The organism is Novosphingobium sp. (assembly GCF_027486195.1).
GTDB lineage: Bacteria > Pseudomonadota > Alphaproteobacteria > Sphingomonadales > Sphingomonadaceae > Novosphingobium.
This window is the reverse complement of sequence record NZ_JAIXPP010000086.1, coordinates 1-115,343: the sequence shown is the minus strand read 5'-3', so window position 1 is coordinate 115,343 and position 115,343 is coordinate 1. Positions and strand designations below refer to the sequence as shown.

General features: G+C 61.0%; 94 protein-coding genes and 7 pseudogenes. 50 read left to right on the top strand and 51 right to left on the bottom strand.

Features of this window, described 5'->3' with window-relative positions; all coding sequences use genetic code 11:
* Positions 1 to 167 precede the first annotated feature (167 nt).
* The gene (locus tag Q0071_RS15910; RefSeq protein WP_298171553.1) at positions 168 to 734 is read left to right on the top strand and encodes a hypothetical protein; all 567 of its coding nucleotides are present in this window, start codon (positions 168 to 170) and stop codon (positions 732 to 734) included.
* Between the two features lie 232 nt (positions 735 to 966).
* Here Q0071_RS15910 and Q0071_RS15905 read toward each other — a convergent pair whose 3' ends face one another.
* Positions 967 to 1,140 (bottom strand): hypothetical protein, encoded by a 174-nt coding sequence (locus Q0071_RS15905; RefSeq protein WP_156135669.1) that lies wholly within the window; start codon positions 1,138 to 1,140, stop codon positions 967 to 969.
* A 37-nt stretch (positions 1,141 to 1,177) separates the two neighbouring features.
* On the opposite strand from Q0071_RS15905, the gene Q0071_RS15900 reads away from it, so the two are divergent.
* The gene (locus tag Q0071_RS15900; RefSeq protein WP_022675498.1) at positions 1,178 to 1,432 is read left to right on the top strand and encodes a hypothetical protein; all 255 of its coding nucleotides are present in this window, start codon (positions 1,178 to 1,180) and stop codon (positions 1,430 to 1,432) included.
* A gap of 52 nt (positions 1,433 to 1,484) precedes the next feature.
* Here Q0071_RS15900 and Q0071_RS15895 read toward each other — a convergent pair whose 3' ends face one another.
* Positions 1,485 to 1,751 carry a hypothetical protein gene (locus Q0071_RS15895; RefSeq protein WP_022675497.1) on the bottom strand — a complete coding sequence of 89 codons (267 nt, stop codon included), beginning with the start codon at positions 1,749 to 1,751 and terminating at the stop codon, positions 1,485 to 1,487.
* Between the two features lie 495 nt (positions 1,752 to 2,246).
* Here Q0071_RS15895 and Q0071_RS15890 point away from each other — a divergent pair, with 495 nt between their 5' ends.
* The 6 genes from Q0071_RS15890 (at position 2,247) to Q0071_RS15865 (ending at position 9,998) form a co-directional block, all read left to right on the top strand.
* Positions 2,247 to 2,537, top strand: a complete 291-nt coding sequence (locus Q0071_RS15890; protein ID WP_022675496.1) for a hypothetical protein — start codon at positions 2,247 to 2,249, stop codon at positions 2,535 to 2,537.
* A complete protein-coding gene (locus Q0071_RS15885; protein ID WP_298171542.1) occupies positions 2,530 to 4,926 on the top strand; it encodes a type IV secretion system DNA-binding domain-containing protein in 2,397 nt (798 codons plus the stop codon). Before Q0071_RS15890 ends, Q0071_RS15885 begins: the two co-directional genes overlap by 8 nt.
* Positions 4,923 to 5,207: a helix-turn-helix transcriptional regulator gene (locus Q0071_RS15880; protein WP_052241798.1), complete on the top strand. Its 285-nt coding sequence runs from the start codon at positions 4,923 to 4,925 to the stop codon at positions 5,205 to 5,207. Before Q0071_RS15885 ends, Q0071_RS15880 begins: the two co-directional genes overlap by 4 nt.
* A gap of 1 nt (position 5,208) precedes the next feature.
* Entirely contained in the window at positions 5,209 to 8,235 is a 3,027-nt protein-coding gene (mobF, locus tag Q0071_RS15875; RefSeq protein ID WP_298171535.1) for a MobF family relaxase, read from the top strand.
* 400 nt (positions 8,236 to 8,635) lie between these two features.
* On the top strand, positions 8,636 to 8,845 hold the full coding sequence (locus tag Q0071_RS15870; protein WP_072384193.1) for a hypothetical protein: 210 nt from the start codon (positions 8,636 to 8,638) through the stop codon (positions 8,843 to 8,845).
* Between the two features lie 220 nt (positions 8,846 to 9,065).
* On the top strand, positions 9,066 to 9,998 hold the full coding sequence (locus tag Q0071_RS15865) for a helix-turn-helix transcriptional regulator (protein WP_298171531.1): 933 nt from the start codon (positions 9,066 to 9,068) through the stop codon (positions 9,996 to 9,998).
* Between the two features lie 386 nt (positions 9,999 to 10,384).
* On the opposite strand, the gene Q0071_RS15860 is transcribed toward Q0071_RS15865, so the two are convergent.
* The 7 genes from Q0071_RS15860 to Q0071_RS15825 all read right to left on the bottom strand — a co-directional run bounded on the left by Q0071_RS15860 (position 10,385) and on the right by Q0071_RS15825 (position 24,362).
* Entirely contained in the window at positions 10,385 to 13,510 is a 3,126-nt protein-coding gene (locus Q0071_RS15860) for a DEAD/DEAH box helicase family protein (RefSeq protein ID WP_298171528.1), read from the bottom strand.
* Between the two features lie 121 nt (positions 13,511 to 13,631).
* Complete coding sequence (locus Q0071_RS15855; RefSeq protein WP_298171525.1) at positions 13,632 to 15,308, bottom strand: RNA-binding domain-containing protein; 1,677 nt, start codon at positions 15,306 to 15,308, stop codon at positions 13,632 to 13,634.
* Positions 15,309 to 15,311: 3 nt separating this feature from the next.
* Positions 15,312 to 17,204 (bottom strand): site-specific DNA-methyltransferase, encoded by a 1,893-nt coding sequence (locus Q0071_RS15850; RefSeq protein WP_298171522.1) that lies wholly within the window; start codon positions 17,202 to 17,204, stop codon positions 15,312 to 15,314.
* 412 nt (positions 17,205 to 17,616) lie between these two features.
* The gene (locus tag Q0071_RS15845) at positions 17,617 to 18,276 is read right to left on the bottom strand and encodes a DUF4391 domain-containing protein (protein ID WP_298171519.1); all 660 of its coding nucleotides are present in this window, start codon (positions 18,274 to 18,276) and stop codon (positions 17,617 to 17,619) included.
* Entirely contained in the window at positions 18,273 to 21,560 is a 3,288-nt protein-coding gene (locus tag Q0071_RS15840) for a helicase-related protein (RefSeq protein ID WP_298171516.1), read from the bottom strand. The genes Q0071_RS15845 and Q0071_RS15840 overlap by 4 nt, the downstream gene beginning before the upstream one ends.
* Positions 21,561 to 22,074: 514 nt before the next feature.
* Entirely contained in the window at positions 22,075 to 23,547 is a 1,473-nt protein-coding gene (locus Q0071_RS15830) for a DUF6035 family protein (RefSeq protein WP_298171513.1), read from the bottom strand.
* 41 nt (positions 23,548 to 23,588) lie between these two features.
* Complete coding sequence (locus Q0071_RS15825; protein WP_072383924.1) at positions 23,589 to 24,362, bottom strand: hypothetical protein; 774 nt, start codon at positions 24,360 to 24,362, stop codon at positions 23,589 to 23,591.
* A gap of 73 nt (positions 24,363 to 24,435) precedes the next feature.
* On the opposite strand from Q0071_RS15825, the gene Q0071_RS15820 reads away from it, so the two are divergent.
* From Q0071_RS15820 to Q0071_RS15795, 6 genes are all read left to right on the top strand, one after another.
* Positions 24,436 to 25,581 (top strand): exonuclease SbcCD subunit D, encoded by a 1,146-nt coding sequence (locus tag Q0071_RS15820; protein ID WP_072383923.1) that lies wholly within the window; start codon positions 24,436 to 24,438, stop codon positions 25,579 to 25,581.
* Entirely contained in the window at positions 25,578 to 28,652 is a 3,075-nt protein-coding gene (locus tag Q0071_RS15815; protein WP_298171510.1) for an SMC family ATPase, read from the top strand. Before Q0071_RS15820 ends, Q0071_RS15815 begins: the two co-directional genes overlap by 4 nt.
* Positions 28,653 to 28,691: 39 nt before the next feature.
* Complete coding sequence (locus Q0071_RS15810; RefSeq protein WP_083554917.1) at positions 28,692 to 30,161, top strand: hypothetical protein; 1,470 nt, start codon at positions 28,692 to 28,694, stop codon at positions 30,159 to 30,161.
* Between the two features lie 294 nt (positions 30,162 to 30,455).
* Positions 30,456 to 31,523: an endonuclease NucS domain-containing protein gene (locus tag Q0071_RS15805; RefSeq protein WP_298171507.1), complete on the top strand. Its 1,068-nt coding sequence runs from the start codon at positions 30,456 to 30,458 to the stop codon at positions 31,521 to 31,523.
* A 266-nt stretch (positions 31,524 to 31,789) separates the two neighbouring features.
* Positions 31,790 to 31,999 (top strand): hypothetical protein, encoded by a 210-nt coding sequence (locus Q0071_RS15800; RefSeq protein ID WP_072383921.1) that lies wholly within the window; start codon positions 31,790 to 31,792, stop codon positions 31,997 to 31,999.
* A gap of 30 nt (positions 32,000 to 32,029) precedes the next feature.
* Complete coding sequence (locus tag Q0071_RS15795; RefSeq protein ID WP_072383920.1) at positions 32,030 to 32,695, top strand: hypothetical protein; 666 nt, start codon at positions 32,030 to 32,032, stop codon at positions 32,693 to 32,695.
* Between the two features lie 13 nt (positions 32,696 to 32,708).
* Here Q0071_RS15795 and Q0071_RS15790 read toward each other — a convergent pair whose 3' ends face one another.
* Positions 32,709 to 33,491, bottom strand: a complete 783-nt coding sequence (locus Q0071_RS15790; protein ID WP_022677998.1) for a GntR family transcriptional regulator — start codon at positions 33,489 to 33,491, stop codon at positions 32,709 to 32,711.
* A gap of 179 nt (positions 33,492 to 33,670) precedes the next feature.
* Between Q0071_RS15790 and Q0071_RS15785 the strand changes: the two genes are divergently transcribed.
* Positions 33,671 to 33,883 carry a hypothetical protein gene (locus Q0071_RS15785; RefSeq protein ID WP_298171502.1) on the top strand — a complete coding sequence of 71 codons (213 nt, stop codon included), beginning with the start codon at positions 33,671 to 33,673 and terminating at the stop codon, positions 33,881 to 33,883.
* Between the two features lie 46 nt (positions 33,884 to 33,929).
* Here Q0071_RS15785 and Q0071_RS15780 read toward each other — a convergent pair whose 3' ends face one another.
* The 20 genes from Q0071_RS15780 to Q0071_RS15685 all read right to left on the bottom strand — a co-directional run bounded on the left by Q0071_RS15780 (position 33,930) and on the right by Q0071_RS15685 (position 52,610).
* Complete coding sequence (locus Q0071_RS15780) at positions 33,930 to 36,710, bottom strand: conjugal transfer protein TraG N-terminal domain-containing protein (protein WP_072383919.1); 2,781 nt, start codon at positions 36,708 to 36,710, stop codon at positions 33,930 to 33,932.
* A gap of 28 nt (positions 36,711 to 36,738) precedes the next feature.
* The gene (locus Q0071_RS15775) at positions 36,739 to 38,070 is read right to left on the bottom strand and encodes a conjugal transfer protein TraH (protein ID WP_253185918.1); all 1,332 of its coding nucleotides are present in this window, start codon (positions 38,068 to 38,070) and stop codon (positions 36,739 to 36,741) included.
* Positions 38,071 to 38,192: 122 nt separating this feature from the next.
* Positions 38,193 to 38,999 (bottom strand): conjugal transfer protein TraF, encoded by an 807-nt coding sequence (traF, locus tag Q0071_RS15770; protein WP_072383917.1) that lies wholly within the window; start codon positions 38,997 to 38,999, stop codon positions 38,193 to 38,195.
* Complete coding sequence (locus Q0071_RS15765; RefSeq protein WP_039330795.1) at positions 38,996 to 39,373, bottom strand: hypothetical protein; 378 nt, start codon at positions 39,371 to 39,373, stop codon at positions 38,996 to 38,998. Before Q0071_RS15765 ends, traF begins: the two co-directional genes overlap by 4 nt.
* Positions 39,370 to 41,112, bottom strand: coding sequence for a conjugal transfer protein TraN (locus Q0071_RS15760; RefSeq protein WP_298171496.1), 1,743 nt, complete (start codon positions 41,110 to 41,112; stop codon positions 39,370 to 39,372). Before Q0071_RS15760 ends, Q0071_RS15765 begins: the two co-directional genes overlap by 4 nt.
* The gene (gene trbC / locus Q0071_RS15755) at positions 41,109 to 41,846 is read right to left on the bottom strand and encodes a type-F conjugative transfer system pilin assembly protein TrbC (RefSeq protein WP_072383915.1); all 738 of its coding nucleotides are present in this window, start codon (positions 41,844 to 41,846) and stop codon (positions 41,109 to 41,111) included. Before trbC ends, Q0071_RS15760 begins: the two co-directional genes overlap by 4 nt.
* A 14-nt stretch (positions 41,847 to 41,860) precedes the next feature.
* The gene (gene traU / locus Q0071_RS15750) at positions 41,861 to 42,886 is read right to left on the bottom strand and encodes a conjugal transfer pilus assembly protein TraU (protein ID WP_072383914.1); all 1,026 of its coding nucleotides are present in this window, start codon (positions 42,884 to 42,886) and stop codon (positions 41,861 to 41,863) included.
* Positions 42,876 to 43,154, bottom strand: coding sequence for a hypothetical protein (locus Q0071_RS15745; protein ID WP_039330803.1), 279 nt, complete (start codon positions 43,152 to 43,154; stop codon positions 42,876 to 42,878). The genes traU and Q0071_RS15745 overlap by 11 nt, the downstream gene beginning before the upstream one ends.
* Positions 43,151 to 43,807 carry a type-F conjugative transfer system protein TraW gene (gene traW / locus Q0071_RS15740; protein ID WP_072383913.1) on the bottom strand — a complete coding sequence of 219 codons (657 nt, stop codon included), beginning with the start codon at positions 43,805 to 43,807 and terminating at the stop codon, positions 43,151 to 43,153. The genes Q0071_RS15745 and traW overlap by 4 nt, the downstream gene beginning before the upstream one ends.
* 11 nt (positions 43,808 to 43,818) lie before the next feature.
* Positions 43,819 to 44,340 carry a S26 family signal peptidase gene (locus Q0071_RS15735; protein WP_253185917.1) on the bottom strand — a complete coding sequence of 174 codons (522 nt, stop codon included), beginning with the start codon at positions 44,338 to 44,340 and terminating at the stop codon, positions 43,819 to 43,821.
* Positions 44,327 to 44,911: a TrbI F-type domain-containing protein gene (locus Q0071_RS15730; RefSeq protein WP_083554914.1), complete on the bottom strand. Its 585-nt coding sequence runs from the start codon at positions 44,909 to 44,911 to the stop codon at positions 44,327 to 44,329. Before Q0071_RS15730 ends, Q0071_RS15735 begins: the two co-directional genes overlap by 14 nt.
* Positions 44,908 to 45,261: a hypothetical protein gene (locus Q0071_RS15725; protein WP_072383910.1), complete on the bottom strand. Its 354-nt coding sequence runs from the start codon at positions 45,259 to 45,261 to the stop codon at positions 44,908 to 44,910. Before Q0071_RS15725 ends, Q0071_RS15730 begins: the two co-directional genes overlap by 4 nt.
* Positions 45,258 to 47,804 (bottom strand): type IV secretion system protein TraC, encoded by a 2,547-nt coding sequence (gene traC, locus Q0071_RS15720; RefSeq protein WP_072383909.1) that lies wholly within the window; start codon positions 47,802 to 47,804, stop codon positions 45,258 to 45,260. The genes Q0071_RS15725 and traC overlap by 4 nt, the downstream gene beginning before the upstream one ends.
* 6 nt (positions 47,805 to 47,810) lie before the next feature.
* Positions 47,811 to 48,485, bottom strand: a complete 675-nt coding sequence (locus Q0071_RS15715; RefSeq protein WP_298171462.1) for a hypothetical protein — start codon at positions 48,483 to 48,485, stop codon at positions 47,811 to 47,813.
* Positions 48,482 to 49,318 (bottom strand): DsbC family protein, encoded by an 837-nt coding sequence (locus Q0071_RS15710; RefSeq protein ID WP_298171459.1) that lies wholly within the window; start codon positions 49,316 to 49,318, stop codon positions 48,482 to 48,484. Before Q0071_RS15710 ends, Q0071_RS15715 begins: the two co-directional genes overlap by 4 nt.
* 10 nt (positions 49,319 to 49,328) lie before the next feature.
* On the bottom strand, positions 49,329 to 50,621 hold the full coding sequence (locus tag Q0071_RS15705) for a TrbI/VirB10 family protein (RefSeq protein ID WP_039330809.1): 1,293 nt from the start codon (positions 50,619 to 50,621) through the stop codon (positions 49,329 to 49,331).
* A gap of 5 nt (positions 50,622 to 50,626) precedes the next feature.
* The gene (locus Q0071_RS15700) at positions 50,627 to 51,427 is read right to left on the bottom strand and encodes a type-F conjugative transfer system secretin TraK (protein ID WP_298171454.1); all 801 of its coding nucleotides are present in this window, start codon (positions 51,425 to 51,427) and stop codon (positions 50,627 to 50,629) included.
* Positions 51,424 to 51,987, bottom strand: a complete 564-nt coding sequence (locus Q0071_RS15695; protein ID WP_292944124.1) for a type IV conjugative transfer system protein TraE — start codon at positions 51,985 to 51,987, stop codon at positions 51,424 to 51,426. Before Q0071_RS15695 ends, Q0071_RS15700 begins: the two co-directional genes overlap by 4 nt.
* A gap of 1 nt (position 51,988) precedes the next feature.
* On the bottom strand, positions 51,989 to 52,273 hold the full coding sequence (traL, locus tag Q0071_RS15690) for a type IV conjugative transfer system protein TraL (RefSeq protein ID WP_039330815.1): 285 nt from the start codon (positions 52,271 to 52,273) through the stop codon (positions 51,989 to 51,991).
* Between the two features lie 85 nt (positions 52,274 to 52,358).
* Positions 52,359 to 52,610: a hypothetical protein gene (locus Q0071_RS15685; protein WP_231729329.1), complete on the bottom strand. Its 252-nt coding sequence runs from the start codon at positions 52,608 to 52,610 to the stop codon at positions 52,359 to 52,361.
* A gap of 422 nt (positions 52,611 to 53,032) precedes the next feature.
* Here Q0071_RS15685 and Q0071_RS15680 point away from each other — a divergent pair, with 422 nt between their 5' ends.
* The 3 genes from Q0071_RS15680 to Q0071_RS15670 all read left to right on the top strand — a co-directional run bounded on the left by Q0071_RS15680 (position 53,033) and on the right by Q0071_RS15670 (position 54,371).
* Complete coding sequence (locus Q0071_RS15680; RefSeq protein WP_298171445.1) at positions 53,033 to 53,407, top strand: hypothetical protein; 375 nt, start codon at positions 53,033 to 53,035, stop codon at positions 53,405 to 53,407.
* A gap of 45 nt (positions 53,408 to 53,452) precedes the next feature.
* On the top strand, positions 53,453 to 53,947 hold the full coding sequence (locus tag Q0071_RS15675; RefSeq protein ID WP_217373643.1) for a hypothetical protein: 495 nt from the start codon (positions 53,453 to 53,455) through the stop codon (positions 53,945 to 53,947).
* 148 nt (positions 53,948 to 54,095) lie between these two features.
* The gene (locus Q0071_RS15670; protein ID WP_298171442.1) at positions 54,096 to 54,371 is read left to right on the top strand and encodes a hypothetical protein; all 276 of its coding nucleotides are present in this window, start codon (positions 54,096 to 54,098) and stop codon (positions 54,369 to 54,371) included.
* On the opposite strand, the gene Q0071_RS15665 is transcribed toward Q0071_RS15670, so the two are convergent.
* Positions 54,351 to 55,205: a lytic transglycosylase domain-containing protein gene (locus tag Q0071_RS15665; RefSeq protein WP_298171439.1), complete on the bottom strand. Its 855-nt coding sequence runs from the start codon at positions 55,203 to 55,205 to the stop codon at positions 54,351 to 54,353. The two genes, Q0071_RS15670 and Q0071_RS15665, sit on opposite strands and share 21 nt — an antisense overlap.
* Positions 55,206 to 56,289: 1,084 nt before the next feature.
* Here Q0071_RS15665 and Q0071_RS15660 point away from each other — a divergent pair.
* The 3 genes and pseudogenes from Q0071_RS15660 (at position 56,290) to Q0071_RS15650 (ending at position 61,886) form a co-directional block, all read left to right on the top strand.
* On the top strand, positions 56,290 to 57,513 hold the full coding sequence (locus Q0071_RS15660; RefSeq protein WP_298171436.1) for a TolC family protein: 1,224 nt from the start codon (positions 56,290 to 56,292) through the stop codon (positions 57,511 to 57,513).
* Positions 57,510 to 58,664 carry an efflux RND transporter periplasmic adaptor subunit gene (locus Q0071_RS15655; RefSeq protein WP_292944700.1) on the top strand — a complete coding sequence of 385 codons (1,155 nt, stop codon included), beginning with the start codon at positions 57,510 to 57,512 and terminating at the stop codon, positions 58,662 to 58,664. Before Q0071_RS15660 ends, Q0071_RS15655 begins: the two co-directional genes overlap by 4 nt.
* Positions 58,661 to 61,886, top strand: a pseudogene (locus Q0071_RS15650) (CusA/CzcA family heavy metal efflux RND transporter). Before Q0071_RS15655 ends, Q0071_RS15650 begins: the two are co-directional and overlap by 4 nt.
* A gap of 52 nt (positions 61,887 to 61,938) precedes the next feature.
* Here the strand turns inward: Q0071_RS15650 and Q0071_RS15645 are convergent.
* A complete protein-coding gene (locus tag Q0071_RS15645) occupies positions 61,939 to 62,346 on the bottom strand; it encodes a helix-turn-helix domain-containing protein (RefSeq protein ID WP_292633077.1) in 408 nt (135 codons plus the stop codon).
* 72 nt (positions 62,347 to 62,418) lie between these two features.
* Between Q0071_RS15645 and Q0071_RS15640 the strand changes: the two genes are divergently transcribed.
* The gene (locus tag Q0071_RS15640) at positions 62,419 to 63,069 is read left to right on the top strand and encodes a cation transporter (protein ID WP_292633126.1); all 651 of its coding nucleotides are present in this window, start codon (positions 62,419 to 62,421) and stop codon (positions 63,067 to 63,069) included.
* Between the two features lie 167 nt (positions 63,070 to 63,236).
* Here Q0071_RS15640 and Q0071_RS15635 read toward each other — a convergent pair whose 3' ends face one another.
* On the bottom strand, positions 63,237 to 63,431 hold the full coding sequence (locus Q0071_RS15635) for a hypothetical protein (protein WP_292633079.1): 195 nt from the start codon (positions 63,429 to 63,431) through the stop codon (positions 63,237 to 63,239).
* Between the two features lie 119 nt (positions 63,432 to 63,550).
* Here Q0071_RS15635 and Q0071_RS15630 point away from each other — a divergent pair, with 119 nt between their 5' ends.
* The 10 genes from Q0071_RS15630 to Q0071_RS15585 all read left to right on the top strand — a co-directional run bounded on the left by Q0071_RS15630 (position 63,551) and on the right by Q0071_RS15585 (position 74,571).
* Positions 63,551 to 64,909, top strand: a complete 1,359-nt coding sequence (locus Q0071_RS15630; RefSeq protein WP_292633081.1) for a TolC family protein — start codon at positions 63,551 to 63,553, stop codon at positions 64,907 to 64,909.
* Positions 64,909 to 66,066, top strand: coding sequence for an efflux RND transporter periplasmic adaptor subunit (locus Q0071_RS15625; protein WP_292633129.1), 1,158 nt, complete (start codon positions 64,909 to 64,911; stop codon positions 66,064 to 66,066). The genes Q0071_RS15630 and Q0071_RS15625 overlap by 1 nt, the downstream gene beginning before the upstream one ends.
* Positions 66,067 to 66,069: 3 nt before the next feature.
* Complete coding sequence (locus tag Q0071_RS15620; RefSeq protein ID WP_292633083.1) at positions 66,070 to 69,327, top strand: CusA/CzcA family heavy metal efflux RND transporter; 3,258 nt, start codon at positions 66,070 to 66,072, stop codon at positions 69,325 to 69,327.
* Positions 69,324 to 69,596, top strand: coding sequence for a DUF190 domain-containing protein (locus Q0071_RS15615; protein WP_366886621.1), 273 nt, complete (start codon positions 69,324 to 69,326; stop codon positions 69,594 to 69,596). Before Q0071_RS15620 ends, Q0071_RS15615 begins: the two co-directional genes overlap by 4 nt.
* Positions 69,481 to 69,855 carry a hypothetical protein gene (locus Q0071_RS15610; RefSeq protein ID WP_292633086.1) on the top strand — a complete coding sequence of 125 codons (375 nt, stop codon included), beginning with the start codon at positions 69,481 to 69,483 and terminating at the stop codon, positions 69,853 to 69,855. Before Q0071_RS15615 ends, Q0071_RS15610 begins: the two co-directional genes overlap by 116 nt.
* Before the next feature lie 31 nt (positions 69,856 to 69,886).
* Positions 69,887 to 70,570 carry a transporter gene (locus tag Q0071_RS15605; protein WP_292633088.1) on the top strand — a complete coding sequence of 228 codons (684 nt, stop codon included), beginning with the start codon at positions 69,887 to 69,889 and terminating at the stop codon, positions 70,568 to 70,570.
* Positions 70,571 to 70,783: 213 nt separating this feature from the next.
* The gene (locus Q0071_RS15600; RefSeq protein ID WP_292633093.1) at positions 70,784 to 72,127 is read left to right on the top strand and encodes an MFS transporter; all 1,344 of its coding nucleotides are present in this window, start codon (positions 70,784 to 70,786) and stop codon (positions 72,125 to 72,127) included.
* Between the two features lie 104 nt (positions 72,128 to 72,231).
* Positions 72,232 to 73,292, top strand: a protein-coding gene (locus tag Q0071_RS15595) for an IS630 family transposase (protein WP_298171421.1) whose coding sequence is annotated in 2 segments (ribosomal slippage) — positions 72,232 to 72,724 and positions 72,724 to 73,292 — 1,062 coding nt in all. Because the reading frame shifts where the segments join, the coding sequence is not laid out codon by codon here.
* 320 nt (positions 73,293 to 73,612) lie between these two features.
* Positions 73,613 to 73,954 (top strand): YnfA family protein, encoded by a 342-nt coding sequence (locus Q0071_RS15590; protein ID WP_292633133.1) that lies wholly within the window; start codon positions 73,613 to 73,615, stop codon positions 73,952 to 73,954.
* The gene (locus Q0071_RS15585) at positions 73,951 to 74,571 is read left to right on the top strand and encodes a class I SAM-dependent methyltransferase (RefSeq protein ID WP_292633094.1); all 621 of its coding nucleotides are present in this window, start codon (positions 73,951 to 73,953) and stop codon (positions 74,569 to 74,571) included. The genes Q0071_RS15590 and Q0071_RS15585 overlap by 4 nt, the downstream gene beginning before the upstream one ends.
* 23 nt (positions 74,572 to 74,594) lie before the next feature.
* On the opposite strand, the gene Q0071_RS15580 is transcribed toward Q0071_RS15585, so the two are convergent.
* From Q0071_RS15580 to copC, 6 genes and pseudogenes are all read right to left on the bottom strand, one after another.
* Positions 74,595 to 75,023, bottom strand: coding sequence for a DUF411 domain-containing protein (locus tag Q0071_RS15580; RefSeq protein ID WP_292633095.1), 429 nt, complete (start codon positions 75,021 to 75,023; stop codon positions 74,595 to 74,597).
* An 18-nt stretch (positions 75,024 to 75,041) separates the two neighbouring features.
* Entirely contained in the window at positions 75,042 to 75,839 is a 798-nt protein-coding gene (locus Q0071_RS15575; protein ID WP_292633097.1) for a hypothetical protein, read from the bottom strand.
* Positions 75,836 to 76,570: a PepSY domain-containing protein gene (locus Q0071_RS15570; RefSeq protein ID WP_292633101.1), complete on the bottom strand. Its 735-nt coding sequence runs from the start codon at positions 76,568 to 76,570 to the stop codon at positions 75,836 to 75,838. Before Q0071_RS15570 ends, Q0071_RS15575 begins: the two co-directional genes overlap by 4 nt.
* A gap of 73 nt (positions 76,571 to 76,643) precedes the next feature.
* Positions 76,644 to 78,923 (bottom strand): annotated as a pseudogene (locus Q0071_RS15565) (heavy metal translocating P-type ATPase); the annotation flags it as partial.
* 109 nt (positions 78,924 to 79,032) lie between these two features.
* Positions 79,033 to 79,968, bottom strand: coding sequence for a copper homeostasis membrane protein CopD (gene copD / locus Q0071_RS15560; protein WP_292633104.1), 936 nt, complete (start codon positions 79,966 to 79,968; stop codon positions 79,033 to 79,035).
* A gap of 4 nt (positions 79,969 to 79,972) precedes the next feature.
* On the bottom strand, positions 79,973 to 80,356 hold the full coding sequence (gene copC, locus Q0071_RS15555; protein ID WP_292633107.1) for a copper homeostasis periplasmic binding protein CopC: 384 nt from the start codon (positions 80,354 to 80,356) through the stop codon (positions 79,973 to 79,975).
* 137 nt (positions 80,357 to 80,493) lie between these two features.
* Here copC and Q0071_RS15550 point away from each other — a divergent pair, with 137 nt between their 5' ends.
* The 11 genes and pseudogenes from Q0071_RS15550 to Q0071_RS15500 all read left to right on the top strand — a co-directional run.
* Entirely contained in the window at positions 80,494 to 80,766 is a 273-nt protein-coding gene (locus Q0071_RS15550; RefSeq protein WP_019053901.1) for a hypothetical protein, read from the top strand.
* A gap of 1 nt (position 80,767) precedes the next feature.
* Positions 80,768 to 81,202: a Spy/CpxP family protein refolding chaperone gene (locus Q0071_RS15545; protein WP_292633113.1), complete on the top strand. Its 435-nt coding sequence runs from the start codon at positions 80,768 to 80,770 to the stop codon at positions 81,200 to 81,202.
* Positions 81,199 to 81,765, top strand: coding sequence for an RNA polymerase sigma factor (locus tag Q0071_RS15540; protein WP_292633114.1), 567 nt, complete (start codon positions 81,199 to 81,201; stop codon positions 81,763 to 81,765). The genes Q0071_RS15545 and Q0071_RS15540 overlap by 4 nt, the downstream gene beginning before the upstream one ends.
* 66 nt (positions 81,766 to 81,831) lie before the next feature.
* The gene (locus Q0071_RS15535) at positions 81,832 to 83,757 is read left to right on the top strand and encodes a copper resistance system multicopper oxidase (RefSeq protein WP_292633117.1); all 1,926 of its coding nucleotides are present in this window, start codon (positions 81,832 to 81,834) and stop codon (positions 83,755 to 83,757) included.
* On the top strand, positions 83,754 to 84,857 hold the full coding sequence (locus tag Q0071_RS15530; protein WP_292633119.1) for a copper resistance protein B: 1,104 nt from the start codon (positions 83,754 to 83,756) through the stop codon (positions 84,855 to 84,857). Before Q0071_RS15535 ends, Q0071_RS15530 begins: the two co-directional genes overlap by 4 nt.
* Positions 84,858 to 84,878: 21 nt before the next feature.
* Positions 84,879 to 86,402 carry a PAS domain S-box protein gene (locus Q0071_RS15525; protein ID WP_292633121.1) on the top strand — a complete coding sequence of 508 codons (1,524 nt, stop codon included), beginning with the start codon at positions 84,879 to 84,881 and terminating at the stop codon, positions 86,400 to 86,402.
* Positions 86,392 to 87,000 carry a response regulator gene (locus Q0071_RS15520; protein ID WP_292633136.1) on the top strand — a complete coding sequence of 203 codons (609 nt, stop codon included), beginning with the start codon at positions 86,392 to 86,394 and terminating at the stop codon, positions 86,998 to 87,000. Before Q0071_RS15525 ends, Q0071_RS15520 begins: the two co-directional genes overlap by 11 nt.
* Positions 87,001 to 87,093: 93 nt before the next feature.
* On the top strand, positions 87,094 to 87,489 hold the full coding sequence (locus Q0071_RS15515) for a response regulator (RefSeq protein ID WP_298171399.1): 396 nt from the start codon (positions 87,094 to 87,096) through the stop codon (positions 87,487 to 87,489).
* Between the two features lie 81 nt (positions 87,490 to 87,570).
* Positions 87,571 to 88,005, top strand: coding sequence for a transposase (locus Q0071_RS15510; protein ID WP_298171396.1), 435 nt, complete (start codon positions 87,571 to 87,573; stop codon positions 88,003 to 88,005).
* A 29-nt stretch (positions 88,006 to 88,034) separates the two neighbouring features.
* On the top strand, positions 88,035 to 88,358 hold the full coding sequence (gene tnpB / locus Q0071_RS15505; RefSeq protein WP_298171393.1) for an IS66 family insertion sequence element accessory protein TnpB: 324 nt from the start codon (positions 88,035 to 88,037) through the stop codon (positions 88,356 to 88,358).
* Positions 88,359 to 88,389: 31 nt separating this feature from the next.
* A pseudogene (locus Q0071_RS15500) lies at positions 88,390 to 89,619 on the top strand (IS66 family transposase); the annotation flags it as partial.
* Between the two features lie 51 nt (positions 89,620 to 89,670).
* On the opposite strand, the gene Q0071_RS15495 reads toward Q0071_RS15500, so the two are convergent.
* Positions 89,671 to 92,640: a Tn3 family transposase gene (locus Q0071_RS15495; protein WP_053556553.1), complete on the bottom strand. Its 2,970-nt coding sequence runs from the start codon at positions 92,638 to 92,640 to the stop codon at positions 89,671 to 89,673.
* A 140-nt stretch (positions 92,641 to 92,780) separates the two neighbouring features.
* Between Q0071_RS15495 and Q0071_RS15490 the strand changes: the two genes are divergently transcribed.
* On the top strand, positions 92,781 to 93,350 hold the full coding sequence (locus tag Q0071_RS15490) for a recombinase family protein (RefSeq protein WP_011607925.1): 570 nt from the start codon (positions 92,781 to 92,783) through the stop codon (positions 93,348 to 93,350).
* Positions 93,351 to 93,874: 524 nt separating this feature from the next.
* On the opposite strand, the gene Q0071_RS15485 is transcribed toward Q0071_RS15490, so the two are convergent.
* A complete protein-coding gene (locus Q0071_RS15485; RefSeq protein ID WP_264424975.1) occupies positions 93,875 to 95,236 on the bottom strand; it encodes an efflux transporter outer membrane subunit in 1,362 nt (453 codons plus the stop codon).
* A 148-nt stretch (positions 95,237 to 95,384) separates the two neighbouring features.
* On the opposite strand from Q0071_RS15485, the gene Q0071_RS15480 reads away from it, so the two are divergent.
* The 4 genes and pseudogenes from Q0071_RS15480 to Q0071_RS15465 form a co-directional block, all read left to right on the top strand.
* Positions 95,385 to 95,960 carry a TetR/AcrR family transcriptional regulator gene (locus Q0071_RS15480; RefSeq protein ID WP_052209045.1) on the top strand — a complete coding sequence of 192 codons (576 nt, stop codon included), beginning with the start codon at positions 95,385 to 95,387 and terminating at the stop codon, positions 95,958 to 95,960.
* 1 nt (position 95,961) lies between these two features.
* Complete coding sequence (locus tag Q0071_RS15475; protein WP_052209044.1) at positions 95,962 to 97,062, top strand: efflux RND transporter periplasmic adaptor subunit; 1,101 nt, start codon at positions 95,962 to 95,964, stop codon at positions 97,060 to 97,062.
* Complete coding sequence (locus Q0071_RS15470; protein ID WP_040110218.1) at positions 97,059 to 100,340, top strand: efflux RND transporter permease subunit; 3,282 nt, start codon at positions 97,059 to 97,061, stop codon at positions 100,338 to 100,340. Before Q0071_RS15475 ends, Q0071_RS15470 begins: the two co-directional genes overlap by 4 nt.
* A gap of 142 nt (positions 100,341 to 100,482) precedes the next feature.
* Positions 100,483 to 100,695, top strand: a pseudogene (locus tag Q0071_RS15465) (IS630 family transposase); the annotation flags it as partial.
* A 5-nt stretch (positions 100,696 to 100,700) separates the two neighbouring features.
* Here Q0071_RS15465 and Q0071_RS15460 read toward each other — a convergent pair.
* The 8 genes and pseudogenes from Q0071_RS15460 to Q0071_RS15425 form a co-directional block, all read right to left on the bottom strand.
* Positions 100,701 to 102,359 carry a long-chain-fatty-acid--CoA ligase gene (locus tag Q0071_RS15460; RefSeq protein ID WP_040110217.1) on the bottom strand — a complete coding sequence of 553 codons (1,659 nt, stop codon included), beginning with the start codon at positions 102,357 to 102,359 and terminating at the stop codon, positions 100,701 to 100,703.
* A 65-nt stretch (positions 102,360 to 102,424) separates the two neighbouring features.
* Positions 102,425 to 104,185 (bottom strand): acyl-CoA dehydrogenase C-terminal domain-containing protein, encoded by a 1,761-nt coding sequence (locus Q0071_RS15455; protein ID WP_040110216.1) that lies wholly within the window; start codon positions 104,183 to 104,185, stop codon positions 102,425 to 102,427.
* Between the two features lie 243 nt (positions 104,186 to 104,428).
* Positions 104,429 to 105,115: an OmpW family outer membrane protein gene (locus Q0071_RS15450; protein WP_052209043.1), complete on the bottom strand. Its 687-nt coding sequence runs from the start codon at positions 105,113 to 105,115 to the stop codon at positions 104,429 to 104,431.
* A gap of 84 nt (positions 105,116 to 105,199) precedes the next feature.
* The gene (locus Q0071_RS15445) at positions 105,200 to 106,864 is read right to left on the bottom strand and encodes a choline dehydrogenase (RefSeq protein ID WP_052209042.1); all 1,665 of its coding nucleotides are present in this window, start codon (positions 106,862 to 106,864) and stop codon (positions 105,200 to 105,202) included.
* A 46-nt stretch (positions 106,865 to 106,910) separates the two neighbouring features.
* A complete protein-coding gene (locus Q0071_RS15440; RefSeq protein WP_040110215.1) occupies positions 106,911 to 108,365 on the bottom strand; it encodes an aldehyde dehydrogenase family protein in 1,455 nt (484 codons plus the stop codon).
* A 57-nt stretch (positions 108,366 to 108,422) separates the two neighbouring features.
* Positions 108,423 to 108,614 carry a rubredoxin gene (locus tag Q0071_RS15435; protein ID WP_202189424.1) on the bottom strand — a complete coding sequence of 64 codons (192 nt, stop codon included), beginning with the start codon at positions 108,612 to 108,614 and terminating at the stop codon, positions 108,423 to 108,425.
* Positions 108,615 to 108,650: 36 nt separating this feature from the next.
* A pseudogene (locus tag Q0071_RS15430) lies at positions 108,651 to 108,800 on the bottom strand (rubredoxin); the annotation flags it as partial.
* 162 nt (positions 108,801 to 108,962) lie between these two features.
* Positions 108,963 to 110,159 (bottom strand): alkane 1-monooxygenase, encoded by a 1,197-nt coding sequence (locus Q0071_RS15425; RefSeq protein WP_202189423.1) that lies wholly within the window; start codon positions 110,157 to 110,159, stop codon positions 108,963 to 108,965.
* Between Q0071_RS15425 and Q0071_RS15420 the strand changes: the two genes are divergently transcribed.
* Both Q0071_RS15420 and Q0071_RS15415 read left to right on the top strand, forming a co-directional pair.
* Positions 110,158 to 111,594 carry an FAD-dependent oxidoreductase gene (locus Q0071_RS15420; RefSeq protein WP_202189422.1) on the top strand — a complete coding sequence of 479 codons (1,437 nt, stop codon included), beginning with the start codon at positions 110,158 to 110,160 and terminating at the stop codon, positions 111,592 to 111,594. The genes Q0071_RS15425 and Q0071_RS15420 overlap by 2 nt on opposite strands.
* Before the next feature lie 227 nt (positions 111,595 to 111,821).
* The gene (locus Q0071_RS15415; RefSeq protein WP_228383949.1) at positions 111,822 to 114,395 is read left to right on the top strand and encodes a LuxR C-terminal-related transcriptional regulator; all 2,574 of its coding nucleotides are present in this window, start codon (positions 111,822 to 111,824) and stop codon (positions 114,393 to 114,395) included.
* A 460-nt stretch (positions 114,396 to 114,855) separates the two neighbouring features.
* Here Q0071_RS15415 and Q0071_RS15410 read toward each other — a convergent pair.
* A pseudogene (locus Q0071_RS15410) lies at positions 114,856 to 115,218 on the bottom strand (integrase core domain-containing protein); the annotation flags it as partial.
* A gap of 22 nt (positions 115,219 to 115,240) precedes the next feature.
* Positions 115,241 to 115,343 (bottom strand): annotated as a pseudogene (locus Q0071_RS15405) (IS630 family transposase); the annotation flags it as partial.

Genomic DNA, 115,343 nt, shown 5'->3' with positions numbered 1-115,343 from the left:
ACCTTGCCCGTCATGGAGGAAGCCCGCTGGTGCCTGATGCTTAGCGCCGATTGGAACATGCAAAAGGGCTGCCCGAGATCGGTGGGAATGGCCCCGCTCACTATCCGGTCCTCACCCCTAAAAGAGGAGGGGGAAAGCAAGGTGGCGAGCAGCAGCAGGAGGCAAAGATGCTCGTCACTTTCAGGGTCAAGGACAAGACCACTCGGCTCTATTCCGAACCTGCGGAAATATCCGCGCTCGAGCTCGCAAACTTGATGCGGCGGCTGCACGCGGGCCATGCCGACATCGAAACCGAGAGCCACGAATTCTCGGCTGCACCGCTCAACTTCGAAGTCAACGCGAACTCTCTTTCCCTCGCAAGCTTTGCCGCCTGCTTTGACTGGCGCGCCGAGGTAATTGCGATTGTCGAGGAGGCGCAGTTTCTTGGGCGAATGCTGCGTGTCCACTGCCCCGGCGGACCCTCCCCGATCACAATCATGGTCTCCGAGCATATCGCCCTTGCGCGCGACATCCTGCTGCCATCAGAACTTGCCGCCAAGGTTGTGCGGGCACTGGGGCAGAGCGACGGTTCAGAGGGGGAAATCTCGCTGGATGCGCTACGTGCCCTGCTTAGCGATCACCATACCGCTGAAGCCTTTCGCAGTGCCCAGATCGAGACCGTCTTCGAAAGCCTTTCGGTCCTTGCATACACCGATTGCGGCGAACAGTTTCCAACAATGGAATGGGCGTCCTGAGCGCGTCCTCAGGTGAAGCACTGCTTATCCGCTGAATGGCAATCTAGCTCCCGTTTCTGAATACACAGCGCTAACCAGTTTCAGGTCGATCGACGAACAGCCTCCCGTTCGTTCGGCAAGGGAAAAGGGTGCCCGGCTTCAAGCCGTGGTGCCCTTTTCGCATGCTATGGAACCAGCGCTCTGCGCGAGGGTGGCAACGCTCCCAAGGCGCGGTGTAAATCCGACTTCAGCCTCATGCCAATGGCCCGTCCACCACCATCGCCATGAGCACTCCGGACATGCCCGGGTCAACCACAAACAGGCCGACCGGGAAGTCCGCAAGCGGACTTCCGCACCACTCGACCAGTTTGCGGTCCAGCCTCCGCTTCGCTCCGGTGACCCGAGCACATCCGGAGCGCTGCTTCATGGCATGGCGGACGAGCCGCCAATGACAGGAGGCAACGATGTGCTACACCGCAGAAGCCTATGAAGCTGACACCGCCACGATCCGTCAGATCGATACCGACATCATCGCACTCGATGAGAAGATCATGCAGGCAGAACGGCGCTCCTATCACACCTTCTTCGATGTGCACGTGGTCCGGGTCGGAGACGGCTCATATCTGCTGATCGAGGAAGGGGACTATGGTGAGCTTCCGCTGCATCTGATCGACGACATCGTCTACACCGCAGCCGGGAAGATGGACGACGAATACTGAGCCTCACGGGTGCGGCAATCCGCACCCAAACGCCCCTGTTCTTACGCCCGTCTCACGCCAGCTTTGCCAGAGCATCAACCGCTGCTTTGGGCTTCACTTTCACGGCGAGCTCGAGGAGCTGGATTGCACGATCCTGCCCCACCTTTCGCACCAGCCTGGCCAGCTGCTTCTCCGCCTCTTCCTGTTCGAGTTCCGCGAGCTTCTTCTTCCGCTCTGCCAGCTCCTTTTCAGCGGCTTCCAAAGCAGCGCGCTCGCGTTCAACCTTTGACACCATAAGGCCTATTCCTCGCGTCTCGTTTGACTGGCAGATGATAGTCATCTGTGGGGTCAAATCGAGACGTTTTTTTGTCTGATGCTTCTGCGCCCTCGTGGACAATCGTGATGACACCCCGCAACTGAGGCTTCGAGACGGGCACTGCCGATCGTCGTCGATGCAGTGCAGTCTCCGCTATCGGGTGACGCCGGCCTTTGGCCTGGCTTCCTTCCAGAATGCCACCTCCGACATGCGACTCCCCCCAAACCTTTGATCTCAGCACATAGCCGCCAAGTCCCTGAGAAAGCACACCGAACACGGTTTGACCGTAAGGCGTTTCGGAACGAATCTCGTGTAATTGCAGGAGTTTAGGCGGAAATTAGCGACCCTGGGGAGCGGTGAAACATGTTTCGGGCACCGACGGGCAACGTCTAAAGGTCGTGAAATCAGACATATAGCGCCGCAACATGTTTCGGATCGCAAAGCGCTTTTCATGGCGTTTCGGCTACGGTATAAGAACTGCTGCGGTATCCAAGCCATGCATAACCTTGTGAGGTTTGCATGGGTAAAGTCTTCAAAGGCATCGGCATCGGTCTGTCCGAGGAGGTGCTGCGCGAGCTGGATGCATTTGCCACCAGCAAGGGTGTTTCGCGGGCTGAAGCGATCCGGGCTTCGATTGCCGTTGGCCTCCCCCTCCTCAACCTTGGCATCGCGCTCAATGCCGAACGCGCTCTGACGATCCTCGAGCATACTCAGCTCGCGCTGTCGCTTCTGGTTGAACGGCAATACCCCGAGGACGTCAACGAGCTCATCGATATGGCTCTGCGCAACGTGCGTGAATACCATGCGTGAGGACATCCGTTTCAGCAAGAAAGCCGTCACGCTAACTCACGACTCCGCGCGCGGAAAAGTGAAGCGAAATGCCGGCAATTTCACTCGCGGATCGCAGCTGTTTCACCATCAGATTCTGATGACCTGGGCAGGGGTGCGTATCCCTCTTTACACATGGGCCGGGACAACGCTCTGTCTGCTGTCCCTGCTCGTTGCGATCACCTTCAAAGACCATGAGGTGAACCTTGTTCTAATGCGGGTCCTTGCCGAGTTCTGGAACTGGGTCGGACTGGACCCCATGAAGTCCGTCAACCTGACCCTCCCGTCGGGCGATATGGTGCAGGGCCGGATGCATATGGTGCCCTTTCATCCCGCCGTCATGGCGGCATGGGGAAAGGCCATTCAGGTGACCGTCTCGGCCATGCTGGGTTCGGTCTTCATTTGCGTCCCGCTGACGATCTGGTTCTTTGACTATTCGCGGCGCCGCGGGTCAGAAATTCTCACCGAGCGCCATGAGCGCGGTGCGGTCAAGGTCGAGCGTGATGTGCTCATTGCGGCGATCAAACATTACAACTGGAACGAGCATCAAAAGGAATGCCTTGCCCGGGTTCCAGCGGAGGACCCTGACGCGGTTCTCAAAGAGGACCTCAAGAGCCGCACGAGGCGCGGGCTGCACCAGCCCTACAGGCTCGCTGGAATCCCTTTCCCCTGGCGTCTTGAGCAGAGTCACGCGATGTTCATCGGCACCACTGGTGCAGGCAAGACAACCGAGCTGAAGAAGATCGTTACCCAGGCGCGTGCGCGGGGCCATCGGTGCGTCATCTTCGACCTCACCGGGACCTTCGTCGAGAGCTTCTACGACGAGACCACTGACTTCATTCTCAATCCGATGGATCAGCGTTGCCAGCCATGGTCGATCTTCAACGATTGCGACAACTATGCCGAGTTCATGAGTGCCGCCAGCGCGCTGGTCCCGAGCGGCCGCAATGCGGACGATGATTTCTGGCAGAAGTCGGCGCGCACAATCTTTGTCGAGATGTGCATGAAGATGATCAAGCTCGGCATCCGCTCGAACGGCGGGCTTGCCTACTTCCTGATGCACGCCGACCTCAAGACAATCAGCCGCTATCTCGAGGGAACGATCGCGGCGCCGTTGATGTCGCCATCAGCCGCAAAGATGGCTGAAGCCATCCGGGCAACCTTCAATGCGAACGCCAACGTGTTCCGCTTCTTGCCCGAGCCACCGAAGGGCAGACCCGGCTTCTCCATCAACAAGTGGATGACCGAGGATGTGAAGGAAGGATCGATCCTTTTCATCACCTCGACCCACCCAGACCTTGTGCTCAATCGGCCGCTGCTGACCTTGTGGATGGACATTGCCGTCAACGCCCTGTTTCGTATGGGTCGGACCCGCAATCTGCGCACCTGGTTTCTCATTGACGAAGTCCATGCGCTCCATCGTCTGCCCGCTATCGAGAATGGCCTTCAGACCGCCAGAGGGGTCGGCGGTGCCTTTATTCTGGGAATGCATTCCTTCGGTGCCTTGCAGGACACTTACGGGGAGAATGGCGCGACGCATCTCACGTCTCTCGCTGGCACCAAGCTGATCCTTAAACTGGCCGATCCGGCCACTGCCCAGCGCTGCTCGGAATTTATTGGCCGGCGCGAGGTCAGGCAGATGGATGAGGCCTATTCCTACGGGTACAACAGCAACCGGGACGCTTCGACGATCACCCCGCGCACCCAGGTGGCCGAACTCGTCTTCCCGGACGACATTTCCAACCTTCCATCGATGCACGGATTTGTGAAGTTCCCGGACGGATTTCCGGCAGCCCGGATCGAGCTCAGTTGGAAAGACTATAAGGCGCGCGCGCCCGGCTTCGTGCGTGTCACGGATATGCGCGCGGCAGATTATGTTCCAACGCCCGAGCAAGCCGCAGAGATGCTGATGAGGGCAGGTGAGGAGAACGGTCCGGACAGGCAGCCGCAGCGGTCTGAAAAGCCCGTCGATGCGGAGCGCACCGATGCCGAGCAGGAAGCGGAAAGGTTGCGCGAGGAGATCGAGCGATCGGTCGAACGAACCGTCGAAGAGGCTGAGCGAATTCTGCGCGAACAGCGCAAGGAGGAAGAGAGCGCTGGGCCAACGACGCGCGATCACGACCCCCACAGCGCCTTCAAGTTCAGCAAGTCTGGCGAGAAGGACAGACGCGAGAAGCAGCAATTTGCTTTGAAGGATGTCGAGGAGCGATCTGGTCTCACGCGGAACCGTACTGAACAGCAGCGCGACAGGGATGCGCGGGATGCGGGCCAGGAGAGCGAGATCCAGCGTGAAAACATCCATGGCTTCGGGGCCGAGGACAAGCGCCGCGCAGAGCCTTCGATTGATGACGATCAGGAGCCGGAACGATGACGGTTCACATCACTGTCCGGAAGCCGGCACCAGCATCCTGCGTTGCCTTCGGCCTACGGCTGCGGACGCTGCGAGCGGCGCTTTCCAAGACGCAGGGCGAGTTCGCCTCGGACCTCGGAATCGCGGTGAAGACGGTCAAGAATTATGAAGGCGGTCACAGGGATCCGCCAGCCACTCTCGTCGCGCTTGTCTGCATCAAATTCACTGTCGATCCAGCCTGGCTTCTGCTGGGTGATGCCGCTCGTCCGATGTTCCAGTCAACGCCTCGGGAAGGGGCCTGACATGCTCTCGGTCGCATCAGTGGGATCTGCTGGAGGCGCAGCCAACTATTTCGCCAAGGATGACTACTATGTTGGCGATGGCCCGGCTGAGCTCAGCGAGTGGGGCGGGAAGGGTGCCGAGGCGTTCGGGCTCAAGGGGCCAGTCTCGAAGGACGACTTCGAGAAGCTGCTCGATGGCAAGCTTCCCGACGGCAGCATCGTCAATGCCAATGCCAACCGCCGCGCCGGAATTGACCTGACTTTCTCGATGCCGAAATCGGCCAGTCTGATGATCCAGTTGGGGGGCGACAAGCGCGTTCTGGAGGCGCAAGCCAGTGCGGTCAAATCTGTCATGGCCTATCTGGAAAAGCACTTCGCAGAAGCGCGGGACTATTCCCGGAATGGCAATGGCGAACCGGTCAGGACCGGCAACCTCGTCTACGCGCTCTTCCAGCACGATACGAGCCGCAAGCTCGACCCGCAGAACCACACCCATGCTGTGATCGCGGCGATGACGCAGGACAAGGCGGGCAAGTGGAAAGCGCTCTGGAACGGCGAGATCTGGAAGAACAATTCGGTCCTCGGCTCGATCTACAACGCGGCCCTGCGAAGCAACCTCGAGAAGCTGGGATACCAGACAGAAATCACCGGCAAGCACGGGCAGTTCGAGATCAAGGGTGTCCCGCGCGACGTGATCGATGCCTTCAGCCAGAGGCGTCAGGACATTCTGGCAACCGCGGAGAGGTTGGGTCGCAGTCCGACCGAAACCGAAGCGATGCGCGAGATCACCAAGCGGACCCGCGATCCCAAGCTCAATCCCGACGACAAGCAGGCGCTCAAGGCAGAATGGGCGCGGCGCGCGGAAGGTCTTGGTTTCGACGCCAAGGCCCTTGCCGAACAGGCTATGTCGCGCTCGCAGCTGTCGGCCGAAGCCAAGCTTGGCACCGCCGAGCGCGTGCGCGAGGCGATCAACGACATTCGCGCGAATGCCCGAATCTATACGCGTCCGGCTGACGAACTCACGACTAATGGCCTGGCGCGGACCCTGCTGACCCCAACACAGCTGCGCACTGAGATGGCAACCGCTTCGGCCATTCGCATGATTGGTGAGCGAGAAACCTCGTGGACGCGAGCCGAGCTCGTCAAGAGCGCGCTGGACCTTGGCCTCAAGGGCGTAACCGCCGAAGGTGTCGAAGCCCGAATGCAGCGGCTGCTGGAGGGCGGCCAGGTGCTCGCAGGCAAAAGCACCCGGATCGATGGCGTGCCTGATCGGTATACCACGCCCGAACACCGAATGATCGAGCGCTCGACACTCGACAACGTGGCGCGAGGGAAGGGGGCCAGTCCAGCCATGATTGCGATGGGCGAGGCCCCGGCACGCCTGCGAGATGCCGCAGGCGAAAAGCCACTCAATGGCGAGCAGATCGCCGCGGGCACACTCGCGCTTGGCAGTGATGACCGGACGGTGGTGATCCAGGGCGTCGCGGGCGCCGGCAAGACGACTCTGATTTCCGCCATCGCCAGCGTCGCCCATCAGGAGGGCAAGGAGGTCATCGGCCTTGCCTTTGCCAACAAGATGGTAAGCGATCTCCGGAACGATACCCAGCTTCGCGGCCGCGGCGGCGAAGTGCTGCAAGCCGGGATCGCAGCGCAGACGGTCTCCTCGTTCATCAACCAGCACTTGCGCGGCGCACTCCGTGGGTCAGGGCCGCAGTTCGAGGCATCGCGCAACGCGGTCGCAGGCAAAGTTCTCATTCTTGATGAAGCCTCGCTCGTTGCCAACAAGCCGATGAACGACCTTCTCACCATCGCCAACCGGCTTGGCGCCGAGAAAGTCATCATGGTGGGCGACAAGGCGCAGCTGCTCTCGATCGAGGCGGGCAAAGCCTTTGCACTCATCCAGGCCGACAATCCGGCCATGGCCCGGCTCGACACCAGCCTGCGCCAGCGGACCCCCCACATGCAGGAAGCCGCCGGTCTTGCGAGGGCAGGACAGTTCAGGGAAAGCTTTGCCTCGCTTGGCGAGCGCGTGATCGAGGCGGGGCATGATCATCTTCGGGTCACGGCGCAAAACTGGCTAGCGCTGTCGCCGGAAGATCGGGCGCGCACAGCGATATACTCTGCAGGGCGCGATGCACGCGGCGCGCTCAACCGGATGGTGCAGGAGGGGCTGAAAGCCGAAGGAGCGCTGAAGGGCGAGGGCATACAGCTGACGACACTGCTACCGGCCCACGCGACACGCGAAGAGCTGCGCTATGCCAACACTTACGACAAGGGCCAGGTTCTCGAGGTCATGCGTGCCAACGCTCCGGGGGGGCTGGCGTGCGGGCGCTATGACGTTGAAGGCACCGATGGTCAGGGGAGGGTGGTGCTACGCGATGCACAGGGCAAGCTGAAGCGCTTCGACCCTTCCAGCATCGACCCGGCTGACAAGCGCGATGCTCTGCGACTTTCAGAGAAGCACCGGGAGACGATCTACGAAGGTGACAAGGTCCGCTGGAACGAAAAGGACACCGCTCGCGGCCTGATGAAGTCCGAAGAGGCCCGGATTCTGATGATCAAGGACGGGGTCGTAACGGTCGAGAATCGCCAAGGCGACACCATCGAGCTCAAGCAGAACGACCGGATGCTCGAGCGCATGGGTCTCGCCTATGCGCTGAACATGCATCAGGCGCAGGGCGATACCCGCGACATGGCGATCGGCGAGATGCACTCGGCCGCTCGCAATCTTTCCAACCAGCGCCTTGCACTTGTGATGATGACCCGCGTGCGTGACGACATCACGATCGTCACCAACGACAAGGACCGTCTGCTCAGTCAGATCGAGCGCAACCCCGGCGACAAGACCAGCGCGCTTGAGACCCTTGGCGAGAAGCAGGTCGATGAGGGCAAGGCGAAGCGCACGTCCGCTGAATTCAGCCCGAAGATCCCCGAACACCTGCGCGCCGGTGGCGACAGCCTCGCGCCGCTTCCCAATGTGGCAAGGGACAGCCTGCGGTCAGTACCTCAGATCGACCTGCCCGAACGCAGCATCGAACGCAGCCGATAGGAGATGAGTCATGCTACGACGAGATCCAGCGATGTCCGGTGCGGAATCAGGTTCTGCAAGTGAGCCAATTTCTCTCGTTTCGCATCCGGTAACGGAAGGGTTTACCAAGGCAACAGGGGTTGGTGCTCCCGGCGTCGCTGAGCCGGTTGGGGTCCAGCCTGGCCCTTTCCCCGGACCGGAATGGGTTGCGCTCGGTTTGGCCATCCTGGCCTCAGTGGTTGCCGGATCGCTGGCGGCTGCGTGCGCAACAGTCTTCCGGAAAATAGTGCGGCTGCACCCTTCACGGCTCAGGGCTCGCCAATCAGCCACTACCCGATCGGCCAGGCCCCAGAGGCAATCGGCATGATCCTGCGCATCCAATCTTACAGACCGTCAATCAACACATCAAGGAGAGCATGAAATGGCATTCGATTACGAAGATGCCGGAACCTTCGGCAGCGAGCGCGAGGCGAAGGACTGGGCGCTGCGCAACAAGATTGATCTGCGCGATCTCCACATCCGCAATGCCGGCGGTCAGCGGGTCGAGGTGGGTATTCGCAAGAGCGCCTACGACCAGCGCGAAGACTATGACAACCGGTACGGGCAGAGGCAGGACGGCTTCTGGCGGTGAAAGTTTGGTGTGATGTGACCGACTGACGCCTGATGAGCCATTGGATCAATCGCGGAAGAGATATGATCCCCCGACAGATCAAGAAACCAATCTTTTGGCTCATTGCGTGATCCATCTGCGGGCTGACTCGGGGGCGGTAACCCTGCTTTCCGCAAAAATGAGGCATAGATGATTGTTGTTATGGCGTCGGAATGGCTCATTATTGAGGCAGGAGGACGTTATGAGCACCATCAACCCGGATAAATTGATCTTCCTGCGTAAAGAAGCTGGACTGACCGCCGAAGCGTTGGCCGATGCGGCCCACGTCGGCCGCGCTACCATCACCCGAATTGAAAACGGGAAAGCAGGCGCCACCCGAACCGAGACGGCCAAGAGACTGGCAAGCACCCTGAAGTGCCAGCCTGTGGACCTTTTCACACCTCCCGAGCCTGATCAGGCGCGCAACTTTTTCAACGATCGCGCGCCCCTCGACCTCAGCATCTCGAATGCGGCGCAGAATGCGCTGGAGCTTGTCGCCATGCGCTACAACGAAACCCGCGAAACCATTCTCGAACTGGCGCCGCTGCTGTTCGACCTTGTCGCGCGCGAGAGCCTGCTCGAACGCAGCAATCGGCTCGCGGAACTCAGCGCCCGGCGTGACGCCGTTGGTGAAATGGGCCGTCATTTCTCTCACCTCGGCGGCAGGTTCCTGCATGATTGGCAGGCGGAAGAAGTGGAGACCCAAGAGGAGATCTCGATCCGCAAGAAGGATCTTCGCGCCTCCTACGTTCTCGAGAGCACGAAGATCGAGGATGCCTTCGTGCCGCAGGATTATGACGAGGAATGCGACAACCCCTTCGTGGACCATCTGAAGCGGCGCATGGAAGAGGTGCGGCAGGATGGCGACGACGCACCTTCGCTCGACGTGTGGCCGGTTTGGCGCAGCCCGAGTTACGACGTTGGAAATGGGGAGGCATTGGTCCTCGCGCAGGGCGATATAGAACTGGCGAGGTCGATCTTGACAGGTGCTGTCCAACTCGCTCGGCTACCGAAAAACCTGCGCGGTGCAGATGCCGCGGAGGCAAGATTGGCCTGGATGCGTGAGCAAAAAGCTCTGCACGATGAGAAGATTGCAGAGCTATTTGGTGATCTTCTCATTGATATGAGTGAGTAGGTCGCGCGCTATGAGCAAGAGCCCATTTGGAGCCGGAACCCTAGCCGGTCGTGGCGCCGCACCACAAACTAGGCACGGCCAGCGACGGCAGGCTGAGCGCTGCGTCCCGCAGTTCATCATCGATGCGCTGATCGACTTTGGCGAGGAGCGATTTCTCGGAGGCGAATGCAGATCGTACAGCTTCACCAAAGCCACGTGGAAACGGTACGCCCACTACATGGGGCCTGCGATCGCGGGGCATGAGCGGTTCCGGAATGTCTACCTCGTCGTTGCGGGGGACAGCTCGATCATCACGGTAGCCTGGCGGCATTGATGGTGGTTGCGAAAGGCTTGGATAGGGTTCGACGTAACCGCCAATGACGTCGAGCTTTGCTGGCTGGTGTTTCTTAAGTCGTCACGATCTCCATCAGCTTGTTGTAGCTATCAGCTACCCCGTACCTGACATTGGGCGTCGGGTTCGATTCCGCCAGCTTGGCGAAGAACTTCTTGGCGCAACCGATTTTCGCCCGCTCGAGATCTCGAAGCGCGAGTGACGACATCGACCCCTTGGTTTCAGCGACGAAATAGATGTGCTTCACAGCACCGGCGCGAAACACAATAGCCCAATCGGGATTGTAGTCGCCAACGGGAGTCGGGATGAGGAAGCCGCGTGGCAGCTTCGCATAGACCTCGACCTCCGCACTTGTATCCAACTCCCCGACGAAGTCGCGCTCGACCCCTGAGTCTGTGATGCAATAGTCGAAGACGTGGTTCTTCAGCCGATCGGTCGCCCGCGAAAAATCCTGGCCGATCTCCGCCGCCGTGAAGATGTCGGCGTCATAACGCTCATCGATCGGATCGTAGACGAGCTGCTCGATCAGGTGCCCTGCCTTCTGTTCCTTGATCAGCCGCGCCGCCTCAGAAATGAAGTGCTCGGGATTGGCGCGATATTGGTCGAAGATCGCAGGCTCGATGCCGGTGAGGATCTGGGCCACGGTCTGCCGCAGGAGGTCGGTCGCCTCTGAGATTTTCCCCAAAAGATCGTACTTCACCGCCGAGCGGGCCGACGCGGCCTGGACGGTTTCGCTGCGCGTGACGGTAAAGCCGGTTCCATCCCGCAATTGCTCATCGGTGACCTTGTCCGACTGGATCCCCGTCTGCACGGTGTATTGCAGCTTCGTCACGCGCAGTTCGCTGTTGAGGGCACTGATACATTTTTGGATCAGCTCCGCCGTGTCGAACTCCACGCGGTAGACGGCCTTTCGGTTGATCCGGCTCCAGAGTTCCTGGAAGGCACCCTTGTGAAAATTGTCGTTCAGCGGGTTGCGCTTGGGCTTCCGTCCGTCCTCGAACTTGGGAAGAGCTGCATCGCTGTAGACGCTGTCGATCAGGCTGAAGACCTCAGCCTGGTACGGGACCAGATCGTCATGCAGCACGGCCAAAGTGCCCTCGGCCTTCGCGGTATAATAGGTGTCCGTGATCTGATCTGCGTCGTCGATGTAGTCGTGCTTGATCAGGTAGCGGTGAATCTGCGTCGCCATCTGGTCGGTGACAGTCACGGGCCCTTCCGGCGTGTGCAGCTGTTTACCCACGAAGAAGGCTTGGCTCGCCTTGCGCGGCCGGGCGGAGAGGCTTTCGGCGATCTCCTTTTGCAGTCCCGCTACGAAATCAGTGTAGCTTTCGCTCGCGATAACCGAGAGAATATTGATGTCGTGGACGGTCGCGGGATGATCAAGCCGATCGCCAAACCGGTCTACGGCCAGTCGGAGACCGCGGCCGACTTCCTGCCGGCGGGAGATCATGTTGAGACTTTGCTTCAGCATGCACATGACGAACACGTTCGGGTTATCCCAACCCTCCCGGAGCGCAGAATGCGAGAACAAAAAACGGACCGGCTCTTCGAATGAGAGCAGCCGTTCCTTGTTTTTGAGGATCAGATCATAAGCGTCGCTATCATCAGATTTCTCGGTCTTTTTTCCAGTTTCCTCGTCCTTGATGACCCTGAATTCTGGATCCTTCAACCGCTTGGTCTTCTTGTCGATCGAGAAATAGCCATCGTGTGTCTTGGCTACCGGGATCGCCTCGAGGTGCTTCCGCCAAGCTGCTTCTTCGAGAGGTAGTTCCGCGAGCACAAGCGCAACAGCCTCGGCATATTCTTCCTCGAACATGCGGGCATACTCGCCGTTCTGATCGTCGCGGCTGTAGTCGCGGTACTTGGCCACCTCGTCGATGAAGAATAGCGACAACACCTTGACCCCTTGGGCGAAGAGCTGACGCTCCTTTTCAAGATGGGCGCGGATCGTTTCGCGGATCTGAATCTGGCGGATGTCCCTCTCCGAGAGGTCACCATAAGCCTCGCCAGCCTTAAGCGTGATCCCATTGGTGAACTCGACGGTGTCGGCGGTGGCATCTATCTGCGACACGACGAAGTCACGGTACTGATCGAGCCCGCCTGACAGATCGTAGAGGTCATCGCGGAACTTCAGACGTTTCAGCCGGCGCTTGATCGTTCCGGTGGTGTCCTTGATCTCCATCTCCAGACGGGCAAATGGGCCGCCCTTGCCGCGGCCGACCGTCTCAATCCCCTCGAGATAGAGATAGGCCGTCGTGCCGGTCAGTCCCTTCAGCGCAATGCCCCGGACCTGGATCTTCTTCACCAGCTTCTGGTTATAGGCGTCCAGCGCATCGAGCCGGTGGATCTTGGTGTGTTCGGTCCGGTGTGTTGCCGAATAACGCATGATGAACAGAGGGCGAAACTTGGGAAGCGCTTCGACCGTGGCCTTGCCTTCCATCTTCTGCGGCTCGTCAAGGATCAGGATCGGCCGGTTGGCGGCGATCACATCGATCGGCTTGCGTGACTGGAAGTCATCGAGCGCGTCATAGATACGGCGGTTATCCTTGCCGCTCGCGTTGAAGGCCTGGATGTTCATGACCATCACGTTCAGTCCGGCATCAGACGAGAAGCTCTCAAGCTCGTGCAGGCGCTTCGAGTTGTAGATGAAGAAGCGGGCCTTCTTCCCGTAGGTCTCGGTGAAGTGCTCCGCTGTGATCGAAAGCGACTTGGCGACACCCTCGCGGATGGCGATGCTCGGGACGATGATGATGAACTTCGACCAGCCATAGCGCCGGTTCAGCTCGAACATCGTCTTGATGTAGCAGTAGGTCTTGCCCGTCCCTGTTTCCATCTCGACATCGAGATGAAGCGGTGCGGCGGCGGCCATATTCTTGAGATAGGCAGCCGGAGCGGGCACCGCCCTGCCTTTCGCATCCCGCGTGACAAAACTGGTCAGGGATGGCGATTGGGGGAGATTCTGTCGGCGCTGGACCGCGTTGATGTTCGTCAGCAACTGCGCATCGGTGAGCGCGATATCCGGGTTGCGGAACCCTTCATCGTCAAACGCCTCTGCCTGGTTCCGCTTGCCCGGGTCGATCCTGTAGGCCGGACCGACGCTGAAGGGCTGGCCCGCAAAGCAATCGACGACCGCGTCGACGGCCATGGTCTGGTAGGGCTGAACCTTGAACTTGAGCTTCATCGCCGACGCAGGCCCTTTCTGCATTCATAACTTTGGAGAGAGAATTTTCCACTGTGCAGAAAGAGGGAAACGACGGAATCCCTAGGATTTATCCGCACGACCTTTCTGCAAGAGGCCGCAATCATCGCGCATTTCTTTCTGCAAGCATCCATTGCGGCGCCGCCCGCGGACCCTTGTTCACGATCACCCCCTGCCGCCGCAGCTTGGTAAGCAGGTTGGCAATTTTCTTGGTGCGCTGTTCGGGCGTGAGGGCGTCGCTCAGCTTGTCGAGCAACAGCTGGTCGACCTCCCGACGTGTGGCACGGCCTGCGCCTGCGAGATAGTCAGTCAGTAGCTTCGCATAGAACTCATCATCCTGGGCGCGGGTGCGGACATAGTCGGCCATCGTGGCAGTTGCCGCTGCCACCGTCGCTGAGACATGGAAGTTCGGTTTGCGCCCCTCGATGAGCTTCCGGCGGCGCAGGTGCTTGATGGCATCGTCGGTAATGGGCAGCTTCTTCTGCACCCGATCAAGATTGACGACATCGACCAGATCAAGCTCGGTCTGCTGCATCAGCAAGCGGCTATAGGCGGGGTCGACCACGCGGCCATGAATTGTCAGGCTGACCGCGGTCGGATCCTTCACATCATAATCGGGCAACGGGAAGAACCGCCTCCGCTGCGCCTCATAGATGCGCTGAATGCCATACCCCATCTGGTCGATCATATTGAGCTCGGCCATTGCCTGGACCAGCCAGCTGTTACGATAGCGGCGCGGGGTCGAGCGGGCACCAGTGGCATAATCCGTGGGCTCGCCATCCACGAAACCGCCCTCGCTCTCGAAAGTCAGCCTATCGAGGTATTCGGTGACGACGATACGGCCGTTGCGGGTGTAGTCCTGGTGGGCGATGCAGTTGTGCAGGGCCTCAAGAACCACGCTTTGGTCATATTTCGACACCTCATGCGCCAGCAGCTGGTCCTGTGGCAGGATGCGGATCTGCACGTTCCGGATGCGGGCAAAGACCTCGGAGGATGTGAGCAAAAACGGCGGGTAGAAATGCTCATAGGCCTGCTCTTCCCCGCGCAGGCTCCAGGTGATCTCGGCCGGGTGCGGACTTAGCTTCCCTGCCGCCTCCATCTTGCCAAGCAGCAGCAGTGCTGCGCGGGTTATCGCGCCATTCTGGGTGACCTTCGCTCTGTCGAGGAACGTAGCGTCACTCCAGCCTGCCACTTCCTCTGGCGAGACCCGCCGTGCATGCTTCTCTGCAAATCGTTCTCGCGCAACAGAGATCGCCTTTGGGTCAAGGTCGGCCAGCGTTGCCCCCTCAACAACTTGTGCCGTCCAATCCGTAGCAATGGTTTGGCCGCGGATCTCATCGAGTTTGTCGAGCCCCAAGGGCATTAGGCTTTCGCCGGCTCGGGCATAATAGTGCCCGCTCCAACTGATGGGCATGCCACGAGGTGCGGCAGGGATCTCAAAGAGAATGACCCGGTGCCCATCCTCGTCGATCAGTACATGAATGTTTCGAAGTGTGACACTCGGCTCAGTACCGTCGCGCATCTGGTTCTTGAGGCTGAGGAGACGCTCGATCTCGGGACGATAGGCTGTACCGACCACCTTTCGGGTCTTGTCATTGACACCGAAAACCAGCCATCCACGCTCTGCGTTGCGCAGATTGGCTTCATTTGACAGCGCCGAGAAATAGCGCCCGATCTTATCAGTGTCGTAGTCCTTCCCAGCCTCCTTGAACTCCACCACCTCATCCTCCCAATTGGCGATAAGCTGGGCGAGCAGAGAAGTGAGCGCAGCCTGATCCATCGCTCAGATGGCCTTCAGTTCGGTGCCCGGCGAGAGCTGGCGGAAGAGCTGCTCGGCGTTGATACGATCAGCATCGCGGGCAAAGCTGGTGTCCCGGAACACGGCGCGCAGTGGCGCGCGGGCGGCGATTTCCTTCACCAACTCATCGGTGACGCCGGTGTCGAAACAGGCGATCAGCGCATTGCCATCCACCGAGTAAACGGTCTTCCCGTGCAGGGCTTCGCGGTTGATCGGCAGGGTCAGCTCCACGCCCCAGTCGATCAGCACCTGGAACAGCAGGTCCTCGCCGGTGCGATCGGGCTTCACGCTGTCGACTTGCCCAAAGAGCTCGTCCTGGCGTAGTTCATCGGGACGATAGAAGACGTTAGTCATATTCGAGCTGTCGATCTTCAACACGCGAAAGCCGACGTCTCGGTTCCAACCCTCATGGCATTCGCCTTCCAGGACCTTATTGCCGGCACGGCGTATGCGCTCTTTCGAGATTTCGGCAATGGTCGAGAAGCCTGCCTTTTCAGCAGTGGAACCAGCTTCGCATCCATCTGGGATCTGCACGGAAATCCAACGGATATTGCGCCCGAGAGCGCTCGCCATTGCCCAACAAGCCTCCGCTGTAGTCCCGCTACCTGCGAAGAAATCTAGAATAATCGGATTATCCGTATCCCCAATAGAGAATGTAATAAAATTTCTAATGAGATCGATAGGCTTCGGAAATTGAAGCAATACCTTCCCAGAAAAATGGGACGAAAGGTTCTCTGTCCCATGCTGAGTATAAATTCCGTCGATCACACTGAAAGGTTTCTCACCCCTCTCGACTCCATTTTCATCGCGAAGATACTGCTTGTAATTCAGTGTTTTGTCGGAACCAGACCCAGAAACAATAACCTCATCATTGGCCAGCGCCGTTAGCACTCTTTCCTTTGACCAAAGCCATTGCCTTTTTGGCTTAACGACCTCGCCGTCATTGAGGATAACATCGTAGACGAGGTTTGGGCGCGCATCCATACTCTTAGTCGCCTCCAAGGGCTTCAAGCGATACGGGCCTCGAACAGAATATTTTGAATCTCTACCTTTATAATACCTCTCGACCTTTTTCGGGTCATACGGGAGAGAAAACGGGGGTAATGAAGATATGTCTTTTGCGAACATTAGTACGTATTCATGTTGAGTTACCGCGTACTTTTCCTTCGGCCCCCCTCCATAACTTTTTTTCCAGACAAAGCATTCGACGAAATTCTCTGTACCGAAAACTTCGTTGCAAATGGCCCTCGTGTTATGGACCTCACCATCATCTATGCTGATGAAGATAACACCCTGATCACTAAGAAGTTTCTTCGCGATTTTCAGGCGAGCATAGATCATGGTCAGCCAGTCGGAATGAAACCTGCCGTTGCTGTCCGTGTTTGCTACCAAGCGTCCACCCTGCTCATCCGATTGATTGGATCGAAGTAGAAAGGTGTCAGAATTCTCTGAAAAATCATCGTCATATATGAAATCGTTCCCCGTGTTGTATGGGGGATCGATGTAGATCATCTTCACTTTTCCCAGGTAGCTCTCTTGCAAGAGCTTCAGGGCATCGAGGTTGTCGCCTTCGATGAAGAGGTTCTGGGTGGTGTCAAAGTCCACGCTCTCCTCGCGGCAGGGGCGGAGGGTCTTGGCGATCGGAGCATTGGCGGTGAGGAGTGCTTCGCGCTTGCCGGGCCAGTCGAGCCGATAACGCTCTTGCGGGCCTTCCACGATGTGATCCGAAAGCGTCTGGCGCAGCTGATCGAAGTCAACGGCGAGCCGGATGTTGCCCTGCTCGTCGGCGGCCTCTGTCACGCAATCAGGAAAAAGGGCGCGGATCTTGGTAATGTTTTCCTGAGACAGGTCCGGGCTGTGCATTTTCATCTTGTCCATGGCCGGAATTCCTAGCGGCCACGATGGCTTTTGTCGAACAGACAGCGGCACTTGATGGGCAAATGAGGAGCGGGCAGCCGTTGGGCTGCCCGCTCAATGGGTGGAGGTGGATACCACCGATGCGGCTACACCAGCCCCAACCGCCCACACAGTCTCAATTAAATGAGGGACGAACTTGACCAGATCTGCACAGCAACGATTAACTACACGGACTTTCGAAATAGAATTCTTCAGTTTTTTGCCCATAGCCTTCTCCTTAAAAAACTTGCTTCCAAGGAAGCGAAAGATTGAAAGAAGGGCAATCAGGACTAGTGCAGCCGCCGGATTCGAACCGACTCCAACCCCCGAAGTGGAAGGTGTTGGACGCAATTATACACATGTTACGAAAAAACGCAACAATTCTCTACGCCAGTCAGGCCTGGAGTGCCTTGAGCTTTGCTCTCGCCGCCCGAAGCGCCGCGTTGACCTCAACCTTGCGGTTGAACTGCTTTTCCCTAGCCAGAGCATTTTCAAGGCGCGTGATCTCGCGTTCGACCTGTGCGGCCTCTTCCGCCCGGGCCACACGCGCTGCAATCGGCTCGTCGTCGCTTCGCTTTGGCGGTAGCATGGGCTCGAGCAGCCGCGCATAGAGCGTGCCCATGTCCAGCGCGGTGGGCAGAGCCTGACGCGGTGCGTCCCCCGCTTCCCAAGCGGTGAAGGCGTGCGTTGCGGTGACCCACTTGCCCGCCTCCGCCTGGCTTGGGCGCTTCCACGCCATTGCCATCCGAGTGCGTCCGGCATTGTTGAGCTCGAGGATCAAGGGCCGCGGAATGGCCTTCTCGATCGCCACCAGAACTGCCGGTTCGACGTCCGGCGTATGCAGGTCGATCGCGATGACGGCTATTTCCTCGACGTCTGCCGACGGTCGTAGATTCAACCGATCCGCACGAAGCACGTGGGTCCACTCCATGCGCTCGACCTTATCGACGAATTTGGCCTGCATCGCGCGCGGAACCTGCGCGGCGCCGTATATCCGGCTTTTCGGGATCGCGCGGCCAAATGCCGTTCGCGGCGGCCACGCATAGAGGGTCACAAAGCAGCTCCGGCCTCTGCCTGCTCCACAACCACGAAGGCGATCAGTTCAAAGTCCTCAAGACCGCGGATGGTGTGGGAGAGCGCAGTGGTGGCACCGGCCGAGAACAGGCTGTCGAGGTCCCGCTCCTCCTTGGCGTCGATCATGGCGCGGATTGCGGCGTTGAGCAGCTGGGACGGCGCGCTCATATCCTGTCCATCGGCCGTTCGGGCATTGAAGGGCCGGAATGCTGGCGGAACCGGGGCTGTCACACCCTTGGCCGCAGTCCGTACCAGATCGAGCAGGTGCTTCACCTGGGTTTGATCGGCGACGACACTCCCATCATTGCCCATGTAGATCAGATAGTAGGGATGCAGGCGGTTCTGCCGATTGGTCGAGGCATCTCCCCCTACGGCCTTCAAAGCGAAGATAATGCCGGGCTTCAGCCCCTTGGCGGGTTCAGCCGGGACCACCGCATGAAGCCCCTTGGGTGTCGAAGCGAGGTCGCCGTGCTCTTTCACGTAGTTGAGCAGGTCCATGCGGAAATCGTTCAGCCCCAGGTCCGTGATCGAAATGCCGGTGCGGACATCCTCGAGCTCGATGACCTCTTCCTGCAGCCGGCGCAGCTGTTCGCGGCGATAGGCCGTGTCGCTGGCCTTGGCGGTCAGCACATTGTCATCGCCGGTCGCGGTGACGTCGGCGATGATCATGCGGTTTTCGACGCGCTCCTTGAGCTTGATGTAATCGTCGAGGGTGATGTCCGGCCAGTAATTCGCCAGCTGGATCTGCGCATTGGGCGAGCCAATGCGGTCGATCCGCCCGAACCGCTGGATGATCCGGACGGGGTTCCAGTGAATGTCGTAGTTCACAAGGAAGTCGCAGTCCTGCAGGTTCTGGCCTTCCGAGATGCAGTCGGTGGCGATCAGAATGTCGATCTCACCCGGCTCATCGGGCATGATGGCCGCCTTCTCCTTTGAGCGCGGCGAGAAAAGGGTGAGCAGCGTCTGGAAGTCATATCCCTTGCCGAGCGTGGATTTTGGGGCGTCCGACCCTGTCACGCGCCCGGTGTGAAGGCGGTGCTGCGCCAACATCTCCGCGGCGATCTGGTCATAGAGGTAGTGCGCCGTGTCAGCGAAGGCGGTGAAGATGATCACCTTGCGGTTGCCTGGGTTGATCGGCCGGTCCAGCTTCTCGCCGATCAGGCTCTTCAGATGCTGAAGCTTCTTGTCATGGTCAGGCGTGATGCGGGTCATCTCACCCAGAAGGGCATCGATCAGGGCGAGATCTGCTTCAAGATCATGTGCGAAGCCGGGCACGTCCATGTCCGCAAGATCGATCCGGACCTTGCCGCCGACACGGTAGGCCCCGAAACCCTCCAACTCATCGTCTTCAGCCTCGAGTGTTTCGATGTCGTCAGCATAGTCGACGATAGAACTGGCGCTGCGGCCTGAGCGGTAGTCCTCAACCACCTCCAGCGTCTTGCGGATGTTGTCCGCCAATGAGCCCAAGGTCAGCCGGAATGCATGGATTGAGCTTTCAAGGCGCTTCAGCAGGTTGACCGTCATCAGGGCCTGCAGGCTCTTGTCGCGGTCAGCTTGCCGCAGCTTCCCACCACCGCTCGACACATCCGTGTCGTAGAGCGCCTCATACTTGGCAAGGCGGCTCGGCAGGATGTAGCTGGTTGGCGCATAGACCGAGAGCTTGAGCAGCGTCAGCTGCGCAACAATCTCGTTGAGGTCCATGGCGCCAGGCACATCGGTCAGCGGCGGCCGGAAAGACAATGGCTTCAGGCGCTGCGGGAAATGGCCGATGTCGGTCATGTCGTAGAAGGTCGTGATATGCTTGCGTGACCGGGCGATCGTCACGCTGTCGAGCAGCTCGAAGAAATCGAAATCGAGTTCTGTCAGGATCGTCTCCGCGGTCCTTTGCTCGGGCGGCAGTTTGGACCAGCGATTGAAGGCAGCCTGTGCCCGGCGGAAGATCTCCTCGACGCTGGCGGTGGTATTCAGCTTCTCCGACAGCGTGTCTGAGTGACCCTCATAGGCCAGGGCCAGCTGGTTGCGCAGATCATTGAACCGGTTGTTCACGGGTGTCGCGGACAGCATCAGCACTTTCGTCTTCACGCCGGCCCGGATGACCTGGTTCATGAGTTTCTGGTAACGGGTCTCTTTCTCCTTGAACGCATCGTTGTTCCGGAAATTGTGGGACTCGTCGATCACCACCAGATCGTAGTTGCCCCAGTTCACCCGGTTGAGCGGAATGCCGTTCGATGAGCCCGAGGTGCGAGACAAGTCCGTGTGGCACAGGACGTCATAATTGAACCGATCCCGGGCGAACGGATTGGTTTTCAGGTTGGTGTTATAGTTCAGCCAGTTATCGGTCAGCTTCTTCGGACACAGCACGAGAACCGAGCGATTGCGCAGCTCGTAGTACTTGATCACCGCCAGGGCGGTGAAGGTCTTCCCCAAACCGACGCTGTCCGCCAGGATGCAGCCGTTGAAGGTCTCGAGCTTGTTGATGATCCCGGTTGCCGCATCACGCTGGTAGTTGAACAGCTTCTGCCAGACGAGGCTCTCCTGATAGCCCGTCCGGTCATTGGGCAGCACGTCCTCGTCGATATCCTCCAGAAATGCATGGAAGATATTGTAGAGCATGATGAAATAGACGCGTTCGGGGGAATTCTCCCGATAGACCGAGGCGATGTGGTCGCAGATCGCCTCGGTGACGTCTTCCACGCGCGACGGGTCGGACCAGATGGTGTCGAAGAGCTGGATGTAGCTCTGGGTGTGCATCGCCTCGTCGAAGCGGTTCACGAAATTCGACACAGCGTTGCCCTGAGCATAGCCCAAGTCGACTGCCGTGAAGCCAGACAGCGGCATGTAGGCGACGCTGGCCGGCGCACCGTCAACCGCAAGGAACTGCTGCATTGGGGCCGAGGACGCATTGGACTTGAAGCGCGCCTTCTTCCGAATCCACTCAGCGCACTCACGCGCGATCGCACGCTGGGTCAGCCGGTTGCGGAGCTGAATCTCGAACTCCGTCCCGGAGAGACCGGCAACCCTTTTGGATTTCGGGATGAAGAACTCGCGGCGCTCACGCGTCTTTCCGTCTGTCGCACGCTCGGCAGTGAACGTCTGCTCGGTGAACAGAAATTGCAGCTCTTCGATCTGCTGAAGCTCCTTGCGCAGAGCCTCGAACGCGAAAATGGAGAAGCTTGATGCGGCAATGCGGAGCCGCTGGCCGCGCTTGATGTCTTTCTTGAGCGCGTCCCCGAGCAGAACGTTGATGTTGTCGATTATCTGCACGGTTTACAGGATTCCTCCAATTCAGGACTGCATAAACCACGAAATCGATTGATGAAACAGGTCAGCGGCCTTCCGCAAAAAGCATGACGAGCATGCAGCCTCAACGCCAACGCAAAACCGTCTTGGTGGCCAGCATAGCTTGAGCGAGGTCTCGACCATCTGAAAGCCTGCAACTGGCAACGACACGGCCATAGCTCTGCCCGTCCGCTGTACATCGCATCGCTGGCGCTCGCACGATGATGTGACCGGTGTCGCGCTGGCCCTTCGGTCCACCTAGCAAACGAACCAAGGCATCTCTGGCCGCCACTGCAGAAGACGACGGGCATGGGTGCCCTCGCGAGCAGGTCCCATCCATTTCGCGGGCTGCGATGCCGGCGATCCGGATCTTCGGCCCCTCCTTGCACCAGATCGGGCCATCTCCATCCCAGACGGCAACGGGCGTGCAGACAAAGGTTGCAGCTGAGACGAGCGCAAGAAATCCCATTAGTCGTGTCCTGTGCTGGCAGTGGTCAGCTTATGCCGCCTCGCGTCCTTGCTGGTCGCGATTGTCGTTGCCGGGTCGTGCCTTTCGAGATGCTCCCATGGAAAGAAACGCGCACAAACGCTCCTCATCCTCTGCCATCCTGTATTTCGGGTCATGGAGTAGGTCGGCCCGCACAGCCTCAAGCTTTGCCTTCAGCTTTCCTGTTCGATCGTCGCGATACAGCGCCTCTTTTGTTCCAAACCTGCGTAGCATGTGGCCGAAAGCGAGAAGCAGCTCGGGATGCTGGTGGATGAGATGATGGCCTAGCTCAGCGAAGCTCTTGTAGCCGAAGCCAACCGGCCTTCCCGCCCTTGCGCTCTCGATGAGATGGACGATGCGCGTAGCCGTAAGCAAGTCCGGGTATTCCCCGTCCAGACCGTATCCCATGGAACGAAGGCGGTCATTGAGGAGAGCCCATTCCTGATTTCGAGGCATGTCATCGTCATCGCGTGTGGCATTGAGAACGAACCGAAGCACTTGCTCGCTCAGCTCGTTCTCCCGGTCTTCTAGGGCCTGCCTTGCGGCGGCCTCGATAGCTGCGATCCTTTCCAAGTGGGCTGCTCTGAGTTCTTCGCGGAGCCTTGCTACCTCCTGGGCATAGTCGAAGACGATGATGGTCTGGCTGTTCACATCAACCATGACCTCATCCCACCGGACCATTCGCTCAACCCACTCATCGACGATGTCATCGCCCTGAAGGAACGGTTTGCGGTACCAGCATGTCATGATGAAGGCCCCTGCCGCCTCGGACGCTGCTGCCGTGGTTTCATCGACAACGAAGATATTGGAGTTGTTCCCGAAGAGGATGTCGTCAACGGTCATGCGACGATAGCTCGGATGGAAGTACGGCAATACCCAGACGAGCGCAGCCCCTTCGGCACGATAGAACTCCTTCCGGCTCAGCACGACGTCCATGAAGGTTGTGCTCAGCTGCACCTCAAAGGCCAGTCTGTGGGTGTCTGTCCGCGCCGAAACGTCAGGTCGGCGGAGGCCGCAGAGACCTTCGCTCGCTCTCCAGGTCCTTTCTGAGGCCACATCCTTGAACCGTGGATCGGCCGAGAGGCTCCGCAGAAGAAGTTCCTTGACCCGCTTGTGCGCGCTGCTCTCCTGGGCGCCGCGGTACTTCATGGCCCTGATATCGGCTTCGCTCAGATCCGTCCGCGTGACAGCCGGACACGAGCCATTTTCATGGCGATGCCGAAAGAAGAACCGCTTGGTCGTGCTGCAAGCCAAATAGACCGGAACACCGCACGTCGCGCAGACGAAGCGTGCTTCCTCACGTTTGACGAGCGCCTTAAGTCTTTGGCGTAGCAGAATTGCGCGCTCATACCGGAATGCCCGGATCAACCGGCGGACATTGAGCACATGCCCAGTTCGCGGGTTCCTGACAGCGTCAATCTCGGGCTTTGTCACCGCCGATGCCCATGCCAGCGGATCGACGGTCGTGTTTCCAACCATGGCCATTTCCTTTCCTTGTGGCAGCAGACTCCCCTCGCCCGGGATGGCTAACAGCGCTCCAATCGCGCACCCGCCTGTTTTAGCCCCCAGCGTCGCTCGACATAGAATTCGAGCGACTTGCGGACCTCGAAGCTCAGAACTTCCTGCGTGAACCCATATTCCAACCGGACAGCGGCCTGCTGCTCTTCTGTAAGGCTGCTCAGCGGCCGAAGCCGGACTTCAACGAACTCTTCCCAGTCAGCATCGCGCGGAACGTCTTCGCCGACCGGTGCCACATCGAAGGTGCTATCGGGATGGACCCGAACCGGAACATAATCGCGCCATTCGCGGTGGTGGAAACTCCACGCCCGAACGTGCAGGCGCTCGCCGTCGGAGGCAAAATGCGCCGGTGCGATCCATTGGTTCTGACGCAGCCCACTCGACATTGACACATAGCCGATCTCGATCTTCTGCCGCTGCTCGACCGCCTGCCATAGGCGACGCATCACAAATGGGGGGCACTGCCGGGCCGGTGATGGAAGAATAGAAAGGCCGCTCGATGTGGGATGGCCGACAAACTCATCCGGCGAGCCTGCATCCTCCATAAAAGGCAGGCCGCGATGGTGGGGGTTGGCAACATAACACTTTCGGACCGTGTCATAACGAGGCTTCGGCTCTGCAACCCGCTCGAGATATTCCCTCAGATCGATTGCCGCCTGCGGAGACGAAATCCCGAAACGCTCGATCAGGTCCTTCCGGTTCACCTGCCCGCGCCATGTGAGGCACCGGTCGAGATAGACCAGGCGGGCGAGCATTGCTGGCTTGAGTGCAGGATCGTCCATGTCCGAACCCTACTTGACGAGCTGCCGCACGTCTATATAAATTTTATATGCACTTGGATTCGAGGACAGAATAATGCGCATCTTGCACACCAGCGACTGGCATCTGGGCCGCCAATTTCATGGCCTGTCCCTCGATGAAGACCATGACCACATTCTCGTCCAGATCCTCGCGGTGATCGATGATGAACGCCCCGATGTCGTGATCATCGCCGGCGACATTTTTGACCGGGCGAACCCGCCGCAGAACGCGATAACCCGCCTCTCGCAGTTTCTCACAACCGTGCGTGCAGCGTCCGATGCGGCGATCGTTATCATCGCGGGCAACCACGATTCCGCCGCACAAATCGGTGCGATGGGCGTTCTTGCAGATGGCGGCGCGGCGATCGTGCGCGGACCACTGGATGAAGATGAGCGACCGCTCGTGGTTTCCGATGCGCATGGGCCCGTGGCCATTTCCGCCCTGCCCTTTGCCTTCGAATACGCCGCCCGCATGTGCTTCGAAGACGACGGCATCGCCTGCCCGGCAGATGTCATCCGGGCCCAGCTTGCCAGCGCTCGCAAGCACGTGGCCGAGGGAATGCGTTGGGTTGTCGTGGCCCATACCTTTGTCGACGGCGCAGCAACCAGCGAAAGCGAGCGTCCGCTCACGCGCATGGTCGGCGGGATTGAGACGGTATCGGCGGCCGCCTTTGAGGGCGCGCACTATGTGGCCCTTGGGCACCTTCACCGCCCGCAACCGGTGGGACTGGGTCACATCCGTTATTCCGGCGCACCTTTGGCATTCGGGTTCGATGAGGAAGGTCAGCAGAAGTCGGTCAGCCTGATCGACCTTGCGGCCGACGGCACTGTCACGGTGGCCGAAGTGCCGCTGCGGCCGCTGCGTCAGGTGAGAACCATCCGAGGCAAGCTGCTCGAGCTGCTCGCGGCCACGGAAGTGTCCAACGACATCATCCGCGTCGTTCTTACGGACGACGCCCCGCAGATCGACCCGATGAAAAGGATCAGGGCATTCTATCCCAATGCCGTTCAGCTCTCCTACGAGCGCAACGAGCGACCAGCAGAGCTCCGCCTCGAGGAGCAGCGCGCTGCCATTGATGACCCGCAGACGCTCTCCTCCGCATTCCTCGAGTTCATCCGTGGTGAGCCCCTGTCGGAGGCGGAAGGGCAGATTGTGGCCTCCACGCTGCAATCCTTCGCTACGATGGAGGAAGAAGCATGAGGCCCATCAAGCTCACCCTCAGCGCTTTCGGTCCCTATGGCGGCGCGGAGACGATTGATTTCCGCGAGGCGACGGATGCCGGCCTTTTCGGGATTTACGGTCCAACCGGATCAGGAAAGTCGTCGATCTTCAGCGCGATTTCTTTCGCCCTGTTTGGCGAGGGGGCAAAGGAGGAGCAAGGCATCGGTACGATGCGCTCTGACTTTGCGCCTGAGGATCTGCTGACCGAAGTGAGCCTGCAATTCGAACTGGGCTCCAAGCGATATTATGTCAGGCGTCAACCTGACCAGGCACGGCCGAAGGCGCGAGGCGAGGGTCACACCATGAAGCCACACGCTGCCTGGCTGTTCGACGTATCGGACGTCGCAATCGATGATGTCGGTCCGGATAACTCGGGCGTTCCGATCGCAGAAAAGAAGGTCGGCGCCGTCCTCAGCCACGTCGAAGGTCTTCTCGGCTATGGCGCACAACAGTTCCGCCAGATTGTCCTGTTGCCGCAAGGGAGGTTCGAGCGTTTCCTAGTGTCGAACAGCAAGGACCGGCTCGAGATTCTGCGGGAGCTGTTCGACGTCTCTCTGTACCGCCGGCTCACCGAAAAGCTCAAAGCCGATGCCGCGAACATCAGACGCGAGATCGAAGACGGCTACCGCTTACACGCAAGCCGCCTTCAAACCGAGGGCTACAGCAGCTCGGACGAGCTCGCCGACGGCATCGCCTCGGCACTTGAACGGTACGAATTTGCCCAGCTGGCAGTCTCGGAGACAGCGGCCGTGCTCGCTGTTGCCAACAAAGCCTATGCGGCCGCTGAAGAGCAGGAAAAGCGCTTTGTCGAAGTCGAGGCTGCGTCGGCTGCACTCAAGCAGCTCGAGGCACAGGGCCAGACTTTCGAGGTGATGCGAACCCGCAGATTCCAGGCCGATTTGGCGCGGCGCATATCGGACCTCGACGCCAGCGTTGCCGATGCCCAGAGGCGCTACCGCGAAGCGATTGATGCGCACGCCAACGCTGAAGTCGGAGCACGAGAGGCAAGCGAGGCTCTTTCGGCAGCGAATGCGACGCTGCTCGATCTCCGCTCCCGCGATCATGAGATCGAAGACATCACGCGCAAGATCGACCAGCTGAACCGCCACAAGCAAGTTCTGGTGGATGCCGCCGAGCGTCTGGCTGGCCTTGAAGCCGCCGAGGCAGGGCTGGAAAAAGCAAAACAGGCTCACTCTCAAGCCGCCGACGCTGAGGCACAGGCTGCTGATCTCTGCGAAGAGAAGGAGGCGGCGCTCGCGGCGGCCCAAGCCAATGGTCTTGAGCGACAGAGGCTGAACGCAACTCGCGATGGTTTGAAGAGCGAAGTAGATGCAGCACAGGCCTTCGCAAAGGCGGCGCAAGATTTGGAATTGTCGCAGGAAGCCTGCGAGAAGGCATCAAAGATCGCCCGCGACGCACAGGCCCGCCATACCGAAGCGGTCGCTGTAGCCGAGATGCACGAGCGCGCCTTCCTTGCAGCCCAGGCCAGCGTCCTTGCCCAGCGATTGCAGGACGGGCACCCCTGCCCGGTTTGCGGCGCCAGCGACCACCCCGATCCGGCGCATGATTCAGGCGATGCGGGCGCACTCGAAAAGGCGTGGCGCAATGCTCAGGGCGCTGCGCTTGCCGCTTCAAAGGCTGATCGCGAGGCCCAGGCTGCCGCCAGCTCGGCCCGTGCCACGCTCGACGCGAAACGTGCCGTTCTGGACGGGCTCACGGAGCCAAAGCGCGACGTGAGCGAGATCGATGGCGATCTGCAACACGTGCTTGGCCAGATCAGCAGTTTGGGTCCGGACGTCGATATCGGCCTTCTCACCGAGGAACTGGACGGCGCACGCAAGCGCAAGCTGGCAGCGACGGCGGCCCTCCAACAGGCTCGAGACGCGCTCGGTAAGGCAACGACTGCAGAGGCACTGGCCCGGCAGGCGTATGACGAGAAGATTGCATCGGTCCCCGAGAACCTGCGCCAGCAAGACACTCTGCAGACCACAATCGATACCGCCAGCGCAGACGTGAGCAGCCGGAAGCAGGCTCTTGCCGATGCCGACGCGAGGCAGCGCGAGCTCGATGCCCTTGCGATCAAGGCAGCAGCCGCACTGCAAAGCGCTTCGACCGCAGTCAGCGAAACCGGCATCGATCTCGCCGCAAAGCGATCAGCATTTGAAGCCCGCCTTACCGAGCTTGGGATCGCCGAGGCAGACTATCGCGCGGCGATCCCCGACATTGCCGAGATCCCTGCACTGGAGCAGGCAATCGCGGGTTTTGACACCGCCCTTGTTGAAGCCCGCGCGCGGGAAACGATGGCAAGAAACGCGGTCGGCAACGCGCAGCGGCAAAGCCTCGAACCCTACCGTCTGAGCTGCGCGCAAGCACAGGCCGCCGCCGACGAGGCAGCGAAGCAGAGCGCTGCTGCTCAGCAGAAACACCAATCGCTTGTCGAGCTGCAGACCAGTCTGGCAGACCAGCTTGAGAACCTTCAAGCCCTTGAGCAATCGTCTGGCGCGCTGCGAGGAATTGCGGAAGCCTTCGACGGTCAGAACGAGATGAGGACCAGTCTCGAGACATTCGCCATCGGTGCGATGTTCGATCAGGTTCTCGAAGCAGCGAACCTGCGCCTCGATCCCATGACCAGTGGCCGGTATCGCTTTGAGCGCGACACCGTTAGCGTTGGCGGCCGATCCAAGAGAGGACTGGACGTTCGCGTCCATGATATCGAGACCGGCCGCGCTCGCGAGATCATCACGCTTTCGGGCGGCGAGACCTTCATCGCAGCCTTGTCCCTAGCACTCGGGCTGTCCGACATCGTCGAAATGACAAACGGCGCCATCAGGCTCGACACTATTTTCATCGATGAAGGCTTCGGCAGTCTAGACACCGATAACGACGCCGGCACACTCGATCAGGTCCTGCAGGTGCTTCAAAGTATCGTGGGCGAACGGCGCGCTGTGGGGCTCATCTCTCACGTGCCGTTGGTGCAACAGGCTGTTCCCAATGGATTTACTGTGCACAAAGGTGCCAATGGAAGCCAGATCGAAGTAAGGTCGGTATGAAGCCGTAAGGTGAGCCCTTGCTCACTGCGACGGGAATAAATGGAAGAAGCAGGGGCAAATATGACCACAGCGCGACTGTTCGATCTGAACATCGAGAAGATCCTAGAAGCTTGGGAGAGCGCGCATGCGGTCCGTGAACTGATTGCCAATGCGATCGACGAACAACAATTGACCGACACCCCCGACATCGAGGTCTTCAAGACCGAACATGGCGACTGGATGATCCGCGATTTCGGACGCGGGCTCCGATACGAGCACTTCACACAGAATGAAAACGCCGAGAAGCTCCAGAATGCCGGGAAAGTCATTGGCAAGTTTGGGGTCGGCCTGAAGGATGCGATGGCAACCCTCCATCGCAATGGTGTCGCCGTGATCATTCGGTCCGCCCACGGCGAGATCACGCTAGCCCAGATAGCCAAGCGTGACTTCGATGATGTGGTCACTCTTCATGCCGCGGTTCAGCCATCACCTGATCCGTCGATGGTTGGCACCACAATTCTTCTACGTGGGCTGAGCGATGAGCAGATGGAGAAGGCAAAAAGTTTCTTCCTTCGATTTTCCGAGGAGGAAGTGCTCGAATCAACGCGCATCGGCGAGGTTCTTCGACGGAAGCCGAATGTGTCGGCACGGATCTATGTAGCTGGCCTTTTGGTGGCCGAAGAGGAGAACTTCGCGTTCTCCTATAACATCACAGCCCTCACTGAGCCGATGCGCAAAGCACTCAATCGTGAGCGAACCAACGTAGGCCGCACAGCCTACTCTGATCGCGTGAAGCAGATGCTGCTCAATGCGACCACAGCGGAAATCGGTTCGGAGCTTGCTGACCAGTTGCAGGCATTACAATCAGGCCTCGGCAGCGACGAAGTTCGATGGAAGGAGGTGGCAATTCACGCCGTTCGGATCCTCAGCGGCAGCGGCAAATACCTATTTGTCACCGCCGATCAATTGATGACCAATTCGTCCTCGGTGGATCATGCCCGGAACGATGGCATCAAGATCATCACGATACCCGACAGCATTCAGAGAGACGTTGTCGGCATGACGGATCTCAGCGGTGAGCCGATCCGTGATCTCGGCCAATATCAGACAGAGTGGAACGATAGCTTCGTATTTGATTTCGTGGAGCCCAGCTCTCTTTCAGCTGCAGAGCGAGCGGTTTTTGAGAAGGTGGAGGACATCGTCGCGCTTGTTGGCGGATTGCCCCAAAATGTGCAGTCGGTTCGCGTGAGCAATACGATGCGGGTGGAACTTGCGACGGGCAGCGATGCTCTGGGACTATGGGATGGCTCTACCCAGTCGATCGTCATCCGTCGCGACCAGCTCTCTTCGGTTTCGAGTTTTGCGGGCACACTGCTTCATGAGATCGTCCACGCCCGCACCGGGTTCGACGATGTCACGCGAGATTTTGAGAACGCGCTTACAGATGTGATCGGTCAAACGGCTGCAACGGCAATTGCATCCGTTCGAAGGCCGAAGTCGCTTCTCACCGGTCTGTTTGGCCGTGCTTGAGCTGAGCACGACGCAACCGATGCCAATGTTTGTCGGTCATTGCTGGAGGAGCTTGCGGGTGATGATCATAGTTTGATGACGGTGCCTGCTGGCCACCGTGCCCGACGACGTCTTCCTTAGCGGGCAGGATACAGCGGCAGCCTCATCCTGTTGTAAATATCGGCAATGGCCTCGTAAGCTATTGTTCGTTCATGTGGAAGGACAACTGGCTTCATGGGCAGATATCTCTAGATCACAAATATTCGCAACGCATCGAGAGCCTGCGGGGTCTGCGTATACAAAAAGGGGCAATCCGTGAGCGGAACAATCTCGGCAGATGCACTTGGGCGCCTACGCGCTGCAAAAGCGGCAATGCAGAAGGACGGTGATATCCGAGAGATTCTCGAGTCGCGGGATAGCGTCGTCGATCGCTATGGCCCACAATTCCAGCCTGGCCAAATCGAACAGATCGACGAGAAGGTATTGCGCTCCTTTCTTCTTATAGAGAACAACAAGCATTGGTCTGGGCTCTTTCGGCAGAGCAACCGTATTTGTGCTGACATGACCGCAACTCGGGCCGCACTCGCAGCGTTGGTCGATGAAAGCCGGCCGATCGAGGAACGAACCCGGCCTGCGACCGAGATAAAGGGTCTAGGCAAAGGGATCATCACAGCGATCCTTCTCGTAGCATACCCAAACAAGTATGGTGTCTGGAACAATACGTCGGAGAGCGGGCTGATCGACCTTGATCTGATGCCTGACTGGCCGCGCGGAGCGAGCTTTGGCGTACGCTATGCCGCAATTAATGGCGTTCTGAACGAACTCGCCAGAGAACTTGAGGTCGACCTTTGGACGCTCGACACCATTTGGTGGTATCTGTCAGGCGATAAGGAAGAGACCGAGGTCGACTCTGAAACCCCACTGACCGCTGATTCCCCAACAGGACAAGTTGCAGCCCGCTTCGCGATCGAGCGGCATCTGCATGACTACCTCTTCGACAATTGGTCTCAGCTCGAACTGTCCAGGGACTGGGATATCTACGTTCGAGACGGGGAGCCGGACGCAGGATACGAGTTTCCGACTCCGATCGGACGGATCGACCTTTTGGCTAAGCACAAGCACGAGTCGAAATGGCTCGTGATCGAGCTTAAGCGCGACAAGTCGTCGGACGCAGTAGTAGGGCAGATACTGCGCTACATCGGATGGATAAGCGCTCACCTCGCTCAGCCAAGCGAGACCGTGGAGGGGCTGGTCATCGCCGCGCGGGGCGAAGACAAGCTCCACTATGCGCTTAGCGCGGTGCCCTCCGTCTCGTTCAAAAGCTACGAAGTGGAGTTTCGGCTGAAAGACGGCCCCTCGTTCGATGAGTTCTCGCGCCCCTAATCGGTTTTGCTTACGGAAAGCTTGCCGATGAGGTGAAGCGCAGATTGAAACATGTCTTGGCAGTGGTCAGGTATCCAGCCTCGCGGCTTTGCTGATCGCAACTTTCGCAGACAACAGTAAGGTCTGCCTAAGAGGGCAATCGGTAGCGGTTTCGCAGTACGGTACAAGGAACTAGCAAGATGCGAAGCGGTCTATAGTCGACAAGGTGGCTCGACAGTTCGCGGATTATCGGCCTAGATTTGAATCAGTTTTCAGCGGGAGCTTTGATGGGGCATTACGAGGATTTCAAGCGCTTGCTCGCCGCCATTGAAGCATATCGGAGGGATGCTAGCATTCCGGTCGAAGCTGAACAGATCGACGCAGCTTGCGAACGAATTCTGACCCATGATCCCTTTGATGAAACCGCCATTGAATGGAAACGGATTGCTGAATTGGTGAAGGAGCTCAACGGGGGCGATTGGCCGCCGACCGGTTGATGATCCACCCTTCGCTGCTATCCTCCGGCAATGCCCAACGGAATCGACCAACTCTATCGGACCGCGATCGAGAAGCTCGCCAAAAGCGCTGATGCCGATATCGAGCATCTCCGCCGCGCAGTGATCAGGGGCGACGGTGTACCCCTTGAGCCCGACCCACGCCTTCTCGCCGAGGCGTCCGGTAAAGGCGCGGATTGGGGGGAATATGCGTTTGGGGAACTCCGCGCATTTGGCTTCATTGTGGCGGATGTGGCTAGGTTTGTTTGGTATCGGCCGACGAAGAACGAAATGTGGGAGCGGCAGGCGGTTCTAGCCGGGATCGAGGCTACGGCTATCGTCAGACTGGTCTCGATGGACCTTTCTCCTGCCATCCCTGAAATACAAAGGCGGCTAGAAGCATTCGACCGAACTGCGGCTTCCGGCAAAGCGCTCGCCTCACTCCTCGCGCACCAGAAATTGATGGTCAGTGTCGTCGCAGCGACAGGCGAAGTCGCCACGCTCGAGGAATATGCAAGGCGCGCCAGCGTTGCACAGGTCTATGCGCGAGCAGCGACCCTGGAGCTGACGGATATAGAGGGCATGACGACATCTGCCCGAACCATGGTCCAATTGCTTTGTAAGGGCGACGCGCGCGATTGCGCTGCCGCTGCGACTGCCATGCGGATCCACCCCCGGCAGCCCGCCTTTGCGGCTTGAGGTGTGAGCGCTGCTACAAGGGATGCGCGGCCGCGCCGGCATCACTCAGTGGACCAAGCAGCGGGCGCGCGGCCTTCGTACTCCCCGTATACGTCGGCAATCCGCTGACCTGGGGCTCGATGGCCTGAAGGGCGTGATACTGGGCGCTTTTTGGAAAGTCTTTGCGCTCCATCTGCTCGATCAACTTGTGGAGCGCCGGCGCGGTTGAATCGAAGAAGAAGCGGCTCGCTTTCCGTACGCCATCAAGATCACCCGCGCGCGCCGCGACCAGATAGCTGTCCGCAGCTTCAACCAGGAAACCCGTGCGCTCGGCATAGATGTCCGAGAGCCAGAGTAGCCTGAAAAAGGCCTGCGGGATGAACTGCTCGACCAGCTCGGACAAGGTGCTCTGCGGTCCTCCCAAAATGATCGTCGCGAAGGACATCGCCCCGAGAAAGAACGCCTCATCCTCCACTGCATGGCTGCGGACGTCCTTCTCAAGGCTCTCGGCCACCGCCTGCAACCGCGAACCTCCCGCCAATGCCAGACGAAGGGCGCCGATCTCGACGATCGCTCCCAGCGCAAGGCGCCATTCCTCGATCTGTTCTCTCGTGAAGGTCGAAACAACATAGGCACGGCCACGCTTGGTGAGATAGCCCCCGACACCCAGCGACACCAGAAGATGGCGAGCCATCGACAACGACACGCCGGTATGCGCGACAATGTCGTCAGCGGTCATCGACGTACCGGGCGGCAAGTCGCCCAGCATGACCCGCTCACGCAGCTCGATATAGGTCGCGTCAATCTTCGACAGCATGAATTCCCCACGGCCCGCCAGACATGGCGCTTGCCGCTCTCTCCGGGTTTCAACTTAGCATAACGCCTGCGAAATGCAGCCTCCTATGCTGCTTCGCTCAACTCCAGCCAGTCCCCAACACCACCTCCAATCGTTGTCATCGAACCATGATAATGGTATGTTCAGATTGGAGAAAGACGATGGAAGACTATGAAAACTGGCGAACTGTCGATTTCTCGAAACGAGCAATACCTGACGACCTGACTGGGAATGGTGATCCAGATTTCTTGAAATCACGTATTCCAGAAAACGATGCCCGATCTCATCTGGATAGCCACCCCAGAAACAGCGCTGGACCTTGGATCGTGATTTTGGTTTCCATCGGTTTCACCGCATTCAGCTTGCTCAGCTGATAACTGCGAGATCGTATCCGGGCGCTGCCACAACTCCCCATCCGCTCTACCGCTGATCTCGATCATAGAACCGTTCATTGAAGCGCTCGTCAGCGCCACCTGAAGTAGAACGACCCCCGTCAAATTCCCGACGCCGATCATCAAAGCGGGTGCCATTGGCCTCGTAGCGCTCCTTCAGGCTCCCCTGCCCTTCGCTTATCCGAGCACCAATCGAGTCATCGGTCGATCCCTCGACAAGATTCCGGGAGCTTCCGCCAGAACGCTGTGGCGCTCGAGCCCTAAGGTCAGTTTCGGTGAAGCTACCGGGCCCGGCGACTTTGCCGGTAAGCGTTCCCTTTTCCGGGATGAGATCATTGAAAGGCGCCACCCGCTGATCGTAGTAGTCGGAGATGATCTCGCGCGCGACAAGCTCGTAGACAGCCTGCTCTTGCGGACTGTAGTCGGTTCGAGCAAGGCTGGGTGCAGTGATCCCGAGTTCCGCCGCCTTTTCCTGATAGCGGCTTGCCACGATCTGGCTCATGTCGAAGGCGAGACTAGCACCAAATCCCTCCCGTGTAGAGGTACTGTCGGTGAGTGATGTCGCCAGCTCGTCAATCTGGGCGATCCGCTGATCGATCCGCCGGATCTCCTCGAGTGCACGTTCACGCGAGTAGGCGTTCTCGGAATAGCCCTCACTCCGGCTGAAGCTTCCGCTTTGAGCGTAGCTCCCACTGTCTTGCGTGACATTCGAACCATTCGAACGATTGTCCGAAGTCGAGGACTCGAAGCCCTGCGTTTCGTTCCGATCATTTCCTCGAGAGACAACGTCTGTTCGCTGGCGGCTACCGCTGATGCCAGCTTGGACACCTCCATTGGCGCCCACACTCCCCTTGCCCCCAGGCCCGCCATCGCCACCTCGAGTGCCTGCAACGCTGCCGGACAACCCGACACTGCCGCTGCGGCTCGTCTCGAGACGATCAATGTTGGTTTGCTGATCTCCCCTCGACCGCGTGACACGATCGCTTTCGCTGACGGTGTCCCTGGCATCCAGCGACTGATTGTCGAACCGCTGCAGGTTCTCGCCCGAGCGATAGCCCGCCGATCTTTCACTGCCACTCGAGTTGCGCACTCCGCTGGTTTGCCGCGTCGAGGTACGGTCGAGGAACGAAAGTGCGCGCGACCGCTCTTCCGAAAGAGTGTTCCGCGCCGTCTCAAGTTCAGAAAGGGTCTGCTGCCGCTCGGCATTGGCGAACTGGCTGAGCGACGCGCCGAACGCCAATCGGCTCATGCCCGGCGACGTGTCAAAGACGCTCGCACCATCCGTCATGGTCTTTGTCGTTGTCCCATTCGCATTGACCGTCGACATGACCGGCGCCCCGCCGGTGAAGGAGGGAGCGGCATTCCATTGTTCGGACTGCCGGTTGAAGCTTGAGAGGTTCATGAAGCTCTCGTTCCCGTAGGAATAGTTGCCGGTCGTACGCTCGACGGCAGCCGCTTCGGCTGCCGCCTGCGCTGGGGCAAGCATCGAGGTCGCTTGCGACGAGACGGCCATGGCCCCTTTCGCCATTCCGCCGGCGAGGAAGGGGATCGACATCATTAGAAAGCCCGCGATCGTTGCCGTATCCGCATTGACCGCATCGATGCCCGCCATCCCCGCCATGGTAATCCCGCCCGGTGCGGTGGCGTTCAGGGCATCGGAAGCGCGGTCCATGATGAACATGTGCAGGACCACATAAAGCGGCCCCCACGCAGCTAGGTAGAAGAACCCTGTGAAGTAGCCCTTGAGCGCCATCGTACCTGTCCGCGGCATGAGAAACAGCGGAAAGATGACCGGGAACATCGCATAAAAGACCACCGTCAGGACGATGTTGAGAAGCGGCACCCAAGTCATCGCCTGCTGAGCGATCGAGCTGTAGGTGTTGCGCGCCTGCTCCTCTGCTCGAAGCATCGCAAAGGTATCGCCGTCCGCGGCCCCAAGATTGGCCCGCGCCTCGAGGAAAGCGTTCACCAGCGAGCGCTGCTGGAAAACCTGCTGAGCTGTCTGCGAGCTCCCGTGGAACTGGTTTGCGATCACAGGGAGATCAGAAACCAGCTTCGCTCTCGCCAGAGCTGGCGTCAGGCCGGGGAACAGCTTGCGGCCCTCTTGCTGCAGACCCAGCTCGGTATAGGCGGTGATGCCAGTCTGCAGCTCGCTATAGGCATTCTGGCAGGTGACGATGATCGGTGGCCCGCTCGCAGGCAGGAACTTCATTCCCCGCGCCGGAGACCCAGGCCCCATATCGGCAAGGATGTTGTTCGAGTTGGCGATTGTGTCGAAAGAGGTGTGTCCGAGCAGAATGTCGTAGAACAGACACTGCTTGAAGTACTCTCCGAGGTTTGCGCTTATCCGCGGGTCGCGAATCTGAAAGTCGCGGGTCCGGTCCCAAAGCCGCGCACCGTAGATCATCCCGTTGGTCGACATCTGCAATGCACCTGGCATCACGAAGACCGTTTCGGCGGTGCGTGTCAGCCAGTCCCCGGCCTGGCTGCTGACCGACGCGATCATCGCCAGACCGATGGGCACGTTGGCAACCGTGGCCGGCGCGAGCGAGGGATTGAGGCGATCGGTAATCCGGACCGAGGTCACTGGGACGACCAGAGCGCCGTAGATCAGTGTCGCACCTAGAAACCAGTTGAACCAGGCCCGCCAGTCGAGACTGAAAGCCACGATGAGCAGGGTATAAATGAGCCCGATCACCATCACGACACGCAGCAGCGCGCGGAAACCCCCTCCCCCGGTCCAGGCGCTGACCGCATTGAAGATGTTGACCAGGTACTCGCCTCCACCGATCGTGAAGATCTCCATCATCGCTCGTCCTTCCTGCCGCGCGCCGGGCCTATTGCAGGCCCTGATTTGAGAGGGATGTGCTGAATCGCAGCGCAGCCGACATCTGGGGCGAAAGGTTGTTACGCAACGTGCCCTCGAGGAAAACAGCCCGCTGAACGACATGCTGGGTCCGTTCGAGGCGGAGGTTCATCCCTTGGGAATATGTGTCGAGCACCTGTCGGACCGAGACGATCTGCGCGCGCCACTGTGACAGTGCTTCCTCATTGGCATTCTGGAAGGAGCCGACGCCGCGCGAGGCATAGCCGTAATACTGCTGTGCCAGCGCATCGAGGAGGTCCATCGCGACGATCTCGGCAAGATCGTTCATGTCATTGGCTGTCATGCCGCCAAGCGTTGCGGCCGCGTTGACCGAGATGATCTTGTAGAGGGGGATGGTCGTGGCTCCCAGAAGACCAATCTCATCAGGCGTGAGAGCAGCATTGCTGCGCACCTTGCCGTTCATGCTCTCGATCATCGCCCTCACACGCGGCTTCAGGGCCTGCGAGGCAGAAACAGACATGCTCTGCGTGGTGGGATTGAGGCACTTGTCGCTCGTGTCGCACTTCAGCATCGTGACCGAGCCCCCGCCATCGAGCAGCGCGGTCAGCAAAGCCCGGTCTCCCTGCCCGACGAACTGGTAACCGCGTTTGCCGCTGGCATCGCCGTCCTGATAGAAGATCACCGTGCCGACGAAGGTCATCAGGTATTCGCGGAAGTTCACCGAGAAACTGGGGTAGCTCTGCTTCAGCATCTCCCACGTGAAATTGTAGCTGGCCGCGGGAATGGCGGGATCCTTGTTCGCCTTCAGGGTCGCCTCGCGCTGCCCACCCGTCCCGCATTCATGCCGCCCCTTGGCCCAGTCGGAGAACAGGCCCTGGCTGTTCCCGATCGACTTGCAGATCTCCGACGACATGCGATCGGACTTGCCCCACAGGCCGCCGACGAGGTTCTGTGCGGTCTCGCAGCTGTTCATGTTGAACTGGTTCATCTGCTGCGCCTTCTGCGCCATTTCCTCAATCGTTGCCGAGATCTGCGGACTGATCGACTTGATCGCGAGCTGGAAGGCAAAGCCGAGCGCATTGTTGGCCGTCGCCTTGAGCATCGCCACGATCTCGTCCGAATTGATGAACGAGAAGGAACCCGAGAAGACATCGATACCCCCGCAGCCGGCTTTGACCGAGGGCAGCTGGAGATTGACCGGGTTGACGCTCCTTTGCGGGAAACGGGTCCAGATGTTGCCGCCTGAATAGTAGCCCGCAGACTGGCCCTGATAGGCAACCGGCCCGGTGGCGTTCGCAGCCGCGCCCATGTCATTGAAGAAGCTGTTGAGCTCAGACCCCACATTCGCATGAACAGGGCCAGCACCCATGCTGGCAACTGCCAGCGCTGACAAGGCAATCCCCGCTCGCCTCAGGACAGGAGCGAGCAGCCGGGTCGCCGAATTTGGCGTGGAGGTGCGTGCCATCAATAGTCGCTCCCTGGTTCGATCTTGGTGAGGTAGAAGATGCGCTGCATGACCTCGTCGGCCGCCATCACGCCGTAGCCGATCGGAATGGGCTGCTTCGTCTGGGTGTCGAACAGGACAAGGGCAGGAACGGTCCCGCCTTGCAGCCCCATGCGCTGGTACTGGCCGCTGTCGACCACGAAGTTGGGAAACGCCTCGTTGGGGCCACCATCCATCGACACCGCCAGTACCTCGAGGCCGTAACTATCGGACAGGGCCCGCATGACCGGCGAGAATGTCCGGCAGGCCGAGCATGACGAGGAGTAGAAGTAGAACACGCCGTAACGCTGAGTGAGCGCTGCCATCGATCCCTCGCGCTGCTGGCGGCGATCGGTTAGCCAGGTCTGCTTGGCGAGGGTCGAGACTGGACGCTCAAGCGTGTAATCGAGCTCGGGGTTTTGCCAGATTGCACGGCTCCAGACGTCGGCGAAGGTCGACGCACGATCAAGCTGCTCGCGCTGGAAGCGTATGTAGTTGACGATGTTCTCCGAGGTCGGCTCGAGGATCGCGCGCGCCTTGAGCTCGTCGAGCTGGCGGGTAATTGCCGCCATGCGGTCAACCGCAGGCGGGCTCTGGGCCGGCTGCTGTTGGCTTCGCTCCCGCGCCTTGCGTTTGGCCTCTTCCGAATTGCAGTAGAACCAGGTGCCAAGCTTGCGCTCATCGCAATAGAACGCATCGCGCGGGGCGGGGGATGCGCTCTGCGCCACCAAAGGAGCACCGAGCGCCACGCCGAATGCGCTCAGGGCAAGGAAAACAGGCTTATTCATGGGCATTGTCCTTTCCCGAGGTCGAGCATCTGGAGGAGGAAGGCGGTTTTGAAGAGACCACGGCCGCGGTCGATCATGCGGATCATTCCCCCCGAAAGAGTGGTCGTGGCCGCGACGCCGGCTTCCGTCAGGCACAGGCCGCAGTCATCTGTGCCCGAACGGCGCGCCCAATCCTTGTCGAGAAGGCGCGCAACCGAACTCGCGACCTCGCTGCGTGTCGCCGGATGCAGGAACCAGTCTTCGATCCGCGCAAGAAGATCGGCCTCGGTCCGCGCGAGATCGCGACCGATCGCAACCGCAACCGCCAGATCGAGAACCTCAGCAGATGGGAAAGGTCGTTCTCTCCCGAATGGCAGGACCGTGGCACCGGTCATGATCCGGTCCCTCCATGACGAGTATAGTAGCTCTCGATTTTCTGCTGAATCTGGATCGACATCTCGATCTCACTGGGCAGCTTTGCCGCGTCGACGAACTCGGCGTAGACCTCTCGGAAGTCCATGCGGCTGAGATCGAGCTGCTGGAATTGTGCGATCAGGAAGCCGTCGCAGTCAGGTTGCTTCGGGGTTCCCCACTGCATGCCGAGCTGGGCCTTCCCCTGCTGGTTGAGGATGCGGACCAGCTTGCTTCCGTAGCAGCAGTAGGACTGCTTGCGGGTTACGCAGACTCCGAGGACGCGCGCTGAACAATAGGTGCCGACAAAGTGGCAGAGGCCAGCATCATCGCGCTTGTCGACCTCGCGGTCCTCGCGGTCGCACAGGAACGGTGTCAGGAGCGGAACGCCCTTCCCGCTACAGCAGTTCGAGAGGCCAAAAATCTTCCGGGTGCAACGCAGATGCTCGCCGCTGAAGATCTTCAACTGGTCGGGATCGAAGCCATCGCGCAGGTTCCCCATCACGTTCATGGCGACCATCGCGTCCTTGAACTCGGTGGACGCCTCGCGCGTCACCTGCGTGCATTCGCCGTCGATGCAGTAGAGGTCGCCCGCGCAGACATAGGCGGCTGAAGCGGAGGTGCCCGTTTGGGGAAGGGTGCACTGGTACCAGCGGTCGTGGACATTGCAGGTCACGCCATCGGGCTCGAAGCTCAGGCATTCATCATGACTGAACTTGCAATCAGAGCGTGCTTCCAACGCGGCGCAGTCATTGGCCGGTGCCACACCCTGGCACTGATAGGTGCGCTGCCACTCCCAACAGCTTCGCGTAACCGAAAGACCATTGATCACCCGCGTCTCGTCAGGGGCCGTGCAGACCTCGCTAGCTAGGGTGCAGGTGGCGCCATTGGTGGCACTCCGGCAAGCAGCTTCGTCTATCGTTTCGCCGACGATCCGAGCAGTGTTTCGCTCGACTCCGCCCGGCACGCCGCTGAGCCTTGAAGGGCATTGCCAGACCTGGCGGTAGATCGGCTCTCCAGGCTCCGAACACCATTTGCGGCCGTTATCTTCTGCTACCCACTGCAGGCACCGCTGACCGATGCGCACGCTCCTCTCGAGGGTGCAGGAACCCGAACCCTGCGCATTGGCAAGCATCGGGCACATGTCGGTTCGCTCGGCAAACTCGTCGGTTTCACAAGCATATTCCCAGGAGCGCCGCCCTTCGGTCTGAACGCTAAGCGCGGCATTGCATGTCCGTGGTGCGTCAAAGGGCTGCGACCCGCTGTTGCAGCTTTCAAGATAGGTCGTTGCGCCATCGCCGCCCGGGGGAAGCGGCGAACAGGTGTTGGCTTCCCCTCCGATCCCAGCTCCCGCCCCGAGGTAACGATCGGGATCGCCCTCAATTGCCGAGGCAGACGACAAATCGATCGTCGCAGGATCGACGACCTTGCGGCGCGGATCAATGACCGTCCGGTATTGCTCCTGGTAGCGCTGTGCTTCGCCGGCCGTCGTCAACCCCTTGGGGTCATCGACATAGCGCCGTGCTGGAATGTCCGTCCCGCCAAAACCGGGCACACTTGCTTCACTGCCAGCGCTCAGAATAGTCGAGTTCGTGCCATCGCGCAGGCTGCGGGCCATGGCCTCGCCATCGGCGCGCGCATCGCCAGATGTCATCTGGGCATGAGCAAGGTGCCCGGACGCGAGCAACGCAAGACAGGCAAATGACAGCCGCACCGGGTTCACCGCGCAGTCCTCATGTTCGCGAGCGCGACCCGAGACACTGGTGCGCCCGGGCCGTTGGCGTCAGCAAAAGTTTCGAGCACATAGGCCACGCTCACATTGCCCGCGATCCGGTCGTTGGGTGGCGGCGCGGTTACGCAGTCGAGTTGGTCGCAAGGCTCAAAATCCGTCGAGAGAGCCACGAAGGTCGGCACCCGATCAACACGGAGCGAGCGAAACAGCCGCGGGTCGATCGCCACGTTGGTGGCCCCGGCCTGGTCCACAACCTTGCGGATACCCGTGATGAAGGCTTGGGGATTGCCGGAGGAAAAGCCACGGAAAACCACGACGCCCCCAGCCTTGGTCGTGTCCGCAATAAGCCGGGCGAGCGCGTCCTCCGGCATCGACAGGCTGGCAAAGGCAATGAAAAGCGGCGCGCCCTTGGGCTGAACATTGCCGGCCTTTGCGCCGGTTACGATCGCGTCGAAATCAATGGCGCCTTTGACTCCTCCCATGTCCGATACATCGAGATCCTGCACGGAAGCCTTGGCTGCATCGACGACACCTTGCGCCTCACTGCGATGCGCCTCGCTCCTTGCGGTCGCGAAATCGAACAGTTCTTGCGCATCGGCCTGCGCCGCGTGCCCGCGCGCCTCGATAGCCTGAATATCGATACCTTCAACGGTCTGGGCGAAGACCGCCACCGCAAAGCCTGCAAGACCGACACCTGTAAGACAGAAAGCGAGCGTGCGGTTCACTATCCCTCTCCCGGCTAAAGGACGCAGCAGTTGCGCTTGCGCCAGACAAGGAAGCCCACGTCTTCACCCTTCACAGGGTAGACCTGACCCGCCTTGGGCAAGAGCGTTGTGGCGCCGATGGGCGAACAGGCCTCGCGTCCGCTCACCATTGCGGTTGGGTTCACCTGCTGCAGGCGGTACTGGCTCTTCTTGAGGATCGGCATGAGATACTTGGAGCACAGCGCCTTCGGACCGCTGGTGCCCCAGGCCAGGCCCTGCCGGTGCATCTTGTAGATCATCCGCTCGGCCGCGAGCCGGGCAGATTGCTTCATGCCAACGTTCGCGCCGATGTTGCCGTTCATCGGGTACATCGGACCCTGACAGCCCGAGCACCAGAACAGCTCATCCATCGGCAGCTTTGCGCTCGCCGAAATGCAATCGGCCGAGCAGGCGGCTTGCGCCAACGGCGAAGTAAACAGGGCCGCCTCGGGATTGAGCAGAGTGGTCAGCTCATCATCCTGCCAAAGGGGATCAATCTCACTCAGATAGGCAACATCGAAGGAGCTCGCCTCGAGGCACAGGAAGTCCGTGACGACCTCTAGCCAGTAGAGCAGCGGGTAGATGTAGTAATGGACGTGGTACTTGGCGCTGTTCTGCGCCTGACCGCCAACCTGTGAGGAATCGGAGGCATAGCCATTGCCGATCGAGAAACCGGGATTGAGTTTGATCCCGCCGAGATTGGGGAAACACCAGGGCTTTGTCGTGACGTCGACGAGCCGCACCGGCTCCCAGAAACCCATCGCGAGGCCAATGCGCGGAACAGGAGTGCCGCACGCACAGATCGGGAGGTCCGGATTCTTGGTGTCGGCCCGGGAGGACGGCCAGATTTTGAGCGAGCCGAGCGAGAGCGGGAACATGCAACCCCAACACACATCGGTGACAGGATTGACGAAGCTGCCCGAGCAGCGGCCAGGCCCGGCCGGAAGACCTTGAGCCGCTGCCGGCGTTGCCAGCGCTGCTACCAGCAGAGCCACGATGGGAGCCAGAAGCCTACCCAGCATCCTGGTCCTCCCTGCCCTGCATGAGCCACGCATCGTCGGCCGCATTTTTGGCCTTCAGCCAGAGCCAACCCTGAACGATGACAAAGGTGACGGTGGCGCCCAGCCAGGGAAACGCCAGAGGGCGTGACAACGTGCGCAGCTCGCCAAAGAAGAGAACTGTTGCGGAGAGCACTGCGCAGCCCATGATCACTCGGATGCGGGCGCCTCGCAGCATCGGCGTTTCGGGGGCAGCGAGCGGGACCGGCAAAAGATCGCGCCACCCGGTCATGTCGGCTGCCCCTTGCGGCGGATGACATGCTCGGTGACCTGCAGCAGATCACCCTTGCGCTCGACCACGGCCGGCGTGTGGCGGATACCGAAATGCGTTATCAGGCGCCCATCTTGGTCGAAGTAGAAGCGTCGGCGATGCGTTTGCATCTGGGTGAACGGCGAGCCGTCGACGAAGATGATCTTGGCCGCTTCATCGCCTCCCCGCTGCATGGCCCAGGCGAGCTCTGCTGGATCGTTGCCATTGATGAAGACGAGCTTCTTCGAAAGACCCGTATAGCTCAGCGGATTGACGCGCTGACCTGCGACAGCAATGAGATTGCCGCGATCGTCGCGAATGTCGTTCTCGACCACGATGGCAGGATCAAACTCCCAGCTGCGGGTCTCACCCGCAGGGCTCATCCCGGCAACAGCCACCGGCTGCATGACCCGCTGCGTGACCTTCTCGGCAAACTGGCGGTTCAGCGCATCAATCTTGCCGCTCGCCTGCGCCGTATCGAGACGGGCCTTGATGACCGCCAGGAGGTCAGGCTCGATAACGGGCCAGGTCTGACCCATTTGTCCATGATCGACGCCCACGCGCGTGGGCGGAACGGGCACGCCTGCACCGATCGCGAACGGCGTCAGCACCGCAAGAAGGATTCCGCGCTTCACAGGCCCGCCCCTCACAGGATTGCCCTTCCGGTGCCAACCAGACGGTCGCGGCAGACAAAGCCGATATGCGCGTAGCGGCTGTCGAACCCGTCCTTGTGCGAGGTCGCTGCAAAGATGCAGCCCTTTGGCACTATGCCCAGAGGGCCTGCCTCGAGCGCGTCGCCGCGCTTGGTCACAGGCTTCAGCGATGCAACCAGCTGACCATTGACCAGAACGTCTGCGCCCCGCCGCGTCACGACGTCTCCCGGCAAACCGACCGCGATCTTCGCAAAAGGAGGCGGGTTGGTACCAAAGTACTTGGTCGTCACCCGGTCATGGCCCGGATGAAAGATCACGTAGTCGCCGCGCTTCGGGAAGCGGCCGCTCTCCACCAGGAAGGCCCAGTTTGGAAGCGAGTCCGAAGCATTGACCATGAGGGCGTGCGTTCCGCTCCACCGGGCCAGCGCACTGAAGCCCATCGCGAGGGAGCTCAGCACGGCGATGACCGCGAGCTTCTGTACGAGCGAAAGGCCCTTGGAATCAGCGCGCTCCACCACCCTGCCCTCCGCCATTCGCGGCCATGAAGGCCTGCATCTCGGATTCGACGCGGGCCGCATTTGCAGCGGAGCCCTTTGGTCTCACGCCCGATCCCATGCCCTGCATCGCTTGAGCGGGCGTCGGCCGCGGGACCTTGGCATAAACGGCAGCCTTCACGCTTTGCGTCACGTCCGGCACATTGCCGCCAACGATGGCCTCGTGAACCAGCACGACTTTGCCGCTCTTGGAGAGGCTGGCGACAGTTTCATCGAGCGCCGCCATGAAGACAGCCGTCTCGCGTGCAGCCGTCGTTTCGTCCGCGCTAGAACGGGACTGCGCCTGCAGATATTCGCCGATGATCCCCTGAAGCTGCAGCTGGACGAACTCCTGCCTCGAGTCCGGCGAAGCTGCGATGTTCCGTGTCACCCAGGCGCCCCAGATGAACATGGCGATGCCGGCTACAAGCAAGACCAGTTCCCGCGTCGACATGCCGGCAAAACGGCGTCGCATGAGCGTTCCGGTCGGTTTTCGCGCCGCTGTCGAGACAGCCTCGTGGGCCGGTGGCAGCTCATCAAACAGATCTCTCATTGATCCTCTCCCCCAGTAACAAGAGGCACGGTAAGGGCAGCGCGAAGGCTCGCGCGGCGGAAAAAGGCGGTGAGCGCCACGACAGTCGCGAAGATGGCCAGCACGAGGGCCTCGAATTCACTCTGTCTGGCAGGGCCAGCTGCTGCGAACCGCGATGCGAGGTTGCCGAGCTGCAGCATCAGCCCTGCAAAGGTGAAACTGCCCAGCGCAACGAACACGAGCAGCCCCGTGCCGAGCGCCGCGAGCAAGGTCGTCGCGCCCCACCCTGCGAGGCGCAGGGCGACAAGCAGCGTGTCCTGGCCGCGCTGGACAAGATCCGCCCTCTGCCCAGTACGAGGCAACGCGATCATTCCGCCGCCTCCGCTTGCTGGTGTCCCTCAGGAAATGCGACGGCCTCGATCGCGTCGTGCATCGCCATCCCGCGCTCGATGTTTGCCTCAATCCGCGCGAAGACGTCGGGGCTCGATGAGTAGAGTGCTGCTGAATAGCGGTCGAGGACGAGCCGTCCGATGCTTTCGGTATCGGGCCCGCGGATGAAGATATCCGAATAATCGGTGCCATTGCGCTTCAGCGAGCGCAGCAGCGCCTCGGTAAGGTTGTCCATCTCGAAGCGATCCGAGTTGCGGAAGTCCGAGATGGTCTCGCCCTTTTGCTGGAGGATCAGGAACCAGTCAGAGTTTTCGAGCGCGGCCCGCGAGCCTTCCGACTTGTAGTAATCGTGAATCGACTGGGTGGCCGTGATCAGCGCCCCGCCGTACTTTCGGCACGTGCGCGAATAGGTCTCGACGAAGTCGGCCATCGCACCGCCCTTGAGCATCTGCCAGGCCTCATCGATGATCAAAGGCTTCGGCGTCGCGCGGTCCATCCGGCGCATGACCTGCGAGGCGATGAACATGATCGACGTGAGAACAACGCCGCGCAGCTCCTCGCGGGTCGCAAGATCAGAGAGCTCGAAAACCGTCAGATCAGCGGACAGGTCAAGGTTGGCATCGCCCAGAAAGAAGCGGCCGAAAGTGCCCTTGGCCGCGAACGGCAGGAGCGAGGTTGCAAGATCATAGGCACAAGGGTGCCGGGCCTCCCCGAGCGCCGCGATCACATGGTCGACAGTCCCGTCACGGCCATGCTCTTGCCAGACGAGGTTGACCGCCTGGTCGATAAGCCCCCGTTCGGTGTCGTTCAGCCGGGTCTCATTGCGCGCCATCTGGGCGATGATCGATTTGAGCATCGCGAGGCAGTCGACCAGATAGTCATCGTCCTCGCGCGCAAGATGCTCATCGATCATCCGGAACGGGTTGATCGAGATGCCCGAGGACAGCTTGAACTCGGTGAACGTGCCGCCAAGAGCCTTGGCCATATGCTCGAAGCTGCGGCCATCGTCGATCACGATGGTCTTGGCTCCAACCCCTGCAAAGCTCGCTGTCAGATCCTGGAGGAGAACCGATTTGCCCGAACCGGACTTGCCTGCAATCGCAACATTGTGATTGCCGGCAGTATTCTGGAACGGCGACCAGAACTGCGGTTGACCGCGCCTGCCAATGAACAGCAGATGCGGAATATTCCCCCCGACATACTCTCCCTGGATCGGCGCGATCGCTGCAACATTGGCCGAGCGCATCGTCCGCAGGCGCTTCATGCGCTTCAGATCATGGTCGAGCCCGTCGGCAAGCAGCAGCGGGAAGTGCGCCATAAAGGCGGGCAACTGGATATGGGTCTCGTCGATCAGGTCCCATCCCGTGGCCTTGTAGAGCGCTTTCAGCGTGCGCTCGCAGGGCTCGCCCCGGCCCTTGGGCGCGATGATCGAGACGGCATAGTAGCAGGAGACCAGCTTCTCGCCCTGCTTGACCCTGTCGGCCACGAACTGCCATTCGGCGGCCTCGGTGCGCAGCTTGGGGACGAGCTTGACGCCCTTGCCATCGGCCAGCGATGTCGTTCGCGCGAACTTGTACCCTGCCCTTGCCTCCGAGGATTCCGGGCCCGGGATGATCCCGCAGACCGTCTGAAGCACCGGGCAGGGAAGACTGAGCTTGGGATTGAAGATGTCGCCGATGATCTTCTGGGTATCCCAGGGTGCCCAGCGATCAGGGAATCCTCGCACGGCCATGGTACGGACGTCGAACCGCTCGGGCACAAAGTCCTTCAGTTCGGGGACACCTGATGCGACCGCCCCCGTCGGCCGCAGCGATTGAGCATGGAGGACAAGGCGGTCCTTCTCGACATGCGTCACCAGGTCGCGCCGGACACATTGCTCGTTGATCGGATCGAACCGGTTGTAGTCAGGGACCTCGTCTCCGGCACCGTTTGATGGCGCGAGGATCTCGTCGAACAAGCGGATGAGATCGATCGGCGCGAACTGCCGGACCGGAACGTTGATCGATTCCAGCGCCGAAATGATCCCGTCGCGCATCGTGACGAGGTCATCATTGGTGAGACTGGACGCTTGCCCAATGCCCACCGACATCACGACACGAAAATTGCGCACGAAAAATGGTCCATCGCTCGCGAGCGTTGACCAGGCACCGCCAAGCAGTTTGTCGAGGCGGTGGCGTGCCAATGTCCGGAAGACGCCCGAAGCCGTGAAGCGGGGCAGCGCCCAGGCCTGCAGCATCTCGGCTACCCTGGGACTTGAGAAGTTGGTCACGCTGAACCGCGTTCCGGGCTGAAGAATATCGGAGAAGATCGTGCCGATGATCTCACTGACCCGGTCATTCGCGCCCACGAGCGGTGCAAGCTCAAGAATGAAGCCCTTCGAACGGACCTGGTGGAAGATGCGCTTCTCCTCGTCGAAGGAGCGATAGCCGAGAAAATGCGACAGCATCGGCACATCAGGCGCGCGGGCGCTGCGCTCCGGCTTGCGGCTGTCTCCCACAACGAGATCGACGAGCGAGCCCAACATCGCGCCTTACTCCACGACGCCGCTGAAAGCGGCAGGCTTGGGCCGGGCGCGGGATCCCTTGGCAGAAAGCCGCTGCGCAACCTCCGCCTGAATCTCGGCGATCGGATTCTTCGCGTCGGCCGTGGCGACCTCAGTCCCGGCCGCGCCCTTGCGAGGATCGGGCTTTGCGTCGCTCCCCTCCGGCAACGCCGCGAGCAAAGGCGGAGCGCTTTCTGCTGCGGCAAGAAGACCGCGACTGCGCGCAACCTTCGGACCCCGCTGAGCAATCTGTTCCATCGCGTCCCCGCGTCCGGGAAGCAGTGCTTCGGTGCTCACGACCCGGCGCGCATGCGTCGTGCCGCTGGCATCGGTGAAACCGGGGAAGACCACAGAGAGTTGATAGCGCGGGGCGCTGCGCGCCAAAGGCACCGCACTTGCCAGATGCGTGTCGTGGACAGGCGCATCGATCCCGTCATCCATCCGGTAGGGGCCGGCGGGATTGAGAAGGTCGGCCGAACTCGTCTCTTCGATCCGGGCAAGCGCAGTATCGTCGATCACGGACGATGGGGCGCAGATGCCGTCGGGCGCATTGCAGCGGAAGTTCGCGCTGACATTAGTCCCAAGCGTCGAGCAACCCGACAGCAGGCCCCCGAGGACCGCAGCGACCATGGCAGCTTGCGAACGCAGATTTCTGTGCATCATGATGCTTTTCCTTCGATCCAGCTGAGCAGAAAGTCGCGCGGGCGGTAGCCGTGGAGAACCGCGCCATCTTCGCGGACGATGACCGGCGTCCCGCTGAAGCCGTGCTGCCTTGCGAAGGCCTCGTTGGCATCGAGCCCGCTGGTGTCACACGATCCTGCAGATGTGACCGCCCCGCCCTCGTACGCCTGGGTTACTGCCCGGCGCCGGTCGGGTGCGCAGATCACGGCCTCCGAGATTGGCCTTGTGCCGAGCACCGAGATCGGGCGCTCGATCACCTTGACATTGAGGGTCCCCAGCGTCTCGTGAAGCCGCTTGCAGTAGCCGCAGCGAAAGTCGCTGAAGACCGTTATGGTCCTGGTTCCACGGCCCATCACGATGCTGCCGTTCTTCGGCAAGGTCGCAAGGGCTGCCGGATCAATCCGGGCATCGGTTGCTGCTGACGGCGAACCAGTAGCGCCTGCCTGCGGCTTGGCCTCGGGCTCATCGCTTGCACCGGCACCGCCGACAAGCATGTCAGGGTTCATCTGGAGGAGACGGGCAGCCGTGAGGTCCTGTTTGGTCTCCATGTCGTAGACGCGCCCGATAATCAGGTAGCGCGCGCTATGGTCGATGTAGAACAGGTTCTGGCGGGCCTGGATCTCGCAGACGCCGTCGATGGACTTGCAGTCGATTGATGTGATCTCGGTCTTGGGCAGGCGCTTGGTCAGCGCTGCCTGGATCGAAGCGGGGTCACTCGCCGCCGAGGCATGAGCAACGGCCGCGATCGCGGCTAAGCCACTGGCTGCCAGTCCTCCGGCTGCCGCGATCTGCCATGTCTTCCATTTACGCTCCATGGTGGTCCCCTCAGTTTCTGATGAAAGTGCCGTCGAGGAAGACGACCTCGACTGCGGCCCCGGTGGGCATCTCGACAACCGGCTGATATTGCTCGGCGCGCTCGATGAGATATTCAGAGACCGTAGTGCCGGCCTGCTGTCCGCCGCCGCCCAGGGCACGCAGCCCGATTTCGCCAGCGCCGGGGGTCCGTCGGCCCTCGCCCGCGATGATCGGCTGATTGAACCCTTCACTGAGCGCGTTACCGACGCCGCTCACGAGACCTGCCAGAAAAGCCTGGGTGGTCAGTGAGCCCTCGCGGCTAACCACGCGGCCGCGCACGCCCACTTTGCCGCCGAACGCGATGAACCCCTTGACCTCCGATACCGCAAAGCGGCCGCCCGGCTGCGCGCATGTCATACGCTGCAGCTTCACATAGACCTTCTCCGAGGAGAGGTCCCCGTAGGCTGCTCCGTTGACCATGCACCCCTGCACCCGGGTCGCGAGGAGCTTCCCATCCCCGTAGACCGAGCGCGCGGGCCCGGTGATCCGGAGCAGGACGGGGAGCGGATCGCTCTGGCTGCGCGTATTGGTCGTGGCATCGACGCCGACCACCACCGTTGCCTTGGCAATCGAATTCGGGGGCAGATAGTTGGGCGAGTCCGTATAGACGGCGGGCGACTTTGTCGGGTCGATACGCGATGCCGTCCCGCTTGCTGACGTGAACGAGACCATCTGGACGTCGCTACCGCGGCGCACGGGCGGGGCTTCTGCCGCTCCGGCCTCTGGTGACGCCGGCACGCCCATCTCGCGGGCCGCCGCGACAGGTCCTGGCGCTGTCGGCCGCGCGTTGCCCCTCTGGACTTGCTGGCGCAGTTGCTCGTTCTCGCGCTCGTAGGCTTCAAGGACACGCTGGCCATCGCGCGCCATGGCCGCATTTTCGCCGCGCAGCGCCTCGATCTCGGATTGCATCTGGGCGAACTGCGCGCCCTGCGCCTCAAGGCCCTTGAGACGCACGTCGGTCGAGTTCATCTCGCCCTCGTACATCGCGACCCATTCCTGATCGACGCGCTGCCGGTTCAGAAGTGCATCGGTCGAGACAGTTGTCTTGGCCCCCTTCTCCGTCGCCTCTTCGATGGTCTCCTCGGTGTCGAGGACATACATGGCCCCAGCCACCGCGATCACGCCGGCAAGACCGAACATCAGCATCTTCTGCCGCTTCTGGACCAGTGAGTTCTCTGCAATGGCACCACTCGCATCGAGGGTGTCATGTTCCTCAGCCTCGCTGGCATCGAGGTCCTTGGGTTTGCGCTTGAGGAAATCCATCTGACTTACCCTCCTGACGGTACGACGACGTAAGCGGCGGTGGCCTGGCCGCTGGCGAGGTTGGGATTGGAAATGCTGACCGCGATCGCGCCGTCTCCGGCGATGATCTCTTCCTTGAGCGTCATCGGCTCAGAGCCATTGTTCTCGATGCGCAGGACCTTCCCGGTCATGGCCGGGCTGCGATACTCGCTGACCAACTGGACCTTGAGATCGCCGACATTGACCGGGGCACGGGCAGCATCGCTGATCTCGAAACCCGCAACGCGGCGCTGCTCGAACATGGCCCGGACGAGCGAGACCGCACGGTCATCGAGCGTTGCAGAGGCCTCGATCGACTGCGGCGCACCCTGTGGGTTTTCGAGATCCGCATTGGCGATGAAGACCTGCAGCGCCGCTTCACCCGATACCTCGCAGTCGAACTTGTAGACGAAGCCACGGCGCGTCGTCCCGAAGAACGAAATCTTTCGCTTGGAATAGCCGTCCGGAACGGAAAGATAGATGTCGCCGCGGGTCGGCTCGTGCACGATCGAGAAGTCTTCCTGCGGAACACCCGCCTGGACACGCGAGACCGAGACGAACTGGTCATCCTTCAGCGAAATCCGGGTAAGGTCCGACTTCGACGCCTGGCAGCGCACCTCGCCATTGTCGGCTGCCAGAATATGCTCGTCGGCGAGAGCCGGAACGGCGGTCAGAGCGAGCGCACCGCCGACCAGTACGACCCCGCACAAGCGAAGGAGCTGGCAGTCAATGCGGGAAGCGAGGACGCTGCCGGTCGCAATCAGCAACGAAGGCACAATCGGGTTCATTGTTCCTGCTCCTTCTTGACGACCACGCCAAAGCCCTTGAGGCGGAGCGAGACGCCGGTGTGCTGCCAATGGAATTCGAAGATCTTGTGTTCGCGGCGGACGTCGCGCGATCCGACGATCGTATGGAGCACGCCGCCGACCTGACTGGTCAGGTTCTCGGGGTCCGTGCGGATCCAGTCGATCGTGATGAACTGGGTGACCTGCGAGTCCTGTTGCTCATCGATGATCTTGAGAAGGTTGGCCTTGAGCGGACCGCGCGCCTCGGGCGCGGCAATCGCAATGAGCCCGTCGAGCCAGTACTGCAGGTTCTCAGGTGACCGATTGAGCGCAAGCTGTGCCGTGTCGCGGGTCACCGCCTCGAGATATTCGGGGCTGACCGCCGCTGAGCTCAGCACCATTTCGCTGGGGAGGATCGGCTGAAGGACAACCTCCCGGTCCCGCGTCGTTGCCGCGACGAACATCACCAGCACCAGGGCGCCCAGAATGATGCAGGCCAGAGCCAGAATGTTGCGCTGCTTGAGGGTCCGCTGCGACGCCTCGTGTGCGAATGAAAGTTCCATGTCAGCCCGCCATCACACGCAAGTGGGAAGGCGGAGCGACCTTCAGACCGAAGAATTCACCCGGCAAATGCCAATAGGCAAAATGCAGGACCCAATACATCGAGCGCCCAGCTTTGAGTTTGCGGTACCCAAGCCATGCAGCAACGGCCAGAAGCAGGCCTATGACAACATGCTGCGCCAGAATTCCCCAGGTGAACGGGATCACCAGCACGAGGAATTCATCAAGCGACCAGAACCCGATCAGTTCGGGATCGTCGAGATGCTTTGGGATGGAATACTTGTCCAAAGATCGTCTCCGCCAGAAAGGTTTGCTGCCATTCCCATGCGGGTGATGGAGCAGCGCCCCCGTTCGCGATGACCTGTGCTCTTGCTCAGATCGTCGCTGTGACCGTGGAAGTGACGATCGGCACGCCGGTGCCAGCGCCCACGCCGACGCCGACGGGGATCGCGACCTGGCCGAGCGAGAAACGCCCGCTGGCCATGGCAACGATGCCGCCGGCGAGCGAAAGCACCGTGATGATCCGTCCGCCCGACCCCTGAAGGAAGCCGGTGAACCGCGTGAGCGCCGTATTGAACGTGGCATCCGTGCCGGCCATGGCAGCTTCGATACCGAAGACGCTCATGGCGGCGGCGACAGCAAGGGCGACGGCGAACGTCCCCCCTGCCTGCTTGAGATCGTGGACCTTCATTGTCTTCCCCTTCTGGTTGACCAAATGACGCGGTGCGTCGTCACCAAAGGGGCCGCAGCCGAAAGGTTTTCTCAATCACTGTTGTGTAGAGCGAAGTCGGAGAAGTCCGCGAATCACTGTTTTTGATGCCAGGTGGTCCGATTTTTGATACCGGGTGGCTCGATTTTTAGGACCACGTGGTCATGGATTCAGGACCACGTGGTATCACCAGCACGCCACCCTGGTCCTGAATCCATGACCACGTGGGTCTGTTTCTCATACCACCGGTCCGAATCGTTGCAGCCGCTCGGCGAGGCGATAAGGAACCGACGCCAAGGGGCCCCGATCAGTAGCGAACAATGGCGGGAGGAAACGCAATGGCCAGCGGAAAAGAGGTCGTCCACGAACTGCTGGTGAGTCGGGATGCTTTTGTGATCATTGCGGACGCCATCAAATGGCTGACAATAGAACGGTCGAAATTTCAGCGCCTTAGAGATGTGATCACAGATGTGATCCGCGCCCCAGATCTTTCCAATCAGGAGTTGCTCGCCGCATTCAACCGGCACCGGCCCTGCGATGGGCGGGTAAGGATCTATCTCAGATTAAGCGGCGCTCTGAATGCCGAATTTGACACCCTCAAGGCCCGCCTCGGAGAAGTCACGGGAGACCAGTGCGGTGTGCGTGAGACGGTGATCTTCTGCGCCCTCGCCATCAGTCTGCGCCAAATTTCTCTTGCCAACGCCGCGTTTTAGAATTCACATCATGCAGTTGCATAGGGAGAATTGACGGAGGCAAGGATGGGTCAGGGGGCGAACCCAAACGAGCGCAAGAGCTGTCATAAGCTGCAAGCTGAGTACGCCGATTTGATCAAGTACCAGATGAACCGGCAGGGCGTCAGTCTCCGTAAGCTTGTCGATGAGGGGATCATCAAGAGCAGCCACCGCAGCGGTCTGTTCGAGCGCATCGCTGATGGCAGTGTGTCGACAGCCGAGTTTAATCGGATCAACGAACGGCTTGGCATCGATCCCGTCAGAGCAGCGATCGCTGTCCACTGCTTTGTCAGCCCAGAGTCCTATGAAGACCCCTGCTGCGAAACCTCTGCCCAACTTGCCATTGCTCTGGCGCTCCAGCTCAGCGAAGAGATGGCCGCGTGCGATGGGACTTTTGAGCCGATCCGCGAAGCCCTTTGCCACGGCATCGCGCAGCGCACCTCGAGCGCTATAGCCAGGCACCATACAGCGCTAGAAGCACGGCGGCACGACCCTGCGCTGTTTGACCGCTCATTCGGCTGAGCAAGCGAACTGCAGCATCAGCCAAGCGCCCACGCTTAGCAGAAGCGTCGCAGATCCATTGGTGATATGGTCACACAGCTTGGAACATGTTCGCCGCCAAGCTCGCGTTGCGGAGCAATCGGCTCGAGGATCAGGGACCAGTCTGCCGGTGAAGCAAGAAGCGCTCATTGCCTGGACATCGCTCTATATTGCGGTCGGCATCATGGCGCTGATCTGCGCCGCACTTTCGACCTTCGTGACCCTCAATGACTGGCGCACTGGCCGATGGGCTCCGCCTCGCGCCAGCACGCTCGACAAGGCATTGCTAATTCCGAAGCTATGGCTGCGCTGGCAAGCCAACTATCTCACAGGCACACCGGTGATCCTGGCCATCAGCCTGTACTATGCCTCCACCATCGGCTTCTCAGTTTTCTGGGACATCTGACCGTCCAGCGAACGCGAGAAGGCTGACCGACCTGAAGGGGTTCTCCGCTCCAAGTCGGGCAAGCGAGACTGGCGCGGCAGTGCCGCCGCTGAGCGACGCAAGTATGGTGCGGACATAGCTCCGCGTTTCAGCAAAGGGCGGAACTCCGCCATGCCTGTCGACGTTGCCCGGACCCGCATTGTACGCAGCCAAAGCAAGATGCCACGAGCCATAGCGATCGAGCTGCTCACGCAGGTAACGCGCTCCCCCGCGGAGGTTTTCGACAGGGTCCCAAGGATCTGAAACGCCAAGATAGCTTGCGGTCCCCGGCATCAGTTGTGCCATGCCCATCGCACCGGCAGGACTGCGCGCAAAGGGCTGGTAGCGGCTTTCATGAGCAACGAGCGCGTCAAACAGCCGCACAGGAACGCCGGCTTCGCAAGCTGCTGCAGCGACGTGGCGGAAATAGAGATGGCGGCGCAATTGGGCCAAATCGGACAGGTCATAGCGCGGGAAATAGCCTCCAGAGAGGCAATCGGGATCTGGCCCGAAGTCGGATGCGTTCACCCGCGTGGGAATGACGGCAGAGCTTCCGCGTCTCATCCAGGACGGGATGTAGAACAACGGCGTCGCGGGGCTGACAGGCGTGATCGCCTCCCCCGTAAAGGCAGTCGTTTCACTCTCGGGAACGAGCTGCTTCACCTCCGGCTGCGCGGTCGGGCTTTTGACAGCCATTCCGGGCACCAGGAGCGAGAATTCGGAAGCTGTGCTGCTCGAGAAATCTTCAAGCTTGGCCTCTTGGCCTGCCGCTTGGGAGCTAAGCGCGATAAGCGCTGCGCTGAGGTAGAATTTCATAACCACACCTTTCGGCATGGCTTGGGAACCGCAGAGATAGCTTACCCAGCATGAAAAGCGAGAGCAAGTATGCTTTGCAGCTACGGTAGAACTTTGCCCGCCACGTCACTTTCTCGCCCTGCTTGACAACAAACGCTCTCAGCGCATTTCTAACCCTGCCTGCTTCTATGCCATAAGTTTTTACCAGTTGTGGAGATCAAAGATCAAGAACTCTAACTTAAAACGATCTCGTTTTCAACACATAAATTGGAATGAATCAATCAATTCTGAACTATTCTGATATGCTCGAGCTTGGTAACTTCACTCTATAGCAGATATCTCTCAGATATCAGGAAGCTACCATCGGGCTTATGTCAAGAACTCCGGGAAGTATTTGGATTGTTGTTGAATTAAAGAATGGTTAATATTGACTAGCCACATGAGTACATCACGCGGCCCGGTCGAAATCGATCTCATCCGCGCGGTGATCATTACGAGGCACAAGCATATGCTTTCGTCAGAGAAGACTTCGATCAGCTTGGGCTCCGGCAATAGCGGCCGCTGGACCACCATGATCGCTACCGAGCGGCGCGCTTGTGGGTCGACCGTGTTTCCGATAAATTTGATTGAGTGTTGGCTCCATCGATCAGATTGCACACTTCCGTGCGGGCCTTCGGTAGCCAAAAACTTATCGTGCTAACGGCCATTCTGGCACTTTTTGGGATGGTTTCGCTGACCACATGGCATGACGTCGAAGGGCACGTCCAGGGTCCTGACCAGGTAGCCACCACAGATCGAGATCATCCGGATTACACTCCGGTCGAGCGGCCGGACACGGCCGATTTGATCCATCTTGCGGCTCACGCAGTGCTGCAGACCATCGTTGTGCCTTCACCACTTGTGGTCGCGGCATTCATGAAGCCAGTCTCCGAAATCTGGACAATTGCGGCAGCCAAAGCGGCCCGCCCTATAGCTCCCTTGGCTATCCTGCGACCTCCGCGAGGCTGACCCGACGCGCATAGCGCGTGCCGTCATTGCAGCCTTTTCCGGGGATGAGATTATGAGAGCCTTTATGGGCCGGCTGCCGCGTCGCGTGGTGTCCGGCATGATGGTGGCGACGTGTATCGCGGCGCTGTGCGGACCCACACAGGCGCAAGTGGCGCCGCCGTTCGCTACACTTCTGCGGCAGACCGCCGACGCACCCCGACGGGTCGAAAGCGAAGCCGATATTCGTCGGTCTGAAGGCCTTGCGCGCCAAGCCCGCGCGCGGCCCAATCCGAGCGTCAGCATTCTCACCGAGAATGTCGCGGGATCCTCGCCTTCTCGCGGGGTCGATCGCGCCGAGACAACAATGCAATATAGCCAACCGCTGGAAATCGGCGGCAAGCGTTCGGCGAGGATGGCAGCCGGAGAAGCAGGGGTCGTCGCGTCGCGCGCCCGCGATCGGGATGCAAAGATCCGCTATGCTTATGATCTTGCATGCGCTTATGCAGCGGCGGAAGTAGCGGACCAGAGGATGCTTCTGGCCGAAGGCGAGGTCGAGCAGGCGCAGAACATTGTGCGGGCCGCTCGCGCCCTGGTCGATGCAGGCAAGGAAGCGCGGCTCCGCGCTCTGCAGGCTGAAACCGCGCTAAATGCAGTCAGCGCCGATCTCGAGGGGGCAAAAGCGGATCGCATTGCGGCCTATGCACAGCTCTCTGCGCTCCCCGGCGTCGAGGAGACCTTTACTGGATTGTCAGAGTCCCTGCTGACCACGCCCGTTTTGGCACCCGCTTATGGTCCGGTCGATCCGATGACGAGTTCGTCCTATCTCGCGGCTCAGGCGGAGCGAGAGGCCGCCGAGCGACGTTTGGCTGCTGAACAGAAGCGGGCAATCCCCGATGTCACAGCGATCGTCGGGGTACGGCGTCTCGATTACGAGAATGCAACCGCATTGACCGCAGGGGTCTCGATCCCGCTTAGCATTTTTGATCGCAACCGCGGTAATATCGCCGCCTCGCAAGCGGAGGCACAGGCCGCCGCCGCCAGGTTAGCCATGGCGCGCAACGATGCAATTGCCGACGCCCGGGCGGCACAAGCGCAGACGGTTGCCGCACAGTCGCGGGTTGCCGCTGCAGAAGCGGCGCAAGGCACTGCGGAAGAAACCTACCGCCTCGCACGCATTGCCTATGAAGCCGGCAAGTCCCCGCTCGTCGAATTGCTGAATGCCCGTCGCGGCCTCGGAGAGGCGCGAAGCATCGTCCTCGACGCCCGAGTCGCCCGTTTCGAGGCGCGCGCGCAACTCGCTCGCCTTCAGGGCCGCACCCTTTCCGGAGATGAAATCCAATGAACCCCGAACGCAACACGCTGTATGCCGGGGCCGCGATCGGTCTCGCCCTCGCCGCCCTTGCCGGTTTCGGCGTCGCCCGTCTGACCGGACCCTCCGCACCGGTAGAGGAGACGGTAGCAACGGCCTCCACCACTTCACCCGACACCCTCGCGATCACGCAGGACGGTATCAAGATTTCGGGGATTCGCGTCGCGCCAGCGGCCGCCGGTTGCGTCGCCAGCATCATCCTCGCCAGCGCCACCGTCGAAGCAACGCCCGACGCCGAAGCGGTGCTCACCGCCCGGGCAGCCGGCACCGTCACCCGCATCTTCAGGCGGATCGGTGATCCGGTCAGGGCAGGCGAAACGATCGCCTTGGTCGAGAGCCGCGATGCGTCAGCTATTGCAGCCGATCGCAGTGCCGCTGCCGCGCGGGTTACGCTTGCAAGCCGACAGTTGGCGCGAGAACGCACTTTGCTCGCGCAGGGCGTGTCTCCGCGCGCCGACTATGAGACAGCCGAGGCTAATCTCGCGGTAGCCCAAGCAGAAGCGCGCCAGGCAAGCGCCGCAGCCAGTGCGGCAAAGGTATCGGGCGATGGCAGGTCGGTTGCGGTGGTCAGCTCGATCTCTGGCCGCATAACGTCCGCCCCCGTCAATCTCGGCGCGTTCGTCCAGGCCGAAACCGAGTTATTCCGGGTCACCGATCCGCGTAGCCTTCAGATCGAGGCGAGCGTGCCGGCAGCGGATGCGTCAGGCGTGAAGGCGGGGGACAGGGTCGAGCTTACGACAAAGGACGGGCAGAAGGTCGAAGGCCGGGTTCGCTCAGCAACAGGCGTGATCAACCCGCAGACGCGGCAAGCAACGGTGGTCGTGACGCCGAGCGGTGATGCGGGTCTGATCGTTCCGGGCCAGCTCGTCCAAGCGCGTATCTTCGCCAGCGGCGGCGATGCGGCATTGGGGGTTAGCGTACCGCAGGATGCGGTCCAGACGATCGGGGATCGCACCGTGGTGTTCGTGCGAACCCGCCAGGGATTTAGAGCGCAGGCAGTCCGCGTTGGCACGCGCAGCGGCGGCATGGTCGAGATCGTCTCCGGCCTCCCTGCAAACACGATGGTCGCCACCACCAACGCCTTCCTGCTCAAAGCCGAGCTCGGCAAGGAGTCGGCGGAATGATCGCGCGGATATTAGGGCTCTCGGTCAGAGCGCGATGGGCTGTCGCGTTCATCACCTTCCTCGTCGTCATGTTCGGCGCCTGGCAGATCACATTGCTACCAATCGACGCGGTCCCCGACGTCACCAACCGCCAGGTGCAGATCAACAGCTTCGTACCCACCCTTGGCCCGGTCGATATGGAAAAGCAGGTCACCTTCCCGGTCGAGACCGCGCTTGCCGGCATTCCCGGTCTGCAGATGACCCGCTCGCTCACGCGCAACGGATTCAGCCAGGTCACGGCCGTCTTCAAGGATAGCACCAACATCTATTTCGCGCGTCAGCAGGTGACCGAACGGCTCGCCCAAGCCAAGGACAGTCTGCCCGCCGGTGTGCAGCCCCAGCTTGCGCCGATGACCACGGGGCTTGGCGAGATCTTCATGTTCAGCGTCGCATTCGAACATCCCGACGGCAAGGGTGTGAAGGTCGTCGATGGCCAGCCTGGATGGCAGTCCGATGGTTCCTATCTGACGCCCGAGGGCGAGAAACTGACCACGGCGGTCGCCAAGGCGGCTTATCTGCGCACGGTCCAGGATTGGATTATCCGCCCGCAGATGCGGACCGTTCAGGGCGTCGCCGGAGTCGATTCCAACGGGGGCTATGTGAAGCAATATGTCGTCGAGCCCAATCTCACGGCGTTGGCCTCCTACGGTATCCCGGTCACGGAACTGGCTGATGCGCTCGAGAGGTCGAACCTGTCGGCAGGCTCTAACTACGTCCGCCGTGCCGGCGAATCCTTCCTCGTCCGGGCCGACGCGCGGTTGCGTTCAGTCTCCGACATAGAGGAGGCGGTCATTGCCACACGCGCCGGCGTTCCGGTGCGCGTGAAGGATGTCGGCCAGGTCGTCATCGGTGGCGCGGTGCGTACCAGTTCGGGCAGCGTTGGAGGATCGGAGGCAGTCATCTCGACGATCTTGATGCTGACTGGCGAGAACAGCCGCATTGTTGCCAATCGCGTCGCCGACAAGCTGGTCGAGATCGACAAGGCGCTGCCGCCGGACGTTGTCGCAAGCCAAGCCTACAACCGCTCGAAGCTCGTGAATGCGACCATCGCCACTGTCGAGAAGAACCTGATCGAAGGCGCGTTGCTGGTCATCGTCGTTCTGTTCCTGTTGCTTGGCAACATCCGCGCAGCTCTCATTACGGCGGCCGTGATCCCGATCACCATGCTGATGACCGCAGCGGGCATGAACGAACTGGGCGTTTCGGGAAATTTGATGAGTCTCGGCGCGCTCGACTTCGGCCTGATCGTCGATGGCGCCGTCATCATCGTTGAAAACGCCCTCCGGCGCCTCGCCGAACGACAGCACAAGGAAGGCAGGCTGCTGAGCCAGCTCGAACGTCTGACCGAGACCACCTACGCCGCGCAGGAGATGGTCCGGCCGACCGTCTATGGCCAGGCGATCATCTTCCTTGTGTTCATACCTTTGCTCACCTTCCAGGGCGTGGAAGGCAAAACGTTCGCGCCGATGGCCATCACTTTGATGCTGGCGCTCGCTAGCGCGTTCATTCTTTCGATCACGTTCGTACCGGCGATGATCGCGCTGCTGGTAACCGGCAAGGTCAGTGAGACGGAGGTCAAACCGATCCGCTGGTTCAAGGAGAGATATCAGCCGGCGCTCAACCGCGCCGTCGCGCGGCCAATGCCATTCATTCTCGGCGGAGCGGGCGTGTTTGCGATAGCAGCTTTGCTGTTCGGCACGCTTGGGCAAGAGTTCATGCCGCAGCTCGACGAGAAGGACATCACTGTCACCAACTTTCGTATTCCGTCCGCCTCGATCGACCAGTCGACGGCGATGCAACTCCAGATCGAAAATGCCCTCAAGACGATGCCAGAGGTCGCGCTGGTATTTTCAAAGAACGGCAATGCCGATCTTGGTACCGATCCGATGCCGCCGAACGCCTCGGACACCTATGTCATCCCCAAACCGGAGCAGGAGTGGCCCGCCGAAGTCAAATCCAAACAGGATATTCTCCGACGGATCGAGGAGCGGATGAAGCCGCTGATCGGCAACCGCACGGAGATCCAGCAGCCCATCCAGATGCGCTTTAACGAGCTGATCGCTGGCGTCCGCTCTGATGTTGCGGTCAAGCTCTATGGCGACGACCTCGATGCCATGAGCGAGGCGGGAGGCCGCATCGCGACCGCGCTGCGGACAATTCCAGGCGCGGCTGACGTGCAGGCGGAACAGACGTCGGGCGCGCCGACCTTCGACATCAAGGTCGATCGCCAGGCTGCAGGCCGTTTCGGCCTGTCGGTCGAAGAGGTCGCGGCGACGGTTGCGGCTGCCTTGGGAGGACGTGAAGCCGGCATGTTATTCGAAGGGGACCGTCGCTTCGATGTCGTGGTGCGTCTCCCCGACGCGCAGCGCGATGATATCGAAACGCTGGGCTCGATCCCGGTCATGTTACCGTCCAACGGTGCCGGCAACGCGCGTTCCATCCCGCTCAGCGAAGTGGCGCGCTTCACCTACACCGAGGGCCTCAATCAGATCAGCCAAGAGAACGGCAAGCGCATGGTTGTCATTCAAGCCAATGTGCGTGGCCGCGATCTCGGCGGGTTCGTCGCTGAAGCGCAGGCAAAGATCGCTGATGTGACGTACCTTCATCGAGTGGGGCGGCCAGTTCGAGAGCCTTCAATCCGCTTCCGAACGATTGGCGATCGTCGTGCCGATCTGCTTCATCCTGATCTTCGCGCTGCTCTACATGGCGCTGGGCGGTGCCTGGCCGGCATTGGTCGTGTTCACGGCCGTTCCTATGGCCCTGGCCGGCGGTGTGTTCGCCTTGGCAATGCGGGGGATACCTTTCTCCATCACCGCATCGGTCGGGTTCATTGCGCTTTCGGGGGTCGCGGTCCTCAACGGACTGGTGATGATGAGCGCGATCCGCAAACAGCTTGACGACGGCGAAGACATCGACGGAGCCATCATTGGCGGCGCGATGGAACGTGTACGGCCGGTTTTGATGACGGCTCTGGTTGCGAGCCTCGGCTTCATCCCGATGGCGCTCGCTACCGGCACCGGAGCGGAGGTACAGCGGCCGCTGGCCACTGTGGTGATCGGAGGCCTTATCACCTCGACGGCGCTGACGCTGCTCGTCCTTCCGGCAATCTCGGCGCTCATGTTCCGAATATTGGCAAAACGGACGGCTGCCAAAGAACCTTCAACCCAGCTGGCGGACGCGTAATTGGCAAGCCGCCACAGCGAAGCTCACAGGGGGGGCACAGACCCCCCAATTGCTACACCCGTCGGCGATCAGATGCACCCGACGACAACGCGTCGATCAACCGGCAATCGGCGATTGTCGTGGCGTCGCAGCGACCCCATCTGGCTATCTCGTCGCGCAGGGCATGCAGGTCGGCGAGCTTGCGATCGATTTCCGCGATGTGCATCACGGCCATCGCGTCGACCGCATCGCATGATCCGCGAGGGTCATCCGCCAAGCGCAGAAGGTCACGAACCTGATCGAGCGTGAACCCAAGATCGCGTGACCGCTTGATGAACGACAAACGATCGAGATGCGACTTATCATAAAGTCGATAGTTGCCGCCGCTGCGGAGCGGCGCTTCGACCAATCCTTCGGCCTCGTAGAAGCGAACGGTCTCGACCTTCAATCCGGTCCGCTTTGCAATGTAGCCAATCTTCACGGCAAAAACCCTTGACCCTCTAGTGACATGAGGGTTCATATAGAGGGTCTGACACGGGAATCGAGTGAAATGGTGGCGGACGACTGTTGTTCCAGAAAAGGCGATACGATCGCGCAGCTCGGCCAAAAGGCCGATCAGCGGCGTGTGCTGATCATCGTCATGACCATCAATTTCGTGATGTTCGTGGCCGAGTTTGGCGGCGGCGTCTTCGCGCGTTCGTCCGCGCTGATGGCGGACTCGATCGACATGCTCGGCGATGCCGCTGTTTATGCGCTCAGCCTCTACGCTTTGACCCGCGGGCCTCGCTGGGAAGCCGGAGCCGCGCTCGTCAAGGGCGGCATCATCCTCTTCTTCGGCATCGCGGTAGTTGTCGAGATCATCGACAAGATGGTGAACGGCGTACCGCCCTCGTCGACCCTGATGCTCGCGTTCGGTAGTGCCGCGCTCGTCGCCAATCTGATGTGCCTCTCCATGCTGTGGCGGTTCCGGTCCGAGAACGTGAATATGGCGAGCACGTTCGAATGCTCGCGCAATGATGTTGCATCCAACATCGGCGTGCTGATCGCGGCCGGGCTGGTGGCGGCGACCAGCGCAGCATGGCCGGATATCGCGGTCGGTGGAATCATCGCGATCATCTTCCTGCGATCAGCGTGGCGGGTGCTGGCAAAAGCGATTCCGGCGTGGCGCGAAACGCGCTCGGTCTCGCCCGAGATTTTGCGGTGACCACTTCATTTTCTTCATGGCGTGTGCGGGACTATCCCGCGATCCGCTTTGCTGTTAGAGCATCGTGTGTGCGACGTCTGCTGATCATCCTTGCTTGCTTGGTTGTCCTCTCCTTGGGGACGACGGCGACAGCGCACGTGCTGGAACGGCCGGAAGTCAGCGTTTTATCAAGTGTGACAGGCGTTGACGAAGTGGCTCCAGGTCATGTGCCTGGAGACGCCGATCAGGTGCCATCCGATGGCGACAAAGGCTATCCTCACCATCACGGCGGTTGCCACGGCGACCACGTCGCAGCGCCGGTTAAGGCCAGCAATGCCGCACTCATGCGCGATCAGCGGCTCGCCCCTATCGTCGCGAGTCACTCCATGCGGCCACTTTCTACCGCCGACCCGGCGCTAAGGCCCCCGCAAGCCTGACGATCCGCTGACCCCGCCGGCCAAGGCCGTGCGGGGCGAACTCGGTTCGTCAGGAGTCATTATCTATGTATCGCACAATCGCGGCCGTTATGGTCGCGGCGACCTTGGCCGGTACGGCCGAGGCGCAGACAACACCGCCGCCCGGCGTCCCGGCGGCGACCACTTCGTCGCAAACGGCTGATGCGTTCTCGCTCGAGAATGCCCTTGCTGCTGGCGGCGTGCCATCAGCCCCAACGGCGGCCATCAACAGCGGCATAGCATCGGAGCCAAGAGGCATCACTTTGGCACCCCTTCCTTCGGTCGCGGCGGCTACAGCCGGCGTTGACGCCGCGACCGCGGCGCGGCGCGTTGCCGCCGTGCGCCCAAACCCCGAGGTGCAGGCGCAGGTCGAGAACATCGCTGGCAGCGGCGTCTACAGGGGTCTGCGGAGTGCCGAAACGACGGTGGGTGTCTCACTCCCACTGGAGTTGGGAGGCAAGCGGCCGGCACGTGTCGCGTTGGCGACTGCGCGGCTGAGCCGTGCACAGCTTCAGGTTGAAATCGCGAGAGCGGATCTCCGCTTGCGGATTACGCAGCTCTATATCGAAGCCGCAGCTGCCGAACGCCGCGCCGAGGTGCTCAGCGAACAGGCCGGAATCGCCAACAACGCGTTCCGCGTGTCTAGCGAGCGCGTCAAGGCCGGCGACGTCGGTCCCATCGAGCAACAGCGCGCCGACGTGCTGCGCATCAACGCGCGGGTTGCGGCCGACAGCGCTGCCCGGCAGGCACAGGCGGCACGAACCAATCTTGAAACATTGCTTGCGACGCCAGTGACCGGGCCGCTCGATCGCGCCTGGTTCGAGCGGATCGATGACTATGGGCCACCGCGTCCGGTCGATGTCGAAGCGACGCTCGCGCTCGCTGCAGCGGAAGCTGATGTTCGCACCGCTGAAGCGCAGGTACGCGTCGCACGATCGCTGCGCGTACCGAACTTGACTGTCAGCACCTTTGCCCGCCGCTTGGAGGCGACAAACGACACCGCCGCTGTCGTCGGTATCGCAATCCCGATCCCGTTCTTCAACAATGGTAGCGCCTTTGTCGCGCAATCCCGCTCCGAACAGACACAGGCGATTGCGCTGCGCAATCTCGCGGTGGTCGATACGCGCCAACAGATTGCCAGCGCACAAACCGAGGTCGCAAATGCTGCTGCGACCGCGCGAGCGGCAGGCGGCCCGGGCCTCGCCGCCGCGCAGGAGGCCGCCCGTATCGCCCGGATCGGTTGGACGCAGGGCAAGTTCGACCAGATCGCGCTTCTCGATGCCGAGCGCACGCTTTCACAAACCCGCCAGACATACGTCGATGCGCTTGCTGCGTATCACGACGCGCGGGCTAGGCTCGATCGGCTCGCGACGCCGGCCCCTGCAACTTCCGGAGATGATCGATGATGTTGGATAAGCGCCTTTTAGGAGGCGGCGCGATCGTCGCGATTGTCGCTGCACTTGGCGGTTTCGGGATCGGACGCTGGACCGGAAACGCACCCGCCGCAACGGAAGCAACAAGCGGCAATGCAGTGGCGGGGCAAGTAAAGGCCCCTGATACGGTGGTGATAAGCGCGCAAGCAGTTCGGCAAGCCGGCATCACCACAGAGACGATCAAGCCCGGAGGGCTCGACGCGGAAATTGTCGCGCAGGCGACCGTCAGCGCATCCCCGCAAGGAGAGGCGATCATAACTGCTCGGGCAGGCGGCGCGGTCACGCGGCTTCTGAAACGGCTCGGCGATCCCGTGCGTGCCGGGGAAACGCTCGCAGTCGTTGAAAGCCGCGACGCGGCGCAGCTTGCCGCCGATCGCACCGCTGCCGCTGCCAGATACAGGCTTGCGCAAAAGGCGCTCGCGCGCGTGCAATATCTGTTCAGTCAGAAGGTTTCTGCACGTGTCGAACTGGAACAGGCGGAAGCGGAGGCTGCATCGGCCGCCGCAGAGGCGCGCCGCGCCAATGTGGCGGCAGGCGCAGCGCGCGTGACGCCGGACGGTCGCGGCGTTCTGGTGTCGAGCCCTATCTCGGGCCGTGTTACCTCAGAGAATGTCAGCCTCGGCGCCTTTGTCCAGCCTGAGACCGAACTGATGCGCGTCGCGGATGCGTCGAAGATCCAGATAGAAGCGTCGGTCGGTCCAACTGAGGCGCAGCGGCTCTCGCCAGGTGATCGAGCGATCATAGAATTGCCCGATGGTCGGACAGTGGAGGCAAAGGTGCGTGCCGTCACGCCGGGACTTGCCAACGATACGCGTCTGGCCACCGCAGTCCTCGATGTACCCGGGGCGCTTCAGCCGGGCCTCGCGGTGCGGGTCCGATTGCTGCCAAGCCGTGCGGGCACGTCCAGCGGGATGGTGGTGCCGGAGGATGCGGTGCAGACACTCGAGGGACGCGACGTCGTATTCGTGCGGACTGCACAGGGCTTTACGGCTCAGACCGTCACGATCGGGCAGCGCAGCAACGGCCGCGTCGAAATCCTGAAGGGCCTCGCCAGCGGCAGCCAGGTCGCAACCAGGAATGCATTCCTGCTCAAGGCCGAACTCGGCAAGGGTGCGGGTGAGGAAGAATAGACCATGATAGCCAATCTCATGGCGCTCTCCGTCCGCGCACGATGGACGGTTCTGGCGCTGTTCCTCGTCATTGCCGGACTTGGCGTGTGGCAGCTTACAAAGCTACCGATCGACGCGGTGCCCGACATCACCAACAAACAGGTCCAGATCAACACCATTGATCCGCGGCTCTCGCCAGTCGAAATCGAGAAACTCGTGACCTACCCGGTGGAGATATCACTCGCCGGCATTCCCGGGCTGGAGACGACGCGCTCCATCTCGCGCAACGGCTTCAGCCAGGTCAGCGCGATCTTCACCGATGATACCGACCTCTATTTCGCGCGTCAGCAGGTCGGCGAGCGCCTGCGACAGGCGACGGAGAACCTGCCCGTTGGTGTCCAACCTCAGATCGGGCCAGTGACGACCGGTCTCGGCGAGATCGTCATGTATACGGTCGGCTTCGCCAATCCGGACGGCAAGGGTGCGAAGAAGGTCACGGGTCAACCGGGCTGGCAGCCCGATGGCAGCTATCTGACGCCAGAAGGCGAACGGCTGACTGATCCGATCACCAAGGCGGGTTATCTGCGCACGGTACAGGACTGGATCATCAGTCCGCAGCTCAAGTCGGTCGGCGGCGTCGCCGGCGTCGATTCCATCGGTGGGTTCGCCAAGACCTTCGTCGTCGCGCCGGACCCCGTAAAGCTGGCGAGCTTCGGCATTTCGTATAGCGAGTTGGGGCAAGCGCTCGAAAACGCCAACCTCGCGGTCGGTGCCAACTACTTCAACAAGGGCGGCGAAGCCTATCTCGTGCGTGTCGATTCCCGCGTGCGGACGGTCGACGAGATCCGCAACGCAGTCGCTGCGACTCGGGGCGGCACGCCGATCACGATCGGCCAGATTGCCGACGTCCGGATCGGCGGCGATCTGCGCACCGGCGCGGGCAGCATGAATGGCCAGGAAGCGGTCATCGGCACAGTGTTGATGCTGATCGGTCAGAACAGCCGAGTTGTCGCCGAAGAGGTGACAGCCAAGCTCGATCAGGTCGCCAAAACCCTTCCCCCGGGGATTGAGGTCAAAGTCGTGCTCAACCGGGCCAAGCTGGTCAGCGCGACGGTGGCGACGGTCCAGCGCAACCTCACCGAAGGTGCCATCCTCGTTGCAGCGGCGCTGTTCCTGCTGCTCGGCAATTGGCGTGCCGCTGTCATCGCGGTTCTGGTCATTCCGTTTTCGTTCCTGATGATGGCGATGGGGATGAACGCCTTCAAAGTACCGGGCAACCTCATGAGCCTGGGGGCGCTCGACTTTGGCCTGATCGTCGATGGCGCGGTCATCATTATTGAAAACTGCCTCGCCAGATTGGCGCATCGACAGGAAAACGAGGGGCGGCTCCTCGCTTTGAGGGAACGGCTAGAGGAGACGATGCGGGCCGCGCAGGAGATGATCAAGCCGACCGTGTTCGGCCAAGCCATCATCCTGCTCGCGTTCGCGCCCCTGCTTACCTTCACGGGTGTCGAGGGCAAGACGTTTTCGCCGATGGCGATCACCATCATGCTCGCACTGTTGGCGGCGTTCGTTCTGGCAATCACGCTGGTGCCGGCCCTGGTCGCCATCATGATCCGGGGCAAGGTCGCCGAGAAGGACGTGTGGCTGATCCGCAAGTCGAAGGAGCGGTACTTGCCGCTCCTCGACAAGGCGATTGCGCGGCCGTGGCCGTTTATCCTTGGCGGGCTTGCCTTCTTTCTGGCAGCAGTCCCGGCGTTCGGGCTGCTTGGCTCCGAGTTCATCCCTCAGCTTGACGAGAAGAATCTCGCAGTCGCATCGACCCGCGTGCCCTCGGTCAGTCTCGAACAGTCGCTTGCCATGCAGCGCAGCGTCGAGGCGGCGGTGAAGCGTTTGCCGGAGGTGGAGACGATGTTCTCCAAGACCGGCACCGCAGAAGTCGCGACCGACCCGATGCCGCCGAACGTCTCGGACGGCTTCGTCATCCTGAAACCACAGGAGGAATGGCCCGACGGCGTGAAGACCAAGGCGGACGTGATCGCCCGCATCGAAAAAGCGGGGGCCAGTCAGCTCGGCAACCTCTATGAGGTCAGTCAGCCGATCCAGCTTCGCTTCAACGAGCTGATCGCCGGCGTGCGCGGCGATGTCGCGATCAAGCTCTACGGCGATGATCTCGACAAGATGACGCAGAGCGCAAACGAGATGGTCCGCATTCTGCAGGGCATCCCGGGTGCGGCGAGCGTCAAGGCCGACCAAGTGGGCGGTGCGCCGACGCTCGATGTGAAGCTCGACCGCGCGGCGATCGCACGGCTCGGCCTCACGGTTCGCGACGTGTCCGACACGATCGCCGCGGGCTTGGGCGGGCGTGAATCGGGGCTGGTCTACGAGGGCGATCGTCGTTTCGACGTCACCGTTCGCGTCCCCGATGCGACCCGCGCCAACCTCGACGACATTCGCTCGATGCCGGTGCTGCTGCCCGAAATCGAGGGTAGGGCGCGCGGCCAGGTGCCACTCGCGCAGGTCGCGCAAATCCGGCTGACCGAAGGTCTGAATCAGATCAGCCGCGAGAACGGCAAGCGTCGTGTTGTCGTCCAGGTCAATTTGGGCGGGCGCGATGCAGGGTCGTTCGTGGCCGAGGCGCAGGCGAAGATCGCGCAGCTCAAGCTGCCGGCGGGCTACTACCTTGAATGGGGCGGTCAGTTCGAAAGCCTGCAGGCGGCGTCCGCACGGCTGTCGATTGTAGTGCCGCTATGCTTCTTGCTCATCTTCGGGTTGCTCTACATGGCACTCGGCGGGTTCGGCAGGGCGGCGTCGGTGTTCCTGGCGGTTCCGCTGGGGCTTGCAGGCGGCGTGTTCACCTTGCTGCTGACCGGCATCAACTTCTCGGTGTCGGCGGCGGTCGGGTTCATCTGCCTTGCCGGCGTGGCGGTGCTGAACGGCCTCGTGGTGATGTCCGCAATCCGGGAGAGCAGCGAAGCCGGGATGCCGGTGGTGGAAGCGATCCGCCACGGCATGGCCGAGAAGATGCGAGCGGTCATCATGACCGGGTTCGTGCCCGCGATCGGCTTCGTGCCGATGGCGCTCGCCCACGGAACCGGCGCGGAGGTGCAGAAGCCCCTCGCCGTCACGGTGATCGGCGGTCTCGTCGCCGCCACCATCCTGACACTGTTCGTGCTGCCCGCGATTGCCAAGGTCATCCTCGGGCGAACCGAGCGTCAGAATGAGCAAGGGGCGAGCACGCCGCATGGCGATGAACCCGGCCCCCTGAACGGAGAAGCATGATGGGAGAACCGGCCCGGAAACTGCTGCGGATCTATATAGATGAACCTGCCTATGTCGGCGATCGCAAGGTCTTCGAGTATGTCGCCTCGATGGCGCAAGATCGGAAGATGGCGGAATTTACGGTGCTTGAAGCACTGATCGGGAGAGGTACAAATGAAGCCCTTGCGGATTGGGATCGCCAGCCTGTGCATTGTGTTGGTGTCATCGGGTTGTTCAGAACAGCCTCGCAAGGAGGCACCTACCGAACAGGAGATCCACGCGAGCGATAGCGGGGACGGGAGCGGAACGCCGGGACGTCACCCGTATCAGTGCGATGATAATCGCGCGCTCCTCATCGACTTCAAGAATGACGGCCTGGCGCTCGAACTGCGCCGCGATGCGAAGGCGGCGCCGATCGTCCTGACTGCGCCGGCACCCGGGCTGCAATATGTCGGCGACACGATGAGCGCTACCTTCTCAGGCAACGAAATCAAGATCGAGGAAGCGGACAAGCGTTCGGTCCTGTGCAGGAAGGCAACCAGCTTGTGACCAACCAACCCGGCACCGAGAGGCGTTGACGATGGCAGCGCTCAAATTTTCCCTAATCCCGATGATCGCGATCATCATCGGCGCGCTGGTCGCCGGATGGCGCACGCCCGGTGAGAAGCTGGTCGCGGCCATGCAACACCTCGCGGCCGGCGTGGTGTTCGCCGCCGCTGCGACAGAGATCCTGCCGCTGGTGATGCACGGCGGTTCTCCGACGGCAACGCTGATCGGTGGGGCGCTGGGCGTCGCCGTGATGCTCGGCCTGAAGGCGGCGGAAAGCCGGTTTAAGGGACCGGTCGCGCTGCTCGCCGCAATCGGGCTCGACCTGGCAATAGACGGCTTGGTCCTCGGCCTCGCCTTCATCGCGGGCGAGAAGGCGGGTTCGCTGCTGGCCGTCGCACTGACCCTCGAAGTGCTTTTTCTGGCCCTGACCCTGACCAACGATCTGGCAGGCCGGTATCGCAAAGCAAAGGCGATCGGCCTTACCTGCGCGCTGGCGGTGCTAGTGCCGATCGGTACGCTGATCGCGCAGCCGGTGGCGTTGCTGGCACCGATATGGATCACCGGATTCCTGAGCTTCGGCCTGATGGCGCTGCTCTACCTCGTCATCGAAGAGCTGCTGGTTGAGGCACACGAAAGGCCAGACTCGCCTCTGATCAGTGCGATGTTCTTCGTCGGCTTCCTCGTGCTCCTGCTTATCGAGGAGATCATGGCATGACGGTCCCACCGGACGCAAAAAGTCTAGGCCGAGCGGCGCACGCTCAGGACCACGCTCTGGGGTTTGCGCATGGTGCTGACCGGGGGGCTGATGGCCAAACTCGTCGCCACCCGCGCATTCGGGCGGATGAACTTTCCGAGCTTCTCAAGGCAGATATATGGCGAACAACTATCGTGCTTGCCCGGTGCCGGTAGCGAGGGCAAGAGTACGAACATGCTGTCCGTCCTTGCCAATCGCACCTACCGTCATCTCCTCAGCGCACAGGTTATCGCGCTTATCGGCACGGGGCTCGCGACGGTTGCGCTCGGACTGCTCGCTTTCGACATCGCCGGAGGCAACGCCGGGGCCGTGCTGGGAACCGCACTGGCAATCAAGATGGTCGCCTATATCGGTGTTGCGCCTGTGGTCGGCGCCTTTGCAGACCGGTTGCCGCGCCGCGCCTTCCTTGTCGCCATGGATCTGGTGCGGGCCGCCGTAGCGCTCAACCTGCCGTTCGTCGATCAGATCTGGCAGATCTATGTTCTGATCTTCGTGCTGCAATCGGCCTCTGCCGCGTTCACCCCGACCTTTCAGGCGACGATCCCCGACGTGCTGCCCGACGAAGGGGACTATACCCGCGCGCTGTCGCTATCGCGGCTTGCCTATGACATGGAAAGCCTTGTCAGCCCGATCCTTGCGGCAGCCCTGCTTTCGGTGATCAGTTTTCACTGGCTGTTCGCGGGGACTTCGGTCGGCTTCATCAGCTCGGCGCTGCTGGTGGTTTCGGTCACATTGCCGCGCTCGCCGGCCAAGCCGCGCCCGGGCGGGATCTGGACCAAGACAACACGGGGTCTCCGAATCTACCTCAAGACGCCGCGCCTCAAGGGCTTGCTTGCACTCAGCCTGGCCTCGGCGGCAGCCAGTTCGATGGTCATCGTCAATACTGTAGTGATCGTGCGCGGTGGGCTCGGCTTCGGCCAGCGTGAAGTGGCACTCACACTTGCGGCCTATGGCTTCGGGTCGATGCTCGCTGCCTTGTTCATTCCGCGCCTGCTCGACAAGGTCAGCGATCGGACACTTATGCTAAGCGCGGCGGCGCTGCTGACCACCGGTCTGGCGGCCATGGCGCTGCTGACCGCAATATTTGGTAAAGGCGCGGGCTATTGGCCGCTGCTGCTGGCGGGCTGGTTCGTCCTCGGCATTGCCTATTCGATGAGCGTGACCCCGTCAGGCCGGCTGTTGCGGCGCTCGGCCAATGCCGACGACCGGCCTGCGGTCTTTGCTGCGCAATTCGCGCTGAGCCACGGCTGTTGGCTGATTTGCTATCCGCTCGCCGGACAAATCGGTGCCGTGCTGGGCCAGGTTGCGGCCTTCACTGTGCTGGCGCTGGTCGCGGGGATTGGAACGGTCGCAGCCCTATGGCTCTGGCCGTCGCACGAGCCCGAATCGCTCGCGCACAGCCATGACGACCTGCCGCCAGACCATGTCCATCTGCGCGAGCATCATAGCCTCGGCCAATCCACGGCCCATGCCTTTGTGATCGATGACATTCACCCTGACTGGCCGCGCACGGCCTGACCATTTCAGGCAGTTATACCAAGGCGCGCTGAGCCTGACTCACGCCAGGGATTCCCAAGCGGATGAAAATCTGATTCGACGTTGCAGGCACATGGAGGCTTGCGATGGCGGCAGCGATTGGGGTTCGATCTGACTACACATCGTCGGATTTGCGTGGGTTTGCGCGACGAAGTGGCGATGCCGATCAGGTCCGGCGTCTGTTGGCTGTTGCACTGATCCTGGACGGCAGGAGCCGTAGCGAAGCGGCGAAGATTGCCGGCGTGACGCTGCAGATCGTGCGCGACTGGGTTCTGCGCTTCAACGAGGGAGGTCCCGACGGTCTGGCAACGCGCAAGGCTCCGGGGCGGGCTTCGATCCTGAACGATGAGCAGCGCGCGCGGCTTGCCGAGATCGTCGAGGCTGGGCCAATTCCTGCAGCGCATGGGGTAGTACGCTGGCGGCTGTGCGATCTGGCGCAGTGGATCTGGTACGAGTTCGAGTTGTCGGTCACACGCCATACCCTCGGGCGCGAGCTTCGCGCTATGGGCTACCGCAAGCTCACGGCCCGGCCACGCCACCGTGGCCAGAAGAGCGATGACATTGCCGATTTTAAAAAAGGTTCGTCGCCCGTCTGGCGCAAATCAAGCGGCGGCTCCCGAGAGGTACGCCGATAGAGCTGTGGTGGCAGGACGAGGCCCGTGTCGGCCAGCAGACCAAGCTCACCCGGCGCTGGGCGAAGCGCGGAACCCGACCATCAGCGCCGAAGGATCAGCGTCGCTCCTCGGCATGGCTGTTCGGCGCGATCTGTCCGGCTGAAGGCAAGGCTGCCGGCATCGTCATGCCCCGTTGTAACAGCGAGGCGATGAGCATGCATCTCGAGGAGATCGCCTTCCACGTCGCGCCCGGGGCGCATGCGGTCCTTCTGCTCGATCAGGCCGGATGGCATGGATCGGCCGAACTGGTCGTGCCCCCCAACATCACGCTGATGCCGCTGCCGCCGAGGTGTCCGGAGCTCAACCCGGTCGAGAACGTCTGGCAGTTCATGCGCGACAATTGGCTGTCGAACCGCATCTTCAAATCCTACGACGACATCGTCGACCATTGTTGCTTCGCATGGAACAAGCTCGTCGATCAGCCCTGGCGCATCATGTCCATCGGAATGCGCCATTGGGCACATGGGTACTGATCAATGCACCTTGGTATTAGCCGACCGCCTCGGAACAGCGGATGGTCAAGATGGTGTAGCCAAATGCGCTACCCACGGCGCCGCTGAGCATTTCATGAACGGTAGCCTGTTACAATTTCCATTTGCATCAGAGCCTGATCCGAGATCGCAGTGACCCGTCCTTCGCATGCAAACTGCAACGGACTATTGCGATGAGAATGGAGGCCCTGTTCGGTATCGGCCTAGCCTGCGTCGCCTGTTGCGCCTTGCCCTTGATTGCACAGTGGGCAAAAGTTGCGGGTCCGTCTGTCCCACAGGTTCTGGAAGAAGCGGAATGCCAGATGAAGCAATTGGCCCTGTATCTCGTTGCGGCATTGGCCGAAATCGGCGGCTGCTTTGCCTTCTGGGCATGGCTGCGGCTTGATCGTTCACCGCTCTGGCTGCTTCCCGGAATGGCCTCGCTTGCTGGTTTTGCCTGGGCATTGACATTAAGCCAAGCGCCAGCGGCGGGACGCACATATGCGGCGTATGGGGGTATCTACATCCTGGCGTCACTGGTCTGGCTTTGGGCGGTGGAAGGCATTCGGCCCGATCGCTGGGACACGGCCGGTGCTGCGATTTGCCTGTTGGGCGCCATGATCATTTTCCATGGTCCGGGCCGAACGGGAACAGGAATCGGTTGACGACAGAAACGCGCCAGGCCCACTGGGACAAAGTCTACACGACCAAGGCCGACGACAGCGTGAGCTGGTTCGAGCAGTCCCCGGCGGTTTCTCTGGAACTGATCGAGGCGGCCGGGGTCGGTCTGGGTTCGATCATCGACATCGGCGGCGGTGCTTCGCGACTGGTCGATGCGCTGCTCGCCCTAGGCCATGCCCACGTCGCCGTGCTGGATCTATCTGCGCAGGCGCTCGAGATTACCAAGGCAAGGCTGGGGCCGCTTGCCAGCGCGGCCGAGTGGATTGTCGGTGATGTCACCCAGTGGCAGCCTGCCAAGCGGTTTGACCTCTGGCACGACCGCGCGGCCTTCCATTTTCTCACCACCCCCGAAGAGCAGACTGCCTATGTCAAGGCGCTCACCTCTGCGCTCAATCCGGGTGGTGTCGCAATCATCGGGACTTTCGCCCCCGACGGGCCGGAGAAATGCTGCGACTTGGCCGTCGCCCGCCACGATGCGGCCACTATCGGGATAGTGCTGGGGCCAGACTTCACTCTGCTGGATGAGCGTCGCTACGACCACATGACACCAGGCGGCAGTGTCCAGAAGTTCCAGTTCAGCAGCTTGCGGAAGGAGCGCTGAGCGAGCCGTCCACTGCCACCTGTTCAGTGCCGCGCATAGACATACGTTCCCCCGGGACCGAACGCGACCACATTGTAATGATCCGCCGGCCGGCCGGGCACTTCCATGCCTGGCGATCCCAGCGGCATTCCGGCAACCGCGAGCCCACGAACACCGCGAGGTTTCGCCGCCAGGGCACGCCGCATGTCAGCAATCGGCACATGGCCCTCGAACGCCATACCGTCGATGATTGCGGTATGGCACCCTGACAGCGAGGCAGGCAAACCTAAACGGGCATCGAGTGCGGCGCGGTTTGCATCATCGACGATGCTGACCTTGCGTCCGAACGCGGAACGCACCTGGGCTGCCCACTGCTCGCAACATCCGCATCCGGGATCACGGTGCATGACAATGTCGGACGCAGCCATTGCAGGGGTTGCGAAAAGCATGAGTGCCAGAACAAGTCTTTTCATCGACGGATTTCCTTCTAACTATGAAGCTGCATTGGCCGGGTGATTTCCGGCACGTTGGGGAAGCGCGAAGATCAGCACGACGATGGCGACAGCCAAAGCCGCCGACGCCATGGGTCTGCTCAAAGCAAGTCCGCCATGATCGACCGGCTTGTCGAGAAAATCGCCCACTGCCGCGCCGAGCGGGCGCGTCAATATGAAGGCGCTCCAGAACAGGATGGTCCGGTTGATTGTGGTACGGAAAAAGAGCACCGCCACCACCGCAAGCATCGCTGCAAAGATGGCTGCGGCTCCGACATAACCACGACCTCCCGTATCAGCCAGCCAATCGCCCAGCGCGGTTCCTAGGGTCTGCGAGAAGGTTATCGTGATCCAGTAGAATGTCTCGGCCCGCGGTTCGTGGACGCTTTCCACCGAGATCGTGCCCAAGGTTCTGTGCCATGCATAGAGCGAGGCCAGAACGCAGGCGAGTAGCAGCAGCGAGCCGCCGGTGTAGCCAATTCCGATCGAACGGGTCGCATAGTCGGCCATGGTCGTCCCGGCCGTCGTTGAAGCGATGATGGTTGCCCAATAGAGAACGGGGTGAAATCGCCTTGCCTGCACTTGCCACCAGACCAGCAGCACCAGCAGTCCGAGGAAAATCGCGGTGCCGACCAGATAGCCCAGATTCATCGTCATGCTGACCGTGTCGCCGCCGGTTTCCCCAAGCGTGGTCGCGAGGATCTTGATGACCCAGAAACCGAGCGTTACCGCTGGAACCTTGGCCAGATCGGAAAGCGTAGGCGCCCCGTTTTGATCAAGCGCATCTGGGCTGTTCATGGCCTCGTAAACTCCTCGGCTGTATTGTGCGGATCGGACGCGCTGACCGGAGTCCCCCGCAGAACTTTGCGCCGACGCCGGACTGGCCATCGCATAAACAACAGGACGGTGCCGGCCAGACCAGAAATCAATCCACCGATGGCGAAGCAGAGCAGCCACCATGTGTTGAAGTTTTGGTGGTTCTTCCAGTCCATGATGTGCAGGCTCCAGAAGAAATCGTAGAGCCGCCATGTGCTGCTACGGACCGCGAGAATCCTTCCGGTATCTCTTGAAACATAGACGTGTGTCGTATCGTTGATAGTGACCTGCCAAGCCGGCAACGGCCCCCGAAATTCTGGCGACAGGTTCTCGACTTCGGTGACCTTGATCTCAGGATTCCCGCCACCCTTCCAGCTTTCGCGGGCGATCCTGGCAGCCTGATCCTTCGAGATTTGTAGCATTCGGGCGCCGGTCGACGGATCAAACAAAAAGGTCCTTCCGCCTGACTTTGCCTCGGCCAAGAGGCGGCCTTGACCCATTCGAAGCGTGATTTCCTCGACTGGGCCTGGTATTCTGGATAGCAGTTCACCAAGTGGACGCACCGCCGAAACACCCGTGATTGGCGGCTGTGCCTTGCGATCGACAAGGTGTTCTCCGTGCACGCGCTCGATCGGCAATGCGCTCATCACAAGGCCGCTCGTCATCCAGATGAGGACCTGCAATCCAATAATCAGAGACAGCCATTTGTGCATGCGGCTTGCTGTCAAATGCACTCTGGTACGTAGGGATCTCATGAAAATCTGACGTCCTGTTGTCGCGGCTTGCTCAAATGGTGGCCCGGTTAAGTCGAAGCGCATTCGTCACGACGCTAACGGATGACAGCGCCATCGCTCCCGCCGCAATCATTGGTGAGAGAAGGATGCCGAACAGCGGATAGAGAAGACCTGCCGCCACCGGCACGCCGGCGGCATTGTAGATAAAGGCAAACACCAGATTCTGGCGGATGTTCGACATTGTCGCTTGGCTCAGGCGGCGGGCGCGAACGATGCCCATAAGATCGCCCTTGAGCAGCGTGACGCCGGCACTTTCGATGGCGACGTCAGTCCCTGAGCCCATGGCGATCCCAACGTCGGCCGCCGCAAGCGCCGGGGCATCATTCACGCCGTCACCTGCCATGGCAACCACGCGGCCCTCGCTCTTCAAGCGCGCGACAACAGCGCTCTTCTGATCGGGGAGAACGTCCGCCTCGACTTCGTCGATCCCGAGCCTGCGCGCGACCGCCTCTGCCGTGGTCCGGTTGTCACCCGTCAGCATGACCACGCGGATGCCTTCGCGGCGCAAGGCATCAAGTGCCTCGGGTGTCGTCGGCTTCACCGGATCGGCGATCGCGATGGCACCAGCGGCCTGTCCATCAATGCCGACAAAGATAGCCGTCGCGCCCTCGCGTCGCAGATCGTCCGCTGCTGCCGTAAGCGCAGCCGTGTCGATGTTCTGCTCCGTCAAAAAACGTGCGTTGCCGAGTACGATCCGCTTGCCCTCGACTGTGCCCAGAGCGCCGCGCCCGGTGGGGGAGTCGAACTCGGCAACCTGCGCCAGCACGAGGCTGCGCGCCTTTGCGGCCTCGACGATGGCGAGCGCAAGCGGATGCTCGGACGATTGCTCGACCGCCGCAGCAAGACGCAGAACATCCTCTTCTGTGTGACCCGGTGAGGGCACGATCGCGGTGACCGCCGGACGCCCCATCGTGAGCGTCCCGGTCTTGTCGACAACGAGCGTGTCGACCTTTTCCATGCGCTCCAGCGCTTCGGCATTCTTGATGAGCACGCCAAGGCCAGCGCCTCGTCCTACGCCGACCATGATCGACATCGGCGTGGCGAGGCCAAGTGCGCAAGGGCAAGCGATGATCAGCACCGCGACCGCCGCAACCAGGCCATAGGCAAAGCGCGGCTCTGGTCCCCAAATGCCCCATCCCACGAAGGCAAGAACGGCGATAGCGATCACCACAGGCACGAACCAGCCCGAGACCTGATCGGCCATGCGCTGGATCGGCGCACGCGAGCGCTGGGCTTCGGCGACCATCTGGACGATGCGGGCGAGCATCGTGTCCCGGCCCACCTTGGTCGCGGAGATGACCAGTGCACCGGTCTGGTTGAGCGTGCCGCCGATGACATTATCGCCCTTGGCCTTGGTGACCGGCATGGATTCGCCGGTGACCATGGATTCATCAAGCGACGAGCGGCCGTCCTCGACAATTCCGTCGACAGGCACCTTTTCGCCAGGACGGACACGCAAGCGATCACCGACCCCTATAGCTTCGAGGCTGACCTCCTCATCGCTGCCATCGGCAAGAAGGCGGCGCGCGGTCTTGGGTGCAAGGCCAAGCAATGCCTTGATTGCGCCAGAAGTGCGTTCGCGGGCCCTGAGTTCCAGAACCTGGCCCAAAAGAACCAGCACGGTGATCACCGCGGCGGCTTCGAAATAGACAGCAACACTGCCATCGGCATTGCGGAACGCCGGTGGGAACAACTCAGGCGCAAGCGCCGCGAACATACTGTAGACCCATGCGACCCCGGTGCCCATCGCGATCAGGGTAAACATGTTGAGGTTTCGGGTCTTGAGCGATGCCCAACCCCGCACGAAAAAGGGCCAACCCGCCCAAAGCACGACCGGCGTAGCCAACACGAGTTGGATCCAGGTCGAGAGCCGCATCGGTACGATGTGATGAAGCGCGGGGAAAATGTGGCCGCCCATCTCCAGCACCAGCACGGGCAGCGCCAGTATAAGGCCGATCTTGAACCGCCGGGTCATGTCGATCAGTTCGGGGCTGGGCCCGCTGTCGAGACCGACTTCGGCAGGCTCAAGTGCCATGCCGCAGATAGGGCAAGCCCCCGGGTGATCCTGCCGCACCTCGGGGTGCATCGGACAGGTCCAGATCGTCCCAGCAGGCGCATCGACGGGCTCGGGCGGTGTCAGGTAATGCTCGGGATCAGCAACAAATTTGGTGCGGCACTTGGCGCTGCAAAAGTGCCACTCTTGATCACCATGATGTGCATGATGAAGGGTCACGGACGGATCGACAGTCATTCCGCAAACAGGATCACGTACAGAAACCGGTTGGTGATTTGCAGCGAGTCCATTGTCGCCATGCTGATGGCCGCCAGAGTGATTAGGAGTCATGTGTCTGTTCTCCAGCTGCCGCGCTCATCAGAAGGCATCACGATGCTACCGGCGTTGTGTTCGGTGCCAACGTCCCGAGCCATGCTACCAGGACCAGTATCCCGATCCCCAAGCCAAATTCCAGAACAATGCTCCGTCGCAGCGGCTTTAGCGCTCGCTCAGGATCACCATTCTCGACGGCTGCGGAGAGGGCCGGCGTGAGCCGCAACCGGTTCACTCCGGCCAACCCGAGCATGCCCACAAACAAGACCATTTTCAGGGCCAGCAACTGGCCATAAGGTGCCGCCAAAGCGGCCCAGGGATCTCCGTCGCGCAAAATGAAAAAAGCATTTGCGAGACCCGTCAGCAGTAAAATCACAACCAATGAAGATCCAACAGTTGCAAAGTCGGCAAGCACCCTGCACGTCTGCCTTGCCTCGTCAACTTGACCACTTCCCGCGCGAAACAGCATCCACAAGAATCCTGCCAATGCGCCGATCCAGGTGGAGGCTGCGAGGAGGTGAAGTATGTCGGCTGCCAAATGTACCCATCCGACCGTCCCATCGGTCGCTGCACCGTGACCGGACCAGGTTAGGGTGGCCAAAGCCACCCCGCTTGCCGATGCCTGGGCCGCCGAACTGGACAAACGCCACAGGGCGGCTGCAACAGCCATGATAATCACTGCCAATAGAGCGGCGAGGCGGACCTTGAGTGCCAGACCTAGAGCTGTTTCCCCAAGCAGGGATTGAACAGTGGCCTTGTCCACCTCGGCAAACGGTACACCGGCCATGCTGCTGACTTGCACGGCGAAGCCAAGAACCGACAGCGCCGCCGCCGAAGCTGCGACGATCAGCAATGCCACCGCATGTCGGACATTTGCATCGGACGGGCGATCACTGCCGAGTGACAGGCGCTTGAATGCGGTCAGCCCGAACAATAGGCCAAGACTTACGAACAGCGCCCATCTCAGGGCTATGATCCCCCAGTCCTCCACGCGATCAGCGCACAGTAAAAGCGAGAGTGCCGTTGATGCGGTGCGTATCGCTCGAGACGACGTGCCACTGCACGCTATAAGTTCCTGCCATGAGGGGCCGCCCGAATGTAGCGACCAGGGTCTTGCCATCCTCGCTGACCGAGGTCTTGTATCCGGTCATTTTCATATTGTGGTTGGGCATGCCTGGCATGCCGGTCATCGTGACTTCCATGCCCGAAACAGCGGCAACAAGGGGCTCGCTGAACGTCAGGGTGATGCGATTGGTCGGGGCGGTGGCGGCCTTGTCGGCCGGCTGTGCCGTCACGAGCTTCGGATGGGCGAGCGCCGGCGTGGCAATCGCGGCTCCGGCGGCCAGGACGCTTGCAATCAAACTGCGAAACTTTTTCATGAATGGCTCCTTCGCGGGCTCAGGTTGCCCGTGTTGAATACGCGCCGCGCTTGGACACCCCTCAAAAATTTCTGCGTCCATATGAGGGCATTTCACCTTTGCTGCGTATTCAACCATGGATATGGGAGAAATGAGCCATGACGGACCTTGATCAACTTCTGGAACGACTGCGCAACGAGCCGCCGCCCGCGCGCCTCGCGTTGATCGACGACGCGGTCATGACGGAGCTCGCCAGACGGCGGGCCATCGTTCCCATCAACCGTACGGGCCTCAGCCTCGCGGCAGCGATCGCTTTGTTCATCGGGGTTGGTGGTTCGATGTTGTCCGGTGCACCTGCCGACGCCGCACCCATTTCCCCTCTCGGCGTTCCGGCCGCTTTGGCGCCTTCAACCTTGCTGATGTCGCGCTGAAATGGCTTGGCGAAAGACCCTCGTTTTCGCGCTTGTTGCATTCGCATTCGCGGTTATCGGGGCACTTGCGGGTCAGGCCTTGATCCGAACTGCCTCGCCGGAAAGCGAGTTGCACGAGATGCTGCACCACCAACTCGAACTCGATGCCAAACAGGAAGCGCAGATCGAAGTAATCGAGCAGCGTTTTGCGGTGCGTCGCCAGGCTTTGGAACTGGAACTTCGCGCGGACAACGCACGTCTCGCCGAGGCGATCGAGTCCGAGCATGGATATGGCCCAAAGGTGTCCGAGGCAATCGACCGGTCGCACGATGCGATGGGGCAGATGCAGAAAGAAACGCTTGAACATATCTTTGCGATGCGATCCGTCCTGACCCCGGAACAGGCGTCCAAATTTGATCGGGCGATCGTCAAGGCGCTCACAGGCAGGGAGCGGTGACAGGGCAACTCTCTGAGCTTGAAGATCAGGACTTGGCTTCGTTAGCCATCGGCGGAAACCAGACCGCTTGTAGCGAGCTTGTCCGCCGGCATCGTGATTGGGTGTACAGGCTTGTTCGCGCGCAGATCGGCGATGCGGATGAAAGCCTGGATGTCACACAGGGGGCATTCATCGCGGCGTTTGGCGCCCTTGACCGCTTCGATCGGGCGCGCCCTTTCAAGCAATGGCTGGCTCGTATTGCTTTGAACAAGTGCAAGGACTGGAGGCGGCGTGCGCTGGTGCGCAGGTTTATGCTTGCAGCAGCCCCTTTGACGGAAGCTGAAGAGGTGGCTGATCCGGCTCCAGGAGCTGACATAGCGGCCTCCGACCGATCCGAATTAAAAGTGATCCTGAAGGCAATTTCCGAATTGCCCGCTTCATTGCGCGAACCCCTCATCCTCCGGACCATTGATGCGCACACACAGGCGGAAACCGCACAGATCCTCGGATTGAGCGAGAAGGCCGTCGAAGCGAGGGTTTATCGGGCGCGGGCGCGATTGATGGACAAACTCAAAAAAGTTTGAGGGGTTGAGCATCGGGGTGCGTATTCATTTGCAGTGGCTCCAAACCCCATAGGCAGAAACACCCCCATGACGACAATCGTCGGACGTAGAGATATCCTTCGTGGATCAGCGCTGGTGGGAGGGGGTATCGCACTTGCCTCCTTCTTTCCGGCCTGGGCCAAACCTGTATCCTCCGGCATCGCAGCGCCGCTTCCCACCGTCAGCGGTGAAGACATCAAGCTGACAATCGCCCGCCAATCGATGATGATTGACGGGAAGGCGTTCCGCGCAATCGGTGTGAACGGCACGGTTCCAGCGCCCCTGATCAGGCTGCGCGAAGGTCAGCGGGTGCGGTTGCACGTCCACAACCAGCTTGAGGAAGACAGTTCGATCCACTGGCACGGTCTGCTCGTTCCTCCGGAACATGATGGCGTGCCCGGGGTATCCTTTCCCGGGATCAAGCCAGGCGGAAGCTATCTTTATGAGTTCGATGTAAAGCAAAACGGCACTTACTGGTACCACAGCCACTCGGGATTGCAGGAACAGGAAGGCCATTACGGACCGATCGTGATCGATCCGGCGGGGGCGGATCCTGTCCAATTTGACCGGGAGCATGTCATAGTGCTTGCGGATCATAGCCCGCTTACTCCTGCTGCGATCTTCCGTAGGCTGAAGGCCAATCCGGGCCATTTCAACTTTCAACGTCAGACCTTGTCAGGCCTGCTCGGAGGGAAGGATCAGCCCCTCAAGGAGCGTCTCGACTGGGGTCAGATGCGCATGGATCCGGCCGATATTTCTGACGTGACCGGCTCGACCTATACATTCCTGGTCAACGGGCATGGACCGGAAGACAATTGGACGGCCCTCTTCAAACCGGGCGAGCGCGTGCGCCTGCGGGTAATCAACGCGTCAGCCATGACCACCTTCAATGTCAGAATTCCGGGTCTCACCCTGCAAATTGTTCAGGCTGACGGGCAAAATGTCATGCCTGTCGATGTTGACGAGTTCCAAATCGGCGTTGCCGAGACCTACGACGTTGTCGTCCGCCCCACCGCAGACTTGGCCTATACCTTTGTCGGCGAAGCCGTTGATCGTTCCGGCATGGCCCGTGCCACATTGGCTCCGCGCCCAGGCATGAGCGCTGCGGTTCCGGCCCTTCGCAAGCGCCCATTGGCGACGATGAAGGACATGGGAATGGACATGCCCGGCATGGGGGGGATGGACATGAAGGGTCGCGGAGTCGACCCAACCGCTGAACAGAACGCGTCCGCAGGTCTGGCAACGGCTGCTGCCGCTGCCGGATCGGCGATGGAGATGGGGACCACGAGTGGGCCATCCGGCCCCGCGGACATGTCGGGTATGGATCACTCCTCGATGGCCAGCATGGACCATGGCAGCATGGCGGGAATGGATGGAGCGTCCGGGATGGCGGACCATTCAGGCCACCAGATGGGATCAATGAATATGCGCGACTTCGGCAATGCGCCGCAAGTCAAGCGTGACCCTGGAGTCCAGACAATCTCCCCCATGCCAGTCGATCGCATGGGGGACCGGGGACAGGGCCTGCAGGATGTCGGCCACAGGGTGCTCGTTTATACAGACCTTATAGCACTCGAGCGAAATCCCGACGTCAGGGCTCCGTCGCGCAGCCTCGATATCCATCTTACCGGGAACATGGAACGCTTTATGTGGTCGTTCGACGGGCGGAAGATGTCAGACGTTCATGAGCCGATCCCTTTCACCGAAGGCGAGAGGGTGCGCGTCAATCTGATCAATGATTCCATGATGGCGCACCCCATCCATATTCATGGACACTTCTTCGAATTGGTCACCGGCCATGGCGACCGTGCGCCAAGAAAGCACACAGTTATCGTGCAACCTGGCGGGATCGCCACTTGGGACTTCACGGCCGATGCTGTCGGCGACTGGGCATTCCACTGTCATCTCCTTTACCACATGCATGCTGGCATGATGCGCGTTGTCAGTGTCCGTCCCAAGGGAGACGCGGCATGAGCACGCTTCGCACAGCATTAATAACGGCGGCCACCTTAGGCCTGTCCGTTCCGGCGTGGGCACAGGACCATTCGATGGACAACATGCCGGGCATGGAAATGCCGGCTCCAAAAAAGGCAGCCCCCAAAAAAGCCAAGGCGTCTCCCGCAAAACCAAAGCGAGCGACGCCTGCTCCCGTCGAGAAACCCCCGGCACCTGCAGCCCGGCCTGCGGCACCTGAGGTCGATCACAGCAAAATGAACCACGGACCAACAAGCGACACCGTGATCGACCATGGGGCGATGGGCGAAATGCCGATGCCAGCTGCGGAAGGCGAAGCGGCCGCAGAAGGCATGGCGATGTCGGGCACGGCATTGCCTCCTGGAAGTGCGCCGCCACCCCCTGTCCCAACGGATCGCTATGCGGACCGTCAATTCCCTCCCGGAGAAATGGCGCGCGCTCATGCGGAAATGATGAAGGAAAGTGGGGGGCTCAATTTCGGCGCGGCACTTCTCAACATCGCAGAATATCAGGCCCATCGCGGCCGTGATGGCTATCGATGGGATGGTGAGGCCTGGTACGGCGGCGACATCAATCGGCTGTGGATCAAGAGCGAAGGTGAAGGCGAGCTTCGCCGTGGTCTGGACAGTGGCGAAGTGCAACTTCTGTACAGCCATGCCATCGACCCCTACTTCAATCTGCAGGCCGGTATCCGACAGGATATAGGGCCATCGCCGCGCCGTACCTATGCAACCATCGGCTTTGAGGGCTTGGCTCCCGGGATGTTCGAGGTCGAAGGCGGCGTCTTCCTGTCGAACAAGGGCGAGGTCATTGGACGGGTCGAAGGCTATTACGACCAGCGCATTTCGCAGCGCCTCATCTTCCAGCCACGCGTCGAGCTCAATTTCTCCGCGCAGGACATTCCTGAGATCGCGATTGGCTCTGGCCTGTCAAATGTCGAACTCGGCGCGCGGCTCAGATACGAGATCAAGCGTCAGTTCGCGCCCTACATTGGCGTTTCGTATTACCGCAAACTTGGAGACACAGCCAGCTACGCGAGGGCTCGCGGGGAAGATGTTCACGCCACAAGCTTCGTGGCGGGCGTCCGGTTCTGGTTTTAATCTGGAGGCGAACAAAGGGGCATGGATGAAATTGCCGGCGGCAATGCGGAACTGAGCGATCTTGTGCGCCTTGCGTTTGCGCAATCGGCGAAGCACGTTCAGCTCATTCTTGATCCGCACGGAAAGATCCTCGCGCTCAATGGCGAAGGCCATCGAGCGGACCAATGGGCGTCTGCCGAGTGCGTGGGCAGCTCGCACGAGTTGTTCTATTCATCTGAAGAAAAGGCCGCGGGCCTGCCGGATATTGATCTGGCCACAGCGGCGCGCGAGGGTGGCTACGAGCGGGAAATGTGGCGTTTACGGCGCTCGGGCACAGAATATCTGTCGCGAATGACGATTACGGCCTTGCAACAAGAGAGCACTCTGCACGGCTTCCATGTCATGGCCCGGGATATCACGCACGAGGCGGCCATCCGGGCGGCGAATGACACGCGTGAGCAGCACCTCCAGTCGATCCTGGATACCGTCCCGGACGCGATGATCGTCATCGACGAGCTCGGAGTGATCGTGTCTTTCAGTGCCGCGGCACAGCGTCTCTTCGGATATGAAGAGGGTGAAGTCGTGGGCTGCAATGTGAGCTGCCTGATGCCTGCGCCCGACAAGGAGCGGCATGACGACTATATCCGGCATTACCGAGAAGGAGGAGAGCCTCGTATTATCGGGACCGGACGCACTGTGACAGGCCGTCGTCGTGACGGAACAGACTTTCCCATGCATCTCTCGGTCGGCGTCGCCGGGCATCACGGAGACCGCGTCTTTACTGGCTTCATCCGAGATCTCTCTGAGAAAGAACGCGACGATCTCAAAATGCGCGAGCTGCAGGCCGAACTGATCCATGTGTCGCGGCTCAGCGCGATGGGGACCATGGCATCCACCCTGGCGCATGAACTGAATCAGCCGCTGACAGCAGTTGCCAATTACCTTGAGGAAACGAGAGACATTCTCGCCGATCCTCAAGGCACCCCGATGGCCATAGTTCAGGAGGCCCTGTCGGAGGCAGCCAAGGAGACCTTTCGGGCGGGTTTCATTGTCAGACGTCTGCGGGAATTTGTCGCGCGCGGTGAAGTCGACAAGGTTGTTGAGGATCTGCGCCTAGTTATCGACGACGCAGCCCAGCTGGCGCTTGCGGGCGCCAAGGAAAGTGGTGTTCGCACGCTCGTGAACCTTAATCCGCTGGCCAAGCATGTATTGGTGGACAAGGTCCAGATCCAGCAAGTCCTGGTCAATTTGCTCCGAAACGCTGTCGAAGCGATGGCCTCGTCAACAGTACGGGATCTTCATATCGCAACATGCAAGCGTCCCGACGGATTCATCGAAATCAGCGTTCGGGATACGGGGCCGGGTGTCGCCGCAGAAATCAGGCCCCGCCTTTTCGAAGCCTTCGTCAGCAGCAAGATTGACGGGATGGGGCTGGGGCTATCGATTTGCCGGACGATCGTTGAGGCCCACGGTGGACGCATTGCAGCAGAATATCCGGACGATGGCGGCACCATTTTCAAGTTCACCCTGATCGATGCCGATGCGGAGGAAGATGATGAACGCTGACCGCGTTGTGCACCTTGTGGATGACGAGGAGGCAATCCGGAAGTCTGCCGGGTTTGTGCTGTCCCGGGCCGGGTTCAAGGTTCATCCCCACGGCTCTGGAGTCGAGTTTCTCAAGCACGCAAAACACGCTCCAATTGGCTGCGTTTTGCTGGACGTGCGAATGCCGGACATGGATGGGCTCGAGGTTCAGCGGGTGATGGCCGAGCGCGGGATCAACATGCCGGTCATCGTTCTGACCGGACATGGTGATGTAACCACGGCTGTGCAGGCCATGAAGGCCGGCGCTGTCGAGTTTCTCGAAAAGCCGTTTGAAAAGGCCTCACTGCTCGATGCATTGGAGCGCGCATTCGGGCGACTAGAGCAGAATGACGCGCGTGAAATCGAAGAGCGGGAGGCTCGCACCAAGATTGCAGCGTTGACACCGCGCGAACGGGAAATTCTCGAAGGCCTCGCCAAGGGCTACCCGAACAAGACGATTGCATATGACCTTGGCTGCTCGTCCCGCACGGTCGAAGTGCACAGGGCGAGCCTGATGCAGAAGCTGGACGTCCACAGCCTTTCCGATCTTCTGCGAATAGCGATTGCAGCGGGCCTTTAGCGGATTCGAGCCGCGGTTGCGATATCTACGTACGGACTGCTTTCGCGCACTCTGCGACTGTCGCTGGTATCGATTTTCACAATCTCGGAACCCATGTCCGACGGACTCATCAATCTCGACGTTAAGCGGCTCAAGGTTCTCGTCACCGACGATGAAGCTGGCATTCGCCGATCGCTGCAACTTTTGCTGCACGCGAAGGGCTACGACGCGCACTGTTACACCACCGCGTCTACCTTACTGGCAGATCACGAGGCGCGCTCGGCCGATTGCATCATCGCCGACTACAACATGCCTGATATCGATGGCCTCAGTTTACTCCAAGCGCTCCGGAAAACCGGCTGGCACGGGGACGCCATCTTGATTACGGCCTATTGCAGCGATGACCTGACGCGGCGCGCCAAGGCTTGCGGATATGCCGAAGTTATCGCGAAACCCTTTATCAGGCGGCCCATCCTCGACGCACTGCAACGCTTCTGCGAATGTCGGTAAGCGTCGGCCTGGCCCCACCTTGCGGGGCTGAAGCACAGCGCCGAGTCTCCGCGCCCTGATCGGGTGGAGGGCGCTGGTGCTATGACGATGCCATGTGATGATGCTGGCACTAGCCGGGCAATGCGCTTCGAGGTGTTCACTGGCGCGGGGCGGCGGCGGGATTGGCCGCCAGAGGTGAAGGCATCGATCCTGGCCGAGAGCTTTTCGGGGCAGGAGACGGTCTGCTCGGTTGCGCGGCGGCACGGCATGAGCCCATCGCAACTGTTCACCTGGCGCCGGCAACTGCGCAAGCAGATGGAGAGCGAGGGCGCAGGCGTCCCGGCATTCGTCCCCGCTATCGTCGATGTTGCTCCGGCAGAGGAGCCAGCAGCTGCGATGCAGCGTCCGAAGCGTCGGCGGCGCTCCAAGGCGAGCGCAGTGGAACTGGAGATCGACGGCGTGGCGGTGAAGATCAGCCGCGGCGCGGATGCCGGGGTGATTGCCGCGGTGATCGAAGCGCTCCGGGCCACCCGATGATCGGACCCGGCGCAGGTGCCAAGGTGATGGTGGCAACCCGCCCAGTGGACTTCCGCAAGGGACCCGACGCCTTGGCTGCGCTGGTGGGTGCGGAGTATGGCGGCGATCCCTATTCCGGCGTGATCTACGTGTTCCGGGCCAAGCGCAGCGACCGGATCAAGCTCGTCTGGTGGGACGGCACGGGACTGTGCCTGATGGCCAAGAGACTGGAGTCTGGCGGGTTCAAGTGGCCGGCGATCCAGGACGGTGTGATGCGGCTGACGGCGGCGCAGCTGGGGGCCTTGCTCGAGGGTCTGGACTGGCGCCGGGTGCATGGCGGACGCCGTCCGATCGCCCCGCAGATTGCCGGTTGACGGGGGTTCCTCCTGCTGATTCACTCCTTCCATGCTCATGGAAGCGGACCTTCCCAACGACGTCGAAGCGCTCCGCGCGCTCGTCCTCGAGCAGGCCCGCGAGCTTGATGCGCTGAAGGTTTTCCAGGCCGAGATCGAACGCCTAAAGGCGATCATCGAGGCCCTGCAGCGGCACCGGTTCGGCCGCCGGTCCGAGCAACTCGATCCCGACCAGTTCGAGCTTGCCCTGGAGGAGGTCGAGACAGCTCTGGCCGACGCCCAGCACGCCGTGGCCAAGGCAAGCAAGGCATCGGCGGATCGCCCGCGCAAGGCCAACCGCGGCTCTCTGCCTGCTCACCTGGAGCGGATCGAACAGATCGTCGATGTCGAGGAAGTCGACGGCGTCAGGGCCTGCCCGTGCTGTGGCGGCGCGCTCCACCAGATCGGTGAGGACGTGGCCGAGCGTCTTGACGTGGTGCCGACCACTTTCCGTGTGCTGGTCACGCGCCGTCCGCGCTATGGCTGCCGCTCGTGCGAGGGCGCGATCGTGCAGGTGCCGGCCCCGGCGCGCATCGTCGAGGGGGGCATCCCCACCGAGGCTCTGATCGCGCAGGTGCTGGTCGCCAAGTACGCCGATCACATGCCGTTATACCGCCAGGCCCAGATCTACGCCCGGCAGGGCATCCAGCTCGATCGCTCGACCCTGGCGGACTGGGTTGGTCGGGCAGCCTGGTACCTGCGCCCCTTGCGCGATCACATCCTCGAGCGATTGCGACGATCCGAGCGGCTGTTCGCGGATGAGACCACGGCGCCGGTGCTCGATCCCGGGCGCGGGCGGACCAAGACGGGCCAGCTCTGGGCCTATGCCCGGGACGATCGACCATGGGGCGGGGAAGATCCGCCGATGGTGGCCTATGTCTATGCCGCTGACCGCAAGGGCGAGCGGGCCGAAGCCCATCTCGGTGACTTTGCCGGGATCCTGCAGGTCGACGGCTTTGGCGGCTATGCCGCTCTGGCCAAGCGCCGGCAGCAGGTGAGCCTGGCCTTCTGCTGGGCACACGTGAGGCGCAAGTTCTACGAGCTGGCTGACAGCTCCCCGGTCGCGACCGAGGTGCTGCGCCGGATCGCCATGCTCTACGCGATCGAGGACGAGGTTCGTGGCACCTCGGCGGAGCAGCGCCGTGCCGTGCGTGCCGAACGGGCCCGGGTCATCGTCGATGATCTGCACGTCTTCCTAGAGGCGCGGCTCCGGCAGGTCAGCGCCAAGAGCAAACTGAGGGCATAGCGTGGAAGGTACGCTAAACAACGCTAAGGGAGAACAACCGAGGAACGCTTAGGCGGCGCGGCTGTCCGGCGGAAGATTGAGGGCCTTGCGGCCAGCGGAAGCGGCGGCTCGATCCCAGAGGAAATCGCCGGAAAAGGCAATATGCTCCCAGCCAACCGGCGACGTATGGACAAGCAGATCATCGGGGACCGGGGCCGCTGCCGATCGCAGATGCTGGGCGGCGTCGGCCATGTAGATCGTGTTCCAATAGACGATCGCCGCGATGACTAGGTTGAGGCCTGATGCCCGATATTGTTGAGCTTCATGGCTGCGGTCGATGATGCGGCCCTGGCGGAAGGTGTAGATCGCTTGCGTCAGGGCATGGCGCTGCTCGCTGTTGTTAAGGCCGGCATGGCATCGCCGGCGCAGATCGGGATTTTCAAGCCAGTCCAGCATGAACAGGGTCCGTTCGATCTTGCCGATCTCCTGTAGTGCGACGTCGAGCTGGTTCTGCCGTTCGTAGGCGGCGAGCTTTCGCAGCATGACCGACGGCGCGACGTGGCCAGCCTTGATCGACCCCACGAGGCGCAGCACGTCGTCCCATTGTTCATTGATGATGTCGGTGCGGATACGCTTGCCCAACAACGGGGCGATGGACGGATAGGCCGAAACCGGCGCGATCGGCGCAAGCCGCCTGTCCGGAAAGTCGCGCAGGCGCGGGCAGAAGCGAAATCCCAGCATCGCGCACAGGGCGAAGACATGATCGGTCGCTCCGCCGGTGTCGGTGTAATGCTCGACGATCCTGAGATCGGTGCCATGGCTGATGAGGCCGTCGAGGACATAGGGCGCTTCATGCGTGGCGGCCGAGATCACATTGACGTGGTAGGGCCCGCGCTGATCGGAAACATGGGTGTAGAAGCTGAAGCCATGATCGACGCCATAGCGGGCGTTGATGTCGCCGCCCGATGCGCCGCGCTTCGCGCCCCTGAAGAACTGACCATCGGAACTGGACGTTGTGCCGTCGCCCCATACCCGCGAGAATGGCAGGCGGTGGTGCGCGTTGATGAGGACGGCGAGCGCCGCGCGGTAGCTCTCGTCGCGGATATAGGCGTCATGGGTCCATAGGAGTTGATCGCGCGTGACGCCCTGGCTCGCGGCGGCCATGCGCGACAGGCCGAGATTGGTGGCGTCGGCGAGGATCGTGGCGAGCAGCGCATTTTCATTGGGACATAGCTCGCCGGTGCGCAGGTTGGTGAACGCCGAAAGAAAGCCAGTTTCCTGCGCCACCTCATGTAGCAGTTCGGTGATACGGATGCGTGGCATCATCGCATCGAGCCGGTCGGCCAGGGCTTCGGCGTCGGGCGTTGCGATCGTGCGAACGGGGGATATCTGGAGGCGGCCGTCGCGGTATCGCACACCCTCCAGAGCGTCGCGCTTCAGGCTCCGGGCGAATTTCTTCAGCCGCCAGTCCAGTTCGCGGCCCCGCTGTTCGAGCCATTCGCCGGCTGTGGGTGGCAGACCAAGAGCCGACACGATCGGCTTGGCCTTCGGTTCGCTTAGCAGGTAGCTGTCGAACTGGCGGTATCCCGTCGATCGTTCCACCCAGACATCACCGGAGCGCAGCTTGTTGCGCAGATGCGCGATAGTCGCGATTTCCCAGAGCCGCCGATTGATCTTGCCGTCATCGCCCATGACGATTTTCTGCCATTCCTTGCGGAAGGGCATCGGAGCGTCGGCAGGCAGATCGCGCTTGCCCGACCTATTGAGGTCGCGCAGCATCTCGATAGCGGCAATCGTTTTCGCGCTGCCCTTTCCGGCCCTGAACTGCAGCGCTTCAAGCAGATCAGGGGCGAACTTGCGCAACGTCGCATAGCGGTCGGCCGCGACCCTCAGCGGATCAAGATTGGCGGTTTCCGCGATCGTCGCCACTTCCGGTCTGGCCTTCAGGAGGGTGTGCCATCCTACTGAGGCATCCAGGACCTCCATAGGATCTTCGCCAGTATCGACTGCATCGGTGAGCGCGTCGATCGTCCTGCGGAAGATCAGCATCAGCCGGGCCACGTTCTTCGACGTGGCGGCATAGCTGCGCGCCTGGGCGTTCTTCGCGCGGGTGAAGATGCCGCCGATCAGCTTGTCCGCCATCTCCAGGGCGCTGTCCGTCAGCCGTTCTTCAAGATCGAGCAGGAAGGCAACGAGCGTGGCGCGTCGCCGGGAGGGAATATAGCGCTCGATCATATAGGCAGGCGACGCACGGCCTTCCCTGACATATTGCCGAAATCGGTCCGCGTGGATGCGGCCCGCGACGTCGGGGGAAATGCCGATCTTCCGCACCTGCCTCAGACGGTCGAGGATCTGGCGGACGTGATCGGGCTTGGCCGCGACGGGGATGGTCTTAAGCAAGGCGAGATGGCTCATGCCGCCGGCGGCGTCGAAGAGCTGATCGAGGGCCTGGACCTGTTCGGCGCTGAGATCGGCGATCAGGGCGTGGGCGGCCTGCTTGCGCGCGCGGGCACGTCCCGCGCTGCTGGCGCGTTCGATGGTGGAGATGGACGGCAGCAAAATCCGGGCCTCGCGCAGGGCGGTGACCACGCCCATCGCAATCGTCATCCCCTTGTCGGTCGCCCATGCCGTTCTCGCGGCCGCCTCGACCATGAAGGGAATATCGGCGCGGGTTGGCCCCCGAAGCCCCAAACGCGCCGCCAGCTCACGGGCATGATCCGTCATTGTCTGATCCCGCGCCGCATAGTTGGCCAGCTCGGTTACGTGCAGACCAAGTTGCTCCGCGACGAAAGCGGCGAGATCATGGGGTATTGCTCCCCTGTCCTGTATCAACTGCGCAAGCGTGATGCCCGGGTGCCGCAGGAGCGCGAGTTGCAGCGCCACGCCCAACTGGTTCCGTCGCTCCCGTCGCGCGCCGATGATCTCGATATCGGAAGGCTCGAAGGTATAGAGCCGGGCCAAATGGTCGCGATCGGTCGGGATGGCGAGTATCTGATCGCGTTCGCTCTCGGTCAGGAGTTGATGCTTGCGCTTCGTCATGCCGTTTCCTGTCCACAAAAGGTCATCTGGGCCTATGGACAGCGAGGAGTAAAGAGACATAGTATGTGGACGGATATGGGTGGGGCGCAGCGGCTGCCCTCCATAGCGTCCACAGAACGACCGTTTGGGAGACGTGCGGCATGGGTGATATTCTGGGCTATGCCCGCGTCAGCACCGGCGATCAGGACGTTGCGGGCCAGACCATGCGTCTGGAGAAGGCTGGCGCCATCAAAATCTTCACCGATGTCATTTCAGGTAAGAGCATGGAACGGCCCGGTCTGGCTGAGCTAATCGCCTATGCCCGCAAGGGTGACACGCTGGCGGTGGTCCGCCTCGATCGGCTTGGGCGCTCGCTTGCCGAACTTCTCACCACGGTTGAGACGCTACGCGGTCAGGGCATCGCGCTCCTGAGCCTTGAAGAAAAGATCGACACTTCGTCAGCTGCCGGCGAGCTCATCTTCCATGTGTTTGGGGCCATCGCCCATTTTGAGCGACGGCTGATTTCTGAGCGAACCAGAGATGGTATTGCCGCCGCCCGTGCTAAGGGCAAACAGCCTGGCCGTCAGCCGCTGGACATGTCCAAAGTGGATGCGGCCATCAAGCTGGTCGAAGCTCGTATCTCGCCTACCGAAGCAGCGCGGCAACTCGGCATCGGCCGATCGACCATTTATCGCGAAATGCGTAGGATGGGAATCGAACGGCCCGCCTGATTAAGCGCCCGTCCGTTCGCATCGAGCGTTCGCCATGCGTTCTCGCTTAGCGTTGTTTAGCGTACTTTCCACGCTATGCCCTCCGCTTCGATCACGGCCGCAATCATTCCAGCATCGGCGCCACTCGCGATCTTCACCGCAACGCCGTCGATCTCCAGTTCCATGGCCGTCGCCGCTTGCCGCGTCGCGCCGGAGTTGGAGAAGCGGCAGGTGCCGGTGGAACGGTCGGTTCGATCAGTGCTGGCACAAACGTTTCGGAGACCGGCTCTGCCGCTAACGGCGCCAATCTGTGGTCCACCAACTGCCGATGCAAGTTCTTGCGCCAGGCGCAAATCTGCGACGGATCCAACCCATGGCGACGCGCCACAGCACTCACCCCCACACGCACAAGGTGGGTGTGAGACACCGCTCTTACGATGCAAAAGCCGACGAACACGAGATCACCCGCATCAAATACCATGTAACATGCAGCCGCCAGAGAAGATGATATACAATCCGTTATCATCTCCCAGACTCGACGGTTATCAGTTCACCCCCATCGCCAACGCCTTTTGGAGCGCAACAAACTGCGTTGTCAGAGCCATGCGAGCCTGGACCAGGAGATCTTCTGCCGCCAATTGCTCATTTTCGGCGGCCAGAGCCACGAGCGCGGAAGATCGCCCCACGCGCCAGGATTGCTGGACAAGGTCATTGCTGTGAACGGCTGATAGGCCATTGCGCGCCTGCATCGCAAACATCTTGCGGGCTTCGCCGAACCGGTTGAGCGAGCCCTCCGCATCCTGGAGGGCGGCGAGCACCGTGGCGCGATACCCTGCTGCAGCCTCATCGCGACCGGCGACAGCCTGATCCACACCTGCCCGCCCGCGCCCGAAGTCGGCCAGATTCCACTGGATCGTCGGGCCCGCGACCGACCAGAGATTGTCCGCACTCGTGATATCGCCCTTCAGCGCGCCGCCAAGACCGACTACGCCGGCAAGGCTGACCCTGGGCATCCGGGCAGCTTCCGCCACGCCGATACCGGCGTTTGCGGCGTGAAGACGTTGCGCGGCTGCCCTGATGTCGGGACGCCGTGCAAGCATGGCCGCAGGATCGCCTACCGCCACCTCGACCGGAGGAAGCGGAACCGTGCCGGGCCCATCGAGCATGGTGTCGAGCGCACCCGGTGCCTCTCCCGCCAGCACGGCGATCGCGTCCTTGTGATCGTTCACTTCCGCTTCCAGGGCAGCAACCGTCTGTCGCCTGGCCTCCACGCCGCGGTCGGTCTGCTCGCGCTCGATACGCGACACCTTGCCCGCCCCTTCGAGCTGCGCGGTGAGATCGGCGATCTTCTGCTGGTTGGTGAGCAAATAGCGGGCAATCTCCAGACGCTGCCGGCTTGCGCGCAGCGCGATATATTGGCGCGCGATCTCTGCAGTCAGAGTGAGACGCGTATCGTCCGCATCGGCTTGCGCCGCGCCGAATTGCGCGCGCGTCGCCTCGATGTTCCGTCGCGCGCCGCCGAAGAGATCAATCTCCCACAGCGCGTCGAACCCCGCGAGGAACAGCGACGAGGATTTGGCCTCTCCGCCCGTCACCAACCCCGGTGCCTGGATATTCCCCGCACCGGCCCCGGCGCCGACAACCGGCGCCAGGGCCGCGCGCGCGCCGCGCATCTGGGATCGCGCCTGTCGGACGCGCGCTTCGGCCACCTCGATGGACGGGTTCGAAGACAGCGCGCGTGTGATCAGCTGATCGAGAAGCGGGTCGTTCAAGGTCCGCCACCATGGCGTCAATTGCGGCGGTACCGGCATCGCGGCCTGATCGGCGCGCACGAAGGTCTTGCTCATCGAAGCCGGCGGCGGCGGTGCCCCATGGAAATTCGGCCCCATCATGCATCCACCGAGCATCGGTATCAGCAGGAGCGGCGGGACAAGAGGAAGCACACGCATTGGCAGAATCTCCGGTTCGGATCGCCTCGGCACAAGCCCGCTGGACAGCCATCGGCGAATCGCTTACTAGCGCACTTAACGGTCGTTCAACAAGTGAGCTTTTCTGATGTCCGATATGCGATCCCAACTGCTCGACACAGCCGCCCGCCTGTTCGCGGAGCGCGGCTATAAGGCCGTGTCGATGCGGGACATCGCCAAGCTGGTCGGCGTGACGCAGGCCAACCTCTATTACCATTTCCGGGACAAGGCCGACCTGATCGAGGCCACGCTTGCCTCGGTGTTCGAGGCCCGCGCCCAGGAGCTGGATGCGTGGCTGGCCCGGCATCCCTCGAACCAGATCGAAGCCTTCGTTCGATGGTTCGTCCAGATGCTCATGACCGACCGGATCTTCGCCCGTCTGCTTTATCGGGAATTGCTGGACGGGGACGAAGCCCGCATCGCCGCCCTTTCGCGCACAGTGCTCCAAAAGCCGTTTCATTCCATCGTCGCGGCAGTGCGGAAAGGCAGGTTGGACGTGCCCGCCAGGGAAGTCGCGCTGTCGCTAGTCGGCTTCGCCCTGGGGCAAGTACTGGTTCTGCCTCTAGCGCCCGGGCTGACCGGAGAAAGCGAGACAGCCGACACAGTGGATCGGGTGGTGGCGCGGTTCCTAGCCCTGATCCAACCCGCGACGGTGGAGGCCTGACATGGGCCGCGATTTCCCGCCGATGAAGGCGCTTGCCCTGTCACTCCCATTGCTGCTCGCAGGTTGCGGCAGCGGACACGAAGCGTCGCAATCGGCGGAACCTCCGGCGGTCGATCTTCCGGTGACGACCGCTTCTCCGGCGGCATCGATGGACGGCGCCACGGCAAGCGGCACCGTCGAAGCCGATGACCGGGCACAACTCGTCGCTCGCGCTTCGGGTACGATCCGTGCGGCAGGTCTCTACGATGGCCAGCCTGTCAGGCGCGGACAGATCCTGGCGACCATAGACGCCCGGCAAGCCGAGGCCGCGGTTCGCCGCGCACGCGCCGGGCTGGATGCGGCTCTCGCCGAGCAGCATGACGCACGTGGCGACGTCGCGCGCGATGCACCACTCGCCCAGAGCGGGGCCCTCGCAACGGATGCCTATCGCAAGGAGCAGCTCCGCAACGACGCGGCGGTGGCCGGAGTCGCCCAAGCACAGGCGGCGCTCGCCACAGCGCAAGCGGATCGCAGCTATACCTCCATCGTCAGCCCGATCGACGGTGTCGTCGTCTCCCGGCAGATTCACGACGGCGACATGGTGATGCCCGGTTCGCCGCTGGTGACCGTGGAAAGCCGGGGTCGACTATTGTTCCGCTTTGCCGCTCCCCAGGCGAGCCTCGGGCTATTCGCGCCCGGCTCGACGGTTCCGGTGCTGCTCGACGGGCGAGAGGATCGCCCCGTGACCGGCCGGGTCCGGGGCGTCGTCCCCTCGGCCGATCCCGCGACGCGGCGCTATACAGTTGAGGTCGTCCTTCCCGCCGATAGCGGGATCATGCCAGGCATGTTCGGACGTGTCCGGCTTCCTTCGGTGGGCGACCAGGGCAATAGCGGAAGCGCTGTTTCCGTCCCTGCCGCCGCGGTCGCCGATCGCGGCGGGCTGACCGGCGTGTTCGTGGTCGGCAAGGACCAGCGCGTCACCTTCCGATGGGTGCGGCTGGGCGACCCTGTTGGTGATCGTGTCGTCGTGACCTCCGGCCTCTCGACAGGCGAGCGCATCCTGGCCCGCGTCGACCCGACTGTCCGAGACGGCGCGCGCCTTGCCGACGGAGCGGCGCGATGACAGAAGCCCCGCTCAATCTCGCGGGCCGCCTCGCAAAGACGTTCATCACTTCCAAGCTGACCATCGTCTTCCTGCTCGCCTCGCTGCTGCTGGGAACGCTGGCCGTAGCGCTGACCCCGCGCGAGGAAAATCCCCAAATCGTGGTACCGGGCGCGATGGTGACAGTGGCGCTGCCTGGCGCGACTGCCGAGGAGGTGGACCGGCTGGTGGTCGCTCCACTCGAAGGCGTGCTCAGCGAAATGACCGGCGTCGATCACAGCTATGGCGTGGCCCAGCCCGGCGTCGGCATGGTGCAGGTCCAGTTCAAGGTCGGCCAGCCGCCCGAAGATTCGCTGGTCAAGCTTTACAACCGGGTGATCGCCAACCGTGGCCGGCTTCCAGCGGACGCGGGTATCCCGTTGATCCAGGCCGTCGACGCCGACGACGTGCCCATCGTCACCGTGACGCTCGCTTCCCCCACCTATGACGATTACGGACTCAAGCGACTGGCGGATTCGGTGGCCGAACGGCTTCGGAGCACGCCAGGCGTCTCGGTGGTGTCCGTCTATGGTGGCCGCAACCGCGAGATTGATGTCGCCTTCGATCCGGTCCGGCTCCAAGCCTTCTCGATATCGCTCGCCGAAGCGCGTGGAGCGTTGGCCGCCTCCGATGTAGGCCTTAACCTGTCGGGACCGGTGGAGGCGGGCAAACTCGAACGACTACGCTATGCCGGCGAACTGGGATCGGCGGCAGCGGTTCGTGACTTGGTGATCGGCGTGCGCAACGGCCGCACGATCAAGATCGGCGATGTCGCCACGGTGTCGGACGGCCCGCGCGACGAGATCATGCATCTCAGCCGCTTCGCCTTCGCGGCTGGCGACCCTCGCGCCAAGCTGGGCGAAGGCGAAATGCCCGCGGTCACCATCGCCGTGGCGAAGAAAAAGGGTGAGAATGCCGTCACCGTGTCCGAAGCCGTGGCCAACCGAGTCGAACGGATGCAGGCGAGCTTCATCCCCCGCGCGGTCCATGTCGTCACCACCCGGGACGACGGCCAGAAAGCCGACGAGGCCGTCGACGGGCTGATGGAGCATCTGGCGATCGCGCTCATCACCGTCAGCTTCATCATGCTGCTGTTCCTCGGCTGGCGCGAGGCGCTGATCGTTTCGGTGACGGTGCCCGTCATCTTCTCGATCACCCTTGGCGCCGATCTGCTTGGCGGGGTGACGATCAACCGCATCACTCTGTTCGCGCTGATCCTGGCGCTGGGCTTGCTGGTCGATGCGTCGATCGTCGTCATCGAGAACATCCACCGCCATTATCATGGCCACTCTACGGCCGCGAAGGAGGACGTGACCGTCCTCGCCACCAACGAAATCGGCGGCGCCACCAATCTCGCGACCTTTGCCGTGATGCTGGTGTTCGCGGCGCTGCTGCTCGTGACCGGCATGGCTGGCGATTATTTCTACCCCATCGCCTACAATGTCCCGATCGCGATGCTCGCCTCCATCGTCGTCGCCTATATCGTCACCCCATGGGCGGCGAACCGCTGGGTCAAGCGACCGGCTCCGACCGGCGGCATATTGGATGATGGAAGCGAGGCAGAATCAGAGGCAAACACCCATGAGGAGCGCAAGCCCGACAAGTTGCGGGACGTCTATCTCTGGCTGATCAAGCCGTTGCAGGAGCGTTCGAGCGCGCGCCGGGCCCTGATGATCGGTGCAATCCTCGCTCTGCTCCTATCGGCGGCGCAAGGCGGTTGGCAGTTCATCCGCCCATCCGGCGTGGGCGGGCCAGTGCCCCCGCTCGGCGTCGCCATGGGCTTTCTGCCCAAGGACAACAAGAACACCTTCAACATCGTCATCACCATGGTCGAAGCCAGCCCGGTCGAAAACACGGCCAGGATGGTCCATGAGATCGACGGACTTCTTGCCGCTGATCCGCTGGTGACGAACTATCAGAACTGGATCGGACAGGCCGGCGTCCCGGATTTCAATGGGCTGATGCAGGGCAGCTCGCTTCGAACGGGCGAGAATGTCGCCGAAATCCGCGTCAACCTTGTGGACAAGCAACATCGTTCGGAAAGTTCGATCATGCTTGTTCGCGAGTTGCGCACGAAGGTCGATGCCATCCGTGCCCGTTATCCGGGCGCCCAGGTGAGGCTGGTCGAAGATCCGCCGGGGCCGCCTGTGCGCGCCACGGTATTGGCGGAGTTACACGGCGAGGATCTGGTAGGCCTGCGTCGACTGGCTAAACAGGTCGAAGCCGAGTTTGCCAAGACCTACGACATGGTCGATATCTCAAACAGCGAGCCCACCGACGTGGCGCAATGGCGCTTCGTGCCAGACCGTGAAAAAGCGGCACTTTCCGGCGTATCGGCCGCGGATATCGCTAATGTCCTGGGCCTCGTCTACGATGGTCAGGTAGTCGGGCGCGCGCATATCGATCCTGAGCGCAATCCCGTTCCGATCCGGGCCTATGTGCCGCGAGCAGAGCAGCCTGCGCCGTCCCAACTCGAGGGTCTCTATGTGACCGGTCGGGAGGGACGTCAGATTCCGTTGGCCGAACTCGTCCGACGCACTCCGACCGAGGCCGACAAGCCGATCCAGCGTAAGGACAATGAGCGCGTGATCTTCATCGGGGGAGAACTCTCGCACAGCGTGCCGGTCTATGCCGTGCTCGATCTTAACCGCCGCTTGTCCAGGATGCACGCGCCCGACGGCCAGCCACTCGCCATCGGTAATCTCAGCCTCAGCGAGGCCGCGCCTGATATCATCAACGGCTACCAACTTCTTTGGAATGGTGAAATGCGCATGACGCTCGATATCTACCGCGACATGCTGATGGCGCTCGGCGCTGCGCTGACCGCAGTCTATTTCCTGCTCGTCGCCTATTACAAGTCGTTCCTCATTCCGCTGATCGCGATGTCCGCTGTGCCACTCGGGATCATTGGTATCTTTCCGGGGCACTGGCTGCTGGGTACCGACTTCTCCGCGACCTCGATCGTCGGCATCATCGCACTCTCCGGCGTGGTGATCCGTAACTCGCTGCTCATTATCGACTTCATTCAGGACAACCAGAAGCATGGCATGCCTCTCGCGGAGGCTGCCCGCATGGCCGGCGCCGTGCGCCTGCGCCCGATCCTGCTGACTACGCTTGCCATTGTGCTGGGCTCGGCCATCATGCTTCCCGACCCCGTGTTCGGCGGCCTCGCCATCTCGCTTATCTTCGGTACGCTTGCCTCGACCGCGCTCACCATCTTTGTCGTACCCCTTCTTTACGAGAGGTTCTTGCGGATATGAAGCACCCCGGATCTTCGATGGCGCGTCGTCACCGGCAAATCCGGCAATTGATACGAACTGACCACCAAGCGCTCGGATTGAGGGAGACACTGACTGGCCTGCGGCCGGGTTGGTGGAAACCGGGATAGGATTTGCTAACGTTTGCTCATGGCTCAATGCTGTCGAACGCTTCTATGCCAAGCTCACCCGACGGCGGTTGAAAAACGGCATATTCCACTCCGTCGTCGATCTGCAGGACGCCATCAACTGTTTTATCTCGGAACAACACCTATGACCCGCACCCCTTCGTCTAGAAAGCCGATTCCGATCAAACATCGCCGCCGTCAGGCGCGGACACCAAACGTTGCAAGTAATCCGTTCTCATGTTCGCCACTCCGAGGAAAAGGTACGAGGGTCTTCCAATACAATTTGCCGGATGTCCTTTTTGGAGAGCTTGCCGGTGGCGGTGTGCGGCAGTTCGTCAACGATGATAAGATCATCCGGCACGCACCACTTGGAGGTCTTGCCCTTGTAATGGGCACGCATTTCGGCACGGCTAAATTCGGCACCGGGCTTCAGCACTGCCACCAGCACCGGGCGCTCTCCCCAACGGGTGTCCGGCCGGGCGACGATGGCCGCCTCCTTTATGGCTGGGTGAGCTTGGGCGATGTTTTCCAGATCGATTGAGGAGATCCACTCGCCACCGGATTTCACAACGTCCTTGGTGCGGTCGACAATCTGGATGAAACCGTCCTTGTCTATGGTCACCACGTCGCCGGTGTCGAACCAGCCTGGATACTGCTCGTGGGCGGAGCCAGCGGCGGCGTTGAAATAGGCCGCGGCCACCCACGGTCCACGCACCAGCATCGAGCCGAAGCTCCTGCCATCGTGCGTCACCTCGCGCCCTTCGCCGCCGACCACACGGAACTCCATGCCGAACACCGGCCGGCCCTGCTTGCATTCCAGCGCCAAACGATCCTCTGCGGGCAGGAGACGGTGCTTGGGCTTCAGCGCCGCGGAAAGGCCCAGAGGGCTGGTCTCCGTCATGCCCCAGGCCTGTCGCACCTCCACCCCCTTGTGGTGAAATCGACTGATCATGATGGCTGGTACCGCCGACCCGCCGATGATCACCCGCTTGAGAGAGGTAAACTCTTTGGCGTGGCCGTCCATCCAATCCAAGAGGCCGAGCCACACGGTGGGCACGCCGGCGGTGGACGAGACGCCCTCCGCCTCGAACAATGCGTACAGGCTCGCCCCGTCGAGCCGCGCGCCGGGCAGTACCAGCTTGGCGCCCACCATGGGCACTGCAAAGGGCAGGCCCCATGCATTTACATGGAACATGGGGACGATGGGGCACACCACGTCATTGGCAGAGAGCCCCAGCGCATCCGGCGCAGTGATGGCCATAGCGTGCAGCACGCTGGAGCGGTGGGAATAGAGCACGCCCTTGGGGTCACCCGTGGTGCCCGAGGTGTAGCACAGGCCGGAGGCAGTGTTCTCGTCGAAGCTTGGCCAGTCGAAGCTGTCCTGCTCGCCGTCGATGAGGGTCTCGTAGCACTTCAGGTCTGGCAGCTTCTGCGCGAGGATGTCGGATTCAGGCATGTGCGCTGTGTCTGTCATCGCCACCACCGCCTTCAGGCCATTCAACTGGTCCGCCAGTTCCTCGATGACGGGCAGGAAGGTGAGGTCGAAGAACAGCACGCTGTCACCAGCATGCTCGATGATGTAGGCTATCTGCTCGCGGAATAGCCGTGGGTTGATGGTGTGGCACACGAAGCCGGACCCGGACACGCTGTAATACAGTTCCATGTGCCGATAGTCGTTCCACGCCAGCGTGCCGACGCGGTCTCCGGTCTCCAGACCCATGCGCGCGAGCGCACTCGCGAGCTGTCGGCTGCGCCGGGCGAGGTCCGCGTAGGTGTAGCGGTGGAGGCCGCCTTCCATCGTGGCGGATACGACTTCGGCGTCACCGTGATACGCCTCAGCATGCCTCAGTATCCCTGACACCAGCAGCGGCACGTCCATCATGGTTCCGAGCATTGTTTCCCTCCGATTATTTGGTGCTTGTGCGTGGGTTCCGGGCGTCGGTCGTCTCGGCCAGATCTTCAAAAGGCGTCGGCGTCGAGCGCCATGAGCGAGGACGCGCCGCTGGCGAGTGCGGCTTCCAGGCCGAGCGTCTGCGGCAGCATGCGCTCTACGAAGAAGCGGGCAAGGGCGGTCTTGCGCACTTCCACAGCCGTCGCCTCGTCCAGGGCCGGCACGGCGGCGGCCATGCGCACCCACATCCAGCCGAAGGAGACGAGAGCGAACAGGCGCAGATAGTCAGTGGCCGCCGCACCCAGTTCCGCTCCACCGCCACTCCCGGCGAGGCGCTGCGTCACCCGCTCCAGCCGCGCCAGGGCTTGCGCCACGGGCGCCACCAGCCCTTCACCGGCGGTTGGCAGCGCGGCGTCGAGTTCTGCGCGGATCAGGGCGAAGAAGCGTTGGGTCAGCGTGCCGCCGTCGAGGGCGAGCTTGCGTCCCACGAGGTCCATGGCCTGAACGCCATTGGTGCCTTCGTAGATCTGGGCGATGCGGGCATCGCGCACATACTGCTCCATTCCCCATTCGCGGATGTAGCCGTGCCCCCCCAGCACCTGCTGGGAGGCCACCGCGGTCTCGAAGCCGAAATCGGTGAAGGCGGCCTTTACCACCGGCGTCATGAGCGCCACGAGGAGGTCAGCCTCCTTTCGCACTGCGGCATCCGTATGGCGGTCGGCGATATCCATCTGCAGCGCCGTCCATATCGCGAGGGCGCGCGCGCCTTCGGCGAAGGCGCGCCCCGACAGCAGCATCTTGCGCACGTCGGGATGGTCGATAATTGCCACTGGGCCTGGCGTGCCGTCGCTGCCGCCGCCCTGCAGGCGCTCCTTGGCATAGGCGACGGCCTTCTGATTGGCTGCTTCGGCGATGCCGAGGCCCTGGATGCCGACGAACAGCCGTTCCGCGTTCATCATAGTGAACATGGCATTCAGTCCGCGGCCCGGCTGTCCCACCAGCCAGCCGGTAGCGCCATCATAGTTCATCAAACAGGTGGGCTGCGCATGAATGCCCATCTTGCGCTCCAGTGCACCGACGCTCATGGAATTGCGTGCACCAAGGCTGCCGTCGGCATTCACCAGGAATTTCGGGGCGAGGAACAGGCTGATGCCTTTCACGCCCTTGGGCGCGTCCGGCAGGCGGGCAAGCACCAGATGGACGATGTTGCCGCCGAAATCCTGATCGCCGGAGGAAATGAAAATCTTCGTGCCGGTGATAGCGAAGGAGCCGTCAGCGTTCGGCACGGCCCGGGTCGAAAGCAAGCCAAGGTCGGTTCCGGCGGAGGACTCCGTCAGCGCCATGGCGCCAGTCCACTCGCCGGAGATCATCTTCGGCAGGAAGGCTGCCTTCAATTCCGCTGAAGCATGATGGCCGATGGCTTCTGCCGCCCCGCGGGTGAGGCCGGGAAACAGTCCGAAGGACAGGTTGGCCGAGGACAATATCTCGTCGAGCAGAATCTGTAGCACCCGCGGCAGACCCTGGCCACCATAGGCAGGGTCGCCCGAGAGCGAGCACCAGCCAGCCTCCGCGAAAGCGAGGTAAGCGGCAGCAACGCCGCTGGGGGTGGTGACGACACCGTTTTCGAGCGTGCAGCCCTCCTCGTCACCTGGGCGGTTCAGCGGCTCCAGTACACTGGTTGCGAACTTGCCAGCCTCCTCCATAATAGTGACGGCGAGCTCTGTATTCACCTCCTCATAGCCAGGTAGGCTGGCCATGATCGCGTCGAAGCCGAACACCCGCCGCAGCAGGAAGGAGATATCCGCGACGGGAGCGGTATAAATAGTCATAGTATCATTCTCGGAAGATCAGTTTCGCAGGGGCTTGCCGGGGCGAGCACAAATCAAATCTTAAAGGTGACGGCCTGTGCCTCCTCACCCAGACCATTGACAACCCCCTTAGATCGACTAGGCAACAATTCCACCATCGTCATTTTACTCCGTCATATGTTGAATGACCTGCGGGATACGCAATGGGCGGTGCATCATTAGGGTCAACATATAGTTTTCCATGCGATGTATTCGAATATATATTCAAAAACGAAGGGTAACCCCAACGCTCGTCAGAATGGGATCGATGTCGAGCCGGGTCAGCGCGGGCGCTCCACCTAGCGAACCTGACGCGTGCGTGGAGAATGGAACATACCGAACGTCAGCGTTCAGCATCCATGATTTATTGAGTTCGTACCGAACGCCCAATTGCCCAGTCGGCGCCCAACTGTCGCGGATGTTGAAATCGCTCAATGCTCCGTCGTGCTTGTTGAAGAACAGGACACGGCCGACGCCTACTCCCACATAGGGATGAAGCTTGCCCTGGCTATTGAAATGATACTGAGCCGAAAGGATTACTGGTCCATAATGGACCTTGGCCAGTGTCCCGAGCGGTCCGATGCTGCCGGTGCCGTCGATTTCGGCAGGTGCGGGCACCCCCAAAAACACATTGGCGGCGATGTTCGGCGTAAAAAAATACCCGACGTCCAGAGTCGGCGTAGTCGCGTTTCCAATTCGCACGTTAGAGCCGGGTAGAGGTGCGCCCGCCAGAGTGATGTTCGGGGCGTTCTCATCCACAAAAACCTCGGTCGCATTCACAGTGACAGCCCATCGCTTCAGTTTCGGCGAGTCCTGCGCGGAAGCGGGCGTGGCAAGAACGGCACTCAGTAGGAACAATGCTCCGGCAAGCGGCAAAGCCGTTGGATCCGCAGGCTTACGAATGAAGGTCATGTTATTCTCCTCTCCTTGTGATGCGCCGCCACTGCAGGACGTCGTCTGTAATTTGTCGGCCAGATCAGCCGTCGGAATGCCCGTTCATCCGACCTGACTTCGCTGCCTGGCACCTAGCGATACGGTGGAGGATGATCCCTCCTCCGTGCCCGCCATGAGCCTTGTTTTCCCGAGAATGAGTTCGGCGGCCCGTTCCGCGATCATCATCGTTGGCGCGTTGGTGTTCCCGGCGACGAGGGTGGGCATGATGGAGGCATCGACGACACGAAGGCCCTCCACCCCGCGGACGCGCAACGCCGGATCGACGACGGAATGCGGATCTCTTCCCATCCGGCATGTCCCAACCGGGTGGTAGATCGTTTCGGCCCGATGGCGGATGTCCGCTATGACGTCAGCTTCGCTCTCGATTGACGATCCGGGAACCAGCTCGCGTTTCGAAAAGGTCGCTATCGACGGCGCCGACAGGATCTGACGCCCGATCCTTACCGCCCAGACCATCGTCTCGATGTCTTCGGGAGCCGAGAGATAGGCGGGATCGATCAAGGGATCGTCGAGCGGATTCCGGCTCTTTAGCCCGATCCGTCCCCGGCTCTTCGGCAACAGATCGCAGACATGCAACGTGTAGCCATAGCCGAAGGCGATCTGGCGGCCGTGGTCCTTCAGCAGAGTAGGAAGGAAGTGAAACTGCAGGTTCGGGCGACTTTGTGAGGGTGAGCTTTTGACGAATCCGCCGGATTCGGCAACGTTGCTCGTCAGAAACCCCCGCCTCTGGAACACATAGGATAATGCGCCAGCCAGCGCTCGCGGGATGAATGATGGGGCAACCCCGATCGGCGTGCGATCGCTCGCCTCGTGCATGATCGTGATGTCGAGATGATCTTGCAGGTTTTTTCCAACCGCCGGCAGATCGACGACGACCGGAATGCCGAACACCCCTAATTCTGCCGCGTCGCCGATGCCGGAAAGCATCAGCAACTGTGGTGAATTGATCGCACCGCCCGACAGAATGACCTCGCCCCTGGTGCGCAGGTCGGTGAGCTTGTCACCCGACGCATAGGTCACCCCGACAGCTTTGCGCCCTTCCAGAATGATCCGCGTTGCCCGCGCTCCGGTTACTATTCGGAGATTAGGCCGCCCTTTTGCGCCTGACAGAAAGGCTCGGGCGGAACTCCAACGCCGCCCTTTGCGTTGCGTAACCTGGTAGAAGCCGATCCCATCCTGCGTGTCGCCATTGAAATCGGCGTTGTGCGAATACTGCGCTTCTTGCCCAGCCTCCACGAATGCTTCGCTCAGCCGGTTGACGGTCCGAAGATCGCTGACATGAAGCTCGCCATAACCGCCGTGGTGCGCGTCGGATCCGAATCGCTCGTTCGCCTCCATCGCCTTGAACAACGGAAGGACATTATCGAAGGACCAGATTGGGTCGGCCGCCTCTCCCCAGGCGTCATAGTCCTCGCGATGACCACGGATATAGACCATTGCATTGATCGAGCTTGAGCCGCCGAGTGTCTTTCCACGCGGCCAGAACAGTCTCCGGTTGCCGAGGTTGGGCTGCGGCTCAGTCTCGTAGGCCCAGTTGAGCGTCTTGCTCTTGGAAAGAAGCGCGATCCCGATGGGCATGTGGATCAGCGGGCTGCGGTCCGGCGGCCCCGCTTCGAGCAGACAGACCTTTATGTCAGGGTTTGCCGACAAGCGCTCTGCTAGCAAACAACCAGCGGATCCCCCACCCACTATGATATAATCAAACATCCATGTCTCCGATCTGTAGTGCCAAGACCACTCTCTGTCTGGGCGCTCAGCCTAGAATGCGAACCGTAATATCGATCAATCGCTTCACGGCGGGCGTGTAGGGCGGAAACAGAAGCCGCAAAACAGAGAACCTGTCCCTCAACACTGCGCGTTCGTGCGAGAATGCCTTGAAGCCGTGGAAGCCATGCGCGCTTCCGATACCGCTGTTGTTGACCCCTCCGAACGGCAGATTGGGGTGCAGGTACTGGACGACGTTCTGGTTGATACAAACACCGCCGGAACTGGTCCTTTCGATGATTGATTCCCAAGCTGGGGCATGCTTGCTGAAGATATAAAGAGCGAGCGGCTTGGGGCCGGTGTTGATTGTATCGATAACGCGGCTGATATCGTCATATTCGATCACTGGCAGAATCGGCCCGAAAATTTCTTCCCGCGAAATTGCCATTTCGGGGTCGGTCCCCCCGATCAGCGTTGGCGAGAGATATTTCTGATCCGGATCGCGGACCCCGCCTTCGAGGACCAGCGCGCCACGCGAGGTTGCATCGTCTAGCAGCGCGCTGAGGCGATCGAAATGCCGAGAATTTACGATCCGCCCGTAATCCGCACCGCATTTCTGATCGCGCTCCGTCTCCCCGTATACGCCCCGGATTTCGCGGCGGAGGGCATCGACCAGGGGCTTCGCCTGATCGCGTGCGACATAGATGTGGTCGGGTGCGATGCAGGTTTGGCCATTGTTGGAGAACTTCCCCCAGACAATCTTGCGCGCTGCATCGTCGATATCGGCTGTCGAATCGACGATCGTTGGGGATTTGCCGCCGAGTTCGAGTGTCACCGAGGTCAGGTGCTTTGCGGCTGCCGCCATCACGATCTTGCCGACCTGTGGGCTACCGGTGAAGAAAATGTGGTCGAAAGGCAGGTCGAGCAGTGCCTGCGAGACCGAGGCGTCGCCCTCGCAGACGGCAACCCGATTCGCCGGGAAGGTTTCCTCCACGATCTGCCGGATGACGGCTGATGTCGCCGGCGTCAGCTCGGACGGCTTGAGCATGACCGTATTACCGGCGGCCAAGGCGGATACCAACGGTCCAAAGGTCAGATTGACCGGATAGTTCCAGGGCGCGATGATCAGACACACGCCTCTGGGTTGGTAGCGAACCTGCGCGGTCGTGCCGAACATGCCGAGCGAGCCTCGAACGCTGTGCGGCTTCGACCAGGACTTCAGGTTCCGCCGGGCGTGGGATATCTCCTGATAGACCGGGAAGAGTTCGGTCAGCCGCACCTCAGGTTCCGGCTTCCTGAAATCAGCATCTAGCGCCCTGATGATGTCGCCTTCGCGCCGCTTGATCGCATTCTTCAGCCGCGTCAGGCTATCCAGGCGTTCCTGCAGGCCGAACCGCGCTCTGTCCCGTTCGGCTGCCTCGCGTTGACAGGCAAAAAGGGACTGAACCTCCTTCATGCCGCCGCCCGAGTCGGAAATGGCGCGCGTGAATGCTTGGATATTCATGGAGTTCCCCTCAAGCTGACGCAGCGACCAGAGCCACAGCGCGGCACCCGGCGCCCATCAGAAGTCGAGACGCTCATAATCTTCTTTCGTCGCGCCGCAGTCAGGGCAGTACCAATCCGCAGGTACATCGGACCATCGGGTTCCAGGCGGCAGACCTGTCGCCGGGTCGCCGACCGCCTCGTCATAGATGTGACCGCAGGTCACGCAGTGCCATTTCGCGAACGGTTCGGCGTCTGTTGAAGCCTCGATCGCCGTCGCACTCGCGCCCTGCGCCAGCAGAGGGATGAAGTCCGCCTTGTCGCGAACGGCGCAGTCAGGGCATGCCCAATCGTCGGGAATTTGCGCCCATGTCGTGTTGGGTGCAAAGCCCTCATGTGGGTTGCCCTTGGCTTCGTCGTAGATGTAGCCGCAGTCTGGGCATTTATATTCGGTCATCGCGCTGCTTTCTTCCTGCGTTAAGCGGTGGACGAATTCCGGAGAAAAGGCGACGCCGCCTGGGGCGCCGTCGCCAGGTCTTGCATCCAGCATCGCTACTGGGAGGAACGTCCGACCTTCTGAAGGGCGATCGAGTCGAGTCAGATCGCCTGCGGTATGAACTTATGTTACGGGAAGCCGGCTACCCTGCGATGCACCGTATTTGCGGGCGATTCGCTTTCTGCGCGCCGGATCAATCTGGATCTTGTCGATATCGCCATTGGCCCATTTGACAACGCGAGGATCCATTACTGACCGGAATATCGGCGGGATCATCGCCATGAAGAACATGCCCGGATATCCCGTGGGCAGTTCCGGCAGGCCCTTGAAGTCGCGCAGCGACTGATAGCTGCGCGTCGGATGAGCATGGTGATCGGAGTGCCGCTGAAGGTGGAAGAGGATGAGATTCGACGCGATGTGATTGCTGTTCCACGAGTGACGCGGCTGAGCGCGCTCGTACCGTCCGTCCGCCATCTTCTGGCGCAGCAGTCCGTAATGCTCGATATAGTTCGCGCTGGTGAGCTGCCACCAGCCGAAGGCGACCTGAATGGGCAGGAACACCAGCAACTTCGGATTGGGACCGAGAGCCAGAACAAGCGCGGTGTAGACTGCCAAGGTAATCATTAGCGGGGGGATGATCTCATTGTCGAGGCTCCAGACACCCTTTCCGACACGTTCCAGCCGCACTTTTTCAAGATTCCACGCGCGCAGGAACGCGCCCGGAATTTCGCGGAGCGAAAATTTGTAAATGCTCTCGCCCATGCGAGAAGTGGCGGGGTCTTCGGGAGTCGCTACGTCGCGATGATGGCCCTTGTTGTGCTCGATGAAGAAGTGCCCATAGCCAACCACGGCGAGAACGATCTTGGCCATCCAGCGGTCGAAGGGTTCCTTCTTGTGCCCGAGTTCGTGGCCAGTATTCAGCGCCAGCCCGTTGACGATCCCCAGGGAGAAAGCGAGAGCCACTACCTCCCACCACGCGATCGGCTGCGTCGTGATCCACCATGCACAGCCGATCAGCGAAGCATAGTGCACCGGAACGGTAAGCCAAGTGAGAACTCGATAATAGCGGTCTGCCTCGAGGCGGGCAACTGCCGCTTCGGGAGGATTGTTCGGATCCTTGCCGAAGAGGACGTCGAAGACCGGGATTGCGCCGTACCAGACGAACAGAGTGAATGCGTAGAAGATGCTCCATCCCGTCAGGTGGACGAGATAAAGCCCGATTAGCGGTGCTGCCGGCCAAACGACCGACAATACCCAAAGATAACGCTTCCTGTCGACATAGCGATCAGGCGCGCCGTCACTCAAAATGGTTGTGCTCATGGACATTTCCTCTCGATGCGCACGCACTTCCTGCGTCTCTAACTTTGGGCAAGTCGTGCCGCTTTGTATTCTTGGCTACTTCATCTCGTGGAACAACCCAACTAAAGTGGGGTTTTATCCCTATCCGAATTTTCTATCGAATGAGCCTGAAGATCAGAATGATCGCCCTGCCGGTCAAACCACAGCGTTTCAGGAGAGAGCATCTATGGGCCGAGCGGATGAACATGTCGTGATTCTGGGGGCGGGCCACGCGGGCGGAACGGCGGCAGCCATCCTTCGCCAGCTTGGATTCGAGGGGCTGATAACGCTCGTTGGTGAAGAATCCCTCCTTCCCTACCATCGTCCGCCGCTTTCCAAGGCTTCGCTCCGGGCCGAACCGGGTAAAGCTCCGACACTCCTGAAACCGGCCGGGTTCTACGAAGCATCCCAGATCGGCCTGCGCCTGGGTATTCGGGCGGACAAGCTGGAACGCCAATCCAGGACGGTGACACTCTCGACCGGCGAGGTTCTGCAATATGACTATCTCATCATCGCGACGGGCGCTCGCCCGATCAAGCTGCAGGTAGAGGGGTCGGACCTAGACGGGGTTATGGAATTGAGAACGGCGGGCGACGCGGAACGACTCAAAAACGCCCTGCGAGCCGGCCGGCGCCTTGCCATAGTCGGCGGCGGCTACATCGGCCTGGAGGTGGCCGCGTCCGCACGAGCGCTTGAAGCGGAAGTAACGGTGATTGAGCGCGACCTGCGGCTGCTCGCCCGCGTAGCCTGCCCAGAACTTTCCACCTTCTTTCACGAATACCATGCGAAACAGGGCGTCCACTTCGAACTGGGTGTCACCGTGTCGGGGTTCGAAGGTCATGATGGGCGTGTAAGCGGTGTGCGTCTCGACGATGGTCGAACGATCGCGTGCGATGCCGTCCTCGTCGGCGTCGGCGCCGTTCCCAATGATGAAATCGCGCGGGATGCCGGGCTGAATACAGGCGCCGGCATTTTCGTCGATCTTGAAGCGCGCACATCCGATCCCGCCATCTTCGCCATCGGCGACGTCGCCCGTCGCCCCATCCCCCACTACGCCCACGTCGCTCGTCTCGAGAGCGTGCCCAATGCACTCGAACAAGCCAGACAGGCCGCCAACGCCATTGTCGGCGGCCCCTCGTCGACCCACGAAGTCCCCTGGCAGTGGTCCGACCAATATGACATGAAACTGCAGATCGCCGGCCAGGCGACCGATGTCGACAATGTCCTTCTGCGAGGCACCCCGTGTGCCGCAGGCTTTGCGATTTTCCATTTGAAGGGCGATCGGATCCAGTGCGTCGAAGCGATCAATTCGCCACAGGATTTCCTGGTTGGTAAGCAATTCATCAGCGCGCGCACGAATATCGACCCTAGCAAGCTGAGCAATCCCGCCATCCCTTTGAAGGAGGCCGTCATCTGACCCGCCTTGCACATCGCCGGCGGAGGCGTTGCGGGGGAATGGTCACCAGCGTTCCGGCTGGGTTTGGCAGGAATGACAATCTCTGTAATATAGGAGTTCGGTTGTGCCGCTGAGAGCCGACGGAAAAGGCAGGCTAGAGCAGGAGAGGAAGTTCGACGATCATGGATGGTGTCAATGAACGGGTAGCGAGGCTCGCGTCTGGATGCCTTCCGCGCCCGCGCCTGTTCATGGCTGATGAAGCTAGACGCCGCCACCTCCTTCGCGCGCCTTCTGGCTATGGAAAGAGTGTCGCGATGGCCCAGTTCTGGGCCAATCGCCGTCAAGGCGGGGCCTATGTGGCCTGGACGTCCGCCAAGGAATGCGATTATAATCCCCGTCTGCTCGCAGAGCGCATCCATGCGCAGATAGTCGCAGCATACCGCGCCACCGGGAATGACCCTCCACCGCTTCCGGGCGCCGTTCCTCAGACGCTCCACGCTCTCGCCGCCTGGTTGCAGGAACTCATTGATCAAACGAAATCGATTATTCTCCTCTGTTTTGACGACATCGGGTTTCATCCGGATTTGACGGACGAGATCGAGGACTTCATGCTGACTGCGCCGGCTGACGTCGAGATCGTGGCAGCAACGACTGCGGGCATCGGCTTTGCGCGCATCGCCGCCCGGCGACAGCTCCGGGAAGTCGGGACGGATGCGCTCGCCTTCTCGCTTGTCGAAGCGAATGCAGTCGCGCGTGGCGAGCCCGGAATTCTCATCTCGGAACCGGACATCCATTTGCTCTGGAAACGAACACTAGGCTGGGCGGAACCACTATGCCTTTTGTTACAGGCCGCTTCAACGAATCATGCAACTGCGGGACGTCTGGTCGTCGATCGTGTTACCGGTCGCGATAGCGATCTGGATCGATATTTTCGCAGCGCCATACTCGCCAGTCTCCCGAGTGATGTGCGGGAGTTCTGCATCCGCGCCTCGATCCTTGGGGTGATCTCCGCCGACTACTTCAACCATGTTTTCAACAGGGGCGATGGGGCCTACTTCATCGAAAAGCTCTCCGCCGAACGCATGCTGCTTACCCCACAGGACCGAACACAGTTATGTTATGAATTTCACCCGCTGCTCCGCGAATTTCTCGAGCACAGGTTTGCGGTAGAGCTTCACGGCCTGAAATCGGAACTGTTCGCCCGGGCTGCTCAATGGCAGCGGGCAAGCGGTCATAGTCGCGAAAGTATCAGCCTCTATCTGCGAGCGGGCGATTTGGACGCTGCGGCCGAGGTCGCGTCAACGAGCATGATAGACATCGCGTTGCGCCAAGGCGAGGTGGATCAGATCCAGTTATGGCGGCGCAGCTTCTCCGAGGCTGTCTCTGACCCAACGATCATTGTCGGATCGGCCTGGGCGCAGATTTTCAGTCACGACCAGAAACAGGCGGCCGCGCTGCTGACGGAACTTCGCGCCCTCAGCGCCGGCCTTTCCGACGAAACGGCCCGGCGGCGGACGAAGTGGTGGTGCGATCTCGTCGCCGCGATCGGCGAAGCAACCGCGGACAATCTTGCCGAAAGCAGACGGCAATGCGAGTTATGGATAAAGTTGAATGGTGATGCTGATCTCGTCTCCAGGGGGGCAATCCTCACATGCCTGTGTTTTATTGCGGCCAGCGAACGGCGGTTTGACGACCTGGAAAAATTGAGTATTGAAGCATCCGCCGTCAACATCGTCGCCGACCATCGGTATGCGCTCGGCTGGCTTCACAGCGCGATAATCTACAGCGACATTTCGCGGGGCAATATGCAAGGCGCCGCCGAGCGCCTTAGATGTGCGCGAAACGACAACATAGCCCAGATCAATGCCACACCGTTCTCTGCCAATCTCCTGGAAATACTGGAGCTTGAACTACGATACGAGACGAACCAACTTGACGGTATCGCTTCGCGGGTTGATAATATTCTGGATTTCGTACGTCAACACGGCGTGGTCGATTTCCTCTTTTCGGCCTTTCGTACTGCGGCAGCCATCGCCAATCGCGAAGGCGACCGGAGAGTCGCCAGCGAACTCCTTTGGGAAGCGCGCCTGATCGCAAGGGAATGCACCTTCCCGCGTCTTGATGTGCTCGCGCGTCTTGCCCTGGCCAATCTACTGGTCCTGGATGGCCCCGACGAGGCCATTGCGATCTTGCCGGCGCAAAGCGAGCCTGTTTTTCAGACATCACACGGCCCATGTTTACGCGCCATGAGGTCGCTCGCGGAAGCTCGTATCGCAGCGCGAAAAGGGAAGCATCATCTGTCGAGCCGGTTAGCGAGCGCCACGTTGGATCACGCGCGTCGCAGCCAATCGAACAGGCTGGAAATTTCAGCTCTGATGTGCCTCGCAGGCGCCAATGCGGCAACAGAAAGGTTGGCGGTTGCCGAGCAACGCGTAGCGGATGCCATCGATATCGCCGCACGAAAGGGATGTTTTCGAACGTTGCTTGACGAGCGTCAATATCTGGAATTTTTAGGACCAAGCTCGATACCGCTGCTCGATCTCCTGCCAGGCGATCAGGATTTTGGCAGCCACCGCATCGAGTTAAATGATTATCCTGCCTTCACATCAAAAGAAATCAAAAATGCTATCCTTACGAGAAAGGAATTGGCAATTCTCCAGAAGATCAAAGAAGGTCTTTCAAATCGCGAGATCGCCCTAAAACACAGAATTAGCGAAGACACAGTTAAATGGCATGTCCACAACATATTTTCCAAGTTTGGAGTTAAAAATCGCGTCCAGGCGATATTATTAGCAGATAGTATGAAACTTTTTCACAAATGAACATTTCTATTCAACGCTCGCCAATTGGCTGACGGATGATTCAATCGCTCCGTATCATGGTATCGAATGATGCGGCAATCGGGGCTTTTCGGCTTATCGGACCACAAGATGATGTTGTCGGCGGATGGCGATTCGCTGGAAGTGCTGGCGCGGGTTGTTGATTTCGAGGCGTTTCGCGCGACGGTGGTTTCCGCGCTGAATTATTCGGATAGGCCCCTGTGCATTATTCGGACACAGATACACAGTTGCAGTTTTGTGTGCAGCGGCAGGTGGCTTTCGGCATCGAGGTCGAGGCGGTCGGACCAGATGACGTGCGCCCCTGATTGTTACCATTCAGAGGTAGAGTCCGGCTCCTTCTACACTACTGCCCAACCTTGGACCGTTCCGGTCTAGAGTTTTCCGCCTTGCTGATCCTACACCATTCTCAGGACCACCCGGGGTTAGAGTTTCCCGGCCTTGATCACGGTGACGGGCTGGGTGCGCCACCGGGATTTACCAGCGTGATCGGGGGCTTGTTGCCGATGGAACCATGCGGCCGATCCTCGTTGTAGTATCTGCGCCACTCCTCCAACTTTTCGCGGGCATCTGCAAACGTCAGGAACCAGTGTGTGTTCAGGCACTCCGCCCGGAACCGCCCGTTGAACGCTTCGATGTAGGCATTGTCTGTCGGCTTGCCGGGCCGGGAGAAGTCCAGCGTGACGTCGTTGGCATAGGCCCACAGGTCCAGGTCGCGGCTGATGAACTCGGAGCCCTGGTCGACCCGGATCGTCTTCGGATAGCCAACCATGGCGCAGGTCACCTCGAGGGTCTGGACGACGTCTTTGCCACGTTAGAGCGGTTTCCGTTCATTCCGGTTCATAGCCGCATGATTTGAAGTAGTTGGCGCATTCGTCTGGCTGGAAGATGTCGACGAGCCTGCCGATCAGGTCCCACAACCCGCTGACGGTT

What these genes read in the sequence shown, in the direction of transcription:
- Q0071_RS15675 (WP_217373643.1), top strand. Translation starts at nt 53,453, where the DNA reads ATGGGTCAGGGGGCGAACCCAAACGAGCGCAAGAGCTGTCATAAGCTG.
- Q0071_RS15745 (WP_039330803.1), bottom strand. Translation starts at nt 43,154, where the DNA reads ATGACCGGGTGGCGCGATCTTTTGCCGGTCCCGCTCGCTGCCCCCGAA.
- traU (WP_072383914.1), bottom strand. Translation starts at nt 42,886, where the DNA reads ATGCTGGGTAGGCTTCTGGCTCCCATCGTGGCTCTGCTGGTAGCAGCG.
- Q0071_RS15715 (WP_298171462.1), bottom strand. Translation starts at nt 48,485, where the DNA reads ATGATGCACAGAAATCTGCGTTCGCAAGCTGCCATGGTCGCTGCGGTC.
- Q0071_RS15880 (WP_052241798.1), top strand. Translation starts at nt 4,923, where the DNA reads ATGACGGTTCACATCACTGTCCGGAAGCCGGCACCAGCATCCTGCGTT.
- Q0071_RS15615 (WP_366886621.1), top strand. Translation starts at nt 69,324, where the DNA reads ATGATGGGAGAACCGGCCCGGAAACTGCTGCGGATCTATATAGATGAA.
- Q0071_RS15815 (WP_298171510.1), top strand. Translation starts at nt 25,578, where the DNA reads ATGAGGCCCATCAAGCTCACCCTCAGCGCTTTCGGTCCCTATGGCGGC.
- Q0071_RS15700 (WP_298171454.1), bottom strand. Translation starts at nt 51,427, where the DNA reads ATGAACCCGATTGTGCCTTCGTTGCTGATTGCGACCGGCAGCGTCCTC.
- Q0071_RS15525 (WP_292633121.1), top strand. Translation starts at nt 84,879, where the DNA reads ATGGATGAAATTGCCGGCGGCAATGCGGAACTGAGCGATCTTGTGCGC.
- Q0071_RS15780 (WP_072383919.1), bottom strand. Translation starts at nt 36,710, where the DNA reads ATGATGGAGATCTTCACGATCGGTGGAGGCGAGTACCTGGTCAACATC.
- Q0071_RS15515 (WP_298171399.1), top strand. Translation starts at nt 87,094, where the DNA reads ATGTCCGACGGACTCATCAATCTCGACGTTAAGCGGCTCAAGGTTCTC.
- Q0071_RS15820 (WP_072383923.1), top strand. Translation starts at nt 24,436, where the DNA reads ATGCGCATCTTGCACACCAGCGACTGGCATCTGGGCCGCCAATTTCAT.
- Q0071_RS15830 (WP_298171513.1), bottom strand. Translation starts at nt 23,547, where the DNA reads ATGGCCATGGTTGGAAACACGACCGTCGATCCGCTGGCATGGGCATCG.
- Q0071_RS15605 (WP_292633088.1), top strand. Translation starts at nt 69,887, where the DNA reads ATGGCAGCGCTCAAATTTTCCCTAATCCCGATGATCGCGATCATCATC.
- Q0071_RS15485 (WP_264424975.1), bottom strand. Translation starts at nt 95,236, where the DNA reads ATGCTCGGTGGATGCATGATGGGGCCGAATTTCCATGGGGCACCGCCG.
- Q0071_RS15695 (WP_292944124.1), bottom strand. Translation starts at nt 51,987, where the DNA reads ATGGAACTTTCATTCGCACACGAGGCGTCGCAGCGGACCCTCAAGCAG.
- Q0071_RS15575 (WP_292633097.1), bottom strand. Translation starts at nt 75,839, where the DNA reads ATGAACAGCCCAGATGCGCTTGATCAAAACGGGGCGCCTACGCTTTCC.
- Q0071_RS15725 (WP_072383910.1), bottom strand. Translation starts at nt 45,261, where the DNA reads ATGATCGCGTTGCCTCGTACTGGGCAGAGGGCGGATCTTGTCCAGCGC.
- Q0071_RS15530 (WP_292633119.1), top strand. Translation starts at nt 83,754, where the DNA reads ATGAGCACGCTTCGCACAGCATTAATAACGGCGGCCACCTTAGGCCTG.
- Q0071_RS15420 (WP_202189422.1), top strand. Translation starts at nt 110,158, where the DNA reads ATGGACATTTCCTCTCGATGCGCACGCACTTCCTGCGTCTCTAACTTT.
- Q0071_RS15610 (WP_292633086.1), top strand. Translation starts at nt 69,481, where the DNA reads ATGAAGCCCTTGCGGATTGGGATCGCCAGCCTGTGCATTGTGTTGGTG.
- Q0071_RS15710 (WP_298171459.1), bottom strand. Translation starts at nt 49,318, where the DNA reads ATGGAGCGTAAATGGAAGACATGGCAGATCGCGGCAGCCGGAGGACTG.
- traF (WP_072383917.1), bottom strand. Translation starts at nt 38,999, where the DNA reads ATGAATAAGCCTGTTTTCCTTGCCCTGAGCGCATTCGGCGTGGCGCTC.
- Q0071_RS15730 (WP_083554914.1), bottom strand. Translation starts at nt 44,911, where the DNA reads ATGAGAGATCTGTTTGATGAGCTGCCACCGGCCCACGAGGCTGTCTCG.
- Q0071_RS15865 (WP_298171531.1), top strand. Translation starts at nt 9,066, where the DNA reads ATGAGCACCATCAACCCGGATAAATTGATCTTCCTGCGTAAAGAAGCT.
- Q0071_RS15450 (WP_052209043.1), bottom strand. Translation starts at nt 105,115, where the DNA reads ATGACCTTCATTCGTAAGCCTGCGGATCCAACGGCTTTGCCGCTTGCC.
- Q0071_RS15425 (WP_202189423.1), bottom strand. Translation starts at nt 110,159, where the DNA reads ATGAGCACAACCATTTTGAGTGACGGCGCGCCTGATCGCTATGTCGAC.
- Q0071_RS15580 (WP_292633095.1), bottom strand. Translation starts at nt 75,023, where the DNA reads ATGAAAAGACTTGTTCTGGCACTCATGCTTTTCGCAACCCCTGCAATG.
- Q0071_RS15590 (WP_292633133.1), top strand. Translation starts at nt 73,613, where the DNA reads ATGAAGCAATTGGCCCTGTATCTCGTTGCGGCATTGGCCGAAATCGGC.
- Q0071_RS15885 (WP_298171542.1), top strand. Translation starts at nt 2,530, where the DNA reads ATGCGTGAGGACATCCGTTTCAGCAAGAAAGCCGTCACGCTAACTCAC.
- Q0071_RS15455 (WP_040110216.1), bottom strand. Translation starts at nt 104,185, where the DNA reads ATGACTATTTATACCGCTCCCGTCGCGGATATCTCCTTCCTGCTGCGG.
- Q0071_RS15705 (WP_039330809.1), bottom strand. Translation starts at nt 50,621, where the DNA reads ATGGATTTCCTCAAGCGCAAACCCAAGGACCTCGATGCCAGCGAGGCT.
- Q0071_RS15790 (WP_022677998.1), bottom strand. Translation starts at nt 33,491, where the DNA reads ATGCTGTCGAAGATTGACGCGACCTATATCGAGCTGCGTGAGCGGGTC.
- Q0071_RS15475 (WP_052209044.1), top strand. Translation starts at nt 95,962, where the DNA reads ATGGGCCGCGATTTCCCGCCGATGAAGGCGCTTGCCCTGTCACTCCCA.
- Q0071_RS15855 (WP_298171525.1), bottom strand. Translation starts at nt 15,308, where the DNA reads ATGGATCAGGCTGCGCTCACTTCTCTGCTCGCCCAGCTTATCGCCAAT.
- mobF (WP_298171535.1), top strand. Translation starts at nt 5,209, where the DNA reads ATGCTCTCGGTCGCATCAGTGGGATCTGCTGGAGGCGCAGCCAACTAT.
- Q0071_RS15665 (WP_298171439.1), bottom strand. Translation starts at nt 55,205, where the DNA reads ATGAAATTCTACCTCAGCGCAGCGCTTATCGCGCTTAGCTCCCAAGCG.
- Q0071_RS15825 (WP_072383924.1), bottom strand. Translation starts at nt 24,362, where the DNA reads ATGGACGATCCTGCACTCAAGCCAGCAATGCTCGCCCGCCTGGTCTAT.
- Q0071_RS15550 (WP_019053901.1), top strand. Translation starts at nt 80,494, where the DNA reads ATGACGGACCTTGATCAACTTCTGGAACGACTGCGCAACGAGCCGCCG.
- Q0071_RS15600 (WP_292633093.1), top strand. Translation starts at nt 70,784, where the DNA reads ATGCTGTCCGTCCTTGCCAATCGCACCTACCGTCATCTCCTCAGCGCA.
- Q0071_RS15905 (WP_156135669.1), bottom strand. Translation starts at nt 1,140, where the DNA reads ATGAAGCAGCGCTCCGGATGTGCTCGGGTCACCGGAGCGAAGCGGAGG.
- Q0071_RS15470 (WP_040110218.1), top strand. Translation starts at nt 97,059, where the DNA reads ATGACAGAAGCCCCGCTCAATCTCGCGGGCCGCCTCGCAAAGACGTTC.
- traC (WP_072383909.1), bottom strand. Translation starts at nt 47,804, where the DNA reads ATGTTGGGCTCGCTCGTCGATCTCGTTGTGGGAGACAGCCGCAAGCCG.
- Q0071_RS15680 (WP_298171445.1), top strand. Translation starts at nt 53,033, where the DNA reads ATGGCCAGCGGAAAAGAGGTCGTCCACGAACTGCTGGTGAGTCGGGAT.
- Q0071_RS15685 (WP_231729329.1), bottom strand. Translation starts at nt 52,610, where the DNA reads ATGAGCGTCTTCGGTATCGAAGCTGCCATGGCCGGCACGGATGCCACG.
- Q0071_RS15860 (WP_298171528.1), bottom strand. Translation starts at nt 13,510, where the DNA reads ATGAAGCTCAAGTTCAAGGTTCAGCCCTACCAGACCATGGCCGTCGAC.
- Q0071_RS15630 (WP_292633081.1), top strand. Translation starts at nt 63,551, where the DNA reads ATGTATCGCACAATCGCGGCCGTTATGGTCGCGGCGACCTTGGCCGGT.
- Q0071_RS15660 (WP_298171436.1), top strand. Translation starts at nt 56,290, where the DNA reads ATGATGGTGGCGACGTGTATCGCGGCGCTGTGCGGACCCACACAGGCG.
- Q0071_RS15535 (WP_292633117.1), top strand. Translation starts at nt 81,832, where the DNA reads ATGACGACAATCGTCGGACGTAGAGATATCCTTCGTGGATCAGCGCTG.
- Q0071_RS15620 (WP_292633083.1), top strand. Translation starts at nt 66,070, where the DNA reads ATGATAGCCAATCTCATGGCGCTCTCCGTCCGCGCACGATGGACGGTT.
- Q0071_RS15890 (WP_022675496.1), top strand. Translation starts at nt 2,247, where the DNA reads ATGGGTAAAGTCTTCAAAGGCATCGGCATCGGTCTGTCCGAGGAGGTG.
- Q0071_RS15910 (WP_298171553.1), top strand. Translation starts at nt 168, where the DNA reads ATGCTCGTCACTTTCAGGGTCAAGGACAAGACCACTCGGCTCTATTCC.
- Q0071_RS15510 (WP_298171396.1), top strand. Translation starts at nt 87,571, where the DNA reads ATGACGATGCCATGTGATGATGCTGGCACTAGCCGGGCAATGCGCTTC.
- Q0071_RS15870 (WP_072384193.1), top strand. Translation starts at nt 8,636, where the DNA reads ATGGCATTCGATTACGAAGATGCCGGAACCTTCGGCAGCGAGCGCGAG.
- Q0071_RS15895 (WP_022675497.1), bottom strand. Translation starts at nt 1,751, where the DNA reads ATGACTATCATCTGCCAGTCAAACGAGACGCGAGGAATAGGCCTTATG.
- Q0071_RS15800 (WP_072383921.1), top strand. Translation starts at nt 31,790, where the DNA reads ATGGGGCATTACGAGGATTTCAAGCGCTTGCTCGCCGCCATTGAAGCA.
- Q0071_RS15480 (WP_052209045.1), top strand. Translation starts at nt 95,385, where the DNA reads ATGTCCGATATGCGATCCCAACTGCTCGACACAGCCGCCCGCCTGTTC.
- copC (WP_292633107.1), bottom strand. Translation starts at nt 80,356, where the DNA reads ATGAAAAAGTTTCGCAGTTTGATTGCAAGCGTCCTGGCCGCCGGAGCC.
- Q0071_RS15810 (WP_083554917.1), top strand. Translation starts at nt 28,692, where the DNA reads ATGGAAGAAGCAGGGGCAAATATGACCACAGCGCGACTGTTCGATCTG.
- Q0071_RS15445 (WP_052209042.1), bottom strand. Translation starts at nt 106,864, where the DNA reads ATGTTTGATTATATCATAGTGGGTGGGGGATCCGCTGGTTGTTTGCTA.
- Q0071_RS15460 (WP_040110217.1), bottom strand. Translation starts at nt 102,359, where the DNA reads ATGCTCGGAACCATGATGGACGTGCCGCTGCTGGTGTCAGGGATACTG.
- Q0071_RS15570 (WP_292633101.1), bottom strand. Translation starts at nt 76,570, where the DNA reads ATGCACAAATGGCTGTCTCTGATTATTGGATTGCAGGTCCTCATCTGG.
- Q0071_RS15850 (WP_298171522.1), bottom strand. Translation starts at nt 17,204, where the DNA reads ATGGACAAGATGAAAATGCACAGCCCGGACCTGTCTCAGGAAAACATT.
- Q0071_RS15545 (WP_292633113.1), top strand. Translation starts at nt 80,768, where the DNA reads ATGGCTTGGCGAAAGACCCTCGTTTTCGCGCTTGTTGCATTCGCATTC.
- Q0071_RS15655 (WP_292944700.1), top strand. Translation starts at nt 57,510, where the DNA reads ATGAACCCCGAACGCAACACGCTGTATGCCGGGGCCGCGATCGGTCTC.
- Q0071_RS15900 (WP_022675498.1), top strand. Translation starts at nt 1,178, where the DNA reads ATGTGCTACACCGCAGAAGCCTATGAAGCTGACACCGCCACGATCCGT.
- Q0071_RS15795 (WP_072383920.1), top strand. Translation starts at nt 32,030, where the DNA reads ATGCCCAACGGAATCGACCAACTCTATCGGACCGCGATCGAGAAGCTC.
- Q0071_RS15765 (WP_039330795.1), bottom strand. Translation starts at nt 39,373, where the DNA reads ATGACCGGTGCCACGGTCCTGCCATTCGGGAGAGAACGACCTTTCCCA.
- Q0071_RS15490 (WP_011607925.1), top strand. Translation starts at nt 92,781, where the DNA reads ATGGGTGATATTCTGGGCTATGCCCGCGTCAGCACCGGCGATCAGGAC.
- Q0071_RS15440 (WP_040110215.1), bottom strand. Translation starts at nt 108,365, where the DNA reads ATGAATATCCAAGCATTCACGCGCGCCATTTCCGACTCGGGCGGCGGC.
- Q0071_RS15520 (WP_292633136.1), top strand. Translation starts at nt 86,392, where the DNA reads ATGAACGCTGACCGCGTTGTGCACCTTGTGGATGACGAGGAGGCAATC.
- Q0071_RS15415 (WP_228383949.1), top strand. Translation starts at nt 111,822, where the DNA reads ATGGCTGATGAAGCTAGACGCCGCCACCTCCTTCGCGCGCCTTCTGGC.
- Q0071_RS15785 (WP_298171502.1), top strand. Translation starts at nt 33,671, where the DNA reads ATGGAAGACTATGAAAACTGGCGAACTGTCGATTTCTCGAAACGAGCA.
- Q0071_RS15625 (WP_292633129.1), top strand. Translation starts at nt 64,909, where the DNA reads ATGTTGGATAAGCGCCTTTTAGGAGGCGGCGCGATCGTCGCGATTGTC.
- Q0071_RS15495 (WP_053556553.1), bottom strand. Translation starts at nt 92,640, where the DNA reads ATGACGAAGCGCAAGCATCAACTCCTGACCGAGAGCGAACGCGATCAG.